Here is a 115,343-nt window from a genome sequence, read left to right as displayed (position 1 = left end):
TGATTTCATTTTCAGACCATTTAAGATGTTCTTCAATTAGCCACTTTGTAGCACATATAGCATTTTCTTTTCCTTTTTCACCTTGCCAGTAATCATTAGGTGCATTAACAAAATCCCATGCATGAAAGTCTTTTTCAGGATATGCATCTTTAATAGCAGCGAATGGACTATCATTATATTTAGAGCATAGTAATCCTCCAAGTTTATTTTCTTTAAATGTGATTTTACGAAACTTTTCTTTAATATCATCATCAGTCCAGTTTAGTATGTTTTCAATTAAATATCTTGTAATATGTGGTGAGTATATAGCACTTTCATCACCTTGCCAAAAATAGTTAGGGAATTTTTTTATCTTTTTAATTCTAACTAATGATAAAAATTAATTGATTTGAGAATTATGTTCCCAGGCTATTTTAATTTTTTTTTATTGAAGTTTATATCGAGAAAGCAACAGTGTATGAAAAGAAAAAATAGCAAAATATGGTTGATTTTTGCGTGAAAATATGATACGATATAAAAAAATGAATATTTTATGATTTCAGCAAGAAACAATCTATGGGATTGGTGAGTTGAGTTACAAAACTACGCTTCAAGAGGAAGTAGAGTGATGTGGTCTATGGAAAAATAATGGACTAATAACTGTGCTTTTGCACAGTTTTTTTTGTTTGTATTAAAATAAAACATTAATAAAAGGAGATTATTATGAGTGAATTTAAAAATCTAACACCTGCTGAGGTTATTAAAAGAATGAAAAATATTCCTGCAATGTCTATTGTAGGAGCATCTGGGTCTGGAAAAACGACAGCTGTCAGCAATTTGTTAAATCAGGATATTGCACTTTATACATCAATAGGCATAGGGGAAAAAAGCCAGACAACAATTATTCCTAGTAATTTCATTTTAGACTCACGAATTGAGAAAAATTATGATTTTGCATTATTTATTACAAAAAAAGAATTAGACAAGAAATTAATTATGGGAAAAATATTTGAAGCGATTGCAGACGAATTTATTGATAATGATTATGACATTGAAGATGCAAGTAGAACTATAGAAGATTGTGAGTGGACAGGAAAATTTTTAGAACCTAAAGACGCTTCGTATCATTTGAATTCTATTAAGGATGAATTAGATATTAGCAAACTTGTTGAATTATCTAAAGAAGCATTAGGCAATGTTGATATAGCACTTTTTGAACAAAGAGTTTCCGAAAGAAAAAGTGCATTAGGGAAAAAAGCTCCTAGGGCAAAAGATTTAAAAAGAGAAGTATTTACTGAGTATTGTTTAGATTCAGACTTAAATGTGAATATTGCTAATTGGGTACAACGCATGGAAAGTGTAATAAGTAATAAATTAAAAAAAATTTTTGGTGTAGATAATCCTTTTGATCATATTTTTTCTTGTACAACCACTGATGAAGGTAAAAATATTCTTGTAGAACTCTATAATCCTGAAAAACCTTATAGTTTGATTATTGAAACAATAGATATTGCATGTAGACCAAGAGAAGAAGCTATAAGTATAATGAAACAAAAAAATCCAAGAATCCCGTTTAGAATGAAATTAATGGATACTATTGGTATGACACAAGAAGGGCTCGATGAATATTCACTTGGTCTAGGTATTGATAGGGCACTTGCAAAATCTGTAAATGGGATTATACTCCTCATTAATCTAGAAGAAAGAGAAGACACTATTCGAAATATTTGTGAAGGTCTTAATGAAAAAATAAATAAATTGAAAAATAAAAGTGATGTCTACATACTATTCTCCAAGGGAGATAAGCTGACAGAAACAAAAATTGATAAAAGAAAAGCTGGTCTAAAGACTAATCAAGAAGATTATAATCGAGAGATAGAAGTGATATTGAAAGAAATATCTGATTCGATTGAAAAACATTCTAGATTACTTGATTCAAATATTGCTGGAATGAGATGGCAATCTCTATCGTATAAAGATGAAAGTATTGATCCTCGAATCATCGCTATTAAGGGAAATAATGAGTTTTCAGATGAAGAAAGGTCAGGATATATCAAATATTTCTTACCAGAAGGCTTATTTGAGTTTATAATTGATGCATTAAATGAACAACAATTAAGACTATTACCAAAAAATTCAGAGCCAATTCTTGTTACTGTAAATAATATTGAAGAAAATCCTTTAAAAGTATGTATATTGCAGAAAAAATTGAATGATATCTTAGATGAAATCAGTCAATATTTAAGTGCTAATAGTTCAGTAGTTGGACAATACAAAGGTATTCCGGATGATGTTGATTATTTTCATTCAACGATATCAACATATTATTATAAACTTAAAAATGGACAAGGTCATACTTCAAGGGCGAAAGTATATGGTAATATCTCTATTAACATGAAAAGGCTAATACGGAATGCTCTAAGTAATCATAATTTAAATATCAATGAAATTTTAAATAAAGGGTCATTGGATATATTATTCGACAATCTCGAAGATAGAGAAATAAATAATATTTTAATAAAAATAAATCTAGATTCAAAATTAGTTGCTCAAGCTACTGTGGATGAGCAGAAAGAAATTTTAAAGAAGTATTATTTAGATTTAATTATAAACAATACAGATTGGATTGAATATCAAGTATCAAATAGGGTATCAATGAATTTGTCATATGATAATGAATATATAAAAACCCAAATTGATGAAATATACTTTAGGCCTGGTATTTCATATACAGAAACATTTAAAATAATGCAATCAAGATTCAGAGAAATATTTGCAAGTGAAGATTTCAAAAAATTACTATGTGAAGAAATTGGAAATGTTTTATCAGACATTATAAACAGAGGATTTGTTGTAATATAGAAAAAACTGAATAAGTATAAGATATTAACAAGAAGCAGTCTACGGGACTGATGAGTTAATGTACAGAACTAAACTTCAATGAGAAGCAAAGTGATGTAGTCTTTTTGTGATAATGAAATAGACTAAAACTGTGCTCTCGCACAGTTTTTTTGTTTAATAATAACTAATCAAAGGAGAAGATAATGTGAAAAATGTAAAAAATAGTGTTGGTAAAACAGTATGCCGAGTAGATAATCAAGGTAAGATAGTTGAGATTTTACATAAGGGCGTTAAAACGTTGATAAAGTTTCTACCTGATGGAAATGCTGAAATAATAAATGTAAATCAAAAATAAGTATAATGCAAAATCATAGAGCTGCAAGACGGCCAGGATGAATACCCAATTTTACGGGTGTTCCCTGGCCGTTTTTTGTTTTTATATTTTGCTAAAAAGTTTTTTAAATAGGAAATGAATCTACCTATTTAACTTTTATTATTAATCTATAGAGCAAGGGAAGGAGGTGAAGAAAGCGATGGGACCAAATGAAAGACGCACGGAAATCATGGAAACTCTCTGCCTCAGAAAGCAGGAAACAATGTCAAATTTGGCATTTGAATTTGGTGTCAGTATCAGAACTATTAGAAATGATATTGACCTCCTGTCGCTTTCTTACCCCCTGGAAACTATACGTGGACGTTATGGCGGTGGTGTCCGGGTTATAGACGGATTTTATATGAATCGGAAGTACCTAAAACCTGAACAGCAGGCATTCCTGGAACGACTTAGTACAAGCCTTTCTAGGAATGACCTAGCCATGATGAACAGCATAGTGAAAGACTTTGCTCTGAATAAATAGCTAAGGAGAACACCCACGAATGCAGAAAGGATGGTGAATAAAATTAATAAGGCATCTAAAATTTGAGTGAAAGGATCGATAGCTATGAGTGATATATATTTGACCCTAGCTGACGGGTTAGAGAAACTTGCAATCGGATATCGTGCATTGGCATCTGAGAACATCAATGAAATAGTTAAATATAAGCATATAGCAGGGGAGTTAAAGCTTAACAATAACATTAGCGTACAGGATATAAGTGCAGTTCTTGCTGAAAAAAGCAATGAGGGTAAGTCAGATAAAATTAAGGCTCTGTTAATGAAATATAATGCAGAAAAATTAGTTAAGGTTAGACCAGTAGATTATGCTGTTATTTTTGAAGAGGCTAAGAAACTTTAAGTATTTAAAATGTTAAAAATCAAGTTTTTATTAATGTAACCAACATAAATGGGAAAAAGTGAATGAACTGAAAGGAGCTGAACAAAAGGTTGTTTTGTAATTTGAATTTAAAGCCAGGAGTTAGAGTCGAGTTTAAGCAGAATAAACGGGATAAGATGGGCAGTCATGGGACTGTGGTAAAAGAATATCCATTTTTTATTGTCATCGATTTAGGGAAATACAAGGTTTCAGCAAATAAGGCGTCTCTCATTTGTGGAGATGAAAGGCTTGAACGTATTTGATAAGTTTCAAAATGAGAGGAGAAAAAGTATGAATAATGATCTTATAATTAAGGGTTTAGAAATGATTATTGTGGGTTTAAGGGAGGATTTAGTAGAAGTAGTTAAAGGAAAAGCTCTTCATATAGAATCTACTAAACCTAAAGTAGAAACTTTCACACTTGAAAAAGTACGGGGAGTCTTGGCTTCAAAATCACAAAATGGGAAGCAACCAGAGGTCAAATCATTAATAACTAAATATGGAGGGAAAAAACTTACTGATATAGATCCAGCTTGTTATAAAGATCTATTAAAAGAAGCTGAGGGGCTGTAATGGGGATGCACTGTCTACTCTCTGCGAGCTCAGCCCATCGCTGGATACATTGCAATAAAAGCGCAAGACTTGAAGAAAATTTTGAAAACTCAACTAGTGTTTTTGCAGAAGAGGGAACCTACATGCACGAACTAGGGGAGTTAAGACTTGGTAGATATATTGGTGCTGTAAAAGAAAGTAATTATAAGAAAAAGCTAAAGGCGGTACAACTCAACCAATTTTTTAATTCAGAGATTGAGGAATCGGTAGAAGTTTATGTAGCTTTTGCAATTGAATTAATTGAGGCGACCAGGAAGAGTTGCAAAGATCCAATTATTTTGCTTGAACAAAGACTGGACTTCTCAAAATATGTTAAGAGTGGGTTTGGCACAGGAGATCTTGTAATTGTAGCAGATGGCACTCTTGAAATAGTGGATTTAAAGGGAGGGGCTGGGGTATCAGTTTCCGCAGAATGCAACCCTCAAATGCAGCTTTATGCTCTTGGAGCTTTGATTCTATTTGATTGTTTATATGATATTAAAGCTGTGCGTATGAGTATTTGTCAGCCACGTTTGAATAACATATCAACATATGAGTTATCAGCCGAAGAGCTCTTAGCTTGGGCAGAAGATGTGTTAAAGCCAGCAGCCCAACTTGCATGGGATGGAGAGGGAGAATTTGAACCTAGCGAATACACCTGTAAATTTTGCAGAGCAAAAGCGACCTGTAGAGCCAGGGCTGAGAAGAACTTGGAAATGGCAAGATTTGAATTTAGACAGGCATCTTTATTAACTAAAGATGAAATAACAGAAGTATTATCGCAGGCAGATGATATTGCAAAATGGTGTAGGGATATTTGGGCGTGGGCAGAAGCTATGGCAATTGATGGTGAGGATTTTGAAGGATTCAAGGTCGTTTCGGGTAGAAGCAATAGGGCCTACGGTGATGAAAAATCTGTAATAAAAAAACTCACGGAAGCCGGATATTCTGACGATGAGATTTATGCCAGAAATCTAAAAGGAATAACAGCTCTTGAAAAAGTGTTAGGTAAAAAAGTATTTTCAGAAGTACTAGCTGGACTAATTACTAAACCACCGGGTAAATACACGATGGTTTCAGACTCAGATAAAAGACAAGCAGTTATACTAAACAATACGGCAGAAGCCGAATTTAAGGAGGAAATTTAATTATGGAAAACAAAACGTCAACAAAGGTGATCACAGGACTCGCAAGATTTAGTTATGCAAATGTACATGAGCCAAAATCAATCAATGGTGGAGATGCTAAGTATTCGGTGTCCTTAATTATTCCAAAATCGGACATAAAGACAATTCAGGAAATTAAAGCAGCAATAGAAAATGCAAAACAAGATGGCAAGTCTAAGTTCGGTGGTAAAATACCTGCTAGTTTAAAAACACCGCTCCGAGATGGTGATGCAGAGCGTCCAGAGGATGAAGCATACAAAAACAGTTTTTTCTTAAATGCAAATTCAAAAGATAAACCAGGTCTAGTAGATAAGAATGTAAGACCCATACTTGACCCCGAAAACGTCTATAGTGGGGTTTATGGAAAAGCAAGTATTACCTTTTATGCTTTTAACACTAATGGGAATAAAGGCATAGCTTGTGGCCTTGGAAATCTACAAATTATTAAAGATGGAGAACCATTAAGTGGTCGTAGCAGAGCAGAGGATGATTTTGCAACTGCTGAAGAGGATGATTTCTTGAGCTAAAGAATGTTGAGGATAGGGGGTGTAATTAAGTTTATACCCTTTTAATCCTATAAGGGGGTGGAAAAATGAGTGTATTATCTATTGATTTAGAAACATTTTCTGATATTGATTTAATAAAATGTGGTGTTTATGCATACACAGCAAGTGATAAATTTGAAATATTATTAATGGCATACGCCTTTGAATCAGATAAGGTACAAATAGTAGATATTGCAAGTGGCGAGAAATTTCCAGATGAAATAATAGTAGCAATTCAAGATGAAACAATCACAAAGACTGCATATAATGCGCAATTTGAAAGAACTTGTTTGTCATCATTTCTTAAGATACCGTTATCCCCTGTTGGTTGGAGTTGTACTGCGGTGCAGGCAGCAATGCTTGGACTTCCATTATCACTTGCTGGTGTTGCACAGGTTTTAGGACAAGAGCAACAGAAAATGCGTGAGGGTAAAGATTTAATTAGGTACTTCTGCATTCCATGCAAACCAACATTTATAAATGGAAACAGAACTCGTAATCTCTCACATCATGAGCCAGAGAAGTGGCGAACCTTTAAGGATTATTGTATTAGGGACGTTGAGGTGGAAATGGAAATCCGTAGGAAGATAGCAAAGTACCCAATCATCCCAAAAGAGCAAGAGTACTATATCTTGGATCAGCAGATTAATGACCGAGGTGTATTAATCGATAGAAAGTTAGTGGGGCAAGCCATAGCTTGCGATAAATTAAATAAAGAGGAAACTTTTGAACAAGCACAACGGCTTACTGGACTTAATAATCCAAACTCGGTGGCTCAGCTAAAGGGTTGGCTACTTGAGAATGGTGTAGAAGTTGAGAGCCTTTCTAAAAAGGTGGTAACTGATTTAGCAAAAGAGTCTGATGGTGAGGTTGAACAATTGCTGAACTTGAGATTACAGCTTGCAAAAACCTCTATAAAAAAATATGAAGCAATGGATAGAGTAGCATGCCCGGATGACAGAGTGAGAGGACTATTTCGATTTCATGGAGCAAATAGGTCGGGGCGATGGAGTTCCCAGCTAATTCAGGTACAGAATTTGCCACAAAACCATGAGAGGGATTTAACCCTAGCAAGAGACTTATTAAAGCAAGGTAGCTTTGATGAACTAGAATTATTCTTCGAAAACGTGCCAAACCTGCTATCAGAGCTGATTCGTACGGCTTTTATACCAAAACCGAACCATCGCTTTATTGTAGCTGATTTTAGTGCGATTGAGGCACGAATTATTGCGTGGTTAGCCGGTGAAAAATGGCGAATGGATGTGTTTGCGACCCATGGCAAAATTTATGAAGCATCCGCAAGTCAGATGTTCAAGGTTCCAATTGAAGAAATAACTAAAGGTTCACCACTTAGGCAAAAGGGTAAAATAGCGGAACTCGCACTTGGATTTGGTGGAGGAGCTGGTGCACTAACCGCAATGGGCGCTTTAGAGATGGGTGTTGAAGCAAGTGAACTTCAACAACTTGTTACCGCATGGAGAATTGCTAATCCTAACATTACAAAGCTATGGTGGGATATTGATAAGGCTGCAATTAAAGCAGTTAAAGATAAGATGCCACAGACCATTGGCGGAATTCATATTGAAATGAGGAGCGGTATTCTTTTTATTACTCTACCATCTGGGCGCAAGCTTTCTTATATAAAGCCCAGGATTGAAATTAATAAGTTCGGTAGAGAGGGCATTACTTATGAAGGTATTGGCACGAGCAAACAATGGTGCAGAATTGATACTTATGGGCCAAAGCTTGTGGAAAACATAGTGCAGGCTGCAGCTCGTGATCTGCTCGCAGAATCCATGGTAAATGTGGCTAAGGCAAGATATAAAATAGTAATGCATGTACACGATGAAATAATCATTGAAGCACCTATGGAGTTCGGGTCATTAAACGGTGTTTGCGATATCATGGCAATCGCTCCAAATTGGGCAAAAGGGTTACCTCTTCGTGCAGATGGATTTGAATGTGATTATTACAGAAAGGACTAGGATTAGGAGGGAGAGTTAATGATAATATCGGTAGCTGATAGCAAGACTGCAAAGCACTGGAAAAACATTGAGATGTCGTGGGAAGAATTTTTAAAGCGGGCAAAAACAACAATTAGAACTACTGAAACGGTAGCTGAATATAAGAAACTTCTTAAACCAAAGCAAGATGAACTAAAAAATGTAGGTGGATTCGTTGGAGGAAAATTAAAAGAGGGTAAGCGTAAAACAGGTTATGTAGAGCACCGCTCTATGCTTACTTTAGATATGGATTATGCATCAGTTGATATATGGGAGCAGCTCACGCTTTTTTATGACTTCGCCTGTTGTATTTACAGTACACATAAACACACTGAGGAAAAACCAAGGCTTAGACTTATTATTCCACTTGCAAGAGTGGTCACTGAAGAAGAGTATACAGCAATAGGAAGAAAAGTAGCACAGAGCATAGGCATTGAGCAATTTGATGATACAACTTATCAGCCTGCAAGGCTTATGTTTTGGGCGTCAACTTCAAGTGATGGGGATTTCGTATTTGAGAGTCAAGAAGGCGAGCATTTAGACCCGGATAAGATCCTTGCTAGTTATAAGGATTGGAGAGATACTTCTTCTTGGCCTGTATCCTCAAGGCAGACTACCATAATAAAAAAAGCAATAACGAAACAATCAGATCCACTTGAAAAGCCTGGAGTAATAGGTGCCTTTTGTAGGGCCTATTCCATTCAAGATGCCATTGATACCTTTATCCCAGACGTATATAAGCCAAGCGTAATGGAAGGGAGATATGACTACATTCCGGCTGATTCAGTTGCAGGTGTACTTATTTATGATGATAAGTTTGCTTTCTCCCATCATGCAACGGACCCGGCATGCAGTAAGCTATGTAATGCCTTTGATATTGTTCGTTTGCACAAATATTCAGAGCTTGATGGCAAGGCTTCAGAAGATACTTCGCCAACAAAACTACCATCATTTAAAGCCATGCAGGAGTTTGCAATTGCAGATGATAAGGTAAAACTTCAACTTGCAATTAACAGACAAGCTCAGGTAAAGGCTGATTTTACGACGGAGGGTGATGACTGGCAGACTAGACTTAATGTAAACAAAAATGGACAGATAAAAGATGATTTACAAAATCTTGTTATTATTATGCAAAATGATGACAATTTAAAAGGTATAGCTTATAACCAACATCGTGATGGAATTGATGTTAAAGGCACATTAGATTGGAAACAAATTAAATGTGGATGGAATGATTCGGATATGTCAGCACTTAAAGTATATTTTGATAAATCATATGGCGTTTGGTCACCAGCTAAGATAAAAGAAGCACTTGTTGCAGTTGCAGCGGAGAGGGCATATCATCCTATAAAAGAATATTTAGATGGATTACCAAATTGGGATGGCATAGAGCGCTTAGAAATACTCTTAATTGACTATTTAGGAGCAGAAGATAATAAATATTCAAGAGCTGTAATAAGGAAAACTCTTGTGGCTGCAGTTGCAAGAATTTATGAACCCGGAACTAAATTTGATAGTATTTTAATTCTTAATGGTCCTCAAGGAATAGGTAAAAGTACATTATTCGCAAGGCTAGGATCTATATGGTTTTCTGATAGTCTTACCATAACTGATATGCGTGATAAGGCGGCAGCAGAGAAATTGCAAGGCTACTGGCTACTTGAACTTGGAGAACTAGCTGGAATTAAGAAAACAGATGTAGAAACTGTAAAATCGTTTGTTTCGAGAACAGATGATAAGTACCGTGCCAGTTATGGAGTAAATGTTGAAAGCCACCCAAGACAGTGCGTGGTAGTTGGTAGCACCAATAGTGAAAGTGGTTTTTTAAGAGATATCACTGGGAATCGAAGGTTTTGGCCTGTTAGAGTAAGTGGAAAAAGCGTTAAAAAAGCATGGGAACTTAAAGAGATAGACCAGATATGGTCAGAAACCTTATCTGTATATAGAAAAGGTGAAGATCTATTTCTTAAAGGTGATGAAGCACAAATAGCAATGTCAGAACAAGCCGATGCTATGGAATCTGACGATCGTGAGGGATTGGTCCTTGAGTATCTTGAAAAGCTACTACCAGAGAATTGGAGCTCTTTGAATTTATATGAGCGTAGAAGTTTCTTAAGTGGTGGTGAGTTTGGCGGCACTGCAGTTGGGGTTATAAAACGCACGCTTGTTTGTACTATGGAAATTTGGTGTGAGTGTTTTGGTAAGGATTCTGCCAATCTTAAAAAGGCAGATTCTTATGAAATTACTGCGATAATTGCTAGAATTGATAAATGGAAGCCGTATGATGGAACCAAAAGTGGTGCTACAAGGTTCCCAATTTACAATAAGCAAAGAGCTTTTAGAAGGGTGGAATAAGAATAATATTATTTAATCTAGTTCCAAGAATATGAGAAACAAGTGGTACAAGCCTATATGTTGTACCGAGGTTATGTTCCATTAAAGAAATGAGCTAATATAAGGGATAACATATAGATAGGAACAAGGGAACAAGAAAAACTATTATGAGATAAATAATATAAAAAAAGAGTAATAAGAGGGTGCGTATGGAGTATGTAGCACGTAAGGGATTTTTGACCCCTTGTTCCAGAGGTTGTTCCAGATAAGAAAGGAGCATAAAATGCGTGAAAGTATAATTGAAAAAGCATTAAGCCTCGCAGTGAAAAAACGTGGAGGGTTAGCATTAAAGTTTATATCCCCTGGCATGTCAGGTGTTCCAGATAGATTAGTACTTATGAATTATGGAAGGCTTGCTTTTGTTGAACTTAAGGCTACTGGAAAGCAAATGCGACCGCTTCAAATAAAGAGAAAATCACAATTAGAAGCATTAGGGTTTTTAGTATATTGCATAGATAAAAAGGATCAGATTGGAGGGGTGCTTGATGAGATATGTGGCACATGAATATCAAAAATATGCAGAAGAATTTATCATTAAGCATCCCGCTTGTGGTTTGATGCTGGATATGGGTCTTGGGAAAACAGTTATAACTTTAACTGCAATTGATAATCTTATGTATGATTATTTTGATGTTGCGAAGGTTTTAGTAATTGCTCCACTTCGAGTAGCACAAGATACTTGGAGCAAAGAGTGTGGAAAGTGGGGGCATTTAAAGGGGCTAAGGATTTCAAAAGTATTAGGTCCTGAAAAAGAACGAAGAATGGCTCTAGCACGAAAAGCTGATATTTATATTATCAATCGTGAAAATGTAGAGTGGTTATGTACTAATTATAAATTAGATTTTGATATGGTAGTCATTGATGAATTATCAAGTTTCAAATCACCTTCGGCTAAAAGATTCAAGGCACTTCGTAAATCTAGGCCTCAGGTAAAAAGAATAGTTGGTCTTACAGGAACACCGGCACCAAATAGTTTACTTGATTTATGGAGTGAGATAAATCTACTTGATATGGGACAAAGACTAGGACGATTTATTGGTAGTTATCGAAATGAGTATTTTGTGCCAGATAAGCGAAATCAGCAAGTAATCTTCAGCTATAAATTAAGAGATGGTGCAGAGAAATTAATTTACAACAAAATATCCGACATCTGCGTTAGCATGAAAGCTTGTGATTATTTGAAAATGCCAGATAGAATAGATAATTTTGTAGAAGTCCAAATGTCAGAAAAGGAAGAGGCACTTTATAAAAAGCTTGAGAGTGAAATGCTTATTCCCTTTGCTGATGGGGATATTGATGCAGTAAATGCTGCAGCTCTTTCAAATAAGTTACTTCAAATGGCAAATGGTGCTGTCTACGATGAATTTAAAGCAGTAAAGATTATTCATAGTAAAAAGCTTGAAGCTCTAGAAGAATTAATTGAATTGGCTAATGGAAAACCTGTACTTATCTTTTATGCCTATAAACATGATAAAGAAAGAATATCAGAGAAATTTAAGGTAACTGCAATATTAACAAGTGAGGATATTTCAAAATGGAATAGCGGTGAAATTCCCATTGCGATTGCTCACCCTGCATCTACTGGTCATGGTCTCAACCTTCAGGCAGGTGGTTCAACAGTTATATGGTTTGGTCTTACTTGGAGCCTTGAACTTTACCAACAAGCAAATGCAAGGCTCTGGCGACAAGGGCAAAAAGAAACTGTTATTATCCATCATATCGTTTCTAAGGGGACCATTGATGAGCAAGTTATGAAGGCTATTCAGAAAAAACAAACAGGTCAAGATGCTTTAATTAATGCAGTAAAGGCAAGAATTGGGGGTGGAGCTTATGACAAAAACAGATAAAGGAAAAGATAAGGAAATGCTATTACAAGCTGTAGCATATTTAGAAAATTTAATAGTTCCATCTAAGGAGCTAGGTTTCATTTACTATGCTGTTTGCTATTTAAGAAAAACTATTGAGGAAAGAGGTGGCATTAATGACTAAACAAGAATTATCGCAGCTATATTATCTTAATAGAGAAATTGAGCAGCTAAAAAATAGAATAGCAGAGCTTGAGTGTATTGCCACCTCAACATCTTCAGTAATAACGGGGATGCCACACGCAAGTGGTGTTTCAGATAAAGTTGGTAAGTATGCCGCAGAGATTGCGGATCTTAAGGAGCTGTTAGATTTAAACCTTAGGAAGTGTTTCTATGAACTTAACAGGCTAAACAGGTATATAGAAAGTATTGAGGATAGCCAAATGAGGATGATTTTAAGTCTTAGACATATCAACGGGTTATGTTGGGATCAAGTAGCAGTAAGTATCGGTGGTGGTAATAGTGATAAGAGTGTTCAAATGATGGTAAATAGATTTTTAAAGAAAAACTAAAGTTGTTACCTTTGTTACTTTAGAATGTGATAATATAATATTATAGAAATTATGGTTTGGAGCATTTGCTGTGGGAACGGTGGGTGCTTTTCTTATACCCAAAGGAAGGTGACCAGTGTGCCAAAGAAACCATTAAAACCTTGTAAGCATCCAGGCTGTCCAAAGCTAACTGATGGTAGCTATTGTGATGAACACAAGGAACTTCATGTCAAGAACAGGGCAAATGCTACGGGGCGTGGGTATGATAGTAGGTGGAGAAAAGCTAGAAATAGATTTTTAAAAGTAAATCCCTTGTGTGTTAGATGCAAGGAGCAAGGGAAGATAACAAAATCAAATGTTGTTGACCACATCAAAGCACATAGGGGTGACAAGATATTGTTTTGGGATGAGAGCAACTGGCAATCATTATGTAAGAGTTGTCATGATTCTAAAACCATGACTGAAGATAGATATAAAGAGTTTCACTATTAAATATATATTATATTTTCTAAGTATGTAAATTGTTGAGACAATAAATTTAATATGATATTATTGTCGTAGGGGTGATTGTTATGGGGAATAAAGAGCTTAGACAGTTTATGATTGAATTGGAATTTATAGGAAAAAATAAGAGCTATATTGGTATAGCTAATAAAATAGCAAAAAGTTTTAGCTTCAAAAACGTTGATGATTTATTACAAGACAAAAAAAAAGCTTATGATTTTCAAGTATCCAAGTTATTTGATATGTATGGAGTAGAAAACGATAGTTTATTTGATGAATTTGATGTAATTTGGGTAGAAAGCTTGGAAGTTGGAAAGAAAGAAACAATAAAGTATATGTGTATGGCTATGATAGGAGTAAATACAAAAACTATTGAAATGAATGCAGTAATGAAATCTTATATTGGTAAAACGAATATATATTGTAGTGATTTTGTAAAGGAACTAATAAATGAGTAATGAAGATATATTTGAAAGTACTTCAGCTATGTACATTAGAGATTATGCATACAAACATGGAAACTCAATATATGCTTTTATGGACCAAAATAATATTGGTAAGAGTATGTATGGCACGATAATGGACTCAGCTGCAAAGGGTAAAGGTGTTATGGCTCACAGGTTATATGGGCACCATTTGATTTACAATTTCCCACTTAATGATATAAAGAACGCTGCACCATTCTTAGAACATTTATTTTCTGATTTATTCACTAAACAAGGGTTACCTATTATACCATCAGAAATCTTAGATAATTTAGGATTATTAAAATGTTGTGATAAATTAAAAGGTAGTTGGAATTTTGTTAATGGATTTGACATATTAGCTGGGACTGTAGCAATTTACCAAGGGATAGATAAATTCAAGAAAACATTTTTAGATGGAATGTCAGTGGATAATTTTGAAGATCTTGCTAATACATTGGGTATAGGTGCTTTAGAATTGGCTATTGCTATTTCTACTGCTAATCCTTTTTTGTTAATTGCAGGCATACTTTATTTAACTTCAGGATTAAAAGGAATGCTAAATGAAGGTTCTGTTATCTATTTTAAGAATATTCACCAATCATTATCAATTGAGTTTTCTGTTGAATCCTTAAAGATAGAAAAATATATAATGAAATATAGTCTGAAAAAAGCTGTTAATGAAAAATCTTTGGAAGAACAAATGAAAAAAATAAGATTCCCATATAAGTATTAGTGTTCTAGGGTTGGGTAGGGGGTATCAAATCTCTACAAAGGACAAGCCGATGACCGCCGCCCCCCTTCGCGCGAGATTTCGCACAATTAGCTAAGGGGGGTACAAGTAAATCACAAAATAATAAGTCTAAATTAAGTAACTGCAATCATTTGTGGTTATTTTTTTATTGCGCAAAAGTTTATGAAAGGAGGAATCACATGACAGCTGATGAGAAAGGTAAAATACGAGAATTAAGACTGAAAGGTATAGGCTATAAAGCAATTGCAACAAGTATAGGATTATCCAGGGATATCGTTAGAGGGTTCTGCAAGCGTAATGGGTTAAGTGGTGATTCATGTGTCATTGCCCTTAATGTAGAAGAAAAGATAAATCGAAATATAGAATGTTCAGGCTGCAATAAGCCAATTAAGCAAAAGGAGCAAGGCAGAATAAGAAGATTTTGCTGCGATGAGTGCCGCAGGAAGTGGTGGAATGAAAATGGAGATATGAGGAATAAAAAGGATGCTGCAACTTATAAATATATTTGCCCAAAGTGCGAAAAAGAATTTAGTGTTTATGGTAATAAGAAACGTAAGTATTGTAGCCATAACTGTTACATAAAAGATAGATTTTGGAGGGACAAAAATGGAATTTAAGAAATTACAAATTAATGACCTTGTATCTGCTGAATATAATCCAAGGAAGAAACTTAAGCCGGGTGATAGTGAATTTGAGAAAATTAAAAACAGCATTAATGAGTTTGGCTATGTAGATCCAATTATAGCAAATAAGGATTTAACCGTAATTGGAGGACACCAAAGAATATCGGTATTAAAAACTTTAGGCTATACAGAAATTGACTGTGTGGTTATCGATATTGATAAGACTAAAGAAAAGGCCCTTAATATTGCACTTAATAAAATTAGTGGGGAATGGAATAAAGAGCTCCTAGCAGAGCTTATCGAAGACCTTAAGTCCTTAGATTACGACGTTGCTTTTACAGGTTTTGAGCCGCCGGAAATTGATGAACTGTTTAATGAACTACATCCTAAAGGTGTGAAGGAAGATGGTTTTGACGAGCCACTACCTGAAACACCAATTACAAAGCAAGGAGATATCTGGATGTTAGGTAGACATCGTTTAATCTGTGGCGATAGCACAAAACTTGAAACCTATGTAGCACTTATGGATGGTAAAAAGGCAAATCTCGTTGTAACGGATCCTCCTTATAATGTTGCGTATGAAGGTACATCCGGTACAATTCAAAATGATAATATGGAAGATAAAAAGTTCTATAAATTTCTTCTTGAAGCTTATAAGGGCATGTATGAAAGTCTTGCAGATGGTGGTTCAATTTATGTATTCCATGCTGATAGAGAAACTGTTAATTTCAGAGTTGCATTTAAAGAGGCAGGATTCTTTTGTCATCAAACTTGTATTTGGGTAAAAAATTCACTTGTTTTAGGTCGTTGTGATTATCAATACAGCCATGAGCCGGTGCTTGTAGGTTGGAAGCCAACTTCTGGACATAAATTCTATGCAGATAGAAAACAAAAAACCACATGGAATTTTGACAGACCTACAAAATCGAAGTATCACCCAACAATGAAGCCAATAGCATTAGTGGCTTATCCAATAACAAATTCAAGTTTAACTAATTCTATTGTTCTTGATCCTTTTGGTGGGAGTGGCTCAACTCTAATTGCTTGTGAGCAAACAGATAGAATTTGCTACACCATTGAACTTGATGAAAAGTATGCCGATGTTATTGTTAAAAGATATATAGAGCAAGCTGATACTGACGAGGAAGTTTACTTAATAAGAGATGGAATTAAAACTGAATATTCAAAGGTAATTATAGTACCTTAAATTGAATTTCTATACCAACATAAATTGTCGTACGAAACCTGTGTTTATCTAGCTTAATTGACTGGATATATACCTCTGGCAGAGTTAACATGTACACTACCAAAGGTTAATAAACACACTTTGAAAGGGGTAGAAAACATTGAAAAATCAAACAATTGGTGTAGAAATTGAAATGACTGGAATCACTAGATCAAAAGCTGCTGAGGTAACTTCAAACTTCTTAGGAGGAACGGTTCACCGAACATTTGATAGCTACGATACATACGATATAACCGCACCAGATGACAGGGTTTGGAAAATAATGAGTGATGCTAGTATTCAAACAGTAAAAAAAGGAAAAGGCATACTTGTTTCAGCAGACGGAAGTTATAGCGTTGAACTGGTCACACCGATACTAAGGTATGATGAGGATATTGAAGCATTGCAAGAACTTATTAGAAAGCTTAGACATGTAGGTGCAGTTAGCGAAAGCAAGATACAATGCGGTATTCACATCCACATAGGTGCAAAAGACCATACTCCAAACGCCTTAAAGAATTTAGTTAATCTTATGGCTGCAAAAGAGAATTTAATTTATAAGAGCCTTGAGATTGATCCTGAAAGAGCTAGGTATTGCCAAAAAGTTAATGAGGATTTAATAGAAACTATAAATAAGAAAAAACCAAAAACTTTATCAGAACTTGCCGACATTTGGTACAGCGGTTACGGTGTTGAAAATAGAGGAAGGCATTACCATACAAGTAGATACCATGGACTTAACCTACATAGCACTTTTACAAAAGGCACAATTGAATTTAGGCTTTTTAATGGGACCATGCACGCAGGTAAAATTAGAAGCTATATTGTTTTCTGCCTAGCGGTAAGCCACCAAGCATTAACTCAAAAGAGTGCAAGTGCAAAAAGGACCCATACTGATAACGAAAAATATACATTTAGATGTTGGTTACTTAGATTAGGGCTCATTGGTGAAGAGTTTAAAAATTGCAGACAAAACCTTATGAAACCACTTGATGGAAATTCAGCTTGGAGAACACCAAGAGTCGCTTGAGACTGAAACTACAGCCACACGGGGGCAACAATACCCCTAGTGGCAAACTAAATTATTATAAAGGAGAAATGAAAAATGACAGTAAAAACAAACATATATGGAGCTTACGGTTCAAATATGAACTTAGATCAAATGAGTCATAGATGTCCTAAAGCTAAGGTGATAGGAACAGGAACACTAGAGGGTTATAAGTTAACTTTTAGAGGAAAATATAAAGGTTTCGCAAACATTGAACAGTGCAAGGATAGGCAAGTACCAATTGTTCTATGGGAAATAACTCAGGATTGTGAAACCGCACTTGATATGTACGAGGGTTTCCCAACTCAATATATCAAAAAACAAGTGGAAGTTATAGTTGATGGTAAACTAATAAAAACCATGGTTTATATTATGGTAAGTGAATATACCAATATGGTAGTAGCTCCTACAGAGTATTATTTTGGTGTAATAGCTAGAGGGTATTCTGACAACAGAGTTGATCTAAAGCCACTACAAATTGCATATTCAGAATGCTTATCTGAACTTAGATAGCGGAGGGTTATATGGATAGTTTTTTTACTCAAAAACACTGTGATAGATGTGGTGGAGATTTAAAAAATGGTAGAACAATGTCAATGTTCAACACTGAGTGTATTTGCCTGGGTTGCTGCGAAAAAGAAAAACAAGATAAGGATTATAATAAAGCATCCAAGGCTGACCATGATGAAATTAAGAAAGGCAATTATAACTATGAAGGGTTAAGAGGGCAGAAAAAAGTTGTAAGCGATAAGATTGTAGGCCAGATCCTACTAATAAGAAAACACGGGCAATACAATATGGTTGATACTGTTAATGTTCAGCGAGAGGCTTATAACAGGGAGTTTTATGAACTAGTATCTTTTTTAGAAGAACATAAAAAAGAGTACTTAAATTTTATATTGACCGGAGATAGATAAAATTAGATTTAGAAGAGCTTCTATGGAGGCTCTTTTTTCATTGGTAAATTTTAAAAAAGGGAGGTGAAACCTATGGCACAAAGAGGACGAAAACCAAAACCAACTGCAGTAAAGCAGCTCGAAGGGAATCCTGGTAAACGGCCACTTAATGAATTCGAACCAAAACCAGAAAAAAGAGCACCAAGGTGTCCGACCTGGCTTGAACTCGAAGCTAAAAAAGAATGGCGAAGAGTAGCAAAACAGCTTGAGGAACTTGGTATATTAACAGAAGTTGATATGGCAGCTTTTGCAGGATATTGTGAAGCTTATGCACGTTGGAAAGAGGCAGAAGAATTTATAACAAAGCATGGGACAATTGTAAAAACACCAAGTGGGTATTGGCAACAGGTGCCACAGGTGTCCATCGCCCAAACTTATCTTAAAATAATGATTAAATTTTGTGAACAGTTTGGGCTAACACCATCTTCAAGGAGTAGAATTGTTGCGGATAAAGGTACTAATGATAGTTTAGATAGTATGGAAATGATGCTAAGGGGAGAAAGATGATGGTAGATAAATATAAAAGTCATAATTGGCGTATTCTAATAAAGAAAAATCCCGGATAGAGGCGAGAGGATAATGAACAAAGAAGGTACATTTATTCCGACCAAATTTATACTTCCAACATCACATTATGATGATAAAAGAGCACAGCATGCTATTGATTTTATACAAAATTTAAAACACACAAAAGGTGAATGGTTTAATAAACCATTCACCTTACTTGATTGGCAGTTAGAAATCATTAGGAATATATTTGGTGTTATTAAAGAAAATAGTTATCGTCAATTCACAACAGCTTATGTAGAAATTGCTAAGAAGCAAGGAAAGACTGAACTTGGAGCTGCACTTGCCTTATACATGTTAACAGCTGATGGAGAGCGTGGCGCTGAAATATATAGTTGCGCTGCAGATAGGGCACAAGCCAGTTTAATTTATCAAGTGGCTGTAGATATGATTTCTTTATGTCCAGCATTGAAAAAGAGATTGAAAGTTGTAGCTTCACAAAAGAGAATAGTGTACCCTGCAATGAATTCTTTCTATCAGGTATTATCAAGTGAGGCCTACTCAAAACATGGGATTAATCCTCATGCAGTTTTATTTGATGAAACACATGTTGCTAATAGAGAGATGTTTAATGTAATGCTACACGGTGCTGCAGATGCAAGACGTCAGCCACTTAATTTTCTTATAACTACTGCTGGTAATGATTTGCATAGTATAGGATATGAAATACACCAGAAGGCAGTGGATATAATAGATGGAAAGAAAATAGATAAATCTTTCTATCCAACAATATATGCAGCAGCAGAGGATGATGATTGGACATTACCTAGCGTTTGGGCGAAAGCTAACCCCAGTCTTGGAGTAACAGTTGCTGAGGAAAAGGTTCAAATAGCCTGTGAAAATGCAAGGCAAAACCCTGCAGATGAGAACCTATTTAAACAATTAAGATTGTGCATATGGGTAAAACAATCTATAAGATGGATGCCAATGCACATCTGGGATTTGTGTATTTTTGAGGTTGAAGAAGAATTGTTAAAAGGCAGAGAATGTTATGGTGGACTTGACCTTTCAAGCACCACAGATATTACTGCTTTTGTTTTAGTCTTTCCACCAAGAACAGCTGAAGAAAAATATATAGTACTTCCTTACTTTTGGATACCAGAGGATAATCTAAAACTGAGAGTTAGGCGTGATCATGTTCCTTATGATGTCTGGGAGAAACAAGGGTATGTAAAAACTACAGAAGGTAATGTAGTCCACTATGGATTTATAGAAACTTTTATAGAAGAACTTCACACAAAGTATAATATTAAAGAAATAGCATTTGATCGTTGGGGAGCTGTGCAAATGGTGCAGAACCTTGAGGGTATGGGATTTACAGTAGTTCCTTTTGGACAAGGATATAAAGATATGTCTCCATCTTCTAAAGAATTAATGAAGCTAACCCTTGAGAAGAAGATAGCCCATGGAGGGAACCCAGTGCTCCGTTGGATGATGGATAATATTTACGTGAAAACTGATCCTGCTGGAAACATAAAACCGGACAAAGAAAAAAGTACAGAGAAGATTGATGGAGCAGTTGCTTTGATAATGGCATTGGATAGAGCTATAAGGAATGAAAATAAGAGTAGTGTTTATGATGAGAGAGGGATACTTATTTTATAATATTGAGTAAAATGGTTATTGATAGATATTTAGGAGAATAATATATTATAAATGATATTTGGAGGTTAGTTATGAATTATGTTGTGGAATATAAATCGATTTTCGAAATTGTTAACTTAATTAACGAAAATTCTAAAATTAAAAAGAATGTAAAAATAGAGGAATCTGAAGTTGAAATGAATCCTATTATTATTTTTGATATTATTATTATTAAAGATGATGATAAAACGTTAGATGTGTTGTGTTCAGATAAAAAAACTTTAGATAGAATTTATTATTTTAGTTCCCCAAATATGTGCCTTCAGCGTTTGACACAATTATACAAATGTTTTATAATTAATTATTCTGATATTATTAATGTTATGAAATATAAAGAATTTTGTAATAGATATAGTTTTAAAAAAAGGGGTGTTAAAGATGGATGAAAGCAAAAGTACATTAACAGAGGAAATTAATGATGAGTCTGTTTCTTATACAGATGATTCACTTTTTAATATTACATCATTTGGTACAGATTTATCATTTAGAGAAATAATATCTATGTATCAAGATGGAGATCTTGAGAAACCAGAGCTTCAAAGAAAGTATATTTGGACTAAAAATGAAGCAAGCAGATTTATTGATTCAATACTTCTTGGATTACCGGTACCAAGTATTTTTTTGGCTAAAACAATAGATGAAAAACGGTTAATTATAGATGGGTACCAAAGAATTATGACTGTATTTGACTATGTTACTGGTATATTTACAGGAGATGGTAAAATATTTAAACTTTCGAATACAGATAATATAAACGAACGTTGGAGAGGTAAGGCGTTTAAGGAACTTACTCCCGAGGAGCAAAGAAAAATAAGGAACTCTTCTATTCATGCAATTGTATTTGAACAAAAGCATCCACAAAATGATACTGGGATGTTTCAAATTTTTGAGAGAATTAATACAAGTGGTCGAGTTTTAAAGCCTCAAGAGATTAGAAACTGTGTTTACCATGGAGAGTTTAATGCATTACTTTTTAAATTAAATAAAATCCAAGTATGGCGTGACATTTTAGGATTATTAAATGAAGATTCAAGGATGGCGGACATAGAGTTGATATTAAGATTTTTTGCAATCAATGACTTTAAAAACTATGAGCATAAAAATAAAAATGTTAAGCAAATTAATTTAACAAAATATATGAATGAATATATGAGTAGTCTTAATAATATTGATGAAAAAAAAGCTGAGATTTTAACATCAAGTTTTGAAGAGGTTTTAAATTACTTATTTACTACACTAGGGAAAAAATGTTTTAGAACACTAAAAATTAAGGATGAGAAAGTTGTTTTTGCAAAAAAAGTAAATCCAGTTATATTTGATGCTGTTTCCACTGCGACAAGCTTTGTTATTCAAAAAAGAATTGAGTTACCAGTAAATGATGTGTTTGAAAAAAGATATATCAAATTGTTAATAAATACTGATTTTATAAGTGCAACTACAAATCGAACTACAAATACTGAAAATATTAAAGCTCGTATTAATTTAGCTACAACAATATTATTTGGAGTGCATTATGAATGGAACATATAAAAATAAAATTGACGATTGCAATATTGAATTATTAAAAATAAAAACTTGGATTGATAGTCATACATTGGATTCTAACATAAGATATTTGGTTAACTATTCTGTTATTAAATGTTGTGGAACTATCGAAAATACTTATAAGGAGATTATTTTTGATCATCTCGCGGATGGATCAAAGACAGAGAATATAAATTATTTAACGAAGAATATTATTAATTCTTCAAGTAACCCTACTACGGGGAAGATGCAAAGGATGCTAGAAGATATTAATGTAAATTGGTCCACAGAATTCGAAACGAAAATAAGGGGTCAAAATCAAAAGGGACAATTAAATTCTTTAGTTGGTCTAAGAAATACATTTTCCCATGGTGGAAGCATAACGGCATCAATCGATGACGTAATATTATTTTTTACTGCTGGCGAATGGATTTTGGAACAGTTATATCTATGTATTTATCCTATATAATAAACATCACCTAGGTGGTGTTTTTTTCATATTAATCTTTAAAGGAGAATGATATTTATGAGTATATTAAAAGGACTTTTTCATTCAAGAGATAAGCCACGCAATATTATGATGGGGAATGCATATAGTTTTTTCTTTGGTAATACCGCTAGTGGAAAGATAGTAAATGAAAGAACGGCAATGCAGACTACAGCAGTTTATGTTTGCGTTAGAATACTTGCAGAAACAATAGCTTCACTACCACTCCATACCTATAGCTACACAGAAACTGGTAAAGAGAAAGCGACAGAACATCAAATATATCATCTACTTGCAGATGAACCCAACCCTGAGATGACCTCCTTTGTGTTTAGAGAAACACTGATGGGTCATCTTTTATTATGGGGAAATGCTTACGCTCAAATTATTCGTGATGGTAGAGGGAGAGCAATGGCTTTATACCCGCTAATGCCAGACAAGATGACTGTAAATAGAAGTGATAAGGGTGAGATCTACTATATTTACATTAAAGAAGGACAGAGTTATCCTCTTAGAAATGATGAGGTTTTGCACATCCCTGGTCTTGGATTTGATGGTTTAATTGGTCAATCTCCAATAGCTATGGCTAAAAATGCTATAGGTATGGCGATAGCAACTGAGGAATATGGAGCAAAATTCTTTGCAAACGGCGCAACTCCCGGTGGTGTACTTATGTATCCGGGTATAGTAAAAGACCCTGCAAGAGTTAGAGAAAGCTGGAACAGTGTGTATCAAGGCACTTCAAATGCACATAGAGTTGCAGTTTTGGAAGAGGGTATGAAATTTGAAAGTATAGGAATCCCACCAGAGCAAGCACAGTTTTTACAAACTAGAAAATTTCAGATTAATGAGATAGCGCGGATATTTAGAATTCCACCTCATATGGTAGGTGATTTAGAAAAATCAAGTTTTAGCAATATAGAGCAGCAGTCACTTGAATTTGTTATGTACACACTTGATCCTTGGGTCATTCGGTGGGAGCAAGCAATTAAAAGAGCTTTGTTTACTGAGAGTGAAAAGAAAAAGTATTTCGTCAAGTTCAATGTGGATGGATTACTTAGAGGTGATTACCAAAGTCGTATGAATGGTTATGCAGTTGGAAGGCAGAATGGTTGGTTATCAAGTAATGATATAAGGAAACTTGAAAATCTTAATAGAATACCAGAAGAGCTCGGTGGAGACCTATATTTAATAAATGGAAACATGACAAAGCTAGCAGATGCAGGAGTATTTGCTAACAAAACTAACACAGGATTGGAGGTAAAAGAATGAAGTTTTGGAACTGGGTAAAAAACGAAGAAGGAAGAACTCTTTATTTTGATGGGTACATTGCTCAGGATAGTTGGTTTGATGATGATATTACTCCTAAGCAGTTTAAGGCTGAACTTACAGCGACTGTGGGAGATGTATCAGTATGGCTTAACTCACCAGGTGGCGACGTTTTTGCGGCAAGTCAAATTTACACAATGCTAAAAGAGTATAAAGGCAAAGTAACAGTGAAAATTGATGGTATGGCAGCTAGTGCAGCTTCGGTTATTGCTATGGCAGGAGCTGAAATATTAATGTCACCAGTAGCAATTATGATGATTCATAATCCTTCTACAGTTATTTTTGGCGAAGCAGTAGATCTGCAATGTGGAATTGATATGCTCTCAGAGGTAAAAGAAAGTATTATCAATGCCTATGAGCAAAAGACTGGACTTCCTAGAAATAAGATATCAAAAATGATGGATTCAGAAACATGGTTTAGTGCTAAGAAAGCAGTAGAACTCGGGTTTGCAGATAAAGTATTGTATGAACCTGACCAAGATGAATCAGCTGAGGGCTTTATTTTTGACAAGGTAACAGTAACTAATGCATTAATAAAAAAGATACCAAAAGCAAAACAAACACAGCCTGTAGCAGAGACAGGTACCCCACATGAACAATTACTTAAAAGACTTGACCTTATAAAATACTAAATTTGGAGGAATGTATATGAATAAAATATTAGAACTAAGAGAAAAAAGAGCAAAACTATGGGATAGCACTAAAGCCTTTCTAGACAGCAAGAGAAATGACGATGGTATATTGTCAGCAGAAAGTACAGAAACATATGAAAAGATGGAAGCTGACGTTGTAAACTTAGGGAAAGAAATAGATAGATTTGAGAGGCAAGCAGTTCTTGATTTAGAACTTTCAAAAGCAACTTCTAGTGCTATTAGAAATAAACCTAATGATATCCTTGATACTGAAAAAACAGGTAGAGCATCAAACGAGTACAATAATGCCTTCTGGAAGACTATGAGAAATAAAAATAGTTCCGATGTACAAAATGCTTTGCAAATCGGTACTGATAGTGAGGGAGGATTTCTTGCACCAGATGAATTTGAAAAAATGTTAATTGAAAGCTTAGAAGAACAAAACATATTTAGGCAGATTGCAAACATAATCACTACATCGTCGGGAGATAAGAAGATACCTGTTGTTGCAGGTAAAGGGACAGCATCTTGGGTAGATGAAGAGGGCGTTATACCAGAATCAGATGATTCATTTGGACAAGTATCTATAGGAGCCTATAAATTAGCCACTATGATTAAGGTTTCTGAGGAACTTCTTAATGATAGTGTTTTTAATTTAGAGAGCTATATAGCAAAAGAATTCGCTAGAAGAATTGGAACAAGAGAGGAAGAGGCGTTCTTTATTGGTGATGGTACTGGAAAGCCTACAGGGATATTTAATGCTACCGGTGGAGCAACACTGGGGGTTACGGCGGCAAGTGCTACAGCAATTACTCTTGATGAGATAATGGATTTATTCTATTCTCTAAAGTCACCTTATAGAAAAAATGCTATTTTCACTATGAATGATTCCACTGTAAAGGCTATTAGAAAACTTAAGGATGGAAATGGTCAGTATATTTGGCAGCCCTCTATTACAGCAGGGACGCCAGATACTATTTTAACTAGGCCAGTAAAAACCTCAGCTTATATACCAACATTATCAGCTAGTGCAAGGTCTATAGCTTTCGGTGATTTTAGTTATTATTGGGTGGCAGATAGACAAGGTAGATCCTTTAAAAGATTAAATGAGCTTTATGCTGCAACTGGTCAAGTTGGATTTATGGCCACGCAAAGAGTGGATGGTAAGTTAATCCTCCCAGAAGCAATTAAAGTACTACAAATGAAAATATAGGTGATAGTAATCTAAGATGAATAATGGAGGTGAGTGTATGGTTGTTTCACTTGAAGAGACTAAACTCTATTTGAGAGTTGATGGCGATGAGGAGGATACACTCATCACAAACTTTATAAGTACTGCAGAAGAAATATGTGAAGGAATTTTAAGATATCCCATATTAGAGCTTGCGACTGTCCCAGAAACCATAAAACAAGCGGTTTTATATGCTGTATCTAATATGTATGAACAACGTGAAACCTTTGAGGTGAAAGCAGTTATTGAGACTATGACAAGACTTTTATTTGCTCATCGAAGGGAAAGCTGGTGACGTTATGACTATAGGAGATTTAAGGCATAGAATAACCCTTCAAAAATTAACTACGATTATAAATGAAAATGGATTTGAGAGTGACGTTTGGCAGGATTATAAAACAGTATGGGCAGCAGTTTCTAATTTAACGGGTAGAGAATATTATCAGGCTGCAGCAATTCAAGCAGAGAAAACTGTAAAGTTTTTAATAAGGAATATTGAAGACCTAGATACATCAATGAGAATCTTGTTTAAAGATAAGCAGTTCAATATAACTACCATTGATAATATGAAGTATGAAAATGAGCATCTTGAAATAAAAGCATTGGAGGTAGATAGCAGTGGCTAAAATTGAGCTTGAAGGTATGGATGAACTTATTAATAAGGTTAACAGGATTGGAGAAAAAGGTGCAGTCATTAAAAAGAAGGCATTATCTAAGGTAGGACTACTTGTAAAGGTTAGTATGGATAGGAAAGCACCAAGATCTGCAGAAACTAAAAAACACATGGCAGATAACATAACGGTATCAGAAATAGAGAAGGAAGATGGTCTGGACTTTGTTAAAATTGGGCCTAATAAAGGGGATAATTCAGAGTTTTTTTATAGTAAGTTTACTGAGTGGGGGACAAGCAAAATACCAGCTCAACACTGGGCTGAGAATTCTATAATTGAGAATAAAAGAAAAATAAATCAAACTATTATGGAAGAGCTGCAAAGGGGACTTGAAGAATGATAAATGAAATTATTATAGATTCTTTAAAGGCACTTAATGTACCCCTGAGTTTTCAAAAGTATTCTGGAAAAGCAGAAACTTATGTAACTTTTCATGAGTATTTAGAAACAGGTGAGGAATATGAAGAGGATGAGGAAAGCTTAACAGCACATTATATCCAAGTAGATGTTTGGTCAAAGGGTGATTATACAGACTTAGTTAGAAAGGTTAAAAATCCATTAATTGCGGCGGGGTTTAAAAGAATAAATGAAGTAGACCTTTATGAGGAGGACACAAAAATCTATCATAAAGGTCTTAAGTTTTATTATTTAGAAGAAAGGTAAGGCGAGAAAATGGCAAGACAAATAGGACTCAGAGATATTCATATTGCAATAGTTACAAGTGATGATAGTATAGAAACTGTTTATGAAACTCCGATAAAGCTTGAAAGAGCAATAAGTGCCAAAATATCACCCAAGGCAAATTCAGACAGTATTTATTCCGATGATTCTATTGAAGATATCATAACTTCATTTGAAGGTGTGGATGTTGAAATTGAAGTAAACCAACTATCTCTTGAGAGTAGAGCAAAGCTTCAGGGAGCAAAGGTAATAAAAGGTGTATTAATTGAGAATAAGAATGACATACCCCCAACCATAGCTTTAGGATTTAAATCTAAAAAAAATAGTGGGAAGTATAGATTTGTGTGGCTCTTAAAAGGTAAATTTGAACTTGTATCAGATGAATATGATACTGAATCAGAAAAGCCAAAAGCACAAAGTGCAAAGCTTAAGGGGAAATTCTACCCAAGAGATTTTGATGGCAATTATAGATTTATAGCTGATGAAGACAGTATATCTGTGGATGCTACTATTATTAGTGGGTGGTTTAGTTCAGTACTAAATGAAGCTGTATTATCACAATAGGTACATTCATTTGCTTTTTAGAATTTAAACAACCGTTTTATTTGCAATTTTTACAGAAGTTCTAAAATTTATTTTATCATGGTATTAGTGTTATGGGTAACTTAATATGTTAATATAATATATTAAGTTTTAATTTATTATCTTACAATTCACTATACAAGGAGGCGAATAATGGAATTTTTGGAATTGAGAGTGCCAGAATGGAATGGATATTATCCAATAGTACCAAGAGATAAAAAAGAAGATAAATCACTTATAAAAATAAGTATACCTACGAATATTTCTAACTCAGAGCAAATTGATTTTTTTAATTTATTTAAAAAGAATTTCTTAAATAGGAATTATATTAAAAATCCTAATATAGTCCCTTATGTTTTTGCTTTAGAATATCACCTAATAGCAGACTATATTGAAGAAAGACTTTCTACAGAAAGTATTGTTGAATATTTAAAAGCTATTATGAGTGAATATGGAGAGCATGCCTCAATTAAAGGATATACGCAAGAGTGGTTAAGTGATATTTATTATTCTTTGGATAATTATGAATATTCATGGAATAATTTAGGTATTTATACAATCGAAAATGTCATAAATATAAAATGGAAATTAAGCAATAAGAGATTAACTGGAAGTGAGCTTTTAAACTTTGCTTCACTAGACAATTTAATCTTTAATAGAATACAAAAAAAACAAATAAGTAATGAACTATTAGAAGAGATAAAGGCTAATATTCAAGAAGAGTATTCTGATTGTATTGAAAAGTTTTTAAATGGGATAGACTTATGGGGTACAAAGGATAAATTTTTCAAACAATTTTCAAATGTACTTTGTAGTGAAAAATATTTAGAAAGCTTATTGGTAAATTATCACAATGAGATTAGGCAAGATAATGATAATTATTGTGGAAAATTATTTAGTAAAGATTATAAACTTATGTTTAAGGGTTTTCCATACTTTGAAATGATAGGCGATTATAAAGAATATAAGTATATTAAATGGAATACTGTTCCACGTATATTTAAATATATTATATCGCAGTATTATAAAAAAATATTTATTGATTTGTTAAATAAGAATTTTAAATTAAAAATGAGATATAGTGTTACCAAATTATCTTCAGAAAGATAAATAATTTATAAGCTGGGAGTGTATGAAAGGGTGGGGGGGAATTCCCCTATTTTTTATATCTAAAAAAGGAAGGAAGCGATGAATTTGAAAGCATCAGAACTTAAAAATAAAGGAATAAAGTTTAAACTTAAGGATAAAGAGTATGAACTTAAATTTGATATGAACACCTTCTGTGAACTTGAAGAGATTTATGGTGATATTAATGAGGCCTTTGAGGATTTACAAAACAGAAAAATTAAAGCAATTAGAGCACTTATTTATTCAGCATTAAAAGCAGAGGATGAAAATATAACTCTTAAGAAAGTAGGTAGAATGCTTACTTTAAATGATATGGAAAGATTAGGAACAGCGATTAATGAAGCACTAAGTGTAGCTATGCCAGAGGCAACAGAAGAAAATATGGGGGAATAGAAAGCCACACCGAATCTCGCGAATGGGATTGGGAGTGGCTTTTCTATTTAGGAACAAATATTTTAAGAATGTCTGAGGTGCAGTTTTGGAAGAGCACTCCAAAGAAGCTACAAGCTCTTTTCAAAATTTATAAAGCGGTCAATGGAATAGATGATAAAGAAGAATTTGATACCATAGATAATATCAATTTCTAAGGAGGTGATGGAATGGCAGCAGATAATAATACAGTTGTAGCAAGAATAGGACTTGATGACAAGGGGTTTCAAGATGGTGTGGCAAAAATACAAAGAGGACTAAAGCTTGTTCAAAGTGAGTTTGCTGCGGCCAGCTCGAAGCTTGGTGACTTTGGTAAGTCCACTGAGGCATTAAAGCTTAAGACAGATACCTTAAGCAAACAGATAGAAATACAAAAGGATAAAGTTGCAGCTCTCAATAAATGTTTTGAGGAAAGTGTTGAGAAGAAAGGTGCAGATGCTAAAGCTACCGAAAATTTAAATATTAAATTAAATTATGCTATAGCAGATCTTAATAAAATGCAAAATGAGCTTAAGCAAACAACTGAGGAATTAGATACTAAAAGCTCAGCTTGGTATAAACTGTCTCAAAGTATGGATAAAGCAGGAGAAAAGATGAAGGCTGTAGGCGAGAAAGTGTCTTCAGTTGGAACTAAACTATCTGCTACTGTCACATTACCACTCTTAGGCATTGGTACTGCTGCAACTAAAATGGCCATGGATGCAGTGGAATCAGAGAATTTATTTGAAGTTGCTATGGGAGCAATGGCTGGTGACGCTAGGAAATGGTCAGAGGATACCTCGAAGGCTCTTGGCTTAAATGCTTACAATGTAAGAAAAAATGTAGCCACTTACAATTCAATGCTTACATCTATGGGACTTACAGGGCAAGAATCACTTAAAATGTCAGAGGGATTAACTCAGCTTTCCTACGACATGGCATCCTTTTACAACCTTAAACCAGAGGAGGCTTTTGAAAAGTTAAAGTCAGGTATTTCAGGAGAGGCAGAACCTTTGAAAGCATTAGGAATACTAGTTAATGATACTACAATTAAGACATATGCTTATTCAAATGGTATTGCAAAGCAAGGTGCACAGCTTACAGAAGCTCAAAAAGTTCAAGCAAGATATGGAGCAATTATGCAAGCAACTAGCAAGGCTCAAGGTGATCTTGGAAGGACATTGGACAGCCCAACGAATAAATTACGTATTATGAAAGAACAGGCAGAGCAAATTGGAATTCAACTTGGACAGATATTAATACCTATACTTGAGAAGGTTATTGCAGTTATAAAACCATTAATGGATAAGTTTCAAGGACTGTCAAAGGAACAACAGGAAAGCGTAATAAAGATAGGGTTAATTGTGGCTGCAATTGGACCTATAATTTTAATAGTAGGAAAAGTAATTACTATTATAGGCACCTTATCTACAATAATTAGTGCTGTTTCAGGATTTATGGCTACGGCTGGTGGAATGGCTGGAGTTTTAGGCACAGCATTTACTTTTCTTACAGGACCAGTTGGTATTGCAATTGCTATAATAGCAGGGCTAATTGCTATTGGAGTACTTCTTTATAAAAACTGGGACACAATAAAGAATTCAGTAAGCCAAATATGGCAGGTTTTAAGTGTAAGCATAGCTGGTTCAGTAGATACAATTAAGAATGCAATAGTATCAACCTGGCAGACAATTAGATCTACAGTTCTACCAATAGTTGAGGGTATAGCCAGTGTTATAAAAACTATATGGGAAGGTGTTAAAATAGGATTTGTTTTCTTATGGGAGGTAATAAAGACTATTTTTATTAGTGCTTGGACCATAATTTCATCGGTTGTTCAAACTTATATAAATATAGTTACTGCTGTAATTAGTGTAGCATGGCAGCTTATTCAGCTTGTAACAACAACCGTTTGGAATGTAATATCTGGAGTTATAAGTGCCATTTGGAATGGAATTGTAGCATTTCTAAATCCTATAATTCAAGGGATAGTTAATTTCGTTACGGGTTCTTGGAATAATATAAAGGCTATTACAAACACAGTATTTAATGCAGTATATTCTGTAATAAGTACAGTATGGAATTCAATAGTTAATTTTATTACTCCAATATTAAATTCAATAGTTGGAGCTTTAACTACGGCGTGGAATACAATAAAGGCTACAACAACTACTGTCTGGAAAGCTATAGAAGTTGTTTTAAGTACGGTATGGGACGGGATGAAAAATACTACCACAGCTGTTTGGAACTCTTTATCAGAATTCTTTTCTACTATGTGGGGTGGGGTAACCAGTTTATTTACCAGTACAGTTAATGGCATTAAAAATACTGTATCTAACGTATGGAATAGCATTTTAGGAGTTACTACAACTGTATGGAATAATATAAAATCTGCAATTATGTCACCAATTACAGCAGCAGTGAATTTTGTGAGGGATGAGATAAGTAAAATAAAAAGTTTTTTTAGTGGACTTAATATTACTCTTCCTCATATAAAACTACCACACTTTAGTCTACAAGGAGAATTTAGTTTGTCTCCACCGAAAGTTCCACAATTAGGTGTTAATTGGTATGCAAAGGGTGGTATTTTTAATAGTCCTAGTGTCATTGGTGTCGGTGAGGCAGGCACTGAGGCTGTCCTCCCTATAGATAAATTAGATGAACTGATGGCTAGAGCAATAGAAAAATCAAATACTAAAACAAAGAGCTCAGGAGGATTTACACTTCATATACAAAATTTTTATAATAATACTGATAAGGACATTGAACAATTGGCATATGAACTTGGGTTCTACAGTCAAAGAGTGTCACTCGCCAAAGGAGGTGCTTAGAATGTTAAGTTTCACCTTTGGTGGTAAAAACAGCTACACTGATTATGAAATTGTAATATCTCAAAGAGCATCTATTCCTTCGCCATTACGACGCGTAACTACATTAGAAGTACCTGGAAGAAACTCAGCGTTACGTTTTGATGAAAACACCTATGAAGATATTACAATAACTGTTGAATGTTCTTTAAAAGACAATACAAGTTTGGCAGATAAAGTCGACTTAATTAAGGGATGGCTCATAGGTGCCGGAGAGAGCGATCTTGTTTTTGACTTTCAGCCCAATAAAAAATATATAGCTCAGGTAGTAAATGCTATTAACTTTGTTCAGGCTTACAAAATTTTTTCTAAGTTTATTATTATTTTTAACTGTCGTCCATTTAAATTCGCAGTAAGTAATTCAGCTATAACTTTAAATACTTCAGGTTCAATAACAAATATAGGGACAGTATATAGTGAACCAATTATTAAGGTTTATGGAACTGGTGATGCAACTTTAGCAATAGGAAGTCAAGTAAACAAATTAACAGGCATCTCAAGTAGCATAATTATAGATAGTACAATTCAAGATTGTTATGCAGTAGATGGTTCTAATATGAATAATAAAATGTCAGGTGATTTTCCAGTAATTAATATAGGCGCTAATGCGGTTTCGTGGATTGGAAATGTAGTGAAGGTTGAGATAATTCCGAACTGGCGGTGGTTATAATAAACATAATTATTTATGATAAAAAAACTACCAAAGGAAACTTTGAAAGTAATGGACTTGCAGTTTTAAATGAGTGCATTAAATGTGAAGTTAATGAAGAGCAAAACGGAGATTATTCACTTGAACTTCATTATCCTACAACTTCAAAGAAAGCACAGTACTTTACTAAATATAATATTATTAAAGTTGATGGACAGCTTTTTAGAATTTACAAATTTGAAAAGGAGCATAAAAGTAATAAAATAATTTATGTGTGGGCCAGTCATATATTCTATGATCTGGCCTTTGATTTTATAGAAAACATTTCATTAACAAGCACAAGCATAAAATCAGCAATGATAAAGGCTCTTGAAGGCAGACAGTTTGCTTCTGTCTATACTTTGGATAGTGACATTGTTATTGCAGGAAGTGTTGACTTTATTCAAATTAATCCTGCTGAGGCAATGTTTAAAATTATAGAAACATGGAAATATGGATATTTAAAAAGAGATAACTTTGATATTAAAATACTTATCTCATCGGGAATTGATTCAGGTGTACTTATCAAATATGGTAAAAATATTCAAGGTATAAAAGTAATAAATGATTCTACTGAGATTGCAACAAAGATGTTTCCTGTGGGAAGTGGTGGAGTAACCCTAACAGAAAAATATATTACCATTGCTGATTGGAATGGGGTTGACTACCCTTCATTTCAAATAATAAAGAAAGTTGAATTCAATGTAGCTGATGAACCTACATTAAGAAGTGTAGCCCAACAGGCTGCAGACACTATAGGTATTGAAAGAACAACTATAGAAGTTGATTTCGCAGAACTTTCAAGAACAGTGGAATATCAAAATTATAAACAGCTTGAAACTGTTAAAGTTGGCGACACTGTAACACTAAAACATAGTGAATTAAACTTAAATGTTAAAGTTCCAGTAATTAGAGTTACCAGTGATAAACTTACTGGCAAGAACACAAAGGTTCAGTTAGGGCAACCAAAGAAGTCAAGAGATGATTCAGCTGTAATAAACGCAGCATTAAAAACTGTTAAAGATGATCTAGGAAATCAAATAGCGAAAGTATCAACTTCAATGATGTATTATGCTAATGGTGCTGCTTTAACTATAGGAACAATAGGACAAAATCCTGTTTATTTGGGTATTACTGCGGTAGATAATACAAACCTTACTTGCCTTATTTCTATGTATGGGGTGGCAAGTGTAGTTTGTATTTTAACAATCCAGATTCTATTAGACAATAAAGTTATACCATTTACTCCTAAGCAAAAATTGCAAGTGGGTGACAATATAATTGGTATACCAATGGGTATTCCACAAGTAGGAGCAGGAGCTCATTATCTTAGTGTAATATTAAATGTTGATATAGGGACATTTACAATACCTATATTTAATCTTCAAGTTATGATTGATGGTAGGAATTTGCAGGGTGGACTAAGTTCGTCACCACCACACTTAGAGATTACTCAACCAGTGGTTTGGGTAGATTGCAAAAGCGGTAAAAATATTAATCAAATTGTTACAACAAATATAAAAGCACCTATAAATGTACCTATAATACAACAATTAATGCAACCAGCTCAACCTGGGACAGTTATAACAAGTGTGAAAATAGCGTTAACTAAAGTAGCGGAAGAAAGTAACTTCGATGCTAGTGAAGATAATATGTACAATGCAAATAATCTATTTATGACGTTTGATGGTACATTAACATTTATAACGCAGTTTACAAGCGACATTATGATAACCACATCTACAAATACTGGAATGTTATATAGTGTAGCTGTTGCTAATAGTTCGGACTTTACTACTATTATTAATTTGGAGGTATTTTAATGATTTCACCGAATATTAAGGAGCTTAAGGGTAATGCGGGTATGACTTTATTTGGAGCACATAATGATGATGTAACTAATGTGCTACCCAACATTGGATTCGATTTTATATATAATGATATTAATGTAAGGAGTGCTATTAATATAAGTGGTAATTCATGGGTAGGGTTTGGAAGTGCAACAGAACATCTTCTTATTAATAGAAGGGACGCTAGTTATAACAATTTATATTGGATTAAGGAAGTTGAAGATAATAGACCAGTATTTAGAATTAGGTGGGAAGGCAATTCTGCTTATAGTTCATATGGTTCTAATGACTTAGTGTGGGAATTAACACTTTATGATGATAATGCCATGGTGCTTGTTATACAAGCAATACCTAAAAATGGTACAGATAGTTTTGTTTCAAAAGGGTCGAGTGGAACTATAACTTGCAACTTTCAAGCTACAAAGTCTTATGTATTTTTCCCAACGGTAGTGGGAGGTAAGTCTTACATTGTTCAAGAGGGCTCTTACAAAATAATAACACAAGTATTTTTGATGGACGATGGTGGAAATGGGCTCAAAGGCTGGGATGGAAGCACATGGACTAAAGTGGCAGATCCTCCTGTAACTGAGGATATAATGAAAGCTAATGGAATTGCTGTATTGCCTTCAAGTAGGAATGGACTCATATTAACTAATCCTAGTTTATTAATGTGGACAGATAATTTGAGTGAAGTAGTTTTAAGGACAAGAACAACTGGAATTCCCACACCAAAACTTATAATACAAACAAGCGATTATTCAATTCCAGCGGGAATTAATACAGTTGTAATAACTGTAAATTTAACAGGGTCATCAGTTATAAAAATAGTTTGCAGTATAGATCAAGGATTTACATGGAAGGCATGGAATGGTAGTTGGATATCTGTTGATGTATCAGCTATTAGTAACGTCAAAAATACTGGAATGATTGCTTCAGTATTAAATGGTATAACTGCCGCGCAATGGGCAACGCTGGGAGCAAATTATCAAGAGTTAAGGTTTGCTTATTATATGGAACAAGCAGCTAAAGGTGACATTTGTAATATTGATAAAATAAGGGTTAATTATAAATAGATTGGAGGGAGATAGTTGACAAAATTAAGAGAAACAATTGCGTATAATAAAGATTTAATAACTGGAATTGAAACGTTTAAGAAAAAATATAAGTCTGCAGATGCTCCAATGATTAATATTATGACGGTAGAGTTATTTGATGCTGTAACAGGTGAAAAAGTTTATGAGGCTAAAGCGGAGAATGTAGTGAACAACTATGTTGCTAAAATGGCATACATGGATTTTTACTATTCTAAATTAAAAGGAAGGGTAGACTCGGTAGGATATATCCCCCCTTGGCAAGTTTTAGTATTAACAGATTCTATGCAAACAGAAAGTCCCGACACACCGTACATGGGTGGAACAGTTATAGGTTGGGCAAATAAAGATGTTTCCTATATAGGAACAGATAGTTTGAGAGGAACAGTGAATTTATCAGAAACAGCTCTGGATGTAAACAATGATGGCCTATTGCATTATGTGTTTGATTTTCCAACTAATGCAGCGAACGGAACTTTTCAGACGGTATGGTGGAATTCTTCTATTCTTGCTCCATTAATTTCAATAAGACCTGTATGGGAGTCCTATGGAGCCATGATTTATACTGATCTTGTATTTTATTATAACGGTAATATCTATAATGTATCTAAAAGTCTAAAATATAATTCAGATATGTCGAATCCAGTTTCTTGGACACCACCTGCGATTCTTGTAGGTGTAGGAAATGTTAATTATTATCATGATGGATCTAACTTATGGACTTTTGATGCAACAAATATAAAAAAATACAGCGCTGACTTTACTACATTAATCTCATCAACAATTTACACAAGACCTACCTCAATTGGATCAGAATTGTTTAAATGTATATGTTCAAATAGTTCAGATACTTTGTGGTTTATAACTTCTGCTTCTAAAATAGTAAAATATAATATTGGAAGCTATACAAATGGGACAGTGATTAAAGATATGCTAAGTTACAGTAATTCACCATACAGGGCATTGATGTATTGGAGTGGAAAACTGTATTATGGATATAAAAACATGTTAGCGGAATTTGATAGCGATAATAATATAACTAATTTATTTGTGACACCACAAGATTCAAGTTATGGTTGCGCGTATGCACTAATGGCGGATAATGTTAATCATATAATATATGAGTTTTGTTCATTAGGTACAAATAGGTATGGCATAGTTGCTTATATTTTATATGGACCACCTGCGGCACAGAATTTATTAGCTGCAGCAGTAACAAAGACAGCAACAAATACCATGAAAATACAATATGATTTTCAAATACAAAAAGTTTTATAAGTACCGAGGAGGAAAAGAAAAATGAAAAATTCAATTAATATTGTTCAGACTATATTCGCTACCATAGGTGGGTATAGTGGTTGGTTTTTAGGAGGGGTTGATGGTTTTATGTATGCACTGATTACCTTTGTTGTTATTGATTATTTTACAGGGATTATGGTGGCAATAGTTGAAAGACGATTATCAAGCGAGATTGGTTTTAGAGGGATATTTAAAAAGGTACTTATTTTTTTTCTTGTTGGTATAGCAAATATAGTAGATGTTCATTTAATCAAAAACGGTAGTGCAATTCGCACTGCTGTTATTTTTTTCTACGTTTCCAATGAAGGTATAAGTATTTTAGAAAATTCAGCAAAAATTGGACTTCCTATACCAAAGAAGTTAAAGGATATCTTAAAACAGATTAATAAGGAGGAGAATGATAATGAGTAAATTATGTTTTGATTATGGACATGGAGGAGAAGATGGTGGAGCCTCTTATAATGGAAGGAAAGAATCTAATGATGTATTGAGTTTAGGTAGAGCTGTAGCAACAGAAGTTAGAAGGAACGGAGTTATTGTACATGAAATAAGAACTACGGATGTTACAGTTAGCCTTACAAATAGGAGTAACTTTGAAAATGAAAACACATACGATTACTTTATTTCTTTTCACAGAAATGCCTTTCAGCCTGAAAAGGCAAAGGGAGTAGAAATCTATACGTATTTAAATGGAGGAGCAAAGGCAAAGACTTTAGCACAGCGGATACAAACATCTCTTGTTGCATTAGGGTTTATAAATAGGGGAGTAAAGGAAGCTAATTTTCATGTATTAAGAGAAACAAAGTCCCCAGCGGTACTTGTTGAGATTGGGTTCATTGATAATACAGGAGATAATAATCTTTTCAATAGCAAAAGAAGTGAAATTATTAAGGCAATATCAAAAGCCATTCTTTCAGTGGTAGATATTAAATAAATTAAATCTTCAAAGCAATAGCCATCCCAGATTAGAAGTGGACAAACCCTTTATAAAGTTATGGTAGGTTCCAATGCAATAGGAGAAAATAATCCAAAGCAAGTTAAAAAATTAAAGGAAGAATAATTTGATTTATGGACATGATGAATGTCGGGAGAGGCTATTTTGATTTCTCACTTTTGTTGGAGGTGTAATAATGACTAATGACCAGAAAGAAGAAATAAGGAAGATGAGGCAAGATGGAAAGAGTTATTCGCAGATAATAGTAAGTCTTGGTATTAATGAAAACACTGTAAAGGCCTATTGTAGACGAAATAATTTAGGGGCGACAGTAAATACCAAGCCAAAGTCAGAGAAGGAGATATATACTTCTTGCAAACATTGTGGAAAATCATTAACACAGGGGACAAAGGGTAAACCAAAAAAATTCTGCTGTGATGAGTGCCGCCGCTTGTGGTGGAAAGCCAATGACATTGAGCATGTTAAGAAAACTTATTATACTTTAAGCTGTGCAGAGTGTGGAAACAAATTTGAAAGTTATGGCAACAAGAGCCGCAAATTCTGCGGTCATGCCTGTTATATAAAATATCGTTTTAAAAAAGAGGAGGATTTAAATGACACAGCAGCAGTTTCAACGTGAAAAAAATTACAGGGTTTCCATTGCTATCGCTAAGGTTATGATCTCAAGAAAATTAATAACCGCTCAAGAATACAGTAAAATTGACTCAATGCTTGTTACAAGGTATAGGCCTGTTTTTGGGGGTTTATAACTCTTATTTACTTGCTATGTATCAAAATCAGAGCTAATATAGGTAACTGAAAGGGGGCGATTTTATGTCGCGAAACATTAGAAAAATAGAGTCTTCGGTACAAAAAATGCCTGCTAGAAAACGTGTAGCAGCTTATGCAAGAGTATCAAGTGGAAATGATGCAATGCTACATTCTCTTTCAGCACAAATTAGTTATTATAGCGAGTTGATACAAAAGCATAAAGGCTGGGAGTATGCAGGAGTTTATGCTGATGAAGCGATTACAGGTACCAAAGAACTTAGGCCAGAATTTCAAAGACTCTTAAATGACTGTAGAAATAGTAAAATAGATATGATTATTACAAAATCTATCTCCAGGCTAACAAGGAACACGGTTACTATGTTGGAAACGGTACGAGAGTTGAAGGCAATGAATATGGATGTTTATTTTGAAAAGGAGAATATACACAGTCTTAGCGGGGATGGTGAGCTTATGCTTACTATCCTCGCTTCTTTTGCGCAAGAGGAAAGTAGATCAGTCAGTGAAAACTGCAAGTGGCGTATTCGTAAGGATTTTGCTGAGGGAAAACTTGTAAACTTACGGTTTATTTATGGATATCGAATTGAAAAGGGGAAAATTGAAATTGAGAGGTCGGAGGCAGAAATTGTCCGTATGATTTTTAAAGATTACATAAATGGTACGGGCTGTACTTTAATTGCCAAGAAGCTGAGAGCTATGGGTATAACAAAAGTAAGAGGTGGCATTTGGAACTCAGAGAGAGTCGTTGATATTATTAAAAACGAAAAATATACAGGGAACGCTCTACTTCAGAAAAAGTACGTAAAGGACCATTTAACAAAAACCTTAGTTTGGAACAAAGGTAATCTGGCCCAATATTATGCAGAAGGTACCCATCCAGCCATTATTGATAATACAATCTTTAAAAGAGCACAGGAGATTATCAGCAAAAGCAGTGAGCGGTATTTTGGAAGAAAAGAAAGTGGAAATTATCCTTTCACTGGTAAAATTGTATGCGGTATATGTGGAAAAAATTATAAACATAAAAATAGACAAGGAAAGAATTCATGGAGCTGTCCCACTTATTTAAAATACGGAAAGGATAGCTGCCCTTCCAAACAAATACCAGAGGATATTTTGATATCATTAACAAATGAAGTTTTAGAACTTACGGAGTTTGATGAAGATCACCTTAATCAGAGAATAAAGGAAATACAAGTACCTGAGCCTAACGTTTTGTTATTTGTTTTCCATGATGGGAGCATTGTGAAAAAGGATTGGAGTTATAAATCACGAAGTGAGAGCTGGAGTGTGGAAGCACGTCAAAAGGCAAGGGAAAGCAGTCTTAAAAAATTAGAAGGGAGGAGTTAGTCTTGACAGTAGCAAGAGCAGTAACAGTAATACCACCAACAACTGGTCGTTTTGCAACAGTAACTATAGGAGCACCCATCATGAAACGGGTAGCTGCTTATGCAAGGGTTTCTACAGATAATGATGAGCAACTCTCAAGCTTTGATGCCCAGATGGACTATTATACAAGGCATATTAAGTCAAACCCTGCTTGGACTTTTGTTGAAGTCTACACCGATGCTGGGATTTCAGCAACCAGCATAAAAAAACGTGATGGGTTTAATAGAATGATATCTGATGGGCTAGATGGTAAGATTGACCTTATAATAACCAAGTCAGTTAGTCGTTTTGCTAGGAATACCGTTGATAGCCTTACCACAGTTAGGCAACTTAAGGAAAAAGGTGTAGAGGTATATTTCGAAAAGGAAAATATATATACGCTGGATAGCAAGGGGGAATTACTTATTACGATAATGTCTAGCTTAGCTCAAGAAGAATCTAGATCAATAAGTGAAAATGTTACTTGGGGGCAGAGAAAACGGTTTGCAGATGGTAAAGTCAACCTGCCTTATAAACAGTTTCTCGGCTATGAAAAGGGTGGAAATGGATTACCTAAAATTGTAGAAAAGGAAGCGGTGGTTGTTAGATTGATTTGCAGACTGTTCCTTGAGGGTAGGACACCAGCAGGAATTGCAAGGCATTTAACGACAAATAAAATCCTAACTCCCGCTGGGAAGGAAGTTTGGCAACAAAGCACAGTACTGAGTATTCTCAAAAATGAAAAGTATAAAGGTGACGCTATGCTACAAAAAAGCTTTACGGTGGACTTTCTTACCAAGAAAAAGAAAATTAATGAGGGAGAAATTCCACAGTATTATGTTGAAAATAGCCATCCTGCAATTATTACTCCAGAGGTGTTTGATCTGGTTCAGCATGAGCTTAAAAAACGTAAAAATGTCAAAGGTTACAAAACAGGCGGAGGATGTTTTTCAGGCAGAATAGTATGTGGGGAGTGCGGTAGCTTCTATGGGAGTAAGGTGTGGCACTCCACCAGTAAATACCGAAGGGTTATATGGCAGTGCAATTCTAAATTCAAAAATAATGAAAAGTGTAGCACACCTCATCTTTACGAGGATACCTTAAAACAAGCCTTCCCTGATGCTTTTAATAGCCTACTTGCAAATAAAGAAGAAATATTACAAGGCTATGAAGCTATAATTCAAGCCTTGACCGATACTTCAAAGTTTGATAAGGAGAGGGTAAAGCTACATAGTGAAATGGATGTGGTTACTGAACTTCTCCAAAAGTGTGTTGAGGAAAATGCACACAGCGCTTTAGACCAAGCAAAATATGAAGAGAGATACACAACACTTGCAGAGCGTTATGAAAATGTAAAAAAGGGACTTAATGAAATAAATAATAAACGTCTTGAGCGAAGTGCTAAGCGTGAGAGCACTCTAACTTTTATTAAAGAACTTGAGCAAAGAGATGTGTTAGTATCAGAGTTTGATGAGGAACTTTGGAATGCAACCATTGAAAAAGTATTGGTGAATTCGGAGGATAAAGTAACTTTTGTTTTTAAGGATGGTATGGAATTGGAGTGGAATATATGAGAATTGTTGAACATCCGCGAGGTTAGCCAATATGCTTACTTTACGGATGTTTTTTTATTTATATTTAATTTGATTAATTAGTATTAAGAATTATATACTTTATTTCATTTAAATAGAATAAGGTATATAATTTTTATTAATAGAAAAAATGTTCTAAGAAATCTATAATAAATAGAAAAGACTGGAGGTGAAATATATGGTGAAATATACTGATGAGGAAATAAGAAATATCCATAAAATAACATGCAAGATTGCAGCTGATTATCTTGGAATAGCACCAATGGCAGTAAGCATTGGTATGAGAAATTACTTGCTACCGATTGGATTTGCTATACATAATGAAGATAAATATGCAGACAGTTGGAGCTACCAAATCATTGATGAACGATTGATTGCTTATAAGCATGGAAAAATATCAGAAGTTCAGGTTCAAAATATAGAAAAGAGCCTTGATACAATTATTACTAAATTTCAAGAAATGAAAAAAGACCTACTTTTTATATTAAGCGAAAACGAGGAACAAGAGATTTGAAATTATTCGAATACGCGTTTTCGCTTGATTATAAAGAGAAAGATATATGAGCTACTAATACTCTATTTGAAAACTGAAGAAATTAATGAAAAGAGGGATTGCTATGACTGAAGATCAATTCATTAAAATAAGTAGAGAGCTTTTGTACAGTGAAATATGGGATATTTCAGCATCCGGTGTTGCCAAGAAATATAATGTTCCATACGCTGAGATGCTTAAGCTTTGTAAAGAGACAGAAATACCTATTCCACCATCAGGATATTGGACTAAATTGAGCTTTGGAAAACCAGTTATTAAAATATCTTTGCCTAGTTCTTCACTTAATGAAGTTATACTTCCTACAAATATTATGCCAAAACACACCAAACGTTCAGTTAAAAAAATACCATTCCCTGTTACAAAAGTAATTACTGAAAAAGGAGTGAAAATCTTTGAGAGTGTCAAATCAATAGAAACACTACTACAACCATTATCTTTTTTAACAGAAAGTGAGCAACAAAAAGTACTACTGACTGCTCAGCAAACCCAAATGCCGGTGGGAAATATGCGTCTGCATAAAAAAATAATAGCGTACAAGTCTGTAATTAAAGAATGGAATAAAAAAGACATAAAAAACAAGGAAGCACAAAGAAATTTCAATAATTTTTCAAATCGACCACCATTCCTAGCAGGTGTTATTTCTTGTGAGACTCTGCCACGTGTATTTGGAATAATGGATGCACTTTCTCGACAGATAGAATATCTGGGAGGCTCCGTTAATGATGATCTTTCATTTAATATTAGAAATGAAAATGTTAAAATTGTAGTGATTGAATCTCAAGATCAAATTAAGCATGAAATGACTAGGGAAGAAGCCAAGGAATTATTAATATATGAAGATGCAAAACGCCATCATAGTTGGGCTTCAGAACCCAAGATTCGTAAATATGATTATGTCTTTAACAGTCGATTAAGAATTACTATTCGTAAAAGCAAATATTTCAGAGATACAGATATTGTTAATATTGAATCTAGGCTAGGTGAAATGTTGATAGAACTTTATGCAGAGTCCGAAGTAGTTCGCATTGATCGAGAAGTGCAAGAGGAAGCCCAACGTAAACGAGAAGAAGAGGAACGGTTGCGGGAAGAACACCGCATTCGCTATAACACCGAAGTTGAACGAACGATTGCTCTAACGAACATTGCACAGGACTATGATGTAGCTTGTAAAATTAGAGCTTATATTTCAGCTTTGGAGTTAATCGAAGATATGAATGATGAAACTGCTGCGCAGATTGATTGGGGAAACAAAAAGGCCGATTGGTTTGACCCAACAGTAGCGAGGAAAGATGAATTATTTGGAAAGAGAGAACATGAGAAAGATTCGGAACAGAAAGCTCTTAAACAAACCCGATATTATTGATGATAACATGCTTTAGTTTAAATACACGAAATTGCCATTTAATAGATCTGAATATATGTTGGCGACCGGCTTTATTAGACGTTTAAATAAGCAAAGCAACAATGATGATGATATCTATCCGATTAAAAATAAATTCATATTATTTTCTCAAATGTATATTTTAAATTACTATATTATATTGTAAAGCAAAAAAAACATATTTGCTGCAATAAAACCTAATTTTGTAAAAAATATGGTAAAACAATGTACTTCCATGTATAATTATAGTGTAATGATTTAATATTTCAATTTTAAAAGGTTTTAAAAATATAATATTGATGTACGAATTGCAGAAAGGGGTTAAAATAACATATGGAAGATATAATAAAAAAAAGATTTTTATTCGTTTGGGTAGTCTTATTTATAGGATTAATAATATCGTCGGGGATGATTATACCAGGTATTACTAGTTTGGTTGGTGATAAAAATATTTTTTATGAAAAAAATACAGGATTAATATTATTGATGATTTATCCATTAACATTTTTGCTATTGGGATGGGCATTACTGTTTATGGGTGTTAGCGGAATGGGTAAAAAAGTAAAATTTGAACATATGTTCAAATTAAATAATGATGTTAAAGAGGGTGATTCCGAAAATATAGAACGTGCAATTAGAAGTCAAATAAGACAATTTAAAACAATTATTTTATGCTTATGCTTTACTTGGATAACATATATTTTATTTAGTGTCGTTTCTATCTTACCAATATCATTGGTAAGATAGAATGAGGTTTTGGAAGGTATCAACTATTTTTATCACAATAGTTTTTTTTGCAATTTTATTTAGGTTTACAACAGTTAATGCTAAAAATAGTAGTACAAGCATTAGGTATAAAGTTGTAGATTCAAGAATAGATGAAGTTGACATGAAAATAAGTAGTCCAGATGATAATGCTTTAGAAGTATTTTTACCATTACAAATTGATAATATAGAGTATGATAGAAGTAATTTTACAGTTTTGCACGATAGTAATGAGAATGGTAGTGTATTTATTATATTAAAAAAATCAAATGAAAAAGATATAATAAGCATTACATGTGAGGTAAAAAAAACTGATGAGCGCAATAATAAATTAGCAAGGATTGAACCTTTTTTTTCTGAAAAGGCTATAATAATACCTACAGTTGATGAAAAAGACTTTAATAGCATAGACCTAAGCAAAAGCATAAAACAAATAAAAAAGCTTGGGTTTGATAATATACAAGCAGTTTTTGATAGAGAACTTGAGTTTAAAGTTAATAATGGTAACACTAGTAAAATTAATTCGCAAACTGATATAACAATCAATTTGGATAAAGAGAAAGGCCGATTTGATTTAATTTATTCTGATTTAGGGGAAAAACAACATGAGGTGATTAATTCAGCAATAAATAAACTGTTCCCTAATCTAATTACTATAATATTCGCTTTTATCGCGTTTAATGAAGATAAAAAGGGAGTAAAAATAACTACAATTGGATTATGTTGTTTCGGATTTATTATAATGACAGTTTCACAATTTATTCAAAATAATACTATTGAATTTTGGAGTAATTTAATTAATTACATTATAATTATATTAATCATTTTGATATGGTTAATATTCGTATCAGGTTTTATAAAAAAGAAAAAAAAGTAATTTCAAACAATATCTTAAAGGGTAAGTACTAACAAGAATTTTGAACTTTATGTTTACAGAACTGCGATCAAAGATAATTAGTATTTGCCAAAAGGTACAAACGTCAATATTTTTGCACCCACCGTGATTAAAGGGCGGATACTTTTACAATAATACAATATTAACGCGCATTAGTATCATCTTGCTGACCCAATACACTCAGTATGTGATAATATATCAATATAGGTGTGTGCACTTTTTAGCGATAATACATACAATTTAGCGTTAAACAAAACTAACCTTCATCCTAAAATTATCTCTAAATTGTATCAATATTATAGTTATTAGACATAAAAGAACAACAAGTTTGATACAATGGAAAGCCCTTGAATTCAGGGGCTTTCGTTGTTTTTTGGATTAAAGTGCAGTGTGAAAATTGAGCTGGAAGTCATAAAATTCTAGGTTAGAATGGAATAAATGCACACCCATATGGATTTTAAAATAGGGGTGTGCATTTTTAGTTAGGGGTGTGCACTTTTTAGCGGAATTATAAAGTCTTTTGAATTTTTTTTTCGGCAAAGTTACTTGGAATAAGTGACCAGAATTCAGAAGAAAAGCACTTTACTGAAATTGTTTTTGAATAGCTTAATAACTATTTTAATATACCGAAACTGAAGAGAAAAACGTACTGAAAGATTAAAAACTAGATAATTACCGTCAGCAGCCAAATGTAAATTAACATAAAAAAATACATTTGTTGTAAAAAGGGAATTCAAAAATTAATGTAGAATATTAATAATTAGATTATGCATTTAGATGACATCGTTAATGATTATGAGAATTTAATACAACAAAGAGTATTAACGTAATTAGATATTTTTTAGATTTTGCGAGGTTTTCAGAGCAATTTAGATGTTAGTACAAAATGTGACGCTATTGCTGCGAAAATCAAGAAATTGTGGATTTGCTTAGAGGAGGAAAATGTAATGGGAAGACATAAACAAATGCCTGGAAGTACTTATGAAGTGATATATCAGGATAATCACGAAGCAACAGTAAAATGTGCATATCTTTGTCTTTATTGCAAGCAGGATACTGCTGCTCAAATAACAGTTTATTCAGATGATTTTGATTTATTAAACTCTGGTGGTTTTTTTGAGCCTCTTGAATGTGAATATTGCAATAAAACTTCAGATGTTAGATTTTGGAGTAGTCAAAGAATATAATACCAATTTGCAGTTGTGATACTGATGAAATACCCAATTTATTAGCATTATCTTGCTCTGCCATGTATTAAATCGCAAGACCAAGCCATAATGCTACAAGAAAGGAGAGACGACTAATGAAAGAAAAAAACATCAATTATGGCGAACTCGAGCAACATGAATATGATGATGCAAAGGGAAATATTTTCTATACTTGCCCACTTTGTGGTGGTGAGTATCTTGACACGTTCATAACCGAAGAGAACAGTCAAAAAATGTGTGTTGACTGCTGGAATGAAAAGTACGGCGATTAGGAATGACGCAGCACGCAAGGTCCGAGATTAGCCTGACCTCATCCGCTACGGTTTAGATGATGACGACGATGATGACAGCGAATCTTTAAGCGTTTATGAAGCTGCAGAAATTTGGGCTTCACACGAAAATACGAAGATTACATGTTTGGATACTCCGAAGAAGAAGAAGAATTAGAAGATGCTCTTTAAAAGAAAGCCCTCTAAGCTATCATGGCTAGGAGGGTATCTTTATAGGATTATTCATTTATTTCAACGCTAACACTTGACTTGAATTCCACCGTGATTTTATTTTCGTAGACTGTGACTTTTTCAATTAGTCGCCGGATAAGTGACTCGTCATATTCGGTAATTGCGGTAGGGTGCTCCCTGAGAAAGATGCCTATTTACAGGAAGTTTTGAAAGCAGAAAATAGTATTAATTTAATAAATAGAATGCTTATTAATAAAAGGAAGAAAATATGTTCTTACATCCCCTCCACGTCGAAACTATAGTTAAGCTAATCAAGAAATAGAGGCATTCTTTAAAATGAAATAAGCTCAAAATCTTCCGACTTCCGACATTCTTCCGACAGTGGATTTATGTGGTCGGAAATTTTGTGCTTATTATGGTTTCGAAAAGATTAACACTGTCATTAGACATCTTTTTAGTGACATGAGAATAAACATCCATACTAATTGAAAAAAGTGCAAAAAAATAGTGATGACCACCACAATTATGGCTGCCATCACCTTTTATATAAATGTCTCAGGCTTCGTGCATAAATTCAATCTATGTACCTTAAAACCCAATATTTTACAATTATTAGGTTATCATAGTTCATTTTTCTAAAATGCTTTCAGCATCACATATGAATGTTCCAACAATGCTTCATATGCATCGGCAGAATCTCCTTCGCATATGGCACTCAATATTTTTCGATGACACTCACATACCTCTTTTCTCGATAGTTTGTTATCTGTAAACTGTATTTCAGGATGATTATAAAATCCCATAGAGGAATGCTTCAGACTACTAAAATAAGGATCTTTCAATGACTCAAGTAACTCCAGATGGAACTGCTGGTCTACAGCAAAATATTCATTAAAATTCTTCTGTTCATCAAGCATTTTCTCCATTTGTTCCATTAGTTTTTTTAGTTTCTTAACCGATGGATTATTCTTATCTTTTTGATAGGTTTTAGCCAGCGTTGCCACACAATAACCCTCAATTGCACAACTAAAATGGTAATGTTGCATTACCTCTTCTTTTGTTATTTGATGCAGCCGAATACCACGACTTGGTAAAATATCAATTCGTTTTTCATCTACTAGTTTTTGAATGGCATCTCTGACTGGCGTTTTGGACATATCCATAGTGGCAGTCAACACATTTAGAGAATATATCTCACCATATATAAGTTTTTTATCATTTATCATTTGAATAATTTTATCATAAGCTTCATCCTTTAATAAAAAAGACATCCCAAATTCCTCCATGTATCTTCTCTTAAGATATTTCAATCATTTACGCCTGCTCATTATAATATATGAAAAATAAAGATGCAAGAAGGCAGCCATTCTTCCGACTGCCTTCTATCTTTTTCTGTATAATTTACTTAAACGTCTAATTTATAGTTTTCTTCTTCCAGAGCTTCCTTCAATTTTCCAATACAGCTATCATCCCATTTACCATATACCGTAACTTTAGCAAGTGCTTCATCAAATCTCTTCATATCATCGGCGGTAAAATTAATATTCGGAATTTCCATGTTCGAACGAATAATTTCTTCACTCATCATCCCAGGAATCGGAACAATAAAATCTTCCTTATGAAGTAACCATGTAATAGCTGCCTGCGCATAAGAACATCCTTTTTCCTTTGATATCTGATCAAGAATTTCTAGTATTGGCTGATTTTTTATGATATTTTCATCACTAAATCTAGCTGCGAAGCGTTTAGCATCATCATTCTTATAGACCATACCCGGCTTATATTTTCCTGTCAAAAATCCAGCCGCAAGTGGCATATATGGCACAAATCCAATACCACGTTCTTTACATGCCGCTAAAACCCCCTCCTCTGGCTCTCGTTCCATAAGAGAATATTCATTCTGAATAGCAGCTAACGGTGTTACAGCATGTGCAATTCGAATATGATCTACTGTTGCTCTAGACATACCCCATGCACGAATCTTTCCTTTTTGAATAAATTTCCCCATATAACCTGCTACTTCATCTAGTGGAACATCATCTGTAACACGATGCATATAGTAAAGATCGATATAATCAGTATTCAAGCGTTTTAAAGATGCATCAAGACGAGCTTCAATTTGTTCCTCAACAGTTCCTTTAGACGGATCTGTTACAGGATGTAACTCTGGATTGTACTTTGTTGTAAGACATACTTCATGACGAATCGGTTTCAATGCCTCACCAACTAAAATTTCATTATGACCATCTGCATATGCGTCTGCTGTATCATAAATTGTACAGCCAAGTTGATGCGCCAAACGCATAAGTCTAATGCTTTCTTCACGTGGTGGTGGAGTTCCATGTCCATGTGAAAAGTCCATACATCCCATGCCCATTCCAGAAACTTCAAGTGAACCCAATTTTCTTTTTTTCATGATGTGTTTCCCCCTTTGTTTTTTAAGTTTTCATTCAATATTCTGGTATACCGATATATCGATTACATTTAAAATATAACTCTTGTTTCGATGCTTGTCAATATAAAAATGGAAAAATTCTAAAAATTAGAAAAATTAATTATTGTTTCAAATCGGCGGCATATTCCTTCGGGCAATGGCGTCAACTTAGGGGATTTTCTCTCTAAAAACAATTTAACTAAAATTATTTTTAAGATGTTTACTATGTATTTTAAATGATATAATAAATTGAATAAAATAGAGAGTGTTTTATAGATTAGATAGACTTATATGTAAGTAAGAATGAAAATGTTTATGATAATGAAGGGTGAACCGTACCATAAGTAATAAAATATAATAAGTTTAGCAGTGAGGTTTTCCTAAAAACATTACAATTAAAAGAGTTCAAATAAATGATAATCAAAATTTTAAGCATAAGGTAAATAGGAATTTATAGAGGCGATAATTTCTTTCTGCCTATCTATAGTATAGATGATAGATCCTTCGCTCGATTCGTATTGAAGATCTATCATTCTGTTTGGAACGAATGTGGCATCGTATAAATTTCCATTAGCTGAATCTCTTTTAGAACTAGCTCCGACCGAAAAAACAGAGATAAGCTTTGAAGAACTGGCTGATCCTTATTCTCGCCATCTTTGTGAGTCTCTGAAGACTGCGCCAAAGCAGCCAGTTTTTTGATGCCTGTACTAAATTTAATAAAGGTGAGATCTTGCATGATGAACTAATCAGTGTTACGGTTGAAAAAGGGTTTAATAACGTTATTGATACATTTCACGTTGAAGCCGTAACATTGACCATTAAAGCTGACGAGGAGAAGTACCATAATACTGTTTAAAGGCCTTATAGAAATTGCTGCTATTGCTGTATCCGAGCATATCAGCAATTTTTTCAATGGAAAGATCCGTATGATCCAATAATAGCTTGGCTCTTCGCATACGTGATTCAGCTAGCAGAGCAGAAAAGGTCTTCCCTGTCTTTTCCGGCAAAAGACGTGAAATATAGACGGGGTGATATCCGAAATGGGATGCAATGTCATTCAATGTTACAGAATCAGAGTGTGATTCGATATATTCCATAATCCAGTCAATTAATGTCGTGCCAGTAGGTAGATGCTGACGCTTGTACTCATAGGAAAGATACATTGCAAGGGACATGACCATAGGTTTTAAAATTTTCTGTGAGCCCTCTGTTCTATGAGCATATTCAAGAATCATGACATTCAGCAGCTGCCAGATTGGCGAAGAAGCTGGAATTTCCAGATGAACGAACTCTTCTGAATATTTGTTTTTCTGTGGTTCCAGAAAAAAATTAAGCATGGAGCTATCTGCTGAGAGCGCACTCAGGTATTCCCGGAAAAAGGTTTCTTTACGAATCAGTACTCCGAGAATAATACATTCGTGATCAGAATCCCGCTTAACAGCATAGCCGCTGTAGGGCTGACCGATATAGAAGTCTCCTTCTTTTACCGTGATCCGATTGTTATAGTTGGCGCTTAATGCATCATAATCTCCATGGTAAGCAAAATGAATGAAAAAAAAGTCCTGGCGGTGAAAACGCTCCTCAATTTTTTTCCCTTTAAATGCACACACCATAACTTCCTCGGATTTCTCTCCCAACCAATGCGAAATCAGTTCGTTATTTCCTGAGGACGGATCCGGGCTAAAGTCCCAATTGAGGTGCGGAAAGTCCTGACCTAGTTTTTCTAATGCGTGATCGATTTCGGTATCGCAATTCCAAGACATAACAACAGTCCTTTCTTCAGATTTTTGAGCAATTATTTCAAGCATTGCAACGTTTTTGGTAAATCAGATATGCTTATATCTAATTGTAGGTTAAAATAAGCCACAATTCAAGTTAATATTTAGCGCTGATTTGGAAGGTGAAAATCTATATGATGGAGTAGTAACAAGAAAGTTCAAATTGAAAGGAATGGTACATATGTATAATTTTGATTTTTATATGCCGACAAAAGTATTATTTGGAGCAGGAAAACTTCAGGAACTGCATACAGAAGTGTTTCCGGGAAAGAAAGCCCTGATCGTGACATCCAACGGTTCATCTACGAAGAAGTTCGGATATCTGGACGCGCTTGAGAAAGAACTGGATCTTGCGGGAGTTACCTATGAGATCTTTGATGAGATCCGTCCAAATCCGACAAACCGCAATATTATGGATGGTGCAACGAAAGCAAAGGAGACAGGCTGTGAGTTTGTCGTTGCACTTGGGGGAGGATCTGTCATGGACTCCAGCAAATGTATCGCACTCATGATGACCAATACGGGTGATATATGGGATTACAGTTATTCGGTAAACGGAGGAAAAAAGAATCCAGAAAAAGATGCCGCTCCAATTGTCGCTATTACAACTTCAGCAGGAACGGGAAGTGAAGTGGATTGTTGCGCTGTGCTCAGCAACGACGAAGTAAGTGAAAAATCTGGTTTTTTAGTTCCATCAATGTTCCCGGTACTGTCTGTTGTTGATTCCAATCTGATGATGAGTGTACCGCCTAAATTTACAGCTTTTCAGGGAATGGATGCTTTTTTCCATGCAGCTGAATCTGTGATTAATAAGAATGAGCATCCGATGGGAGAAATGTTTGCTCTGAAAGCTATCGAACTGATTGCCGCCAATCTCCCGGTTGTATATCGTGATGGAAGCAATCAGGAAGCAAGAGCAAATATGGCACTGGCTAATTCACTTGCGGGCTACTACATGCTCATCACATCAGCACATACAATGGAACATGCCATGGGATCCTGCCACGAAAATCTGGTCCACGGTGCTGGTTTGATTATGATTGCTCATGCCTATTATGATTTCTTTGCAGAACGTAAGGCTGCAGAAGAACAGATGATCAAAATGGCAATAGCAATGGGAGTGGAGAACCCGACATCCGGAAAAGATTTTATCAGAGCATTGGATGAACTGATCGAAGCAGTCGGATGTAAAGATATCCGCATGAGTGATGCAGGAATCAAGGAAGAAGAGCTCGCAAAGTATCCGAAGAGAATACACGAGGTGCTCGGCGGCGACATTACCGCAGACCCGTTACCGCTTACGGATGAAGATTATCTTGAAATCTATAAGAAATCATATCGTTAAGAGCATAATGCATGTGATAACTGTGATTTATTACATAATTTAAGGAGGATAAATATGTCTAGAAAAAATATTGGAGCAAGGCCATACATCACACCGATGCCGGTTTTGATGATTTCATCTTATGATGAGGCTGAAAAGCCGACCGCCATGTTAGCAGTATGGGGCGGAATCACGAATGAGACAGAAATTACTATTACTGTAGCATCCCAGAGAAATACGTTAAAGGGAATTCTTGCCAGAGGTTCCTTTGTTGTAAGTATGGCGGATGTGGAAAATGAAGTTGCCTGTGATTACCTTGGTATAACAACAGGAAATAAAGTGGAAGATAAGTTTGAGAAGTCCGGATTCCATACAACAAAGTCCGAATTCGTAGATGCACCGATTATCGATGAGCTTCCTTTTGCCGTTGAGTGCAGAGTGAAGAGCTATGATGAGGAAACCTGGAGACTGGTAGGCGAAATCGTCAATGTAAGTCTGGATGAACGGATTCTTGGAGAAGATGGCAAGGTATCATTTGAAAAATTCCATCCGATCACTTTCGATTGGATGAATAAGTCATATCTGTCCGTTGGTGAGAAGATCGGTGATGCTTACCGCGACGGACTTCAATTGAGAGAGAAGAACTAAGAAGAGGTTGTTTATTATGATGAAAAATTTAGGCCCAAACGTTTTTTCATATGGTTATCCAGCACCGGTTTTAATGGTCGGCACTTATAATGATGATGGAACAGTCAACGTGATGAATCTGCATGAGTGTACAAGGACGAATGCCGGTGATCTCGCATTATGTATTGGTCCACGTAGTAAGACGCATGAGAACATTAAAAAGAGACGCGCATTTACTGTTGCACTAGTTAATAAGAATTTGATAAATGAAGTGGATTACTTTGGAATTGTAACCGGCCATAGAGTTCCTGATAAATTTTCAAAAACAGGCTTGAAGGCTGTAAAGAGCGAACACGTCAATGCCCCTATCATCGAAGGCGGTCCACTAGTCATCGAATGCGAACTCATAGAGTTTGTAAGAGCAAATAATTTCACTACTGTACTTGCCAGGATTATCAATGTAGCAGCAGATGAGTCAGTGTTAGATAAAACCGGCATAATTGATGCCAAGAAAACAGGAATGTTATTTTTTGATTCGTTCAGCAACAGCTATTTTTCATTAGGTGAGAAAGCCGGAAATGCATGGGTCGAAGGAAAAAAATATCTGTAAATTTTTGTTTTGCATGAGATTTCCATTTATAAGAGATTAATACGAGAGGTTAAAGATGAACGATAAAATTATGCCGGTCGTTTTTGCCTGACATGGGAGCCCGATGTTGGCATTAGATAACAATGAAATTACAGAAGGTATGGCAGAAACAGGACACAGAATTATTGAATAGTTCGGAAAACCGAAAGTGATTCTTGCCATTTCTGCACACTGGTACACACACGGATTTTCTCTTCGGAGAATGTCTGTGGGTGTTTTTTTGTCCTAAAGCGGAAATATGTCTTTTTCCAATACATTAAAAAATAAATTTGACTAGAAACTCAATTACGCATGTTTTGATAATTCAAATGAGAAACCGTATCAATAAGGTTTTTTTCTACTTATCTATAGTGCAGATGATAGAATCTTGAAGGTTGTATGTGTAATGAATCAATGCTTTAAATATGCTTTAAAATAATCACAAAAAAATGGAACACTGATGCAAAATGTTCTATAATTGTTTTAAAGGAGAAGGTTATATGTTATTAATAAATAAGATGGAGAATGCAAATCTAACAAGGATTGAAGAAGATATTGTTCAATATATTATTTCACATCAAGAAGAGTTAGAAAAATTATCAACACGTGCTATCGCAAAAGCTACATATACGTCATCATCTGCTGTTATTCGATTAGCACATAAACTAGGCTTTGAAGGATATAATGATTTAAAAAAGCAACATCTTGAAGAACAAGCTTATTTAAATTCTCATTTTCAAAATATAGATGCCAATATTCCATTTAGCCAAGATAATAATATAATGAGCGTTGCTGGTGCAATTAAAGAAGTTATGATTGAATCAGCAAATGATACGTTATCACTTATTCATCATGATTCATTACAACAGGCTATAAAAATATTACATAAATCAAAGCATATTTATGTATTTGGATTTGGTGCATATGTACCTCTTGCTACATCATTTCAAATGAAAATGTCGCGTATTAAAAAACATGTTGTTGTTCAAAGTTTTGTAGGCGAAGATAAATATCAAGCTGATATGTTAAATCAAGATGATTGTGCGATTATAATTTCTTATTCAGGAGAAAATTCTAGTTTAATAAGTGTTGCATCTTTACTTAAAGAAAATAATATTCCTATCATTGTTATAACAAGTATAGGAGAAAATAGTTTGAGTTCATATGCAATGTGTTTACTTTATATGTCAACGCGTGAAAAGTTCTTTTCAAAAATTGCGAATTATACAGCAGAATATTCAGTTACTTTAGTACTAGATATTCTCTATTCTTGTTATTTTAGATTAAATTATCAAAAGAATTTAGATTATAAAATTAAACATTCAAAAAAAGTAGAAAGTACACATTTTTCATCAAATGAAATTATTATGGAGTAAAGGAGAATCACAATGATGTACAATGAAATATTAGAAAAAGCAAGAACATGTATAGGAGATTATTGTAAAGCTTGTCATGAATGTAATGGAAGAGTTTGTAAAAACAAAATTCCAGGACCTGGAGCTAAAGGGATTGGTGATGTAGCCATAAGAAACTATGATAAATGGAAAGAAATACGAATTGATATGGATACTTTAGTAGAAAATAAACCAGTTGATACAAGTGTTCAATTATTTAATCAAAAATTTAAATACCCAATTTTTGCTGGACCAGTAGGAGCAGTGAATCTTCATTATGGTGATAAATATGATGATATGTCATACAATGATATTCTCGTTTCCTCTTGTGCAAAACATGGGATACTAGCATTTACTGGTGATGGGACGAATCCAGAAGTTATGGAAGCAGCAACAAACGCGATCAAGAAAGAAAATGGTCTGGGTATTCCAACAATTAAACCTTGGAATTATGAAACTATTTTAGAAAAAATGAAATATGCCAAAGAATCAAATGCCATTGCTATAGCTATGGATATTGATGCAGCAGGGTTACCTTTTTTGAAAAATATGACACCTCCTGCTGGAAGTAAATCTGTAAAAGAATTAAAACAAATCATAGCAGCGTGTGATAAGCCATTTATTGTTAAGGGAATCATGACTGTTCAAGGAGCATTAAAAGCTAAACAAGCTGGTGCAAGTGCCATTGTTGTATCTAATCATGGAGGAAGAGTTTTAGATCAATGTTTATCAACGGCTGAAGTATTAAAAGATATTGTTGACACCGTAGGTCATGATATGAAAATCTTTGTTGATGGTGGTATCCGTAGTGGTGTAGATGTCTTTAAAGCACTTGCTATAGGAGCGGATGGTGTTTTAATTGCTAGGCCATTTGTAACAGCGCTATATGGTGGAGAAGATGAAGGTGTTCAAACATATATTGATAAAATTGGAAATGAATTAAAAGAAACGATGGCAATGTGCGGAGCACATAGTCTAGATGAAATTATTCGTGATATGATTTCAATTCCTTGGTAAAATAAGAACTTATTGTTCTTCTTTTTGTTTTACTAAAATTCTATATAATTAATACAAAAATAAACAAAATATAAAAAGTTATGATAAGATTAATGATGCTAACATTAGATCCATTATCACCAAGATAGCAGAAGAGTGGATAATGATAAATTCTCGTTGATTTTAGGAAAATGCGGATTCCCAAAGGATACAGCTCTTCTGCTTTTTTTATTTTAGAAACAGCTAGACTTAGCGCCTGCTTGCATTTTTACATTAGTGTATTTGTAATAAGTAAAAAAATATTGTTGTATACGCAACAATAATGTGCTATATTTATATTGTTGCATGTGCAACAAAAATATTCTGATTATACTTGTTGAAAGAAAGTGAACCCAAATACATGTCGTAGTCAGAATTATTACTGGCTCAATTTACAGAACTTTTTGAAAAACACGATGCATTAGATAAATTAAACTTTATTTTAGCAGCCATTATTCTAATTTATAAAATTAAGTATAAGTAATTTTAAGGTATATATAAAAGTAGGTATATTTTTTATTTGGATAAATTCTGCATATAAGTAATGAAAGGAGGCCAATATAATGGTCGTTTCTAAAGGATTAAATATAATTGAATTAGGCAATGATGTAATTAATATGAATCCTATATTGATTTTAGATGAAGAAAAATTAATTCTGATAGATACTGGGTTGCCGGAGCAGTTAGGAAAAATAGCTGAAGAAGTAAGTAAAGCTGGAGTATCAATTAAAGATATTAATAAGATAATATTAACACATCAAGATTTAGATCATATTGGAAATTTAGCTAGTATCATTAAAAATACTGAAAATTATATAGAAGTATTAGCTCATATTGATGAGAAGCCTTATATCCAAGGAGATAAATCACCAATAAAAATGACTCCAGAAAAACTCAATGTTATGTCAGAAGAGGAACGTAATTCAAGGATAGATATGTTTAACAAGGCTAAAGCCAATGTTACTAAAACAATTGAAGATGGTGAGATACTTGATTATTGCGGAGTAATAGATGTAATACATACACCAGGTCATACTCCTGGACATGCCTGTTTTTACTTGAGAAAGTATAAAACTCTAGTGGCTGGAGATGCAATGAATGTTATGGATGGCAAGTTAGTTGGTCCTAATCCGACATTTACATTAGATATGAAGCAAGCGATAGAATCACTCAAGAAATTATTGAATTATGATATAAAAACAGTAATATGCTATCACGGTGGAATATTTACAGATAGACCTAAGGAAAGAATAGTAGAAATAATTAATAGCACAGAGTACTGATATTAAATCATAAACACCAGCTTAGTCGGTCTTTATGATTTTTAGTATATTATTTATCTCTAGGGAGATTTTTCATAACTATGGACATTCGGAAATACATTGCATTCACAAAGAATCCAATAAAAATGTTTTAAATAATGATGAGGCAAAACATATAACACTGATAAAAGAGTTAAATCAAATGTAGTAAAGGAGAATTAAAACGATGAGAAAGAATTTTGGAGCAAAACCGTACACATTACCGCAGCCGGTTTTTATCATTTCCACCTATGGTGAAGACGGTAAGCCAAATGCAATGCTTGCCGTATGGGGGGGCATCAGTAATGAAACCGAAATATCCATATGCCTCAGTACACAACGTAAGACTGTGAAGAATATCCTTTCCCGTGGAGCGTTCACCGTTAGTATGGCGGATGCGGCGCACGTTGCAGCCTGTGACTATGTAGGAATTGAATCCGGTAATAAAGTATCTGACAAATTCGAAAAAGCGGGTTTCCATGCTGTGAAGTCGGAATTTGTAGATGCACCTTTGATTGAGGAACTGCCAATGGCCCTTGAGTGCAGAATGAAAAGCTATGACGAAGAGACCTGGAGAATGGTGGGAGAGATCGTCAACGTCAGCATAGATGAGCGCATTCTGGGTGAAAATGGTAAGGTCTCCTTGACGAAGTTTGACCCGATTATTTACGATTGGATGAGTAAGGATTACCTGAAAGTAGGGGGAAAGGTCGGCAATGCGTACCGTGATGGATTGGCACTAAAACAATAGATCAAACCTGTGTAAATTCAAAAAATGTATTTGTTGAAAGGAAGTGAACAAAAAATATATGTCGTATTCAGAATTATTACTGGTTCAATTTACAGAATTTTTTGAAAAACACGATGCATTAGATAAATTAAACTCTAGAGAAATTTTATATAACTATGGACATTCTGAAATTCACTGCATTCACCTAATAGGTAAATTGGAACAGCCAAATGTTACAAAAATATCATTAGAATTAGCAATGACTAAAAGTGCTATTAGTAGAATAGCAAAAAAACTATTAGATAATGGAGATATTGAAAGTTACCAAGTAGAATGTAATAAAAAAGAGATTTATTACCAATTAACCCCAAAAGGTCAAGAATTATTTGATGAACATTTAAAAATACATTCTTCCGGGAGAGAAAGAGATAAAAAGTTTTTTGAAGAATTTGATGATAATGATTCGCACATTGTAAGTGAGTTCCTAAGTAAATATAACAAATACTTGGAGGCTCAAATAGAGAAATTAAACTAAGAAGATTTTAAATAGACTAGCTAGTAAAAGTCAATAAAATATGATAGAAGAAGCTAATTTTATATATGAAAAATATAAGGAGGTCGAATATGGAACGTCTTGGATTTTATTATGGTATGACAACTTGTATAGGTTGCAGTGCCTGTCAGGTGGCGTGCAAGGACGTAAATAAGCTGAGGTCTGGTGAGTTTTATCGTAGGGTAGAAACTATATCAATGGATGTTAGAGATAATGAAGAACATTATCATTATTCTGGTGCCTGCAATCACTGTGCGGAACCAGCGTGTGTAAAAGTCTGCCCTGTTGGTTCCATGTATGTTGCAGAAGATGGGACAGTTAGGCATGATGATGGGAAATGCATTGGCTGCGGGGCCTGTGTTTGGAACTGTCCGTATGGTGCAGTATCCTTTAGCAAAACAAAGGGTGTCTCACAAAAATGTGAATCATGTTATGAACGGCGTGAGAAAGGGCTGGCACCAGCATGTGTTGCAGCCTGTATTACCCATTCGCTAAAATTTGGAAAATTAGATGAGTTGGGAGAAGAATCATCAGTACAAACATTGCCATTTCTTCCGTCACCAGAACAAACCAAGCCTTCAATTAAAATAAGTGTTCCAAAGGATTTAAACGATGAATTTTTAAACCATCAGGAAGGAGAACAGTATGGAAAATAGAAGGAAAAATTACGTGATTTTAGGAAACGGAATGGCTGGCATAAGCGCAGCGGAGAATATCCGAATTTATGACAGTAACTGCCACATTGTTATGATTTCTGATGAAGATGTATTATCCTATTCAAGGCCAATGTTAAGCAAAACACCCCTGTTATCCTATGATTTGAAAAAGAATTTTCTTTATCCAGAAAGTTGGTATCAAGAGAATAGTATAGAAGTAGTACTAGATGCGAAAATAGAAAAACTGGATGTGGAAAATAAAAAAGTAATTACCAGCAAGGGAATTTATCAGTATGATAAATGCATTTACGCATTAGGCGCGGGTAACTTTATACCTCCTATTCCTGGATCTGACATGAAGCAGGTAGTAAGTGTCAGGACATATAAGGATATTGAAGGGATTAAGAAGCTTATACTGGGAGCAACTTCTGCAGTACTAATAGGTGGAGGAGTGATCGGTCTTGAGATGGCCTTGGAACTTTCGCACCTTGGCATTACAGTTACAGTGGTAGAAACTCTACCTTATCTAATGCCAAGATTACTAGATGAAGAAACTGCCAAGAGTTTAGAAAAATTGTTAAACCCTATTAAGGTCATTACTGGTGCTAATGTGTCAGGTATAGCACCTGGGGAAAAAGCAGCCGATGTGAGATTAGCAGATGGAACAATAATTCCTGCTGATTTTGTAATTATGTCTTGTGGAGTACGTGCCAATACATCAATAGCTAAAGAGGCTGGTATTGAATGTGATCGGGCTGTTGTAGTAAATGAACACATGGAAACGTCTGTAAGCGGAGTGTATGCCTGTGGAGATTGTGCGCAGCACAATGGCATAAATTATTCGCTTTGGTCCCAGGCAAAAGTCCAGGGGCAAGTCGCTGGAGCCAATGCATGCGGCAAAAGATTGCGCTATGGAATGATTGACAGCTCATTGCTGCTAAATAGCCCTGAATTTGCCATATTTGCTGTGGGCGATGCTGGAAAGAATCCGGATTTGCAATATGAAGTGGAAACGGTAGAAAATAATGATGCTCCTATATTTGCAATCAATCCGCACTTTACAAAAAGTAAGGAAAAGCGATGGTATTGTAACGGTAAACTTAAAGGAGCTATCAGAGTAGGTAGTTTGGTTGGAATTGATGCTCTACGTAAGCAGATATTCAATGAAAAGGAGGTACACGATGCTTAATTTATTAGAATCTTTTTATGCGAGTTGCCATATGGTAGTTTCGTTTTTTAACTCATATGATTGTTGGAAAGCAGAATGCAGCGAGTTTGGTCGAGAATGTAACCTAACAAAAACAGAGTATGAGAACTGTTTAAAAGGCACCGATGCAAATATATTTATACCGCTTTGGGCATCAGCATGCAAAAACAGCGGGAAAATCTTGCAAAATGAAGTTACGCTGGAAGTAATTAAGTTTTATAAAAAGTATGGATATGAAGCAATTGGTATGGATGGAAATCCAGCCGACTATATCGGGGAACAATTTCGCTTCTTAGAGTATTTAAGCAGTTTGACACTGAGAAACGTTGATGATTATAGCAAAGTGATAAATCAATTTATCCAAGCCTTTACGATAGATACTGTCCAGTCTATGATTATGGCTGTTGCGAAGTACGATTGTAGCCCTAGTTTTACTGGCATTTTAGAAGATATGAAAACTATTTTGCAGTCTGGTGGATTAGAACTTCAGTTAACTTCGAAAGACATAATGGAATTTGATAGTTATTCATGGGAAAAACAACCTGAGATTACAATCAAAGAAGAAAAATATATATGCAGCGCAGGTATTAATGACTGTGGCGGAAGATGTAGAATTAATGCTTCTGTACAGGAAGGATGCATCATAAACCTGGATACGGATAATGCTGCGGATGAAAATCCACAGATTCGTTCATGTGTGCGAGGAAAAGGTTATAAGAAAACTTTTTTGAGTACAGATCGTCTGAGGTATCCAATGAAGCGTACAGGGGAACGCGGAAGTGGAAAATTTGAAAGGATCAGTTGGGAAGAAGCTATTGATATTATAGCAAGTGAGACGAAACGAATAAGGGAAAAGTATGGTGCAGCTTCCCGTTTTGTGATGAATGCAACTGGAATAACAGCCCTTATGCGTCCACAAAATATGATACGAAACCTGTTTGCACTGGATGGAGGGTATCTAGGATTCCACAATAGCTATAGCAACGCTTGTGCTGGTTATGTTATGCCAACTATATATGGAGATAACTTTAATTCCAATTCCATGGAAGATGTTTTAAATACTAAATTATTGATTTTATGGGGACATAATCCTGCAGAAACAATATATGGGCCACATACAAATTATTATATTTCACAATTGCATAAAAAAGGCGTTCGTATTGTTGTGATTGATCCAAGAAAAAGTGATTCTGTAATTGCTTATGGTGATGAGTGGGTTGGTATACGTCCATCGACTGATGGCGCCCTTATAGATGCCATGGCATATGTGATTTTAAAAGAGGGATTAGAAGATCAAAAGTTTATGGATACGTATTGTATCGGTTTTGATAAAAAACATATGCCGGAAGGGATTCCTGAAGAAGAAAATTATAGCGATTACCTGTTTGGTAAAAAAGATGGTGTGGAAAAGACGCCAGAATGGGCGGAACTCATATGTGGTGTCCCAGCTGATACTATAGAGCGTCTGGCTAAGGAATATGCTTTAACAAAACCAGCATGCATTCTGCCAGGTCTTGGCATACAACGTACTGGTAATGGAGAACAGACTTATCGAGGTATAGCCATGTTATGTTGCCTGACAGGCAACGTAGGAATATCAGGTGGATCTGCAGGAGACAATATATGTCCTCCTATGCATAAGATGCCGTCGATACCTGAGCCTACAAATCCATATTCTGGTACTATTCCTAACTTTCTTTGGACAAAAGCCATCGAACATGGTACAGAGTTGAAACCTGTTGAAGATGGTTTAAAAGGGGTAGAGCGTTTGGAAAGCAATATTAAGATGGTTGTCAATTTGGCCGGTAATACCTTGATTAACCAGCACAGTAATATTAACGATACAATACGGATATTAAAGGATACGAGCAAATGTGAGTTTATTGTTACCTCAGATATTTTTATGACGTCAAGTGCTAGATATTCCGATTTAGTGCTTCCTGCTACTTCTGTATTTGAAGGAAATAATATTACAATGCCGTGGGTGGGTGATGGTAACTATTTCTTATATAATGCCAAAATGATGGAGCCTATTTTTGAGTGCAGATTTGAATATGACTGGTTGAAGGAAGTTGCCCGTAAACTGGAATTGTATGAAGAATTCACATGCGGACATGAAACGGTAGAAGATTGGTTAAGTGATAGTTATGAGGAAATTAGAAAGTTTGAAGGGGAATTGCCTTCTTATGAGAAATTTAAGAAACGCGGCGGGTATCAGTATAAGAACAATAAGATACGTATAGCTTTTGAAAAACAGATTAAAGATAAAATTCCGTTTAAAACACCTTCGGGAAAAATCGAGATTTTTAGTAAAACTTTGTATGACATGAATCAGCATGAGCTAATTCCAGGGATTCCATCTTATACACCATGTGTGGAAGGTCCGGCGGATCCATTGAAAAATAAATATCCGTTACAGCTTATAGGTTATCATTCGAAGAGAAGATGTCATTCTATCCATGACAATAATGAATGGATGGAAGAAGTGGATCCTCAAGGGTTGTGGATTCATCCGGAAGACGCAAGGCTACGCGGTATTAGCAATGGTATGATGATTGATGTGTTTAATGGCCGAGGACGAGTGCGAATTCCTGCGAAAGTAACTACTAGGATTACAAAAGGTATAGTTGCACTCAGTGAAGGTGCATGGTATAGCCCAGATAAAGAGGGAACAGATTTGCGCGGGTGCATTAATGTACTTACCCATACTACGCCAACACCGCTGGCGAAGGGTAATCCCCAACATACAAATCTAGTGGAAGTCGCAAAAAGCATAGTATCAGTATAAATCAGAAGGATGGTTCATATGGAAATTGGAGCATTGGTCCTTGCGGGTGGTAAAAGTAGAAGAATGAATGGAAACAACAAGGCTTTTCTTAAATATGAGAATAAGAGTTTTATTGAAAGTATAATTGATCAATTAACAGGTTTTCAGAATATTTATATTTCAGTAGATAATAAAGAGAAATATAGAAATTTGAACTTCACGTTAGTAGAGGATATGTACAAGGATATTGGACCAATGGGAGGTATATATTCAGCATTAAAAATGATTGAGGAAAAGTATATCGTTGTAATCGCCTGTGATATGCCTAAGATAAAAAAAGAGTTTATAGATTTTCTTTGTGATTCTATTACAGAAAATATAGAGTGCATTGTGACTGAAGATGAAAAAGGCAGAATCTGTCCTTTAGGTGGAATATATTCTAAAGACTTAATTGGTAAAATTGAAAACATGATAGAGGAAAAGGATTATAAGCTTTTAAACTTAATAAGAAGAGCAAACTCAAAAATTATACCTTTATCTGAGACTAATTTTAATAAAAATATTTTGGATAATGTAAATGACTTAAGGGATTATGATAAACTTAGGAAATGATTGGAAATTTAGAATTAATTTAATAGTCTCCGTGCAAAAATATCTAAGGAGTAAAATCTATGATATTGAGCCAAAGTGAAATTAAGCATATTAAATTTTTCATATGCCTTAATTACTTTCAGGGTTACGTGGGAAACCATTTAGCCTTCTGTATTTGAGAAGGAGCATTATTTGCACAAGGGGATATTCTATCTTTTGGTAAATAATGAATGATATTTAGAGCAAAATACTTAGGTATAAAGCTGTATTTTTCATACCTTTTTATATGGATGAAATAATACAGCTTTTTTGCGTTTTTTAATATATGTGAGTTTTTCTTAATTGGGAATTAAGAAGTGAAAAGATAAGATATTAAAAGAAACTTTCAACTACAACTTTTAACTCTTAATTCTTAACTCATAACTGAAAAAAGGGGTGTTGTTTATGAAAAAAATAGCTACAGTTGATGCGGTAGGGCATGTAATATGTCATGATATTACTAGAATCATAAAAGACGTAGTAAAGGATATAGCTTTTAAAAAAGGGCATATAGTTAGAGTAGAAGATATTCCTGTCCTATTATCTATAGGGAAAGAGAATCTTTATGTTTGGGAAAAAACAGAAGGAATGCTTCATGAAAATGAAGCAGCAGAAATTCTATATGATATTTGCAAAAATGAAAATATTAAACCTTCAAAAGTTAAAGAGGGTAAGATTGAATTAATTGCAGACATAGATGGTTTATTTAGAGTCGATGTAGAAAGACTAAACAAAATTAATGAGTTAGATGAAATAATGATTGCTACAAGACATACAAATTATCCAGTGAAAAAAGGTGAAAAATTAGCTGGGACAAGAGTTATACCTCTTATTGTTGAAGAAGAAAAGTTAAAGAATGCACAAGAAATTGCAGGAGATAATCCTCTTATGGAATTATTACCCTATAAGAATATGAAAGCAGGCATAGTAACAACAGGAAGTGAAGTTTATTATGGAAGAATTAAAGATACATTTACACCTGTTGTTATAGATAAACTTAGTCAATATAAAATTAGTGTTTGTGGGCACAAAATAGTAAAGGATGAAAGTAATATGATAGTAAATGCTATTAATGAATTAAAGAAAAATGGTGCAGATCTTATTATTTGTACAGGAGGGATGAGTGTTGATCCTGATGATTTAACACCAAGTGCTGTTAGAGATAGTGGAGCAAAAATTGTATCATATGGTGCACCGGTACTTCCAGGAGCTATGTTTTTACTTGGGTATTTTGAAGATGGAACACCTGTTATGGGTTTGCCAGGCTGCGTAATGTATGCTAAAGCAACAATTTTTGATTTAATACTACCAAGAGTAGCAGCAGGTGTTAAGATAACGAAAAAGGATATTGCAAGAATGGGAAACGGGGGATTATGTCTTAGCTGTAAAGTTTGCACATATCCAAACTGCGGATTTGGAAAGGGAGTATAGTTCATGTTTAATATAGAACTAGAAAAAGCTATAAAGCTAATGGTTGAAAGCATAGAAGAAATTAAAGAAACTGAAGAAATAAAATTAATTGAAGCCGGCGGAAGGATAATTGCTGAAGATATTTATGCACCTATGAATAATCCTCCTTTTGATAGGTCACCTCTTGATGGATATGCACTTATTTCAGAAGATACTAAAGGTGCAAGCAAAGAAAACATGAAAAAGCTAACTGTTGTAGATTGCATATTTGCAGGTGGATATAGTGAAAAAGTGCTTCAAAAAGGTGAGGCAATGAGAATTATGACAGGTGCAAAGATTCCTACAGGTGCAAATTGTGTTATAAGGCAAGAGAAAACTAATTACGGTCAAAATGAAGTTGAAATTTATGAAGAACTTAGTGAATATGATAATTATTGTTTTACTGGTGAAGATATAAAAAAAGGAGAGTTATTAGTAAAAAAAGGTGAATTAATTACTTATGTACATCAGGGTGTTATTTCAAGCATGGGAATTTCAACGATTAAAGTTAAAGCTAAGCCAAGAATTGCATTAATTGTTACTGGTGATGAAGTTGGAATGCCAGGACATCAATTAAAGATAGGAAAAATTTACGATAGCAATTTGCATTTAATATATTCTCGATTAAATGAATTTGGATTAAGACCAGTAATTGCAGAAATAATTGGAGATAGTGAAGAACAAGTTGGGAAAAGAATATGTGAAATTATTCAGGATGTAGATTTAATAATAACCACAGGTGGAGTTTCAGTAGGTCAAAAGGATATTTTACATAATGTACTTCAGTTAATAGATGCAAATAGAATCTTCTGGAAGGTTAATTTAAAGCCTGGAACTCCAGCAATGTATTCTTTGTATAAAAATAAACCTATATTATCTTTATCAGGAAATCCATTTGCGGCTCTTACAACTTTTGAACTTTTAGGAAAGCCAGTTTTAGCTAAACTAAGTGGCAATAAAACTTTGCAGCCTAAACAAGTTACAGGAACTATGGAGGATGAATTTAATAAACCAAGTATGAAGAGAAGGTTTATACGTGCTTATTTTAATAATGGAAAAGTTAGTTTACCTAAAAATAAACATTCTTCAGGAATGCTTGCATCTATGGTTGGCTGTAACTGTTTAATAGATGTACATAAAGGAACCACAAAATTAAATAAAGGTGATAATGTAGAAGTTGTTTTACTTTGAGTTAGGCATAATCAAAAAAATAACAAATCAATATGCCTTAATTATTACACTAGTTAATGTTATCCAATAAATAATAAATAATAATCAATTATAAAAAGATGAATTTTTAAGGATGTGTAGTGAATGGAAACAGAGTTTAGTCATTTTGATTCAAATGGAAATGCAGTTATGGTTGATGTTTCAGAAAAAAATATAACATCAAGAATAGCAATTGCAAAAGGAAAAATTTTTGTTAATAATCACGTAATGGAGGCTATTTTAAATCAAACTGTTAAAAAGGGAGATGTACTTGGAGTAGCGAGAGTTGCTGGCATAATGGGTGTAAAAAAAACTTCTGATTTAATTCCAATGTGTCATCCACTTATGATTAGTAAATGTACAGTGGATTTTGAAATAAATAAAGAAAAATATTACATAGAAGCTATTTGTACAGTTAAGGTGGAGGGGAAAACAGGAGTAGAAATGGAAGCTTTAACAGGAGTTAATGTAACACTTCTTACTATTTATGATATGTGCAAGGCAATAGACAAAACCATGGAAATTTCTGAAGTATATTTAGCAAAAAAAACAGGTGGAAAAAGTGGAGAATTCATAAATGAAAAATAGAGAGAAGCCTCTTTTAATTGCAATAAGTGGGATTAAAAATTCCGGAAAGACAACCCTTATAACAAAACTAATACCAAGATTAGTAAACTTAGGTTATAAGGTTGCTACAATTAAACATGATGGACATGATTTTGAAGGTGACGTAGAAGGAACGGATTCTTATAGACATAAAGAAGCTGGGGCATATGGAACAGCTGTATTTTCCAAAACAAAATTTATGATGGTTAAAGAACAGGATGAAGTTTCTGAAAGAGAATTAGTTAGTTATTTCAAAGAAGCAGATATTATTTTGCTAGAGGGTTTTAAATACTCTAATTATCCCAAGGTTGAAGTTATAAAAAAAGAGATTTCAAGAAATTATGTTTGTAAAAAAGAAACACTAATTGCCATAGCAACTGATTTGTTCTTCAAGTTTGAGGGGATTAAAACTATCAATATAAACGATGTTGATGAAATTATAGAAGTATTATTAAAATATATAGATTCTAATTAAAATTGTATCTTTTTAACTGTTAATTGTGAATTGTTAACTGAAATATAAGTACATAGAGGAGGCATAAGAAATGTTTGATATTTATAATAGAAAAATCGATTACATAAGAATTTCAGTTACTGATAGATGTAATCTAAGATGCATTTATTGTATGCCAGAAAAAGGAATACAGAGTATAGACCATAAGGATATATTATCTTATGAAGAAATTATATATTTGTGTGAAAACTTTGCAAAAATAGGGATTAGTAAAATTAAAATTACAGGGGGAGAACCTTTAGTAAGAGATAATTTAGCATATCTCATTAAGAAAATAAAAAGTATACAGGGTATTAACAATGTTACTTTAACCACTAATGGAATTTTATTAGAAGAACAAATTGACTCCTTAGTTAAATCAGGATTAGATGCAGTTAATGTAAGCATAGATTCATTAGATGAAATTGCATATAAAAGTATTACACGCATTGGTGATGTAAACAAGGTCATGAGAGGTATTAATAAAACATTAAAATATAAGCATATTGTTGTTAAAGTAAATTGTGTTCCAATAGCAGGTGTAAATGATGAACAAATTTTAGATATAACTAAAATGGCACAAAATAAAAATATCAGTATTAGATTTATTGAACTAATGCCTATTGGACTTGGTAAGAAAATTAAAGGGATAAGCGAAGATAGAATAAAGATGATTATTGAAGAAAATTTTGGTAAGCTGACAGTCTTCAATAAATCTATAGGTAATGGACCAAGTAATTATTATAGTTTAGATAATTTTCAAGGGAAAATAGGCTTTATAAGTGCAGTTAGTCATAAGTTCTGTGAAAAGTGTAATAGAGCTAGACTTACCTCCAATGGATTTTTGAAAACTTGTTTACAATATAGTGAAGGTCAGAATCTTAACACATTAATAAGAAGTGGTAAAAATGATGAAGAAATTATAGAAATCATTAAGAAGACTATTTACAATAAGCCAAGAGAAAATAGATTTTTAGAAGCTGAGGATTATGAGAATTTTGAACAAAATATAATGTCACAAATCGGTGGTTGATTATAAAGACATAAGGAGGAACTCAAAGATGGGAAAAATTATTGCCATATGTATAAGTGAGAAAAGAGGAACTGAAAAGAAAAATATAGGAGAATGTAATGTTATTGAAGGATTTGGATTAGATAATGATGCTCATGGTGGGAATTGGCATAGGCAGGTTAGTTTATTATCTTATGATAAAGTACTTGAATTTAATGACAAAGGGGGAGCAGTAGAAGATGGAGCCTTTGGAGAAAATATATTAGTTGAAGGTATTGACTTTAAAACATTACCTATTGGTACATTATTTAAATGTAATGATGTTATTTTAGAGCTTACTCAAGTAGGTAAAGAGTGCCATGCTCATTGTGAAATATACAAGAGAGTTGGAGATTGTATTATGCCTAGAGAAGGTGTTTTTTCAAAGGTTATCCATGGTGGAAAAATCAAAGTGGGAGATGAGTTAATATGTTCAAAGTAGCAATAATTACTTCAAGTGATAGTGGATATAAAGGGGAACGAGAAGATAGAAGTGGTTTAGCTATTAGAAAAATTGTTGAAGGAAATGGATATGAAGTTGTACAGGCAATATTACTACCAGATGAAAAAGATATTCTAAGTGCTGAAATGAAGAGGATTTGTGATGAAAGAGCTGCGGATCTTATTCTTACAACAGGAGGGACAGGCTTTTCACTAAGAGATTGTATGCCAGAGGCAACTTTGGAAATAGGTGAAAGGATAGTTCCAGGGATACCAGAAGCTATGCGCAGCTTTAGTTTACAATTTACTAAAAGAGCAATGTTAAGCCGTGCAGTAGCTGTAATTCGTAAGAGCACATTAATAATAAATTTACCAGGAAGTCCGAAGGCAGTTAACGAGTGTTTAGAATATATAATTACAGAATTAAACCATGCATTAGGAATATTAAAAGGAGAAGTATCTAATTGTGGAAGGGAATAATAATTAAATTTAGAATTAGCAATGTAACATATGTTACATATTTAAATGCAAAGTTATTTGTCGTACATTTTACTAAGTGTGGAAGCTAGTAATCAAGGAGCTATTGAAAGGTAAAAATATGTAATTTCGACGATCAATGATTCTGGAATAAAAACTGAACAGCTTGCTATGGTAAATGCAAATTGGAGTAAAGAATTTGCTGAAAATTCTATAGAATCATTAATTCTTACGTATAATGGTAGGATAGAAGCAATAATATCCAATAATGATGCAATGGCAATTGGTGCTGTTGAAGCATTACAAAAGTATGGATATAACAAAGAGGACAAATCAAAATATGTATCAGTTTTTGGTATTGATGCATTACTAGAAGCAAAAGATTTAATTGATAACGGATATATGATGGGGACTATTTGTCACTATCCAAGATCTTTTGCAGAAGGGGTTTATATTATTGGAATGAACTTAATAAATAATGAAAATCCTATAGAAAATGCAAATTATAAAATTCAAAATGGTTCAATTGTGATTCCAATATCTTACCAGGAATATATAGAAAAATAGAATTTACAATGAGGTAAAATAAGTTTATCTTGATAGATGTGTAGGTATATGGAATTGATAAGGTTGCTGATAGCTATGTTGAAACAACTACAAATGTTGTAAATAATTTTACTTATTAATAAAATTCATAAGCTAAAAAGTTCCAAGGATAAATTAACCTTGGAGCTTTTTTTGTGGTGCGCCCAGCATGGGTGCAATGAGGCCACTGAAAAAGAGTGCTTATATTTGACGTTTGAGTTTACATAGAAAAAATCTAGAAATATTATAGAGTAATTACTCTGTAAACTTCTAGATTTTATCCTTTTATTGATATACATGTCTATTATTTATCTATTAGCTTCAATATCCTTTTTAAATTTACAGCGAATATTGTTATTGCACCTTGCAATTCCATACAAACAAGACCTGAAGATGATGCAATATCATATCCATGTCTATGTTTTAACTCGCTATTCTTAGCCTCGATTTTATACCGTTCCTTTACTTTTGATTTTAAAAAATTACTTTCTTGAAACATTTCATGTTCGATATGAATATGCGATTTTATTGTTTCAGAATAAGTTTTTCTTGTAGCACCTTCTCTATAGCATCATTTTCTTATAGGGCAAACACGACATTTATTTATGTTAAAATCATATGTAATTCTTTGATTTCTTTTTTTGTCTCTATTGTCCAATATTTTTCTATATGCTATATGACCAGCTTTACAAACATACATACCAGCATCTTTGTTAAACAGAAATTCATCCTCTTTTTTACGAAGGCCTTGCGTAATAGAGGAGTTTAACTTTGAAATTAGTTGTAGCTTCTCGCTGCAGGCATATTCTATGTTCTCTTTTTCAGAATATGCTTTATTACCTATTACATTATCAATTTTCATTCCAGTTTTCTTGCTTTTTTCTATAAGACTTTTTAATTGTTTACCGTCACTTTTTTCACCACTTGTAATAATTGCAGCTGTAATTATTCTTTCTTCTGTCATAGCCAAGTGGGTCTTGTATCCAAAGAAAGAGGTGTCGGATGTTTTATGTCCTATCTTAGCATCAGTGTCATTCGCAGAAATTAAGTTAATTACATCATCCTCTAGTAGTTCATTTATGGTATTTATTTTACTTATAATAACAGGATAAGCAGATAAAACCTCATTACCTTTTACTACTTCTAGTAGTTCTTTACAATATTCCATTTGGTCCTCTAAATTTCCATTATATATTTTTATAGGAAATTGAGTTTTCATTGCCTCATCTATTTTATAGACTGACTTCCTAAGGTTCTCATATGCTTCCATTAAGATTTCACAAGGAGACTTCTGATTGTACCTACTTCTTGTATGTGTTGAATCGACTATAATAGACTTACTTTTTATGATTCCCTTTTCAATCGCAATTTCAACAGTTTTATTAACTAGAAGATCTAATAGGTTTGCATTTTTCAGTCTTAGTTTCCTAAATTTAGTAAGTGAACTAGAATCGATTACATCTTGTTCAGGTGTCATATCCAGAAAATATTTAAAGGACATATCATAACGTGAACGTTCTACCACATCCAAATCAGAAATATCATAAATTATCTTAAGAAGTCAAATGTTGCGTAATGGTAGATGGCAAATGATGACTTAACCAATCAATTATGACCGTCCTGTTTCAGGAATAAGTCTGGCTGGTTCATTTACAGATGCATGGTGTCGTCAAAATGAAGAAGATACTATTGGGTTAATTCCTTGTGCTGAAGGTGGAAGCACTCTGGATGAATGGGCAGTAGATCAAGTGCTTTTTAGACATGCAATAACTGAAGCTAAATTTGCTATGCAAAGTAGTGAGATAACAGGAATTTTATGGCATCAAGGAGAAACTGATAGTATGAATGGTAACTACAAAGGCTATTATAAAAAATTACTTTTAATTATTGAGGCTCTTAGAAAGGAGTTGAACGCTCCAGATATTCCTTTTATTATTGGTGGTTTAGGAGATTTTTTAGGCAAAAAAGGATTCGGAAAAGGCTGTATTGAATATAACTTTATTAATCAAGAGTTACAGAAATTTACTGTTGAACAAGATAATTGTTACTTTGTCACAGCATCAGGTTTAACATCTAATCCTGATGGTATTCATATTGATGCAATTTCTCAAAGAAAATTTGGGATGCGATATTTTGAAGCATTTTCTAATAAGCAACATGTGTTGAAGCCATTGATTAATGAAAATGAGTTGATAAATATTAATAATACTAGAACACATTCAAAAGCAGAAAAGATATATATAAAAAGTATGGATTTTGCGTTAGGAAAAATATCGTATAATGAATTTGAATCTCAATTTATACAAATCAATAATGGTTAAACCTTATAACTACGGAATAACTACCAGCTCAATTTTGATGAAGAATATAAAGAAGGTGTTTTTTGATACCATTACTAATTTTAGGTTTATTAAAAGAAAACTCAGGTTCCTACGGATACGAATTATTAGCCTTAATGGAAGAGCGACACTATACATATATAGTAAATTTCACTAAAGGGTCATTCTATTATAATCTTCAACAATTGGAAGAAAAAAAATATATTAAAAAAATCGAACAATTAGAAAATACTAGAGAGACGCGCAATTATATCATTACTGATCTAGGGGATAAAGAATTTGAAAAATTGATGTATAAGTATGGGTCTAAGACAGACTATATAAACTTATCTTTTTATGCAGCAATGCTATTTGTTAATGAATATAAAAGCGAGGAGTCAACAAAACTAATAGAAATACAAATCGAACAAACTAAAAAGAAAATTTCTTTATTAGAAGAATCTCTTGAACATTGTGAAACAATGCCTACTTATTTTAAAAAAATGTTGGAAAATTCACTTTCTCATCATACAGTAAATGTTCAATGGTTTGAAGGATTGTTAGAAGATATAAAAAATAAAAAATAATCTAAGGGGTATCTGTATAAGGGTGTCTACCTTCCAGCAGAAATCCCATACAATTTAGTGATAATAAAATCATAAATTATAATTTTATGTGCAAATGTTTCAATAACTTTCCTTTTAACTTCTGGATGCTCAGTTTTGAGATTTTCCATGGAAGATAAGAGGGATTTTTTTTATTTTATTTTCATCAAGCCTAGAATAGTCTTTTGTTTAAGGTTATGACTGTTTTCGTATTATTCATTTAGATATCCTGGTAATTGGGTTAAACAAAGATGCCGTATTTGATATAAGAGATATAAGTGTGAATTAAATAATGTTAAACTTATTAATCATAAAAAGTAGTATTTTATTATAACTGTTTTTATTTTGAGTAGATTTAAAGAAAAAACAATAGGCATTACTTATTTCATTTATATAATGAAGTTCTCTCAATGGACAGTGATATAGTTAGGCACGGTTCTCCTCCACCATAAGAAAACAACAAGTTTGATACAATGGAAAACCCTTGAATTTAGAGGTTTTTGTTGTTTTTTGGATGAAATGCAAGCTGTAATTTGAGATGAAAGTCATGAATTATAGGTTAGAATGGAATAAATGAACACACCCTATGAAATTTAGTGTAGGGGGTGTGCACTTTTTAGTAGAAGTAGAAAGCCAGTGTTTTAGCGGCTTTGAGTATGATTACCAAATAAATACAACAATTCTCTCAGCAATCGTTATCTCATAATATATTTAGCCTACTCATTATTGGTTTCTGTTATTGTTGATCTTTTCATACTGTAGTGAGTAGTTCTGCGAATCACGGTATCTTCAACTACTTGAATATTGCTACGTCTTATTTTTTTCAACTGAACTTTATCAAACAGCTCCTGTGAAATAATAGGTGGGTGGCGGTCCATTGATAAGTATTTCTGAAATTCGCCTTTGTTGATTTTACTGTTAGTGCTAGGATATTCAAGGCCATAAGTTTTCCCAACCACCACATTGCCCGTGTATTTTTCATTTGAAAGCATTGTATCAATTGTACGCTTGGCCCAATGATCTTTGCCAGTTGGAGAATTTATACATTCTTCTTTAAGGTAACGAATTATTGCTAGAATGCTATATCCACTAAGATATAACTCATAAATTTTTTGTACTACTTTGGATTGATCTTCATCTATAACAATATTTCCATCATAAGCATTAATATACCCATAACACTTGCGATTATAAAATTTTGAGTTTCCGGTCTCAAAGCCACGCTGAATACCCCACCTAATATTTTGACTTCTTGATTCACTATCAGCTTGTGCCACTGCGTTGAGAATAGATAATAGAAAAGTCTTACTTGTCTCTGAAATACTAATGTTTTTAACTTCAAAGTACACATCAACAAGCAGGCTACGCAATTTATTTATCACAGCTAGTGTATCCACTGTATTGCGTCCAAAGCGACTTACTGATTTGGTAATTATTAAGTCAATTTTGTGGTCATAGCAATCTGAGAGCATTCTTTGGAATTCTACTCTGCCTTCAGTATTTTTCCCGGATTTAATATCTGCATATACATCAACCAGTTCCCAATCAAGGTGCCGCTTAACCATCTGCTTATATTGGTGGATTTGGTTTTAAGGCTCTCTATTTGGTCAGCATGCAACCTGCTGACTCTGCAGTATATTGCAACCTTCACTTTTAGCATGAGATGTATTCTCTCAATTTTGGTGACTTTTCTTTCATTACTCATTTTCACATCATTCCTTTAAAAAAGATTGAAAAGATAAAATTGCCCTACTCGCAGATAGCTTAAATGGAAATTTCATTCAATATAATGATTATTGCCAAATTGTAATAAAATAATTAGCCTAACCATCTCACTTTGGAATTAGATTTATATTTAGCCTATGTTGAAGAGTAGTTAAAGAGTAGTGTTGAAAATTATACACACCAATTATAGCCAATATTATCCTTTTGTTGTATAATGGAGTTAGTTCGGACTTTTAATTATTAACGTGGAATTTACAAAGGAGAGGTAACGTATGATAAGTATAATAAAAAAAACAAAAATAAAGTTTTCTAAACGAACTATGATGCTGATAACATTACTCGCAATAGCATTATTCTCAATTTTGGTTGTATCAAAAATAGTAACATCCCCAAGTTTTAATGCAGCAAACATAAAATCATTGGACGATAAAAAAGTTATAGTTATGAAACTCGCAGCATCAGCGGCAGCATCCTCAACAGCTTTATCGTTACTACCCGGAGATGTTGCAACGCCAATAGCTAATCAGATCGCAGAATTAAGTTCTTATTTCATTGTTGTATTGTGTGCAATTTTATTAGAAAAGATGTTAATTGCAGTAGTTGGTTATGTGTCATTTACCTTTATTATTCCTTTTGCTTGTATTTTAGGTTCTTTTTATTTATACAAAAACGAAGTTGCATTAAAAAATCTTGCAATAAAACTAACTATATTTGGAATTATTCTATTTATAGCAATTCCCGCAAGTATAAAAGTAAGTGACTCAATTTATTCTTCTTACCAAACTTCAATAGAACAAACGGTTGAAACTGCAAAACAAAACAAAGAATATATAGAAGAAAAGAAAAAAGAATTTTCTAAAGAAGACGAAAACTGGATTGAAAAAATTGGCGATCATATATCCAATTTCACTTCTAAAATAGGAAATGGAATATCTGAAATAACTAAAAAGGGAGAAGATACACTTAGTACTTTCATAGGTACAATTGCTGTTCTGATCGTAACCTCTTGTGTTATTCCGATAGTTGTAATACTAATTTTTGCTTGGGTTATTAAAATCTTATTCGGCTTTGATATTAAAGGGGTACTGCCATCAAAACGCGAAAATAATACGCTAAGGATTAAATCTAATCAAAACAACGATTTAAACCTCTAACGTTGCAAATGAAACGCTTGTTGAGTTTATAATTTTTACTTGCTCAATGTTCGGGGTTATGCTACTTATGTGGGAATTCACAATATTCATATATGATAAAATAAAGGCAGCCTTGAGTAGTTGCCTTTCAATTTCAACATTATTAAGTATACATTGCTCGCTACAATTCACTGTTTTCAGTATGCGATTTTATGATATAACGTGTATTTTTGCTAAATTGTATTAAAATTGAGTTTTAGCCTAAACATCTCATAAGAAAACAACAAGTTTGATACAATAGAAAACCCTTGAAATTCAGGGGTTTTCGTTATTTTTTGAAGATAAAAGAGTAGAATCTTTAGGTTTAGAGGTTAAATTTATAGATTTTTATATTGGACATGCACACCCCTATGGATTTTGAAGTTAGGGGTGTGCACTTTTTAGCAGAATTATGTGAGGGTGTATAGCAAAGAAATGGGAAGTGAGACTGATTGATCTAAGTGTTCCAATAAAAATAATAAGAAATATTCTTTAACAGATTACTAGATATATAGTATAATTATCAGATAAATAGAGGAGATATAAAATAATTAAATACATAATTTCATGGTTCAAGAGAAGGAATGACGGACTCATCATATGTGACATCGTGGAGATGGCAATTTAGAAAGGATTGATGAAAATGAAATACAAGATACTGATTGTAGAAGATGAATCAGATATTAATGGATTGTTGGTTAAGATATTAGAAAAAGCAGAATATCAGACTGTACAAGCTTTTTCGGGTACAGAAGCAAAATTATTATTAGAGAAAGAAATTCCAGACCTTATTTTACTTGACCTTATGCTTCCTGGAATATCAGGAGAGGAATTATTGCATGATATTAGGGAGAATAAACATTATAATGTTCCTGTTCTGGTACTCTCAGCAAAAAATTCTTTAGGGGATAAAGTATCTTTATTAAAGAATGGTGCAGATGATTACATCACTAAGCCTTTTGAACCAGAGGAAGTGATTGCAAGAGTTCAATCGGCTTTAAGACGTGCAGGAAAAGAATTTAGCTCTAAAAAAATTCTAACATATAAGACTTTACAACTTTATCCTGAGTCCAGAAAAGTAACAATTGATGGAATAGAAATCGTATTAACAGCTCATGAGTATGATATTCTTTACATTTTAATGCAAAACCCAGAGAAAGTGTATTCCAGAGAAAGTTTGTATGAATCGGTGTGGAATGGTGGATATTACGGTGAAAATAACACTGTAAATGTTCATGTTAGCAATTTAAGAAAAAAATTAAAAGAAGCGGATTCCGAAGAAGACTATATTCGTACCGTATATGGCATTGGATTTAAACTCCAATAAAAAACTTTATGACTTCTTTAAAAGTTTTTTATGACTTATTAAAGAATGGACTGTTATAATATGTTTGTTCAATGAGGAAATCCAACAATTGATAAACTTATTTTTATATGGAGGTAGATAAATGAATGATTATATTATAGAAACAAAACAAGTTACAAAGGCATATGGTTCGCTCCTTGCATTAGATCATGTAAATATTCATGTGAAAAGAGGAAGTATTTATGGACTAGTTGGTGATAATGGTGCCGGAAAAAGTACCCTTTTAAAATTGTTAGCTGGACATAGCTATGCAACAGATGGAGAAATACAGCTTTTTGGAAAATATGGAGAAAAGGAGTTGGAAAGTACCAGGAAAAAAATAGGGTGCATGATTGAACAGCCTAGTTTTTTTCCCAACATGACAGTAGAACAAATATTAAAGTATTATTGTATTCAAAAGGGTATTCCAGATAGAGAAAAAGTTGATAAAATGGTAAAACTAATGGGTATTACAGAAAAGCGAAACAGTAAATGCAAAAATCTTTCAATGGGGCAAAAACAGAGATTAGGTCTTGCGATTGCCATGATGGGAGAACCACAGCTTTTAGTTCTGGACGAGCCTATCAACGGACTAGACCCTAGCGGTATTATCGAATTTCGTAATTTGCTACATCGCTTGAATGAGGAAAAGAATATTACAATTCTACTGTCGAGCCACATATTGTCTGAACTTCAACAAATTGCTACCGCATATGGTTTTTTAAACAAAGGTATTTTGATTGAAGAAATCTCGTCACATGCATTACTTGAGAAATGTTCGGATTGCATTGAAATTACAGTATCGGATGTGGAAGAATATTCGGTTTTATTGGAAAGGGATTTCCCAAAAGAAACCTACAAAGTTCTTCCAGAAAACAATATTCGTATCTATAGACCACAGGCACAAGCAGAAGCCTACAGTAAATTAGCTTCTGAAAACAGGATTTATATAACAGGTATGAGAACAATTCAATCTTCTTTGGAAGATTATTATATGGGATTGAAGAAACGAGGTGAAGAAAAATTATGAATTATATAAAAAGTGAATTTTATCGGGTATCCCACAGCAGAGGTATTTATTGTTTAACTGCAATTTTAGTAATTTTGTCATTTTTGTTGAATGCTGTATTAGGCTGGTTTGGAAGAATGGACGGTTCAAGTTTTCGATATGATACAACTTCGTTTTCATATTCAAATTTAGTAGCAAATCCAATGTTGTTTTGTGTTATGGGTGCTGTTATTGGGATTTTTCTCTATGAGGGGAACAGAAAATATGGCAATTTAAAAAATACGATTGCTTTTGGTATTCCAAGAACTAAGGTCTTTGCCGGAGAATGTATTGTAGCCACTGTTACAGCTATCTTTTCTTTGATTATAGTCATAAGTGTTTATATTATAAGTGCAGTTGTTTTTTTGGAACATACAGGCCCCGTAAATCTGATGGCTTTATTGACAGAAATTCCAGCCGTATTTTTTATAGCTGTCGCTTCGTTGATTTCGGGAATTGTATGTATAGAAGCATTTGAGAAAGCTTCTACCGGGATTATTATTTGGGTTACAATTTGGTTTATTATTCCTAAAATCTTTTTTTACTTGGGTCTTCGTTTTGATATGATTCGCAACATTGCTATGTGGATGCCCGATAATTTTTTTGGTACAAATGGAATGAGCGTCAATATGTCACAGAGTATTACTGCATGGGGTACAGCAGAAGGAATGGCTAAATGCTTAATGTCCGGCATAATTGGAACCGTTGTTTTTTCCTTAGTGGGTGTCATATTATTGAGAAAAAGAGAATTGTAATTTATATGTCTGATTTTGGATAGGAGGAGCGAAATGCTGTATATTATTTTAGCTATTATAGGGGGTTATTTTGCATTTCACTATTTTTCAATCCTATATGCGTTTCGTGAGATAACAAAAGATATACGGGAAATACAAAAAGATCTTACACAAAACCAAATTCTTCATTTGCCGATACCGAATAGGGATTTAGAGAAGGTCTTGTGTTCCTTTAATTATACTTTAGAGGAAATCAGAAAAGAACGGCAGAATTATGAAAAAAGAGAAAAAGGGTTCCAGAAGCAAATAGAAAATATCAGTCACGATTTACGAACTCCTTTAACTGTAATCCTGGGTTATTTAAAACTTATCAAAAAAACGGATAAAGAACTTAACATGGACAAAGAACTGGCAGAAGCGTTACAAATTATCGAGCATAAAGCGGAAACTATGAAAATATTGGTAACTCAATTTTATGATTTTTCCCGCTTAAATGCAGGAGATTTTGGATTGACACTGAATAATGTAGATATTTCCAGAACTTTAAAGGAATCTCTTATGGGTAATTACCAAATCTTGGAGCGATCGCATTTAGCAATAGAGGTTAATATACCAGAGCATCCGATATGGGTAATGGGGGAAGAGTCCGCACTAGTAAGGATATTTCTCAATTTATTACAAAATGCTGGTAGATATGCCAATAGTTTTTTAAGAATCTCAATGAAAGAAGATGACGGAAATGTATTAATTTCATTTATCAATGATACAAATATGCTTTCTGAAGATGATATTCCACATTTATTTAATAGATTTTATATGCAAGATAGTTCCCGAAATCAAGGTGGTACAGGGTTAGGGTTGACAGTTGCAAAATTGCTAGCAGAAGAGATGGGAGGAATATTGGAAGTTAGTATTGTTGATAAAGAATCGTTAAACTCTGAAAAGTATAAATTCACTATTTGCTTTAAATTGTGCATAAAAGTAACAAAAAAATGAGGAGGAACTAATGAAAAAATTGTTCTTATTTCTAACTATAAAATCTATAGTGGTTAGATTGCCGGAGCAATTTATATACTGACTGGTTAGAATAATCGCTAAATTGTATCAAAATCATAGTCATTAGACATAAGAAAACAAAATGTTTGATGTAATGTAAAACCCTTGAATTACTGATAAATAAGGATAATTTAGATTGACCACGATATAAATATGTTATACTTAGAGAAAAATAAAGATGCATAAAAGAAAGGAATTAGCAAAAATGGATACAAAAGAATTTAAAAAAAGATCTCTAGTTTCAATATTCTTCTCATATTTTAAACCACACAAAAATTTATTTATATTAGATATGTCATGTGCATTCTTAATTGCAGTTATTGACTTATCGTTTCCAGCAATAACTCGTTATTCTCTAAATGAGCTATTACCTGTTAATGCTTATAAAACATTTATAACTATTATGGTGATAATGTTAATTGCTTATACATTAAGAGCTTTTTTCTACTATGTAATAACCTACTATGGTCACACTTTTGGCGTATTAGTAGAAGCGGATATAAGAAGCGATTTATTTAAGCATATGCAGGAATTGTCTTATGGATACTTTGATAGAAACCGTACAGGTCAACTACTGAGTAGACTTACCGCAGACTTATTTGATATAACTGAACTTGCTCATCATGGTCCTGAAGATGTTTTTATATCCACCTTGACAATAATAGGATCACTAGGTATCTTATTTACTATTCAGTGGAAATTAACTTTGGTTATTGCTTTAATCTTGCCTATATTTCTATTAGTTGTATGGTATAGACGTTCTGAAATGTCAAAAGCTTCTCTTGAAGTGAAAGAAAAAACTGCTTCTATAAATGTAAATATTGAATCAGGGCTTTCAGGCATGAAAACAGCGAAAGCATTTGCAAATGAGAATTCAGAATTTAATAAATTTAGTGAATCAAATGATGCTTTCAAAACATCCAAAACTAAATTTTATAAGGCAATGGGATATTTCAACGCTTCAATGGAATTTTTTCTTTGTATTCTGCCAGCAACAGTTATCTTAGTAGGTGGTATATTAATTATGAAAGGACAGATGAATCAAATTGATTTAATTACTTTTACCTTATATATTGCCACTTTTATAACTCCGATTAGAAAACTTTCAAACTTTGCTGAACTATTTGCAACAGGTGGAGCTGGACTTGTACGTTTTGTAGATATGATGCGTACTGAAACTGAAATGAAAGATGATCCTAATGCTATAGAGATAGGCAGAGTAAAAGGCGAATTAGATATTGAAAATATTAGTTTTTCTTATAAAAAAGGGATTCAAGTATTACACAATATTTCTCTTCACGTCGACCCTGGTGAAACAATTGCAGTCGTAGGTCAATCGGGTGGAGGGAAATCAACATTATGTAAATTGATTCCCAGGTTCTATGATGTTGATGAAGGAAAAATTTTGCTTGACCACGTAGATATACGTAATATTACACAAGAATCATTGCATAAAAATATTGGAGTTGTAGAACAAGACGTGTTCCTTTTTGCTGATAGTATTCTTGAAAACATTAGATATGGTAGACCTGAGGCTACTCCTAAGGAAGTTGCAATGGCAGCAAAACAGGCTGAGATTTATGATGATATTATTGCTATGTCTGATGGATTTAATACTTTTGTTGGAGAACGTGGTGCAATGCTTTCTGGTGGACAGAAACAACGTATTTCTATAGCACGTATATTCCTAAAAAATCCACCATTCCTAATTTTAGATGAAGCAACTTCTGCCCTTGATAGTGTTACAGAAGCTAAAATACAAGAAACTTTTGACAACCTAATAATTGGAAGAACAACTTTTGTTATTGCTCATAGATTATCTACTGTTAGAAATGCAGATAGAATTCTTGTATTTGATAGTGGAAATATTATTGAAGATGGAAATCACGAATGTTTAATGGAAAAAAACGGTGTCTATGCTGAACTTTATAAAACTCAGCATATAAGTAAATAGATGATTTGTGAATTCACAAATATTGATACAATGAGAAACCCTTGAAATTCAAGGGTTTTCGTTGTTTTTTGATGATTTTGATATAGAAATTTTTAAGGTTTACAGATTAACTCCTTAGATTTTTATGTTGGACATGCTTATAGAATCAGGCTGTTTCTCATAGGCTGTAGTATAAAGAGCATAGGGGTAGGAGAAGCTTAATTATGATGGACGAAGGTCAATTAGAACAAATAAGTAGGGCTGTTGAATTAGATGAATTAGGTGTTTTTGTAGCTTCAAACCTAAAATAACATATGTAATTTAGGAAGTATCTACATTATATTGTGGGTGCTTTTTTATTGTTAAAATTATAGAAGGAGCAACAAAGGGATAAATATGAGGTGATTGATGCAATTAATTTAGACTATATTGATTATATACAAATAGGAACTCTCTTTAAATAATAAAAGCACATCATTCCATGTGTAAAGGACATAGGTCTATTTTAAGTATAAGTAGGTTGTATTATTATAGAGGAGTAGTAATAATAACGTTTACAAAGGCGGTCATTTATTTAATAAGTTAATTCTAAAATTTAATAGGGGGGGTATTTATGAAAAGAAAAGCATTAGCTCTAACACTAGGTTTATTATTAACACTAGCAACATTTACGGGGTGTGGAACGCAGACAAAAAAAGCTGCAGTAGGTACTGATACTACAAAGAGTAAGGCAGTCACTATTACCTATGCAATTTGGGATTCTAATCAAGAAAAGGGATTAAGAACAATTGCTGATGAATTTGAAAAAGAAAATTCTAATATTAAAATTAAGATTCAAGTTACCGGTTGGGCAGATTATTGGACAGCTCTTGAGGCCGGTGCAACTGGAGGGTCATTACCTGATACTTTCTGGATGCATTCAAACGAAATCTACAAATATGCATCAAATGATCAGTTGATGAACTTGAATGATAGAATAAAAGCAAGTAAGAAGATAGAAATGGATAAGTTTCCTAGTGGATTAAAATCTATATATAATTATAAGTCAAATCAATATGCAATTCCGAAAGATTACGATACTATAGCTCTTTGGTACAACAAGACAATGTTTGATAAGGCAGGTATTACTTATCCAAATGATAAGTGGACATGGACTGATTTGGAAAAAACAGCTAAAAAGTTAACAAAAGCTGATGGTTCACAGTATGGAATTCTTACCCCACTTCATAATCAAGAGGGATATTACAATTTTGTATATCAAAATGGTGGGACAATAATTACAAAGGATAAAAAATCAGGTTATGATGATCCAAAAACAGTTGAAGCTATGAAGTACTATGTGAATTTTGTAAAAGATGGTCTTTCACCTAAAGAATTTGGGGATGCAGAACGTGCTACTGATATGCAAAGTGGAAAATGTGCAATGGGATTCTTTGGATCATGGAATTTATCAGGGTTTTCTTCAAATGATTATATGAAGAAAAATTTTGATGTAGCAGTATTACCAAGTTCTAACAATGGAGGGAGAGCCACTATTTTTAATGGCCTTGGAAATGCAATAGCAAAAGGAACTAAACATCCAGATGAATCATTTAAATGGATTGAATATTTAAGTTCTAAAGAGGGGCAAACAAGGCAGGCACAACTTGGTGTAGCTATATCAGCGTATGATGGAACTGCCGATGCTTGGGTTGCCTCAAACAAAACGTTTAATGTAAAGGTATTTATTGATATGGTAAAATATGCTCAAATTAGACCATATTCTAATACAACTGGTGTTTGGGAAGATAAGGCATATGAGGTATTAAAGGGAGCTTTTACTGGAGAAAAAACAGTTGAACAAGCCTGCACGGATGCAGCAGCTGTAATGAATAAAAGTTTGGTACAAGAAAAATAATTATATATTTTGCGATAACCAATTATGGTTGTCGCATAGTTTTTCAATTGCGTAGCGGGTAAGGAACAAAATAAAGTAAGTAGAGAATCTAAATGTGATATTTAAATTATAGTATACAAAGATTCAAAATAAAGGTAGAACTAACAAATAACAAGATAATTAGGATTGTATGTTTTAAAGTTAAAATTGGTTTTGATAGATAAATTCTTATATTTAGAACAGAATTTATATAGATTAGGGGATGATATTAGTGATTAATTCAGGCATGGTGAAATTTAAGATAAAGCCAATAAAACTTAAAATGAAGCCAACGAAACCACAAATAAACGAATGTCTCTGGGGATGGTTTTTAGTTGCTCCAACAATTATAGGACTTTTAGTATTGAACATAATTCCGATTTTTCAGAATCTATATTTGAGTTTTTTTAAAAATGGAGCGTTTGGAAGAGGTAATATATTTATAGGTTTAGATAATTACAAAACGATGTTATCAGATGTTCAAGTTTGGTATGCATTAGTGAATACACTAAAATATACAATAATTGTTGTTCCACTTACAATTGTATTATCAATGGTTGTAGCAGTTCTATTAAATGGTAAACTAAGAGGGAAATCACTCTACCGTACTATTTATTTTATCCCTATGATGGCTGCTCCAGCAGCTGTAACAATGGTGTGGAAATGGTTATACAATAATCAATTTGGTCTATTAAATGTTTTCTTAAAGAAAATTGGGTTGGGAAGGATAGATTGGATAAGTGATCCCAAGGTGGCAATTTATTCGATAGCAATTATTGGTATATGGAGTGCAATTGGTTATAACATGGTATTGTTATTAGCAGGATTACAAGAAATACCAAAGGATTATTATGAGGCAGCTAATATCGATGGTGCAAATATATTTGCACAGTTTTTTAATATTACATTGCCACTAATTTCACCAACTTTGTTTTTCGTTATGGTAACATCAATTATTCAATCAATGCAGGTATTTGATGTTATTTATATGATGATTGATGTAACTAATCCTGCATACAATAAAACAGTTTCTTTAGTTTATTTATTTTATAACAATTCATTTAAATATTCTAATAAGGGATATGGAGCTGCAATAGTTATGTTATTACTTGTAATTATAATGATTATTACGGTAATTCAAATGAAAGTACAGAAAAAATGGGTTAATTATATGTAGGAGGGAAGAATAAATGGAAACTAAAAAAAGATCGAAAATGATACTTGTTCATAGTGTGTTAATAATAGGTGCATGTATAATGATTTTGCCATTTATTTGGATGATACTTACATCATTTAAATCAGTAACTGAATCCACCTCCATGAATCCTTTTATTATTTTCCCAGGAAAGTGGAAAATTCAAAATTATATTGAAGTAATAAAGCAAAATAATTTTCTAAGTCTGTATTATAATACATTTGCAATGATGTTTATAAGGGTCGTTTGTTCTGTTACATTTAGTGCAATGGCCGCATATGCTTTCGCAAGACTTAAATTTCGCGGAAAAAATTTCTTGTTTGGTTTAGTATTATTCCAGATGATGGTACCAACTCAGATATTCATTATTCCACAATTTTTAATGATTGATAAGCTTGGAATGAGAAACACCGTATTTGCATTAGCATTTCCTGGATTAGTTAGTGCCTTTGGGACATTTTTATTAAGACAATTTTTCGCTGGACTTCCAAAAGAATTGGAAGAAGCGGCAATATTAGATGGATGCAATATTGGTCAAATTTTCATTAAAATAATGCTTCCATTAGTAAAATCAGGATTAATAGCACTAAGTATTTTTACAGCATTATTTGCATTTAAGGATTTAATGTGGCCAATGATTATAAATTCAGACTCAAATGCGGCTACATTATCATCAGCTTTAGCTAAAATACAGAGTGGATATTCAGTTAATTATCCACAGCTAATGGCAGCTTCAGTACTTGCCATATGGCCAATGTTATTGATTTATTCTATATTCCAAAAGCAGTTTATTGAGGGTATATCTACATCTGGTGGAAAACTATAATTATATGGAGGAGGACATTATGGCTATTATTTTTCATGAAGGATCAAAGGAATTTCATATATATAATGAAGAAATAAGTTATATTATTAAAATTTTAGACAATAATCAATTAGGAAATTTATATTATGGAAAGAAGGTACATGATAGAGATTCTTTTTCCTATCTATTGGAGGGAAAACTGAGATCTTTAGCAGCCTATATATTTGAAGATAATTATGAGCTTTCGCTTCAATATACAAAGCAAGAATATCCATCATATGGTAGTACAGATTTTAGATATCCAGCTTTTGAAATCAAGCAAGAAAATGGAAGCAAAATAACAAATTTTGAATTTAAATCTCATAAAATTTTTAAGGGAAAAAGGAAATTAGAAGGGCTACCAGCTACATATGTAGAAGATGATAATGAAGCAGAGACCCTTGAAATTACATTATATGACTCGTTAATACATACTGAATTAGTACTTAGCTATACTATTTATAAGGAGTTACCGGTAATAGCAAGGAATGTTAAGTTTATTCATAAAGGTAAGAGCACTATTATACTTAATAGAGCAATGAGTGTATCTGTAGATTTTCCAGATAGCAAATTCGAAATGATTCATTTAGCTGGTGCTTGGGGTAGAGAAAGGCATGTCAAAATTAGAAAGCTAGAACAAGGAACTCAGGCAATTTATAGCATGGCAGGTGCAAGTAGCTCGGAACATAATCCATTTATTGCTTTAAAGAGAACAAATGTTGATGAATTTAATGGTGAAGTGTATGGATTTAGTTTGGTCTATAGTGGAAATCATTTAGAACAAATAGAAGTAAGTACCCATGATATGACAAGGGTGATTATAGGAATTCATCCTGACACCTTTGAATGGCCATTAAGTGAAGGAGAAGTGTTCCAGACACCGGAAGTGGTAATGGTGTATTCAAATTGTGGTATGAATAAAATGAGCCAAACTTATCATGAATTGTATAGAACAAGATTAGTTAGAGGCCAATGGAGAGATAAAGTAAGGCCAATACTAATTAATAACTGGGAAGCTACAGAAATGGAGTTTACTGAGAAAAAAGTTTTGAAAATTGCAAAGGCTGGAAAAGATTTAGGTATGGAGTTATTTGTATTAGATGATGGATGGTTTGGTAACCGAGATAATGACAAATGCGGTTTAGGGGATTGGTATGTTAAAAATTTCAAAAAATTACCTGACGGTATTACAGGGTTAGCAAATAAAGTTGAAGGAATGGGAATGAAATTCGGTCTTTGGTTTGAACCAGAAATGGTTAATAAGGATAGTGATTTATATAAGGCACATAATGATTGGATTATAGCAACTCCAGGAAGAAGAAGTTCTCCTTCTAGAAATCAGTATGTACTAGATTTTTCTAGAAATGAAGTGGTGGATTATATATATAGTTTAATGGAAAAAATCTTAAGCGAGGCAAAGATATCATATATAAAATGGGATATGAATCGCTATATTACAGAATGTTATTCTTCAGCAGAGAATGCGGAGTTTCAAGGGAAGGTATTTCATAAATATATCCTAGGAGTGTATAATTTATATGAACGCTTGATTTCTAAATTTCCGTATATTTTATTTGAGTCATGCTCTAGTGGTGGTGGAAGATTTGATCCTGGAATGCTGTACTATGCACCTCAGACTTGGACTAGTGATAATTCAGATGCAGTAGAACGGTTAAAGATTCAATACGGTACATCATATGTTTATCCAATTGCCTGCATGGGAGCACATGTAACATCAGTTCCTAATCAGCAGGTAGGCAGAGTTACACCTATTGAAACAAGAGCAAATGTTGCATATTTTGGTGCATTTGGATATGAACTCGATTTAAGTCTTTTGCCAGAGCAAGAAAAAGCAAAAGTGAAAGAACAGGTTGAATATTACAAGGATCATAGAGAACTTATCAGTAAAGGGGTATTCTATCGTATTTCTAGTCCCTTTGAAGAAAATATTACAACCTGGATTGTCGTTTCAAAAGATAAGAGAGAAGCTATAGCTGCATACTATAATGTGTTAAATTCGGCTAATGAAGCTTTTAGAAGATTTAAATTAGTTGGATTAGATGACAATAAAAGATATATAATCAATGGGGATGGAAATAGAATATATCATGGAGATGAATTGATGAATATAGGGATTATTATTGACGAGAAAGAATTTTGTGCCAAGGGTATGGATTTTTCCTCCGTATTATATAATTTAACACAAATAGATTAAAAAGTAGTTTTAAAAAGAGTTGTCGTAAAATTTGATAAAAGGTTTACGACAACTCTTTTTAGTTTCCTTTAGTATTAGAATAACTAATTAATTCATGTTGAGTACGATAAGTTGTAGGACTAACTGTGTAAAACTTTTTAAATACTTTTGAAAAGGTAAGAGGATCATCATAACCAACTTGAGATGCAACGGTACTTACTGGAAGGGTGGTAGTTTTCAATAAACTGCATGCCCTATCAAAACGATATTTTATCAAATACTCTTGAGGCGACAAATTAATATTCTTTTTAAAAATATTGGTTAGATAACTTCTACTAATGCCAATGTAGTTAGCGATATCGTTAATCTTAATATTCTTTTGATAATTGTGGTCAATGAATTCTAGTGCATGTTCTACATATACTTGGTAGGGGTAATCATGGATGTCTTCTAATTGCGTTATGCAGTCATGCTTTTCTTGAATTATTGCTGAGAGAAACATAGATAGGTAACTTTCTCTCTTTAAATCGTTTGCATATGTTAATTTACTTGCATTCAGAATACCATTTATGCACTCTAGTAAAATATCTTCACAATCAAATTTAGATACTCGATTTTCTTTATTAAGGGATGCATAGTTTAGGCAAGTTTCAGCTTTAATACCGTTAAAACCTATCCAAATATAAGTCCATGGGTCTTCTTTGTCTGCTTCATAGTAGGTTATTTCATTGGGATATATAATAAAAGATTCATGTTCGGATAAATTATAGGTTTTACTATCAACATTATAAAAGCCTTTTCCCTTTAAAATATAATGGAGTAGATACTCTGTACGTATAGTAGGACCATATGAATGACCAGGGTCACATTCCTCTATTCCACAATAACTTAAATATAAATCAACAGATTGTTTTTTTAAATATTCGAGACACCTATATCTTGCTGAATTAGTATATTTTGGGTTCATAAGATTTACCCCCAATTATAATTATTTATATATTAATAATTATAACATATAAAGATGACTGGTTGCCCAGTTATTAATGATGTTAGAACAACTACTTGTGAATATTATTTAATTACTAATTTGCGTTGAAGATGTAATGAGTATAATTTAAAAATTAAAGCACATTATGCTATATATGGAAGACATAGTTCCATGTTATAAAGGAGAGGCTGGTTGTAATATTAAGATAGAATATTAGATTACATTATTTATGTAAACGATTTTATATTTAAAAACAAATGTTGCGGCAAATAGGTAAAATAGACTTTATAGATTATCTTATGATGATCTATAAGATAAAAACATAGGGAAAGGAGGTTGTAGTCTGACATACGGACAGATTAGTAATGGCTGAGGTTATATTTTGAATTTTAGGAGGCGTAATAATGTTGAAAAGAAATTCTAAAAAATATTGTACGATCTTATTGGTTTTTTCAATTACACTTGCAAATGTTTTCACTTTGACACCAGTATTTGCGGCAGACGCCATAACTGTAGACTGCGGAAGTACGTTAAGGGGTGTAACTCATTGCGCAAGTGGTTCCCTTTATGGAATGACTGAAACCAAACCAGCTGATGTTGCGGGTCTCATAACTCCGACCCATCCATATGTAATGAGGAATCCGGCTCGGGGGAGCTCTGGCAACCAGCATCCATTTGGTGCTGCAATACCTGTTGCGGGAAGGCTTAGCTCAGTTGCTGGCGCCAAGGTCTCTGTTGATTTGGCGGACATGTTACCAGGTTGGCCATACACATGGCCAGGGATGACAAGCTGGCTCAGCCAGGTGAATTCTTTTATAACCGACATGAAAGCATCCGGTTACTCCAATTATTATGGGATTGAACCATGGAACGAGCCTGATGGCACATGGAATAGCAGCAATGGAGACTTCAATAGCACATTGTGGAAGCAAACCTACAGTGCTATACGTACAAATGCTTCCGGTTATAAAATCGTAGGTCCTTGCTATAGTTATTACGATCATAATAGGATGAGTACTTTTTTGAGCTATTGTAAATTAAACAACTGTATTCCCGATATAATTAGCTGGCATGAGCTTAGTGGAATCGGTTCTGTAGCTAATAATTTGAAAGATTATAGGGCATTGGAAACTTCTCTTGGAATAAGCGCATTGCCTATTAGCATAAACGAGTACTGTGATGCTGACCATAACCTTGAAGGGCAGCCTGGATCGCTTGGGGAATTTATTGGGAAATTCGAGCGTTATAAGGTAGACAGTGCATGTATAACTTGGTGGTTTACAGCTTATCAAAGATTGGGAAGCCTTCTTGCAACTGATACTGAAAAGGGTGCAGGCTGGTATTTTATGAATTGGTATGGCTCGATGACGGGCAACATGGTCAGTGTCTCAGTGCCAAATGATGCAAGTGCAAATATAGATGGTGCTGCTTGCGTGGATTCGGGTGCCAAATATATAAGCTGTGTTTTGGGTGGATCGAATAGTGGTACTGTAAATACAACAATCAAAAATATACCTTCTTTTATCGGATCTACTGCATCGGTTAGGGTTGAAAAGGTTGACTGGACAAGCAAGGATACTGTATGTAGAGGAACAACCACAGTATCAACCTCAAACTACGCCGTATCTAACGGTCAGATTACCGTAGCAATGACAGGATGTAATGCTAGTTCTGGATACCGTATATACATTACTCCGGCTTCAGGTAGTGGCATCAGTACAAGCTATGAAGCTGAAAATGGAACGCTTTCCAATGGAGCGAATATACAAAGTGTAAATGCTTGTTCAGGCGGAAAATGTGTTGGATATCTGGGTGGAACTGGAACGACCAACGGAACAGTAGTAATAAATAATGTCAATGTTGCAACCGCAGGTACTCATTCGATGACCATTTACTATGTTTCATCGGATACACGTACTATATATGTGACCCCTAACAGTGGCACATTTTCAGGGGTTCCATGCACGGGTACAGGCGATTGGACCAGTGTAGCTTCGGTAACAACGAATATTAACTTGAATGCCGGGAATAATATCATAAAATTAGACAATGGTTCCGCGACATGTGCACCTGATATTGATAGAATTGTCATAGATTAATGCTCGGGCACAATTGAATTTAAGGTGGTACTCTAGGGGGTTGTAACAAAACTTAGGTTTTGCTACAACCTCTTTTTTAACTATATTTTTTATATGGTGGATTTATCTTTAGAGTATGAAGTAGTAATTTCTCCATATTCTCAAGATATAAACATTTTATTTTTACTTTTAGTACTGTATAATATAGATCTCTCAATGAACAGTGATATAGTTAGAAACGCTTAGCATGTAACACACATACATATCAACGACCGTCTTTAGGGTGCTTAAATAGCTGCTTACAGGCGGTTATATTTTTTGCTTTAGTTATGTCAGAAGATTGTAAGAAGTTATTGGTAAAATATAAAGTATAGAAAATAAAATAAATTTTGGGGTGAAGATATGAGTATTTTAAAAACGGAAAAATTAGTTAAAATGTACGGCCAAGAACCAACTATAGTTAGGGCTTTAGATAATGTTAGCATTGAAGTAAATGAAGGGGAGTTTGTTGCCATAATAGGTACTTCAGGAAGTGGAAAATCAACTCTATTAAATATGTTAGGTGGGCTTGACAAGCCAACTAGTGGAGAAACAATTATATCAAATAAAAATATTAACAATATGAATGATGAAGAACTAACTATTTTTAGAAGAAGAAATATAGGATTTATATTTCAAAACTATAACCTTGTTCCTATATTAAATGTTTATGAAAATATAGTTTTACCAATAGAGCTAGACGGAACCAAGGTAGATAAAGAGTATGTTGATTCAGTAATTAACACTTTAGGCTTAAAAGAAAAGCTAAATAGTATGCCTAATAATCTTTCAGGAGGTCAACAACAAAGAGTAGCAATAGCAAGGGCGTTAGCTACAAAACCTAGTTTGATTTTAGCAGATGAACCAACAGGAAATCTTGATAGTAAAACTAGTATGGATGTAATAGGTTTATTAAAAACAACTAGTGAAAAATTTAATCAAACTATGGTTATGATTACTCATAATGAAGAGATAGCTCAGCTTGCAGATAAGATAATAAGAATCGAAGATGGAAAGGTTACAGTTATAGGTGGTGAAAAATAATGAAGTTTGAAAATAATAATAAGGAAGTTATTAAAAGAATAACTAACCGTTCTTTAAAAACTAATAAAATTAGAAATATATTTGCAATACTTGCAATTGTTCTAACAACATTTATGATTACCTCTGTGTTTAGTATAGGTATTAGTTTTATTAAGAATTATAAAATTATGAATTTAAGAATACAAGGAACCACAGCTAGTGTAGCTTTAGGAAAACCAACTGAGACTCAAATAAACAAAATTAAAGATTTAGATTTAGCTACAGATATTGGATATGAAATTAATGCTGGAAGAGTTGACTTAGATAGTTTAACTAAAAACAGAACAAAGATTATTATAAAGAATAGCAGTTTAGATAATTTTGAAAAGCAAATCAAACCAGCTATAAGCAATATTAAAGGTAAATATCCAACAGAAGAAAGTGAGGTTATGGCATCAAGAAGGGCCTTAGAGTTTTTAGGAAAAAGTGATGCTAAGATAGGGGATAAAATAGAATTTCCAGCCCAAATAGATGGAAAAGTAGTAAATAAAGCATTTATATTAAGTGGAATATATACAACTTATGACATAGTTCAAGATACTGGTTATTTATTGGTTTCAGAAAAGTTTATAAAGGAAAATGGACTATCTTTAGAAAAAGATGGAAACCTGCTTATTACTTTAAAAGAAAGCAGTAAAGATGCAGCACCAAAAATTTTTAAAAAAGAAGTTAAATTAATTGGTCAGCAGGAGTTTTCTTTTAATTATGATATAACAGATAGTTTATCAGACACAGCAATTGCAACAGCTGGAGTTGCTATAATGATAGTATTATTTATAGTTCTTAGTGGATATCTTCTTATTTACAACGTTTTATATATAGCTGTTAATAAGGACATAAATTTCTATGGCTTACTAAAAACTATAGGAGCATCACCTAAACAAATTAAAAAAATAGTGAAAGGGCAAGCTTTAAGGCTTTCTTTAATGGGAATTCCAATAGGCCTTATTTTAGGAGCAATAGTTTCATTTGGAATTGTTCCAATGGCAATGAGAATATTATTTTCAGGAGCAGAGGCAGGAGCAATGCCAACCGATGTTTCTTTTAGTCCTTTTATATTTTTAGCAGCAGCTTTATTTTCTTTATCAACAGTTATATTAAGCTGTAGAAAACCAGCTAAAATAGCAGGTAATATATCGGAATCAGAGGCACTTAGATATACAGGAGCTAATATTAAAAAGAAGAAGGAAAGAAAGACTACTAATGGTGGGAAACTATATAAAATGGCTTGGTATAACATTTTTAGAGAAAAGAAAAGGGCTATAATAGTGTTCTTATCATTATTTATGGGAATAATAACCTTCTTAAGTGTAAGTACCTTTTTAGGTAGTGTGAAGGTAGAAAATTATATAAACAAATATGTTAAACAGGATTTTACAATACAAAATATAAAGGCTGAAAAAGGGAAGATAGATGATACTTTTATAGAAAAAATAAAATCTATTAAAGGTGTAAATACAGTCTATGGAACAAAAACATCCTTTTTACAATTAGAAATGAATGATGACGTATTATTACCAGCATTTAATGAAATATATAAAAGATTTGGTCAATCACAAGCACAATTAAAGGAATTTTTAGAATCTGCTAAAAAGAATAAAAGCTTATTTTCTAGTTCTATTATTGGAATAGATGATAATTTAATAGAAAGAATTCATAAGGAAGCTAAAGAAAAATTTGATATTGAAGCTTTTAAAAAAGGAGAACTAATATTAATCGAATCTTGGTCGTATGGAGATAACTATAAAAATATTAAGGGTGACTTAACTATTAAAAATACTAAGACTGGAAAAGAAGAAACCTATCCAGTTCAAATTTTCAAAGATAACACAGAGTTCTTACCTCCAGGATTACCAGCATCTCTTGGACTTCCAACTATTTATATGAGTACTTCAGCTTTAGAGAAGCTTGATGAGGCTACAAATAATTATATTTTATATATTGATGGAGAGAAAAAGTATGAACCGAAAATAAATATGGAATTAAAGAAAATGAGTAGTGAACGTGGCCTCTGGTTTGAATCAAAAAGTGAAAAAACAGAAGAGTTCAATAAATCTCAAATAGTAATGAGTGTTTTAGGTGGAGGTATTTCCATAATACTAATATTAATTGGAATACTTAATTTCATAAATATAATGATAACAGGAGTAAATGTAAGATTAAAAGAGCTTGCAATTATGGAGAGCATTGGAATGACTAAAAAGCAAATCAAGAAGATGCTTACCTTTGAGGGGCTTTATTATGCAGGAATAACTACTATCTTAATATTAACAGTAGGAATGGCTGTTATTTATGGAGTTGGGACTTTAACCATAAAAATTGCAGACTATGCTGTATTTACCGTCCCAGCAATAGAAATAATATCAGTAATAATAGTTATTTTTATAGTATGTTTAATTACTCCAGCTATTTTATTTACTAATTCTACAAAGAAGAGTGTAACGGAAAGAATTAGAGGAATAGAATAACCTTACTTAGTGGCATGTTATTGAAAATATGCCACTTTTGGGTATAATAAATACAGGGGTGGTAAAGTGAGTAGGATATTAATTGTTGAAGATGATAAAAATCTTAATAAGGGAGTTGCATTTGCTCTTAAAAAAGAAAGGTATGAGGTTATTTCAGCATATTCAATACTAGAAGGAAAGAACGAAATGCTAAATAGTAAAATAGATTTTCTTCTTTTAGATATAAATCTTCCTGATGGAAATGGACTTGATTTTTGCAAAGAAATTAGAGAAAAAATAGATTTTCCTATAGTTTTCTTTACAGCAAATGATACAGAAGAGGATACGGTGAAAGGCTTTGAAGTTGGAGCAGATGATTATTTAGCAAAACCATTTTCTATTGAAGTCTTAAAGTATAAAATAAATGCTATTTTAAAGAGAAATAAGCCAGCAAATAAAAATAAGTTTGATTGCAATAATTTAATAATAGATTTTGATAGAATATTAGTAACAATAGAAGGCAAAGAAGTTAACTTAACAGTTACTGAATATAAGTTATTAGAAATACTAGCTAAAAATAAAGGTAAGGTAATTACAAAGGATAGGCTTTTAGATAAGGTATGGGATAGTAATGGTAATTTTGTAGACGAAAATACTTTAAGTGTTAATATAAGAAGACTTAGAAAAAAGATAGAAAAGGATTCTAAAAAACCAGAATATATAATTACAGTGTTTGGTATTGGATATACCTTTGGGGAGTAGTGATGAAGACAAACTATAACTTGAAAATGTTAATTTATAAAATTGGAATTATATTATTTTGCTTCTTATTTAATATAACAATTTATTTTAAAACATTAAATATACAGATAACAATTATAACAACAATATTTTCTTTAGGAATAATAAGCTTTATTTTTCTTTATGATATATTATTTAAAAACTACATGACATCTATTTTAGAAGAGCTTTCAGATATGCTAGAAACAATTAGTCATATGGAAAGTGAAGAAGTTTTTTTAACAACGGAAGATACAATTTTTTCAAAACTACAAAGCCAAACTACAAAATTAACTAATTTATTAATATCTCAAAATAAGGAAATAGAAGAAGAAAAAAATGAAATAAAATCTTTGATTTCAGATATTGCCCATCAACTAAAAACTCCATTAAGCAATATAAAAATGTATAGTGAGTTTTTACAGGATGATAATTTAAAAGAAGACGAAAGAAAAGAGTTTAATACTATAGTTTTATTTTCATTAAATAAGCTAACATTTTTAGTTGAAAGTATGATAAAAATGTCAAGGCTTGAAAGTGGAGTTATTGGATTGAAATTAGAAAAAGATTCATTAAACGAAACAGTTTTATTAGCTTTATGCGAAGTTCAGAAAAAAGCTAAAAATAAAAATATACTTATTTGCTTAAATGAAGTAGATAAAATTATTATTAATCATGATAAAAATTGGTTATCAGAAGCAATATTCAATATCTTAGAAAATGGAGTTAAATATACAAAAAATGGTGGAAGAATTGATATTACAATTAAAACCTATGAGGTCTTTTGCAGGGTTGATATAGAAGATAATGGAATAGGAATAAATGAGGATGAGTTTCCTAAGATATTTTCAAGGTTCTACAGAGGTAGAAATATAGGAGATGCTGAAGGTATAGGAATTGGACTTTATTTAAGTAGAGAAATCATAATGCAGCATGGGGGATATATTAAGGTAAATTCAAATAATGGTGGGTCAAAATTTTCTATATTTTTACCTAAATGATGTCTTGAAAAATATCTTTTATTACATTTTCTAAACTCAAGCTTATACCCTCCCAATTTATTCGTTCTTTAATATTTGATATAATGTAGTTTCAGGTATTACTTGAATATCTAGACCATTTAAAATCATATCTTCAGCTTTTTTTTTGCTTAGAGCTTTTTCCATCTTTAATTGAAATACAATAGGAATTGTCACCTAGGATCAGATAACTTGTATCCTTGGTAATACCGTTTTTACATATGCCACCAACATTTGCGACGTATTGCATGGCAGTCGTTCTACTATCAAGAGTATGAATATTGTGATGATAAAGAAAATAAACATAAATTTAAAAAATGGCTTATATCAAGGTCTATAAATAGAAGTTTTGATAACATAGATTCACCTAATATATTTTAAATAGGATATTAAAGAAATGAACATGGGACTAAGTGTCATGCACTTAGTATGTTAAAACAAAGCTATTGATTTAATATGTTGTAACTTTTATGGCCAGATAGTTATTAAATGTTTAGTAGTATATATTTTAATACCAAAATTGATTATAATGTTAGCATGAAAGTAAATATGAAGCAGGTGAGCTAATTTAGGTACATGAAAAACGTAAAAAATAATTGAAGAAAACAAAAGTGATTAACTAAAGTAAGAAAATGGAAGGAAGGGCGCTTATGGATTTACTATTTGAAATAACTATTGCTCTTTTGAATACATTATTGAATCACACAATGCTTACAAGAAAAAAATCTGTTACCTTTTGCGTGGTGACATTTGTAATAAATTCCGCCATCGTAATGGCTGCGCTTAATGGTCTTCAGCATTTTAAAACTAATATTACTTTATTTAAATACGGTTTTTATTTTATAATGTTTCTGTATATAGTGTATATTTACTTGGTGTTTAAGGAATCTCTTGCTAAAAAGCTATTCGTAATGTTTAGCACATGGGTGATTTCGGCTATGATATTTATTATTTCAGTAGAAGTTGCTAAACTGTTTTCTGATTATGAATTTCTGCTCTATTTTGAATTCGGTATAATATTTTTGCTTCAAACAATATTACTTTTGTTCTTAGCTAGGCCTTGGTTTCGTGAGAATTATAGGAGAATACTATTGCTTGTGCAAGATAATACAGTTAATTTGATGTCCATCTATATGATTATTGCATTTTTGTTACTGGTTAATAACACGACTGTTATGGATATCAAGCTAAGAAATTTATCGACGGTTTATGATTTGATGCTGTTATTTGTTTTTATTATCCTGGGATATGTAATAGTATTTACGGGCATTTCGTCTTCATCTAAAAATGTGCTACTTCAGCAGAGTGTGGAAATTGCGGAAAAAAGATCCGAGATTAATTTTAAAATCGCTAATTTTGACGCACTTACAGGGGCTGACTCTAGATTAAGCATACTGAACAAAATAACAGAAGCAATCATTGATCATGATAAAAATTTAAAAAAATTTGCAATTTTGGTGATTGATGTCGATAAGTTTAAATTTACAAACGATAAATATGGACATAGGGCAGGGGATGAGGCCTTGAAATGCCTGGTGCAGAAAATTAACGCCTGCATTAGAGAATCAGATTCCATCGGAAGATTTGGAGGAGATGAATTTGTAATTCTTCTAAGGTATATTTATACAGAAGCTGATATTGAAGCGATGATTGTCAGAATATTTGAGTTAGTTAAGATATCACTTGTTTTTAATAAACAAGAGATACAGAATAATTTGAGCATTGGGATAAGTATATTTCCAGATTGTTCGCGGAATTTGGAAATATTGATTGAACAAGCCGATCTTGCTATGTATGAAGCAAAACAAATAGAGGAAAGTAGTTATTGCTTTTTTCACAAAAACATGATATCTCCATAAGAATATCATAGTATTTCTACGTTGATAGAAATAACTAAGGAAAGGGGATAGTATTCTGTAAAATATGAACTTGTATCGTTATACTGGAATATAGGTAAAATGATAAAAGAAGATATAATTAAATGTGATATAATAAAAAAGATAAATATAAAGGAGTATAACATATGGTTAAATCAATTATGAAAGACATATTCTTTCTTAATCAAAAATCAGAACCTGCTACAAAAGCAGATGTTCAGGTGATACAGGATTTGCTTGATACGCTTAAAGCAAATAAAGAAGGCTGTGTAGGAATGGCAGCGAATATGATTGGTGTAAAAAAAAGAATTATTGTGATCAGTATGGGCGATATGAACGTTCCGATGATTAACCCTGTGATAGTGAATAAATCGGGTCAATATGAAACAGAAGAAGGATGTCTTTCACTTATAGGTGTTAGAAAAACTAATAGATTCAAAGTGATAGAAGTAGCGTATTTTGATTCGGGATTTAAAAAGCGAAGGGAAAAATACTCAGGATGGATTGCTCAAATTATTCAACATGAAGTAGACCATTGTGATGGGATAGTCATATAGAAAAAAGATAACACTAAACATTATATTCTTCTTACTGTTTATAATATATTCTATAAAAAATTATCTGATGAAAGAGTTAATCATACATATAAAACTGCACAGGTTATCGAACCTGTGCTTTTGGGCTTTTTGTTTAGGATAGAAAGCTTTAATGAAATAAATTCTATGATAAAAAATAAGGAGACTACTAAAAAAGATGAAGTTCTTATTAGTCTTTTTTAGTAGTCTATGTTAAAATTATTAAAAGCTATATAAATAGAATTGATGTTAGATATCCTATAAGCGAAGAAATTCAACGTGGTTTATTTACCACAAGTAATATACAGAATAGGAAAAATACTCAATCACTTGCTAAACATCTGAATACTATGAAAATGATGAAAAAAAACTTTAGAAAAAATAGCAAGTTTAAAAGGTAGTATAAATTTAAAAGGATGGTGCATTAAATGTTAAATAAACGTAGTATAGCAATAAACCCACAGCAAGGAGAGGAAGTTCGCGAAAATATAACATCAGAAGAAACAAGGGTAACACTAACACCCAAAATGATAAAAGAACTATTAGATCAGTCTATAATAGGCCAAGAAGGGGCTAAAATAGAGTTATCTATAGAATTACATAATCATATGATAAAGATTGCAACTGGTATAGATATAGAAAAGCATAACATATTACTAACTGGACCAACAGGTACTGGAAAAACTTTACTAGCCAAAAAATTATCAGAGATTGCCCAAGTACCATTTGTTATTGGTGATGCTACAAGTTTGACCGAGGCTGGATATGTTGGTGATGATATTGAGAGTATGATATACTCGCTTTTAGTAAGGGCAGACGGCGATATTGAACTTGCTCAGAAAGGAATTATATTTATTGATGAACTTGATAAGATAGCCAAAAAGGGTGAGACCATGACTATTACAAGAGATGTATCAGGTGAAGGAGTTCAGCAAGGTTTACTTAAGATGGTTGAAGGTAGTATTGTTAGAGTACCAGAAGGTGGAGGTCGTAAAAATCCTACAAGTAAAATGATTGAGATAAATACAACTAATATTTTATTTATTGCAGGTGGATCTTTTGATGGTATTGAAACTATTGTCGAAAATCGTCTTAAATTCAGTCCAAATAATAAATTAAAGCAGTTTAGTAAGCCAGGAATTGTTAGATCAGTTGGCTTTGATGTATCAAGCACTGTAGAATCTACTGTAGAGAATTATGAAAAAGATTATAAATATACGAAGTATCTTAGATCAAACATAATTAAAAAAGATTTGCAGGAGTTTGGATTAATTCCAGAATTACTTGGTAGATTTCAAGTATTATCAAATTTAGATCCATTATCAAGAGATAATCTTATTGAAGTACTTAAGCTTGATACTAGTGTATTTGAACAGTATAGAAAGATATTTGCTTATTTGGGTAAAAATCTTGAGTTTAACAATAATTGTTTTGAAGCAATTGCAGATATTGCTATTGAAGAAAAGATGGGTGCTAGAGGACTAGTTAGTATTGTTTCAAGAGTTTTAAGAGATTTAAGATTTGATGCTCCTTCTGAAGACACTAAAGATTACTATATAGACAAAGAATATATACTTAATGTTTATGATAAGCTAAATAAAGATTTGCCTATAATAACAGATATAGATATTAAAGTAGAATCACAAGTAGCAAGTGAACAATTATAAGCTTCAAAGCAATATATTGAATACTTGTTTAGGATGGACGCTCAATAAAATAAGTTTACAATCATTAAATTAAAATGATTGTAAACTTATTTTTTTATAGATATACTTAACGGCTATTTCTAAATGGTAGAATACGAATATATGGTATATAATGTATTTATAGGTTGCTAAATCTTATTTAATACTTTAAGAGGAGTTGAGTTTATGTCTAATGTTCAAAACATATATGATAACGAAATCTTTTTCGAAGGATACAAGAAGCTTCGCAATAATAAAATTAATTATAACAACATACAGGAAAAACCTTCAATGCAAAGTTTGCTTCCAGATATGGTCGGAAAAACTATACTTGATTTAGGCTGCGGCTTTGGAGAAAATTGTGTTGATTTCTTAAATAGGGGTGCTGCAAGGGTTGTAGGTGTTGATATCTCAGAAAAAATGCTATCAATTGCAAAAGTTGATAATGCCTTTGAAAATATTGAATACATACACCTTGATATGAATGAGATAAACACAATACATGAGAAGTTTGATATAGTATATAGTTCCCTTGCTTTTCATTATGTTAAATCTTTTAGTAAATTACTTAGAGACATAAATTATTTACTTAAAGATGATGGCTTACTTATTTATTCACAAGAACATCCACTTACCACAGCTCCCAAACAAGGGCCAATATGGACGTTGGATGAAAATAAAAAACCTTTGTTTTATAATCTTTCTAACTATATGGAAAGTGGTGAACGTAGTGTGAAATGGTTTGTTGAAGGTGTAATAAAATATCATAGACCATTTTCCGAAATTGTAAACACTCTAATCGAAACGGGATTTAAAATAGAAACAATGCTTGAACCATTACCAGACAAGGAAGCTTTAGAACTTATACCGAACATGAAAAAAGATATCCATAAACCAAATTTTTTATTAATTAAAGCTGTAAAAATGCAATAACAAAGATATAAAAGTTGTAAGTAAATAGGGGGAATAAATTGAAATATAAATATATAAAAATTAATGATAAAAAGTATAAATTTATTATTGGAACTGGTGAAGATGATAAATTTAGAATAAGTTTTAACTCTTTAACTAAGAAGACATTTGGATTTAATTTTGAACAGTGGTACCAATACGGATACTGGAAAAATCAATTTTTACCTTATTCACTCATGGATGGAGACGTGGTTGTTTCTAATGTATCAGTAAACATAATGGACTTTGAGGTTTTTGGAAAATCAAAACGGTATATTCAATTAGGAACTGTTATGACCGATGTTGCCTATAGAAATAAGGGACTTAGTAGAGTAATAATGGAGAAGATTATTGAAGAATGGAAAGATAAATGCGATTTGCTTTATTTATTTGCTAATGATTCAGTACTCAATTTTTATCCGAAATTTGGGTTTGATATATTGAAACAATATCAATGTACAAAACTGATAAGTAAAAGGGGTGAAAATGGACTTGTAAAAAAATTAGATATGACTAATGAATGTGACAGAGCTCTGGTATATGATAAAGCCAATACTCTTTCTTCATTAGCTAAAATTTCTATGTGTGGTAATGCGGAATTGATTATGTTTTATTGTACTTTGGATATGACTGACAGTGTTTATTATATTCAAGATTATGATGCAGTTATAATTGCAAATTTTGAGGGAGATACAATGGAAGTACTAAATGTCTTTTGCAAAGAAGATATTTCGTTAGATAAAATACTTGATTATTTGGTAGATGAAAACATAAAAAGGGAAAAACTTTATTTTACACCAAAAGAAACTGATTCTTATTTAATTATGCCAATAGAAGGAGAGGGTACTTTATTTGCTCTAGGTGAAGGTACACTGTTACTTGCGAATAATCAATTTATGTTTCCAAAGTTATCACACACTTAAATAGATAAGCAGTAATCATAATATAGATTTTAATTGTGGCATTAGCCTAAGCATTAGCTAATGCCATTTCAATTTCTATTTAAAGATATAGTAATTGTAATGTGGTATAAAAATCAAATCATAGAAGCTGAGGAGAATAATATATTTCATAGGTGTTATTTATAGAAATTTTTTTCAGCTAAGTCTTACTTTTTTGGATTATCTTTAAAGTGCTTATAAGTTAAATATACAAAAGGAAGCAGCACAAATAATGTTATTACTATGGGTTGTAAAGCTTGCATAGGTATGACTCCTTTCTCGAAATGAAATAAGTTATGCAGCAGTTATAGTAATTCTTTCTTTGAGTAAATTTTTATAGATACATTCATGGAAATAAAGATAATAGAAATTATAGCCACAATCAGTATCAGGTACTGGGCAAACATAGGCATTACAGACAATCCCGTTAAATCGAGTTTGATATTGATTTTTATTAATAAAACCATTAAGGATGGGGCTCCCATAATCACTAAGACGAAGAAATACTTTGTTTTTTCAAAGCCTAATTTATATTGTATGGGTGTATATATACCAAATAGAATTACTGAAATCAGCATAGCAATAAGGTAAGTGGATAGTGTAAGGTATTCAATTTTGGCAAATAGCAGCGCTAATACGTTATATACTGCACAGCAATAAGCAAATGGTAACAATAGAAACACATATCTTGCTTTTACAAGAGTACTGCGAGAGTAAGGCGTAGCACATAGCAAAGCTTCAGCTTTAGGGTATTTCATTTCTGCCATCAAAACATATTGATACAACATAAACACCGTAAAAATCACTGACATAACAAAAGCACTTAAACCCAAAAGCTGGGATGCTTGTATCATCATAAGAATTGGTATAGCAATTGGTATAAGTATCATAAGTAGCAAATATTTTTTTATAAGTAAAAAGTCTTTTTTAACAAGATGAAACAACATTATTTTCCCCCTCCTTCTACATAACCAAGCATAATATCTTCTATAGTAGGCCTTTCAATCAATATGTCTTTCATGCTATTTTGAACTTGAGATAATTTATTGGTGATACCAGTAAATCCAAATCTTGATTCTTGAATATTTAAGAATAGTTTTCTTGTGTCAACAGTCAAATCTTTGTTATCACCTTTTACTAATTTATGAGTATCAATCAATGCATCCTTCTCTTCATCAAACAAAATCTTGCCATTATTAATAAGAATTATCATATCAGCAATTTTATCAAGATCTGAAGTGATGTGCGTTGAAAAGAAGACGCTTTTATTGCCTTGTTTCATATAATCCGTCAAGATATTCATAAGCTGGCTACGGATTAAGGGATCAAGTCCACTAGTAGGTTCGTCCATAATAAGTAAGTCTGCCTGATGAGAAAGTGCCAAAGTCAATGCGAACTTCATACTCATACCTTTTGAAAGTGTTGAAATCTTCTGGCGTGGATTTAGCGAAAAACGTTCCATATAGGTTTTATAATCTCGTTCATTCCAACTAGAATATGCCGGTGCGATAATGCTTTTCATCTCTTTCATTGACAATTCATCATAAAAGCAACCACCATCCAGTACAACTCCAATACGGTTTTTTAACTCGTGCTCGTGTTTATCCATATCTTTACCAAAGAATTTGACAGTACCGAAATTTCTCATTATAAGACCAAGTATGGTCTTGATAGTGGTTGTTTTACCGGACCCATTAATGACTATAAAGCCGGTAATACACTCTTCCTGTAAAGAAAAATCAACATCAGAAATGGCAAAATCACCATAAGATTTATTTAAACCTGAGACTTCTAATACATTGCTCATTGTTCATTCTCCTCATATAGAATATCCATCATTTAAGACACGACTTTTGTCAAGATGTAATTTCAGCTTTAAAAATTAAGAATGACAATAAAACCGATTATGTTTTAACATAGTCGGTTTTATTGATTTAATATGATTTATAAGCATAATTTTATAAAATCTAACTTTAGTGCGACACACCCAAAATTGCGCCTGAAATAAAGGGTATTAGCCAAATAATCCATACAATAATACTAAATTTATGGAAATTAACCTTAGCTTTTTCATCATTCTTAATTAAAACAATTGTTGCCCAAAGTGCATGTAAAAGCATTAGAATTATTGCTAATAAACCTGTTACAGCGTGGAAGTTAATTTGAAAACCCTCATTAACAATTTTACTCATAAGTGTTGTTCCTAAAGTATCAAATACTAACCCCAAGTAAAAAACCAGCAAATGCCATTTTTTTAATTTACCTTGCTTTTTTTCACTCCATACACCGATTGTATAAAATATAAGTGCTAATGAAATAGAAATAATTGCACAAATTAACATAATAATACCTCCTAAATTAGAGTTTGTTATAATTTAACTCAATATGAACACTGTTCATTTAAAGTTAAAAAATTACTTTAACCAATATTTTAAAAAATCTATATATTGATTAAAGTAATTCTTTAAGAATCCTTTCAAAGGATGAATATTTAAAGACGGGCATCTGCACCATTGTAATATAGTTCATTAATATAAATTTAGCTGCTTCATAAGAATCTAATCTAAGCTTAATTTTATTATTTTCTGCTTCTTTTAATAAAATTTTTTCTATCATAATTACTAATTTTTCTATATAAATATTTTGTTTTTCTAAGCTTCTTTTAATGCAGTCAGGATTTTCGTAAAGTTCGGGTTTAAGCCATACCTCTTTAAATGTTTTAATAAAAATGCTTAGTTTATTAAATATTTCATTTAACTTAATATATAATGTATCATCTGAATTCAATATATCTTCAAATATATAGAAGTGCTCTTTCCAATAATCAGTCATCATTTCAATAATAAGGTCTTCTTTAGTTGAATAATAATTATATATTGTACCAAGTGCAATACCACATTTGGCGGACAAATTTCTCATACTAAATCTCGTGTATCCTTCATTATATAGAATTTCTTTTGCTTTACTTAATATAAGCTGCTCAGGATTTTCAATTATTTTTGACAAATATAACACCTTCTAAAATAGATTATAAAACTGACATGAACATAGTTCATTTTAAATTAATTGATTTTACTTGTCAATATAATCTTAGCCTTATACTATAAGAAAATAAAATGGTTTTTATGGAAAAGATTTTGGTAGTATACTAGTGAGAGAAAAGATTATTTATATGAATAAAAAAAACAAACTTATAAACATAATAAATACTAAAAATAGTGCTTTTAAAAAAGGTAATCAAAGAATAAATAAAATTTAAGGAGAAAAAAATGATGATAGATTTAGAAACTCTAAGCGTAGAAGAAATGACTGGTCTTAATTACATGTGCTCATGTGGCAAAAATCATAGTGTAGGGATAGAAACTATAAAGGTTGGAAGTGGAGTTATAAGTCAGTTACCAATTGTAATCAAACGTTATGAAGGCAAAAAAGTGTTCATTATAGAAGATATTCATACTTCTGATGTTGCAGGTGAAAAAGTGGAAGATTTATTAAAAAACAAGTTTAAAGTAAGCAAATATATATTTAAAGAAGAACATTTACATCCTAATGAATTATCTTTTGGTAAATTGCTATTAGAAATTCCAATAGATACGTCAATTATAATTGCAGTAGGATCTGGTACTATTAATGATATTTCAAGGTTCCTTAGTTATAAAATCGGTATTCCATATGTAATTGTAGGGACAGCACCATCAATGGATGGTTATGCCTCAGTGGTTTCTCCGCTTATTCGTGATGGTGTAAAAGTTACTTATGATGCGGCCTATCCACTCGCAATTGTCTGTGATATTGATATTATGAAGAGGGCTCCTATGCAGATGCTTCAGGCAGGCCTTGGAGATATCTTAGGTAAATATACAGCCTTAGCTGATTGGCATGTTGCAAACATTTTAAATGGTGAATATTTCTGCCCTGAGGTTGAAAAACTAGTCCTTAGTACTTTGAAAAAGTGCGAGCAGGCTTCAGGTGGAGTTACAAGCAGAGATTATAAAACTGTAGAAAATATAACTGAAGCATTAATTTTATCAGGGATTGCTATTGGCATGGTTGGAGCTTCAAGACCAGCCTCTGGTGGAGAACACTATATGTCACATTGTTTTGAGATGATGTTTATGAATAGTGGGAATAATACAAACTGGCTTCACGGTAATACTGTAGGTGTTGGTGTTGGCATTGTAGCTTATGCATATAAATATGCAAAGGATATAGATCTTAATGAACTACTTAAAAAGGGTGACTATTTACATCTAGATAAAAATAAGTGGATGAAAAACATAACAGATGTATTTACTATAAGTGGGGCAAACATTATTGAATTTAAGCAAGATAGTATTAATTTTAATGAGAAGGATAGAGAATTTTGTATGCAAAAGATAGTATCTAAGTGGAATCTTATAAAAAAAATTTGTGATGTATTCGTACCAGAACCTGAGCAAATAATTAAAACTTTGAAAAAAGCAGGTGCAGTGTGGAATCCTAAAGATTTGGGCTTTGATAAAGAAATATTTAGGAAAAGTTTTATTGCCGCAAAAGATATGCGTAATAGATATGGTATTCTTCAACTTCTTGAAGATATAGGAAAGCTTGATGATGCTGCCGATTATATAACAAAAATTTATTATAAATAAAGGAGGTATTGCTCTACTTAGCTCTATTTAAGGTAATCATGTTGAAATGTATTCGACATGATTACCTTTTTCTTTGTTCATGTGTTTGTTTGAGGTACATTACAAAGCAACATGGGATAAATTAGTTAAAACTGTTTGTTTGTAATTATATGTAAATTACCAAACAATTGTCCTTTACAGTATACTTTAAACGGAAAATATGTTAATATATAGTAAGATATAAGGCGAATATAGAGTTAATATAATAAAAGGGGTTGTTTATATGAACATTGCTTATACCAGGGTAAGTTCAAATCAGCAAAGTGACGACAGACAATTTTCAGAGCTTAAAACGTACAACATAGAAAAATGGTTCAATGAGAAATTAACTACAGTCGAAATACGCCCGCAATTAACTGCAATGATTGACTTTATAAGGCCCGGAGATACAATTTACGTATTAGATTTTAGTAGGCTCGCCAGGTCAACTAATGAACTTCTAGACATAGGTAAGCAGTTAGAAAGTAAAGGAATTAATTTAAGATGTGTTAATGAGAATTTAGATACAAGTACTGTCGCTGGTAAACTTATGTTTACTATGATCGAATCAATTAGCGAGTTTCAAAAGGCTACTTTATTAGAACGTCAAAAAAAAGGTATTGCCGTTGCAAAAGCAAATGGAAAATATAAAGGCCGTAAAAAGATAAATTATCCATTGAATTGGGAAGAGATTTATAATAAGTATAAGGATAGAGAATTAACAGGGACTAGCGCAATGGAATTATTAAAACTTAAAAGAAATACTTTTTATAAACTGGTTGATGAATATAAAAAGACAAAAGCAGACTAATAGTGGTACAAAGTAATCCTACAATTATATGGTTGCAATTATAAAAACACAGAAAATTTTAATTGAAGGATTCACTTTCTATTCTTTGTATTAATCATTGCCGTACCTCATTATATTTTTTTATATACATTACGTTTTTTTGAAAACAAAACTTTTAAATAACACAAAATTAATGCAATGATTGGAATTATTATGGCTAATGGTAAATGAGTATATGTAGTTAAGAATTTACCTGACTGTATATGCTGAGGATAATTTGAAGATATCAATAGCGAAGTAATAAAAACCACGATACCCAAAGGTAGAGCTAAATATTTAGTGTCATTTAATTTTATTAGTTGAGAGACACCTAACATAGATCCATAGACAAAAAAACTCACCTTAATAAAACCGCCTATTATCATAAATAGAATAAAAAATACACCAAATCTACTAAAGACCTCACCTATTTTCATTATACGGTAGGTCTGAAGAAGGGGAAAGAGTGATGTGGATGCAAAATTTAACCCTAGTACTGATATAAACATTATAGTGTTACACGTAAGGAGTACTCCTAAAAATATAGTAGCTAACACTGCTGATTTTCTTACTCTAGATGATTCAGTGACTGATGGATATAGCATAGTTAATACTATACTCTCAGCATATGGAAAAGTAATGAGAGGCCAACCTTCTTTTATAACAGAAAATATACCTTTTTCAAGAACAGGTTTTAAATTATATAATTTTATTGTATCTGGCATAGAAAATAATAATACCCATTTCATCACAAATATAACCACAAACAAAATCAGAAAAACGAAACACACTCGTGATAAATTTTCAATTCCAGTGTATGTCCCATATATAACTGTAGACATAAATACTATTCCAATTATGTACATGGACATTCTAGGCATTACAGCAATTAGTATAATTTCGATAGTATCTCTTGTAATTCTTGCAGCTATATAGGCAAAGTAAATAATATATATTACGCTCAATGTATATCCTATTATTTTCCCGAATATTTTGGGCATGTATGTAACTATGGTATCCTTAGGATACTTTTTCCATAATTCAGTATAAATAAGTTGCAGTAAAATGCCTGGAAGTACATAAATAAGCATTGATATCCATGCGTCCTGCTTTGCTTCAGGGGTTATAAAAAAAAGAGCAGCAGTACCATAAGGCAACATTACAATGGCACCAAATAATTGATAAGCTGATATTTTTGTTTTCACTTAGGTTCCTCCTTCTTCAAAGGATTTTTAATCAATCCATAGGTTTAGATATATATCCTGGTCTCTTCAAACTAGAAATTACCTTTATTTCAATATTTAAATTAGGAAATATATCCTTCCATCGGTCCTTTATGCGCTCCCATTTTTCAGGATAATCTCTATATATCATTTCTCCAAATCCAAATATATCTGCACCAAACTTTTTTTGTGCTGCATATATAGCTAACTTAATCTCATTAGTAATAGCATCATTCTGTCTAATTTCTAATCTGTCCATTATTGCAGAGTTCTTCATTGGATTTAACTTGCCTGTCATCTCGGATATATTACTTTCTTCTTTTACGTTAATAAGCATTGTAAACGAATCAATCTTTAGTGAGGGTTTTATCTTACTACTTGATTTAATAATCTCAAAAGTTATTTTGCCTTCATCTAGTGATAATGTTGTTATGTAACCAAGTTCAACCTTACCATTTACCCATTGCATACCACGTGTTTCGTTCATGTCCATAAATCCTATAAGCTTATCTTTCTTAAAGATTGCAGTGCCAGCCAATTCGAATGTTTCATCTGAATTTTTACTTTTACTTAAATTAATAACACCTGTTACGGGCGAATCTGTCTTACTAGATAAGGAATTAGTAAAATCTAAGATTGAAACGTTCTTTGTAAAACCAAAACTTGATTGTAACCTTAATATATTATTTACTTCATTAGCAGGAATCTTCTCATGAACTGAGGTCGCCCTTATAATATCGAAAGCATTACCTTTTGTTACAATCAATGGAGTATCGGGTCCCATTTTGTAACCTCTTAATGCAGCATCTAATACTGTGGCTATACCTGACTCTGCTAGTTGCCTACCTACGACTACAAAATTTATATGACCATAATTCAGTTCCTTACCAAGCTTTGTGGTTAGCTTACCTTTACAATCAGAAATACTGTCACCTATAGTGTTAAAAACTACTACATCCGTAGCTTTCTGCTGACTCCCAGCTTTTTTTTCCATCATACTCCCACTTGGGTTTTTTTGTGGATTTAATATCTGAGCAGTTAATATGTATTTACCATCAGAGGTTATATCATATCCTATTGCCGCGGCTACAGCTAGTTTATCAAGTTCATCTTTTGTTCCCTTACAACCAGTTGTAAAAGTTGAAATCATGATTAATATGAAAATACAAATAAATCTTTTCATAAGGCACTCCTCATTTTTTTTTACTTATAGATTCTTTTTGTTCAATATTTATAGAAGCTGTTCTAACATCAGGTTATCTACGTGTAGTCTTCTTTCCTTTAATAACCCAGGATTTCTTAAGTTTTGTTAATAGGGGACTTCTTATAAATATATCCGTCAATTTTTTTCCTTGAATTGGAGCCATAGGGCTTAAATATGGAATACCATATGACCTTAATGATGTTAATCTCAAAAACAGTATTATTATTCCGCAAGTAAGGCCTACAAGCCCCAGTGTTCCACTGAGAACAAGAAATACTATTCTTGGATATGTAAGTGCCAAACTCATATCTGTTGATGGTAAAGCAAATGAGGATAATGCTGTAAGAGATATCACTATAACCATAGGTGTACTAGCAAGACCCGCTTCAACTGCTGCCTGACCTAATACCAATGCACCGACAACACTTATCGTCTGCCCCAGAGCCCTTGGCATCCTAATACCAGCTTCCCTAAGTAACTCATAGACACTTAACATTAATAAACACTCAACTAAAGCTGGATATGGTACACCAGCACGACTTTTTATTAAAGATACTATTAAAGAATCTGGAATAAGCTCAGGATGAAATGTTGTTATAGCTACATAAAATCCTGGTAAGGTCGTGGATATAAAAAATGCTATATAGCGAATCCATCTATTAAATGTGGCTGCAATAAAATTCAAATAATAATCCTCATTATTTAAGAAAAATTCTATAAAAAGTGAAGGTACAGTTAAAACTAAGGGAGTTCCATCAGTTAAAATAGCAACACGACCGCCTAGTAACTTACCTGCTATCACATCTGGCTTTTCTGTACTATATACGGTAGAAAAATTGCTTGTAGGCTCATCTCCTATGTATTCTTTTATATAGTTAGATTCCAATACTGAGTCTATATCAATTTTACCTATCCTTTCTTTTACCTCATTTACTATCTTAGGATTAGCTTTGTTTGAAAGGTAGACAATGGTAACTTTTGTTTTAGTCTCTCTTCCTATTCTAAATTCTTCTATTTTGAAATTCGCACTTTTGATTTTCTTTCTTAAAAGCGTTATGTTAGAGCCTATAGACTCTGTAAACCCTTCCCTAGGTCCTCTCAAAACAGTTTCAGATTGAGGTTCCGCTACATCCCTACCTGGAGGGTTGTTTATATCAATTATCATTGCTTCATTTAATCCATTTACAAATAAAACAACTTTACCATCTAATATTGAATTCACAACTATGCTTATATCTTGACATATATTGTTATCACTTATCCCAAGTAAGTACTGTGAATACTCCTTACTATTTGGAGGATAAGAAGATTCGACCTTTTTATTGATCAATCTTTCAATAATAGATTCTTCAAATATTGTTGTTTCTATCATATTATCAATATACACGAGAATAGCACTGAATTTTGAACTGCTTGTAATCTTCAATTCTCTTATAATTAAGTCAGTACATTTATCAAAAATATTATTTATATATTTTCTATTTTCTTCTAATTTATTAGAAATTTTCAAGTTTAAGTATTGTTCTTGAATGTTTTTATTACTTATGTCTTGATCTCTATTACTCTTTTCGCTTAAAGAAAAAATTTTTTTGATTGAGTTTAACATTAAATCATCCTCCATTTCACTATTTTGTGATTAATGAAGTTATTTATACCTATAATGGATTCTTTTTAAACATACTTGCAAATACCTCCTAACATAATAATATAAAATTAAATAACTATATTACTTTAAAAATAATTAATAGTGAAGTGATTATTTAATCTGATGTAGATAGAATATAAGTAAGTGTCCCGACTAAACCAAGTTGGTAATGAAAAAAGGGGAATTTATGAGATATGTAACGTAAAACTATTGTATACTGTTATGAATAGGTAACAATTAAAAAGATGTTATGTCACAATTTTTTATTAAAAAGGGGGTATAGAAATGATAAGGGACGCAAACTTAAATGATTTACCTGATATTTTAGAAATTTATAATGATGCAATATTACATACGACATCGATATATGCTTATAAATCTCATACTATTGAAGAGAGAATACAATGGTATGAAAAAAAGATTCAAGAGGGATATCCAATAATTGTGGTTGAAGAAAATAGTAAGGTTATTGGATTTGCCACATTTGGATCATTCAGACCCTTTCCAGCATTTAAATACACAATTGAACATTCTATTTACGTTCATGAAAAACACTGCAACAAGGGTATAGGGACCATACTACTTAAAGAGATAATAAGAATTTGTGATGAAAGGGGATTTGCAACCATGGTAGCTGGAATTGACAGTTCAAATGATAAAAGTATCAGAATGCATGAAAAGTTAGGGTTCAAGTATTCTGGTACTATAAATAAGGCTGGCTATAAATTTGGAAAGTGGCTTAATCTTGTTTTTTATCAACTAGAGCTTAAAGGTCCTAATAATCCAATAGAAGACGTAGTTTATGCTCAGAGTTTAAAGCATACGATGAATCAAAAAACTTTAAAGACTACAAACTCAAAGTATATACAAATCCTATATTAACTAAAATTGAAGTGCGAGACATGAGAGATTTATCTGAAGAAGTTAGAAATGAGACAATAAAGAAAACTATAGAAGAACTTATAAACAAGCCTTTTGATATTTTTAAACATCCACTTCACAAATCTATGATTATTCAAATAAATAATACACAATATGAATGCAACTGAGTATGCTCTTGGTGTTCTTTTAAGTAGTTTTGATTTGAAAATTTATGGTATGATTGAACAAGGTACAGATATTGCTGCCGCGGCAGTTTTAACCGGATTAATAACATTAGATCAAGCTATTAAGGAACTTACGTGCAATAGCATTTTAGAAAATACTATTGACGATGGAAACAATAATGCAGTCTATCTAAATTGTCCTATATTAACACCAATAGGTGTTGTTGAAGATGTGCTTGATATTTCTATAAATGGAGAAAAAAATATTAAAGATTTAAACGAATTTGTAATCAAAAACCAGGTGGTTATTTATCCTGATAATATTAATGAACTCAAAAACAGTGAATTTTATGATGCTAAACTTTATACACTTGGGAGCAGGTATAACGCTAGTAAGCAGAGACTTAGCTAATGACTTAAAAAAGTAAAGGAGAATTAATTATGCTAAATTTAAAAAAAATTATTTTAGGTGCAATTTGTGTTGTTGTGTTTACCGGTGCAATTTTTGGTGTAAAGTATTTAATTTCTATTCAGAAGTATAAGGAAATAATTAAGGAAATCAAAATTAGTTCTGTGGATTTATCAAAAGTTTCTAACGGAACATATACAGGATCTTGTGATGCTTTAGCTGTGGCAGCTACTGTTTCAGTTACAGTCAAGGATAACAAAATTGTTAAGATAACTATACTAAAACATAAGAATGAAAAAGGAAAACCAGCAGAAATTATTACAGAGAAGGTAACAAAGGCTCAAAGCTTGCAAGTAGACACTGTTACAGGAGCAACAAACAGCAGTAAGGTAATTCTAAAATCCATTGAAAATGCATTAAACTCCGGTAAATCATAAAAATAATTATTGAAAATTACAGTGAGGTTTTTTATGAAAATTTATGCTGTTAAAATTTTAAATATTACCCAAGAAAATTTAGATAATCTCTGTTTATTAATTAGTGCATAGAAACGATATAAAATTGAAAAATTCGTTAATAAGGAAGATAAAATTAGAAGCCTAATTGGTGAAATATTGATAAGATCTATAGTTGTTAGGGAACTGAATATTGCAAATGAATATATAACATTCCATAAAAATAAATATGGAAAGCCATGTTTAAAAGGATATCCACTAATCAATTTCAACATATCAAATTCTTTATAAAAAGGATTTGGAGAGTAGCATAATGACCTGTGATAATTGTAGAACCCATTTCAGAATAGGGTGTCGCGAAAGAATAGATTATACTATAGATAAGGGTACTTTTAAAGAATACGCTGAATTTATGATATCAGGTAACCCTATAGATTTTAAGGGATATACGGAGAAACTTCAAACTATACGTGATAAAACTTTATTAAACGAAGCAGTAATAACCGGAGAAGGAAAGATAAACGGGCAAGATACGCTAATTGCAGTGATGGATAGTAATTTTATGATGGGAAGTATGGGATCTGTAGTTGGAGAGAAAATTACGAGGGTCATTGAAAAAGCAACAGAGAGTAAA

Annotated in this window: 120 protein-coding genes, 1 pseudogene and 1 riboswitch; of the genes and pseudogenes, 106 read left to right on the top strand and 15 right to left on the bottom strand. The window is 32.8% G+C overall.

The features are described from left to right. Window positions 1-702 precede the first annotated feature (702 nt). The 55 genes from KPL44_RS15550 (at window position 703) to KPL44_RS15285 (ending at window position 47,138) form a co-directional block, all read left to right on the top strand. On the top strand, window positions 703-2,841 hold the full coding sequence (locus KPL44_RS15550; protein WP_216252156.1) for a hypothetical protein: 2,139 nt from the start codon (window positions 703-705) through the stop codon (window positions 2,839-2,841). Window positions 2,842-3,025: 184 nt separating this feature from the next. Further along, a complete protein-coding gene (locus tag KPL44_RS15545) occupies window positions 3,026-3,175 on the top strand; it encodes a hypothetical protein (protein WP_216252154.1) in 150 nt (49 codons plus the stop codon). A gap of 178 nt (window positions 3,176-3,353) precedes the next feature. Then, a complete protein-coding gene (locus tag KPL44_RS15540; protein WP_216252152.1) occupies window positions 3,354-3,677 on the top strand; it encodes an HTH domain-containing protein in 324 nt (107 codons plus the stop codon). An 84-nt stretch (window positions 3,678-3,761) separates the two neighbouring features. Continuing rightward, window positions 3,762-4,055, top strand: a complete 294-nt coding sequence (locus tag KPL44_RS15535; protein ID WP_216252150.1) for a hypothetical protein — start codon at window positions 3,762-3,764, stop codon at window positions 4,053-4,055. Window positions 4,056-4,144: 89 nt separating this feature from the next. Continuing rightward, window positions 4,145-4,336 carry a hypothetical protein gene (locus tag KPL44_RS15530; protein WP_216252148.1) on the top strand — a complete coding sequence of 64 codons (192 nt, stop codon included), beginning with the start codon at window positions 4,145-4,147 and terminating at the stop codon, window positions 4,334-4,336. Window positions 4,337-4,364: 28 nt separating this feature from the next. Next, entirely contained in the window at window positions 4,365-4,646 is a 282-nt protein-coding gene (locus tag KPL44_RS15525) for a hypothetical protein (protein WP_216252147.1), read from the top strand. A gap of 5 nt (window positions 4,647-4,651) precedes the next feature. After that, window positions 4,652-5,812, top strand: a complete 1,161-nt coding sequence (locus KPL44_RS15520) for a DUF2800 domain-containing protein (RefSeq protein ID WP_367302953.1) — start codon at window positions 4,652-4,654, stop codon at window positions 5,810-5,812. 2 nt (window positions 5,813-5,814) lie between these two features. Next, window positions 5,815-6,357, top strand: coding sequence for a DUF2815 family protein (locus KPL44_RS15515; protein ID WP_216252142.1), 543 nt, complete (start codon window positions 5,815-5,817; stop codon window positions 6,355-6,357). Window positions 6,358-6,422: 65 nt separating this feature from the next. Further along, window positions 6,423-8,360, top strand: a complete 1,938-nt coding sequence (locus tag KPL44_RS15510) for a DNA polymerase (protein WP_216252140.1) — start codon at window positions 6,423-6,425, stop codon at window positions 8,358-8,360. An 18-nt stretch (window positions 8,361-8,378) separates the two neighbouring features. Next, a complete protein-coding gene (locus KPL44_RS15505) occupies window positions 8,379-10,733 on the top strand; it encodes a virulence-associated E family protein (protein ID WP_216252138.1) in 2,355 nt (784 codons plus the stop codon). Between the two features lie 262 nt (window positions 10,734-10,995). Continuing rightward, window positions 10,996-11,277: a VRR-NUC domain-containing protein gene (locus tag KPL44_RS15500; protein WP_216252136.1), complete on the top strand. Its 282-nt coding sequence runs from the start codon at window positions 10,996-10,998 to the stop codon at window positions 11,275-11,277. After that, window positions 11,258-12,619: a DEAD/DEAH box helicase gene (locus tag KPL44_RS15495; RefSeq protein WP_216252134.1), complete on the top strand. Its 1,362-nt coding sequence runs from the start codon at window positions 11,258-11,260 to the stop codon at window positions 12,617-12,619. The genes KPL44_RS15500 and KPL44_RS15495 overlap by 20 nt, the downstream gene beginning before the upstream one ends. Beyond that, window positions 12,603-12,761 (top strand): hypothetical protein, encoded by a 159-nt coding sequence (locus tag KPL44_RS15490; protein WP_216252132.1) that lies wholly within the window; start codon window positions 12,603-12,605, stop codon window positions 12,759-12,761. The genes KPL44_RS15495 and KPL44_RS15490 overlap by 17 nt, the downstream gene beginning before the upstream one ends. Further along, window positions 12,754-13,149, top strand: a complete 396-nt coding sequence (locus KPL44_RS15485) for a hypothetical protein (RefSeq protein WP_216252130.1) — start codon at window positions 12,754-12,756, stop codon at window positions 13,147-13,149. Before KPL44_RS15490 ends, KPL44_RS15485 begins: the two co-directional genes overlap by 8 nt. 117 nt (window positions 13,150-13,266) lie before the next feature. After that, window positions 13,267-13,620, top strand: coding sequence for an HNH endonuclease (locus KPL44_RS15480; RefSeq protein ID WP_216252128.1), 354 nt, complete (start codon window positions 13,267-13,269; stop codon window positions 13,618-13,620). 80 nt (window positions 13,621-13,700) lie between these two features. Then, on the top strand, window positions 13,701-14,090 hold the full coding sequence (locus KPL44_RS15475) for a hypothetical protein (protein WP_216252127.1): 390 nt from the start codon (window positions 13,701-13,703) through the stop codon (window positions 14,088-14,090). Then, window positions 14,083-14,832: a hypothetical protein gene (locus KPL44_RS15470; protein ID WP_216252126.1), complete on the top strand. Its 750-nt coding sequence runs from the start codon at window positions 14,083-14,085 to the stop codon at window positions 14,830-14,832. The genes KPL44_RS15475 and KPL44_RS15470 overlap by 8 nt, the downstream gene beginning before the upstream one ends. Before the next feature lie 197 nt (window positions 14,833-15,029). Continuing rightward, window positions 15,030-15,467, top strand: a complete 438-nt coding sequence (locus KPL44_RS15465) for an RNA polymerase subunit sigma-70 (RefSeq protein ID WP_216252124.1) — start codon at window positions 15,030-15,032, stop codon at window positions 15,465-15,467. Further along, window positions 15,457-16,680: a site-specific DNA-methyltransferase gene (locus tag KPL44_RS15460; RefSeq protein ID WP_216252122.1), complete on the top strand. Its 1,224-nt coding sequence runs from the start codon at window positions 15,457-15,459 to the stop codon at window positions 16,678-16,680. Before KPL44_RS15465 ends, KPL44_RS15460 begins: the two co-directional genes overlap by 11 nt. Window positions 16,681-16,819: 139 nt before the next feature. Continuing rightward, complete coding sequence (locus KPL44_RS15455) at window positions 16,820-17,728, top strand: amidoligase family protein (protein ID WP_216252120.1); 909 nt, start codon at window positions 16,820-16,822, stop codon at window positions 17,726-17,728. A gap of 75 nt (window positions 17,729-17,803) precedes the next feature. Next, window positions 17,804-18,259 (top strand): gamma-glutamylcyclotransferase family protein, encoded by a 456-nt coding sequence (locus KPL44_RS15450; RefSeq protein ID WP_216252118.1) that lies wholly within the window; start codon window positions 17,804-17,806, stop codon window positions 18,257-18,259. An 11-nt stretch (window positions 18,260-18,270) separates the two neighbouring features. Beyond that, window positions 18,271-18,663: a DUF5049 domain-containing protein gene (locus KPL44_RS26210; protein ID WP_407935015.1), complete on the top strand. Its 393-nt coding sequence runs from the start codon at window positions 18,271-18,273 to the stop codon at window positions 18,661-18,663. 72 nt (window positions 18,664-18,735) lie between these two features. Next, entirely contained in the window at window positions 18,736-19,209 is a 474-nt protein-coding gene (locus tag KPL44_RS15440; protein ID WP_216252116.1) for a phage terminase small subunit P27 family, read from the top strand. Window positions 19,210-19,281: 72 nt separating this feature from the next. Beyond that, window positions 19,282-20,874: a terminase large subunit gene (locus KPL44_RS15435; protein WP_216252114.1), complete on the top strand. Its 1,593-nt coding sequence runs from the start codon at window positions 19,282-19,284 to the stop codon at window positions 20,872-20,874. Window positions 20,875-20,945: 71 nt separating this feature from the next. Next, window positions 20,946-21,299, top strand: a complete 354-nt coding sequence (locus KPL44_RS15430; protein WP_216252111.1) for a hypothetical protein — start codon at window positions 20,946-20,948, stop codon at window positions 21,297-21,299. Further along, a complete protein-coding gene (locus tag KPL44_RS15425) occupies window positions 21,292-22,443 on the top strand; it encodes a DUF262 domain-containing protein (RefSeq protein WP_216252110.1) in 1,152 nt (383 codons plus the stop codon). Before KPL44_RS15430 ends, KPL44_RS15425 begins: the two co-directional genes overlap by 8 nt. Continuing rightward, window positions 22,427-22,906, top strand: coding sequence for a HEPN domain-containing protein (locus KPL44_RS15420; RefSeq protein WP_216252108.1), 480 nt, complete (start codon window positions 22,427-22,429; stop codon window positions 22,904-22,906). Before KPL44_RS15425 ends, KPL44_RS15420 begins: the two co-directional genes overlap by 17 nt. A 57-nt stretch (window positions 22,907-22,963) precedes the next feature. Then, window positions 22,964-24,196, top strand: coding sequence for a phage portal protein (locus tag KPL44_RS15415; RefSeq protein ID WP_216252106.1), 1,233 nt, complete (start codon window positions 22,964-22,966; stop codon window positions 24,194-24,196). Beyond that, window positions 24,193-24,885 (top strand): head maturation protease, ClpP-related, encoded by a 693-nt coding sequence (locus KPL44_RS15410; RefSeq protein WP_216252104.1) that lies wholly within the window; start codon window positions 24,193-24,195, stop codon window positions 24,883-24,885. The genes KPL44_RS15415 and KPL44_RS15410 overlap by 4 nt, the downstream gene beginning before the upstream one ends. Window positions 24,886-24,901: 16 nt before the next feature. Then, complete coding sequence (locus KPL44_RS15405; protein ID WP_216252102.1) at window positions 24,902-26,098, top strand: phage major capsid protein; 1,197 nt, start codon at window positions 24,902-24,904, stop codon at window positions 26,096-26,098. Between the two features lie 37 nt (window positions 26,099-26,135). Beyond that, complete coding sequence (locus tag KPL44_RS15400) at window positions 26,136-26,411, top strand: head-tail connector protein (RefSeq protein WP_216252100.1); 276 nt, start codon at window positions 26,136-26,138, stop codon at window positions 26,409-26,411. 4 nt (window positions 26,412-26,415) lie between these two features. Beyond that, window positions 26,416-26,742: a phage head closure protein gene (locus KPL44_RS15395; RefSeq protein WP_216252098.1), complete on the top strand. Its 327-nt coding sequence runs from the start codon at window positions 26,416-26,418 to the stop codon at window positions 26,740-26,742. Beyond that, the gene (locus tag KPL44_RS15390; RefSeq protein WP_216252096.1) at window positions 26,735-27,127 is read left to right on the top strand and encodes an HK97-gp10 family putative phage morphogenesis protein; all 393 of its coding nucleotides are present in this window, start codon (window positions 26,735-26,737) and stop codon (window positions 27,125-27,127) included. Before KPL44_RS15395 ends, KPL44_RS15390 begins: the two co-directional genes overlap by 8 nt. Further along, complete coding sequence (locus tag KPL44_RS15385) at window positions 27,124-27,450, top strand: hypothetical protein (protein WP_216252095.1); 327 nt, start codon at window positions 27,124-27,126, stop codon at window positions 27,448-27,450. The genes KPL44_RS15390 and KPL44_RS15385 overlap by 4 nt, the downstream gene beginning before the upstream one ends. 9 nt (window positions 27,451-27,459) lie before the next feature. Beyond that, window positions 27,460-28,032: a major tail protein gene (locus KPL44_RS15380; protein ID WP_216252093.1), complete on the top strand. Its 573-nt coding sequence runs from the start codon at window positions 27,460-27,462 to the stop codon at window positions 28,030-28,032. A 171-nt stretch (window positions 28,033-28,203) separates the two neighbouring features. Further along, complete coding sequence (locus KPL44_RS15375; protein ID WP_216252091.1) at window positions 28,204-29,160, top strand: hypothetical protein; 957 nt, start codon at window positions 28,204-28,206, stop codon at window positions 29,158-29,160. 78 nt (window positions 29,161-29,238) lie between these two features. Then, the gene (locus tag KPL44_RS15370; protein WP_253201798.1) at window positions 29,239-29,571 is read left to right on the top strand and encodes a hypothetical protein; all 333 of its coding nucleotides are present in this window, start codon (window positions 29,239-29,241) and stop codon (window positions 29,569-29,571) included. Window positions 29,572-29,639: 68 nt separating this feature from the next. Beyond that, window positions 29,640-29,765: a hypothetical protein gene (locus KPL44_RS25825; protein WP_264174204.1), complete on the top strand. Its 126-nt coding sequence runs from the start codon at window positions 29,640-29,642 to the stop codon at window positions 29,763-29,765. Window positions 29,766-29,777: 12 nt separating this feature from the next. Beyond that, window positions 29,778-32,417 (top strand): phage tail tape measure protein, encoded by a 2,640-nt coding sequence (locus KPL44_RS15365; protein ID WP_216252088.1) that lies wholly within the window; start codon window positions 29,778-29,780, stop codon window positions 32,415-32,417. 1 nt (window position 32,418) lies between these two features. Beyond that, entirely contained in the window at window positions 32,419-33,123 is a 705-nt protein-coding gene (locus KPL44_RS15360; RefSeq protein ID WP_216252087.1) for a distal tail protein Dit, read from the top strand. Continuing rightward, a complete protein-coding gene (locus KPL44_RS15355; RefSeq protein WP_331702576.1) occupies window positions 33,114-34,964 on the top strand; it encodes a phage tail spike protein in 1,851 nt (616 codons plus the stop codon). Before KPL44_RS15360 ends, KPL44_RS15355 begins: the two co-directional genes overlap by 10 nt. Continuing rightward, the gene (locus KPL44_RS15350) at window positions 34,964-36,064 is read left to right on the top strand and encodes a hypothetical protein (RefSeq protein WP_216252084.1); all 1,101 of its coding nucleotides are present in this window, start codon (window positions 34,964-34,966) and stop codon (window positions 36,062-36,064) included. Before KPL44_RS15355 ends, KPL44_RS15350 begins: the two co-directional genes overlap by 1 nt. Window positions 36,065-36,079: 15 nt before the next feature. Further along, window positions 36,080-37,360, top strand: coding sequence for a hypothetical protein (locus KPL44_RS15345; RefSeq protein ID WP_216252083.1), 1,281 nt, complete (start codon window positions 36,080-36,082; stop codon window positions 37,358-37,360). Window positions 37,361-37,381: 21 nt separating this feature from the next. After that, window positions 37,382-37,792: a phage holin family protein gene (locus tag KPL44_RS15340; RefSeq protein WP_216252081.1), complete on the top strand. Its 411-nt coding sequence runs from the start codon at window positions 37,382-37,384 to the stop codon at window positions 37,790-37,792. After that, the gene (locus tag KPL44_RS15335) at window positions 37,785-38,315 is read left to right on the top strand and encodes an N-acetylmuramoyl-L-alanine amidase family protein (RefSeq protein ID WP_407935016.1); all 531 of its coding nucleotides are present in this window, start codon (window positions 37,785-37,787) and stop codon (window positions 38,313-38,315) included. Before KPL44_RS15340 ends, KPL44_RS15335 begins: the two co-directional genes overlap by 8 nt. Window positions 38,316-38,511: 196 nt before the next feature. Beyond that, window positions 38,512-38,955 (top strand): RNA polymerase subunit sigma-70, encoded by a 444-nt coding sequence (locus KPL44_RS15330; RefSeq protein WP_216252079.1) that lies wholly within the window; start codon window positions 38,512-38,514, stop codon window positions 38,953-38,955. Next, window positions 38,930-39,085: an SHOCT domain-containing protein gene (locus KPL44_RS15325; RefSeq protein ID WP_216252078.1), complete on the top strand. Its 156-nt coding sequence runs from the start codon at window positions 38,930-38,932 to the stop codon at window positions 39,083-39,085. Before KPL44_RS15330 ends, KPL44_RS15325 begins: the two co-directional genes overlap by 26 nt. Window positions 39,086-39,149: 64 nt before the next feature. Further along, window positions 39,150-40,454 carry a recombinase family protein gene (locus KPL44_RS15320; RefSeq protein ID WP_216252074.1) on the top strand — a complete coding sequence of 435 codons (1,305 nt, stop codon included), beginning with the start codon at window positions 39,150-39,152 and terminating at the stop codon, window positions 40,452-40,454. Between the two features lie 2 nt (window positions 40,455-40,456). After that, window positions 40,457-42,046 carry a recombinase family protein gene (locus KPL44_RS15315; RefSeq protein WP_216252071.1) on the top strand — a complete coding sequence of 530 codons (1,590 nt, stop codon included), beginning with the start codon at window positions 40,457-40,459 and terminating at the stop codon, window positions 42,044-42,046. Between the two features lie 196 nt (window positions 42,047-42,242). Then, window positions 42,243-42,578, top strand: coding sequence for a hypothetical protein (locus KPL44_RS15310; RefSeq protein WP_216252069.1), 336 nt, complete (start codon window positions 42,243-42,245; stop codon window positions 42,576-42,578). 103 nt (window positions 42,579-42,681) lie between these two features. Next, entirely contained in the window at window positions 42,682-43,980 is a 1,299-nt protein-coding gene (locus tag KPL44_RS15305; protein WP_216252065.1) for a hypothetical protein, read from the top strand. A gap of 351 nt (window positions 43,981-44,331) precedes the next feature. Then, a complete protein-coding gene (locus KPL44_RS15300; protein ID WP_216252062.1) occupies window positions 44,332-44,745 on the top strand; it encodes a hypothetical protein in 414 nt (137 codons plus the stop codon). Window position 44,746: 1 nt separating this feature from the next. After that, on the top strand, window positions 44,747-45,640 hold the full coding sequence (locus tag KPL44_RS15295) for a hypothetical protein (protein ID WP_216252059.1): 894 nt from the start codon (window positions 44,747-44,749) through the stop codon (window positions 45,638-45,640). Between the two features lie 965 nt (window positions 45,641-46,605). Beyond that, a complete protein-coding gene (locus KPL44_RS15290; RefSeq protein WP_216252057.1) occupies window positions 46,606-46,845 on the top strand; it encodes a hypothetical protein in 240 nt (79 codons plus the stop codon). A 116-nt stretch (window positions 46,846-46,961) separates the two neighbouring features. Then, the gene (locus tag KPL44_RS15285; protein WP_216252054.1) at window positions 46,962-47,138 is read left to right on the top strand and encodes a hypothetical protein; all 177 of its coding nucleotides are present in this window, start codon (window positions 46,962-46,964) and stop codon (window positions 47,136-47,138) included. 824 nt (window positions 47,139-47,962) lie between these two features. Here KPL44_RS15285 and KPL44_RS15280 read toward each other — a convergent pair. From KPL44_RS15280 to KPL44_RS15270, 3 genes are all read right to left on the bottom strand, one after another. After that, a complete protein-coding gene (locus tag KPL44_RS15280; protein WP_216252051.1) occupies window positions 47,963-48,598 on the bottom strand; it encodes a GntR family transcriptional regulator in 636 nt (211 codons plus the stop codon). A gap of 134 nt (window positions 48,599-48,732) precedes the next feature. Then, entirely contained in the window at window positions 48,733-49,743 is a 1,011-nt protein-coding gene (locus KPL44_RS15275) for an aldo/keto reductase (protein WP_216252048.1), read from the bottom strand. An 836-nt stretch (window positions 49,744-50,579) separates the two neighbouring features. Further along, window positions 50,580-51,569, bottom strand: a complete 990-nt coding sequence (locus tag KPL44_RS15270) for a helix-turn-helix transcriptional regulator (protein WP_253201797.1) — start codon at window positions 51,567-51,569, stop codon at window positions 50,580-50,582. Window positions 51,570-51,654: 85 nt separating this feature from the next. On the opposite strand from KPL44_RS15270, the gene KPL44_RS15265 reads away from it, so the two are divergent. The 20 genes from KPL44_RS15265 (at window position 51,655) to KPL44_RS15170 (ending at window position 70,684) form a co-directional block, all read left to right on the top strand. Beyond that, window positions 51,655-52,884 carry an iron-containing alcohol dehydrogenase gene (locus tag KPL44_RS15265; RefSeq protein ID WP_253201796.1) on the top strand — a complete coding sequence of 410 codons (1,230 nt, stop codon included), beginning with the start codon at window positions 51,655-51,657 and terminating at the stop codon, window positions 52,882-52,884. A 54-nt stretch (window positions 52,885-52,938) separates the two neighbouring features. After that, window positions 52,939-53,511: a flavin reductase family protein gene (locus tag KPL44_RS15260; RefSeq protein WP_216252046.1), complete on the top strand. Its 573-nt coding sequence runs from the start codon at window positions 52,939-52,941 to the stop codon at window positions 53,509-53,511. 16 nt (window positions 53,512-53,527) lie between these two features. Next, window positions 53,528-54,100, top strand: coding sequence for a flavin reductase family protein (locus tag KPL44_RS15255; protein WP_216252042.1), 573 nt, complete (start codon window positions 53,528-53,530; stop codon window positions 54,098-54,100). A gap of 485 nt (window positions 54,101-54,585) precedes the next feature. Then, window positions 54,586-55,494: a MurR/RpiR family transcriptional regulator gene (locus tag KPL44_RS15250; RefSeq protein WP_216252039.1), complete on the top strand. Its 909-nt coding sequence runs from the start codon at window positions 54,586-54,588 to the stop codon at window positions 55,492-55,494. Between the two features lie 12 nt (window positions 55,495-55,506). Continuing rightward, entirely contained in the window at window positions 55,507-56,529 is a 1,023-nt protein-coding gene (locus KPL44_RS15245; RefSeq protein ID WP_216252037.1) for an alpha-hydroxy-acid oxidizing protein, read from the top strand. 581 nt (window positions 56,530-57,110) lie between these two features. Next, window positions 57,111-57,830 carry an MBL fold metallo-hydrolase gene (locus KPL44_RS15240; RefSeq protein WP_216252033.1) on the top strand — a complete coding sequence of 240 codons (720 nt, stop codon included), beginning with the start codon at window positions 57,111-57,113 and terminating at the stop codon, window positions 57,828-57,830. A gap of 205 nt (window positions 57,831-58,035) precedes the next feature. Next, window positions 58,036-58,599: a flavin reductase family protein gene (locus tag KPL44_RS15235; protein WP_216252031.1), complete on the top strand. Its 564-nt coding sequence runs from the start codon at window positions 58,036-58,038 to the stop codon at window positions 58,597-58,599. 58 nt (window positions 58,600-58,657) lie between these two features. Then, window positions 58,658-59,113, top strand: coding sequence for a MarR family transcriptional regulator (locus KPL44_RS15230; protein WP_216252029.1), 456 nt, complete (start codon window positions 58,658-58,660; stop codon window positions 59,111-59,113). 89 nt (window positions 59,114-59,202) lie between these two features. Continuing rightward, the gene (locus KPL44_RS15225) at window positions 59,203-59,787 is read left to right on the top strand and encodes a 4Fe-4S dicluster domain-containing protein (RefSeq protein ID WP_216252027.1); all 585 of its coding nucleotides are present in this window, start codon (window positions 59,203-59,205) and stop codon (window positions 59,785-59,787) included. Then, on the top strand, window positions 59,777-60,976 hold the full coding sequence (locus KPL44_RS15220) for an NAD(P)/FAD-dependent oxidoreductase (protein WP_301182971.1): 1,200 nt from the start codon (window positions 59,777-59,779) through the stop codon (window positions 60,974-60,976). The genes KPL44_RS15225 and KPL44_RS15220 overlap by 11 nt, the downstream gene beginning before the upstream one ends. Beyond that, entirely contained in the window at window positions 60,969-63,782 is a 2,814-nt protein-coding gene (locus KPL44_RS15215) for a DMSO/selenate family reductase complex A subunit (protein ID WP_216252022.1), read from the top strand. The genes KPL44_RS15220 and KPL44_RS15215 overlap by 8 nt, the downstream gene beginning before the upstream one ends. 18 nt (window positions 63,783-63,800) lie before the next feature. After that, the gene (mobA, locus tag KPL44_RS15210; protein ID WP_216252020.1) at window positions 63,801-64,373 is read left to right on the top strand and encodes a molybdenum cofactor guanylyltransferase; all 573 of its coding nucleotides are present in this window, start codon (window positions 63,801-63,803) and stop codon (window positions 64,371-64,373) included. Window positions 64,374-64,388: 15 nt separating this feature from the next. Beyond that, window positions 64,389-64,554: riboswitch (molybdenum cofactor riboswitch) on the top strand. Window positions 64,555-64,796: 242 nt separating this feature from the next. Then, window positions 64,797-65,822: a molybdopterin-binding protein gene (locus KPL44_RS15205; protein WP_216252019.1), complete on the top strand. Its 1,026-nt coding sequence runs from the start codon at window positions 64,797-64,799 to the stop codon at window positions 65,820-65,822. 3 nt (window positions 65,823-65,825) lie between these two features. Next, window positions 65,826-67,031, top strand: a complete 1,206-nt coding sequence (locus KPL44_RS15200; protein ID WP_216252017.1) for a molybdopterin molybdotransferase MoeA — start codon at window positions 65,826-65,828, stop codon at window positions 67,029-67,031. Between the two features lie 123 nt (window positions 67,032-67,154). Beyond that, the gene (gene moaC, locus KPL44_RS15195) at window positions 67,155-67,637 is read left to right on the top strand and encodes a cyclic pyranopterin monophosphate synthase MoaC (RefSeq protein WP_216252015.1); all 483 of its coding nucleotides are present in this window, start codon (window positions 67,155-67,157) and stop codon (window positions 67,635-67,637) included. Further along, window positions 67,627-68,130 carry a molybdopterin-guanine dinucleotide biosynthesis protein B gene (mobB, locus tag KPL44_RS15190; RefSeq protein WP_216252013.1) on the top strand — a complete coding sequence of 168 codons (504 nt, stop codon included), beginning with the start codon at window positions 67,627-67,629 and terminating at the stop codon, window positions 68,128-68,130. Before moaC ends, mobB begins: the two co-directional genes overlap by 11 nt. Before the next feature lie 70 nt (window positions 68,131-68,200). Further along, a complete protein-coding gene (gene moaA / locus KPL44_RS15185) occupies window positions 68,201-69,181 on the top strand; it encodes a GTP 3',8-cyclase MoaA (protein ID WP_216252011.1) in 981 nt (326 codons plus the stop codon). Window positions 69,182-69,209: 28 nt separating this feature from the next. Continuing rightward, window positions 69,210-69,641 carry an MOSC domain-containing protein gene (locus tag KPL44_RS15180; RefSeq protein ID WP_216252008.1) on the top strand — a complete coding sequence of 144 codons (432 nt, stop codon included), beginning with the start codon at window positions 69,210-69,212 and terminating at the stop codon, window positions 69,639-69,641. Continuing rightward, window positions 69,629-70,120, top strand: coding sequence for a MogA/MoaB family molybdenum cofactor biosynthesis protein (locus KPL44_RS15175; RefSeq protein WP_216252006.1), 492 nt, complete (start codon window positions 69,629-69,631; stop codon window positions 70,118-70,120). Before KPL44_RS15180 ends, KPL44_RS15175 begins: the two co-directional genes overlap by 13 nt. Before the next feature lie 123 nt (window positions 70,121-70,243). Next, window positions 70,244-70,684: a substrate-binding domain-containing protein gene (locus tag KPL44_RS15170; protein ID WP_441303748.1), complete on the top strand. Its 441-nt coding sequence runs from the start codon at window positions 70,244-70,246 to the stop codon at window positions 70,682-70,684. Window positions 70,685-71,006: 322 nt separating this feature from the next. Here KPL44_RS15170 and KPL44_RS15160 read toward each other — a convergent pair. Further along, a pseudogene (locus KPL44_RS15160) lies at window positions 71,007-72,263 on the bottom strand (transposase); the annotation flags it as partial. A gap of 43 nt (window positions 72,264-72,306) precedes the next feature. Between KPL44_RS15160 and KPL44_RS15155 the strand changes: the two are divergent. Both KPL44_RS15155 and KPL44_RS15150 read left to right on the top strand, forming a co-directional pair. Further along, entirely contained in the window at window positions 72,307-73,023 is a 717-nt protein-coding gene (locus KPL44_RS15155) for a sialate O-acetylesterase (RefSeq protein WP_407935019.1), read from the top strand. A gap of 62 nt (window positions 73,024-73,085) precedes the next feature. Continuing rightward, complete coding sequence (locus tag KPL44_RS15150; protein ID WP_216251986.1) at window positions 73,086-73,607, top strand: PadR family transcriptional regulator; 522 nt, start codon at window positions 73,086-73,088, stop codon at window positions 73,605-73,607. 26 nt (window positions 73,608-73,633) lie between these two features. Here the strand turns inward: KPL44_RS15150 and KPL44_RS25820 are convergent, their stop codons facing one another. Beyond that, complete coding sequence (locus KPL44_RS25820; protein ID WP_301182970.1) at window positions 73,634-73,756, bottom strand: hypothetical protein; 123 nt, start codon at window positions 73,754-73,756, stop codon at window positions 73,634-73,636. Window positions 73,757-74,341: 585 nt separating this feature from the next. After that, on the bottom strand, window positions 74,342-75,208 hold the full coding sequence (locus tag KPL44_RS15145; protein WP_441303746.1) for a recombinase family protein: 867 nt from the start codon (window positions 75,206-75,208) through the stop codon (window positions 74,342-74,344). A gap of 414 nt (window positions 75,209-75,622) precedes the next feature. Between KPL44_RS15145 and KPL44_RS15140 the strand changes: the two genes are divergently transcribed. From KPL44_RS15140 to KPL44_RS15095, 10 genes are all read left to right on the top strand, one after another. Then, a complete protein-coding gene (locus KPL44_RS15140; RefSeq protein ID WP_216251982.1) occupies window positions 75,623-76,504 on the top strand; it encodes a hypothetical protein in 882 nt (293 codons plus the stop codon). A gap of 655 nt (window positions 76,505-77,159) precedes the next feature. Beyond that, complete coding sequence (locus KPL44_RS15135) at window positions 77,160-77,849, top strand: response regulator transcription factor (protein ID WP_367302952.1); 690 nt, start codon at window positions 77,160-77,162, stop codon at window positions 77,847-77,849. Between the two features lie 121 nt (window positions 77,850-77,970). Then, the gene (locus tag KPL44_RS15130) at window positions 77,971-78,897 is read left to right on the top strand and encodes an ABC transporter ATP-binding protein (protein WP_216251977.1); all 927 of its coding nucleotides are present in this window, start codon (window positions 77,971-77,973) and stop codon (window positions 78,895-78,897) included. Further along, the gene (locus KPL44_RS15125) at window positions 78,894-79,670 is read left to right on the top strand and encodes an ABC transporter permease (protein ID WP_216251974.1); all 777 of its coding nucleotides are present in this window, start codon (window positions 78,894-78,896) and stop codon (window positions 79,668-79,670) included. The genes KPL44_RS15130 and KPL44_RS15125 overlap by 4 nt, the downstream gene beginning before the upstream one ends. A 33-nt stretch (window positions 79,671-79,703) precedes the next feature. Continuing rightward, window positions 79,704-80,645, top strand: a complete 942-nt coding sequence (locus tag KPL44_RS15120; RefSeq protein WP_216251971.1) for a sensor histidine kinase — start codon at window positions 79,704-79,706, stop codon at window positions 80,643-80,645. A gap of 265 nt (window positions 80,646-80,910) precedes the next feature. After that, window positions 80,911-82,659 (top strand): ABC transporter ATP-binding protein, encoded by a 1,749-nt coding sequence (locus KPL44_RS15115; RefSeq protein WP_216251968.1) that lies wholly within the window; start codon window positions 80,911-80,913, stop codon window positions 82,657-82,659. Between the two features lie 592 nt (window positions 82,660-83,251). Then, window positions 83,252-84,535 (top strand): ABC transporter substrate-binding protein, encoded by a 1,284-nt coding sequence (locus KPL44_RS15110; protein ID WP_216251965.1) that lies wholly within the window; start codon window positions 83,252-83,254, stop codon window positions 84,533-84,535. 301 nt (window positions 84,536-84,836) lie between these two features. Continuing rightward, window positions 84,837-85,730 carry a carbohydrate ABC transporter permease gene (locus tag KPL44_RS15105; RefSeq protein ID WP_407935020.1) on the top strand — a complete coding sequence of 298 codons (894 nt, stop codon included), beginning with the start codon at window positions 84,837-84,839 and terminating at the stop codon, window positions 85,728-85,730. Between the two features lie 13 nt (window positions 85,731-85,743). Further along, a complete protein-coding gene (locus KPL44_RS15100; RefSeq protein ID WP_216251963.1) occupies window positions 85,744-86,574 on the top strand; it encodes a carbohydrate ABC transporter permease in 831 nt (276 codons plus the stop codon). A gap of 19 nt (window positions 86,575-86,593) precedes the next feature. Next, window positions 86,594-88,807: an alpha-galactosidase gene (locus KPL44_RS15095; protein ID WP_216251960.1), complete on the top strand. Its 2,214-nt coding sequence runs from the start codon at window positions 86,594-86,596 to the stop codon at window positions 88,805-88,807. Between the two features lie 58 nt (window positions 88,808-88,865). Here the strand turns inward: KPL44_RS15095 and KPL44_RS15090 are convergent, their stop codons facing one another. After that, on the bottom strand, window positions 88,866-89,753 hold the full coding sequence (locus KPL44_RS15090) for an AraC family transcriptional regulator (RefSeq protein ID WP_216251957.1): 888 nt from the start codon (window positions 89,751-89,753) through the stop codon (window positions 88,866-88,868). 873 nt (window positions 89,754-90,626) lie between these two features. Between KPL44_RS15090 and KPL44_RS25815 the strand changes: the two genes are divergently transcribed. The 6 genes from KPL44_RS25815 (at window position 90,627) to KPL44_RS15065 (ending at window position 97,202) form a co-directional block, all read left to right on the top strand. Continuing rightward, entirely contained in the window at window positions 90,627-90,752 is a 126-nt protein-coding gene (locus tag KPL44_RS25815; RefSeq protein ID WP_301182969.1) for a hypothetical protein, read from the top strand. Between the two features lie 32 nt (window positions 90,753-90,784). Continuing rightward, window positions 90,785-91,873 carry a hypothetical protein gene (locus KPL44_RS25360; RefSeq protein WP_253201794.1) on the top strand — a complete coding sequence of 363 codons (1,089 nt, stop codon included), beginning with the start codon at window positions 90,785-90,787 and terminating at the stop codon, window positions 91,871-91,873. Between the two features lie 381 nt (window positions 91,874-92,254). Continuing rightward, a complete protein-coding gene (locus KPL44_RS15080; protein ID WP_216251955.1) occupies window positions 92,255-92,935 on the top strand; it encodes an ABC transporter ATP-binding protein in 681 nt (226 codons plus the stop codon). Beyond that, window positions 92,935-95,442, top strand: coding sequence for an ABC transporter permease (locus KPL44_RS15075; protein ID WP_216251952.1), 2,508 nt, complete (start codon window positions 92,935-92,937; stop codon window positions 95,440-95,442). The genes KPL44_RS15080 and KPL44_RS15075 overlap by 1 nt, the downstream gene beginning before the upstream one ends. 66 nt (window positions 95,443-95,508) lie before the next feature. Continuing rightward, the gene (locus tag KPL44_RS15070; RefSeq protein WP_216251949.1) at window positions 95,509-96,183 is read left to right on the top strand and encodes a response regulator transcription factor; all 675 of its coding nucleotides are present in this window, start codon (window positions 95,509-95,511) and stop codon (window positions 96,181-96,183) included. A gap of 2 nt (window positions 96,184-96,185) precedes the next feature. Continuing rightward, window positions 96,186-97,202 (top strand): sensor histidine kinase, encoded by a 1,017-nt coding sequence (locus KPL44_RS15065; RefSeq protein ID WP_216251947.1) that lies wholly within the window; start codon window positions 96,186-96,188, stop codon window positions 97,200-97,202. A 57-nt stretch (window positions 97,203-97,259) separates the two neighbouring features. On the opposite strand, the gene KPL44_RS15060 is transcribed toward KPL44_RS15065, so the two are convergent. Further along, window positions 97,260-97,397, bottom strand: a complete 138-nt coding sequence (locus KPL44_RS15060) for a hypothetical protein (RefSeq protein WP_216251942.1) — start codon at window positions 97,395-97,397, stop codon at window positions 97,260-97,262. A gap of 473 nt (window positions 97,398-97,870) precedes the next feature. Here KPL44_RS15060 and KPL44_RS15055 point away from each other — a divergent pair, with 473 nt between their 5' ends. The 5 genes from KPL44_RS15055 to KPL44_RS15035 all read left to right on the top strand — a co-directional run bounded on the left by KPL44_RS15055 (window position 97,871) and on the right by KPL44_RS15035 (window position 103,231). Continuing rightward, entirely contained in the window at window positions 97,871-99,079 is a 1,209-nt protein-coding gene (locus KPL44_RS15055) for a GGDEF domain-containing protein (protein ID WP_216251939.1), read from the top strand. A 164-nt stretch (window positions 99,080-99,243) separates the two neighbouring features. After that, window positions 99,244-99,654 (top strand): peptide deformylase, encoded by a 411-nt coding sequence (locus tag KPL44_RS15050; RefSeq protein ID WP_216251937.1) that lies wholly within the window; start codon window positions 99,244-99,246, stop codon window positions 99,652-99,654. Between the two features lie 446 nt (window positions 99,655-100,100). Then, window positions 100,101-101,339 carry an ATP-dependent Clp protease ATP-binding subunit ClpX gene (gene clpX, locus KPL44_RS15045; protein ID WP_216251935.1) on the top strand — a complete coding sequence of 413 codons (1,239 nt, stop codon included), beginning with the start codon at window positions 100,101-100,103 and terminating at the stop codon, window positions 101,337-101,339. Between the two features lie 204 nt (window positions 101,340-101,543). Then, the gene (locus KPL44_RS15040) at window positions 101,544-102,290 is read left to right on the top strand and encodes a class I SAM-dependent methyltransferase (RefSeq protein WP_216251932.1); all 747 of its coding nucleotides are present in this window, start codon (window positions 101,544-101,546) and stop codon (window positions 102,288-102,290) included. Window positions 102,291-102,328: 38 nt separating this feature from the next. Continuing rightward, on the top strand, window positions 102,329-103,231 hold the full coding sequence (locus tag KPL44_RS15035; RefSeq protein WP_216251929.1) for a GNAT family N-acetyltransferase: 903 nt from the start codon (window positions 102,329-102,331) through the stop codon (window positions 103,229-103,231). A gap of 323 nt (window positions 103,232-103,554) precedes the next feature. On the opposite strand, the gene KPL44_RS15030 is transcribed toward KPL44_RS15035, so the two are convergent. The 4 genes from KPL44_RS15030 to KPL44_RS15015 form a co-directional block, all read right to left on the bottom strand. After that, window positions 103,555-104,196 carry an ABC-2 transporter permease gene (locus KPL44_RS15030; protein WP_216251926.1) on the bottom strand — a complete coding sequence of 214 codons (642 nt, stop codon included), beginning with the start codon at window positions 104,194-104,196 and terminating at the stop codon, window positions 103,555-103,557. Further along, entirely contained in the window at window positions 104,196-105,056 is an 861-nt protein-coding gene (locus tag KPL44_RS15025; RefSeq protein ID WP_216251923.1) for an ABC transporter ATP-binding protein, read from the bottom strand. Before KPL44_RS15025 ends, KPL44_RS15030 begins: the two co-directional genes overlap by 1 nt. A gap of 166 nt (window positions 105,057-105,222) precedes the next feature. Continuing rightward, window positions 105,223-105,591 (bottom strand): HsmA family protein, encoded by a 369-nt coding sequence (locus KPL44_RS15020; protein ID WP_216251921.1) that lies wholly within the window; start codon window positions 105,589-105,591, stop codon window positions 105,223-105,225. Between the two features lie 109 nt (window positions 105,592-105,700). Next, window positions 105,701-106,255, bottom strand: a complete 555-nt coding sequence (locus KPL44_RS15015) for a TetR/AcrR family transcriptional regulator (protein ID WP_216251919.1) — start codon at window positions 106,253-106,255, stop codon at window positions 105,701-105,703. 263 nt (window positions 106,256-106,518) lie between these two features. Here KPL44_RS15015 and KPL44_RS15010 point away from each other — a divergent pair, with 263 nt between their 5' ends. Together KPL44_RS15010 and KPL44_RS15005 are read left to right on the top strand one after the other, a co-directional pair. Next, window positions 106,519-107,880 carry a sn-glycerol-1-phosphate dehydrogenase gene (locus KPL44_RS15010; protein WP_253201793.1) on the top strand — a complete coding sequence of 454 codons (1,362 nt, stop codon included), beginning with the start codon at window positions 106,519-106,521 and terminating at the stop codon, window positions 107,878-107,880. A 262-nt stretch (window positions 107,881-108,142) separates the two neighbouring features. Next, a complete protein-coding gene (locus tag KPL44_RS15005; RefSeq protein ID WP_216251916.1) occupies window positions 108,143-108,709 on the top strand; it encodes a recombinase family protein in 567 nt (188 codons plus the stop codon). 110 nt (window positions 108,710-108,819) lie between these two features. Here the strand turns inward: KPL44_RS15005 and KPL44_RS15000 are convergent, their stop codons facing one another. From KPL44_RS15000 to KPL44_RS14990, 3 genes are all read right to left on the bottom strand, one after another. Next, the gene (locus tag KPL44_RS15000) at window positions 108,820-109,932 is read right to left on the bottom strand and encodes a GerAB/ArcD/ProY family transporter (RefSeq protein WP_216251913.1); all 1,113 of its coding nucleotides are present in this window, start codon (window positions 109,930-109,932) and stop codon (window positions 108,820-108,822) included. A 31-nt stretch (window positions 109,933-109,963) separates the two neighbouring features. Next, a complete protein-coding gene (locus KPL44_RS14995) occupies window positions 109,964-111,133 on the bottom strand; it encodes a Ger(x)C family spore germination protein (RefSeq protein ID WP_216251910.1) in 1,170 nt (389 codons plus the stop codon). Between the two features lie 73 nt (window positions 111,134-111,206). Next, entirely contained in the window at window positions 111,207-112,760 is a 1,554-nt protein-coding gene (locus KPL44_RS14990; protein WP_216251908.1) for a spore germination protein, read from the bottom strand. A 324-nt stretch (window positions 112,761-113,084) separates the two neighbouring features. On the opposite strand from KPL44_RS14990, the gene KPL44_RS14985 reads away from it, so the two are divergent. The 6 genes from KPL44_RS14985 to KPL44_RS14965 all read left to right on the top strand — a co-directional run. After that, on the top strand, window positions 113,085-113,681 hold the full coding sequence (locus KPL44_RS14985; RefSeq protein WP_216251906.1) for a GNAT family N-acetyltransferase: 597 nt from the start codon (window positions 113,085-113,087) through the stop codon (window positions 113,679-113,681). Window positions 113,682-113,701: 20 nt separating this feature from the next. After that, window positions 113,702-113,848, top strand: a complete 147-nt coding sequence (locus KPL44_RS14980; RefSeq protein ID WP_216251902.1) for a hypothetical protein — start codon at window positions 113,702-113,704, stop codon at window positions 113,846-113,848. Next, window positions 113,835-114,257, top strand: a complete 423-nt coding sequence (locus tag KPL44_RS14975; RefSeq protein WP_216251899.1) for a hypothetical protein — start codon at window positions 113,835-113,837, stop codon at window positions 114,255-114,257. Before KPL44_RS14980 ends, KPL44_RS14975 begins: the two co-directional genes overlap by 14 nt. A gap of 29 nt (window positions 114,258-114,286) precedes the next feature. Next, window positions 114,287-114,691 (top strand): FMN-binding protein, encoded by a 405-nt coding sequence (locus tag KPL44_RS14970; RefSeq protein ID WP_216251897.1) that lies wholly within the window; start codon window positions 114,287-114,289, stop codon window positions 114,689-114,691. Between the two features lie 177 nt (window positions 114,692-114,868). Continuing rightward, a complete protein-coding gene (locus tag KPL44_RS26205) occupies window positions 114,869-115,000 on the top strand; it encodes a hypothetical protein (protein ID WP_407935017.1) in 132 nt (43 codons plus the stop codon). Between the two features lie 22 nt (window positions 115,001-115,022). Continuing rightward, on the top strand, window positions 115,023-115,343 hold a 321-nt coding region (locus KPL44_RS14965; protein ID WP_301182968.1), incomplete at its 3' end, for a carboxyl transferase domain-containing protein.

Source organism: Clostridium sp. DSM 17811 (assembly GCF_018861905.1).
GTDB lineage: Bacteria > Bacillota > Clostridia > Clostridiales > Clostridiaceae > Clostridium_AD > Clostridium_AD frigoriphilum.
The sequence above is the reverse complement of the archived record's forward strand: the minus strand, read 5'-3'. Positions and strand labels throughout refer to the sequence as shown.

Bases quoted from the DNA above. Each gene is read 5' to 3' on its own strand.
- KPL44_RS15300 (WP_216252062.1), top strand. From the start codon at position 44,332: ATGGAAGATATAATAAAAAAAAGATTTTTATTCGTTTGGGTAGTCTTA.
- KPL44_RS15405 (WP_216252102.1), top strand. From the start codon at position 24,902: ATGAATAAAATATTAGAACTAAGAGAAAAAAGAGCAAAACTATGGGAT.
- KPL44_RS15095 (WP_216251960.1), top strand. From the start codon at position 86,594: ATGGCTATTATTTTTCATGAAGGATCAAAGGAATTTCATATATATAAT.
- KPL44_RS15005 (WP_216251916.1), top strand. From the start codon at position 108,143: ATGAACATTGCTTATACCAGGGTAAGTTCAAATCAGCAAAGTGACGAC.
- KPL44_RS15175 (WP_216252006.1), top strand. From the start codon at position 69,629: ATGTTCAAAGTAGCAATAATTACTTCAAGTGATAGTGGATATAAAGGG.
- KPL44_RS25825 (WP_264174204.1), top strand. From the start codon at position 29,640: ATGTCTGAGGTGCAGTTTTGGAAGAGCACTCCAAAGAAGCTACAAGCT.
- KPL44_RS15260 (WP_216252046.1), top strand. From the start codon at position 52,939: ATGTCTAGAAAAAATATTGGAGCAAGGCCATACATCACACCGATGCCG.
- KPL44_RS15295 (WP_216252059.1), top strand. From the start codon at position 44,747: ATGAGGTTTTGGAAGGTATCAACTATTTTTATCACAATAGTTTTTTTT.
- KPL44_RS15410 (WP_216252104.1), top strand. From the start codon at position 24,193: ATGAAGTTTTGGAACTGGGTAAAAAACGAAGAAGGAAGAACTCTTTAT.
- KPL44_RS15050 (WP_216251937.1), top strand. From the start codon at position 99,244: ATGGTTAAATCAATTATGAAAGACATATTCTTTCTTAATCAAAAATCA.
- KPL44_RS15500 (WP_216252136.1), top strand. From the start codon at position 10,996: ATGCGTGAAAGTATAATTGAAAAAGCATTAAGCCTCGCAGTGAAAAAA.
- KPL44_RS14990 (WP_216251908.1), bottom strand. From the start codon at position 112,760: ATGTTAAACTCAATCAAAAAAATTTTTTCTTTAAGCGAAAAGAGTAAT.
- KPL44_RS15055 (WP_216251939.1), top strand. From the start codon at position 97,871: ATGGATTTACTATTTGAAATAACTATTGCTCTTTTGAATACATTATTG.
- KPL44_RS15375 (WP_216252091.1), top strand. From the start codon at position 28,204: ATGGAATTTTTGGAATTGAGAGTGCCAGAATGGAATGGATATTATCCA.
- mobA (WP_216252020.1), top strand. From the start codon at position 63,801: ATGGAAATTGGAGCATTGGTCCTTGCGGGTGGTAAAAGTAGAAGAATG.
- KPL44_RS15465 (WP_216252124.1), top strand. From the start codon at position 15,030: ATGACAGCTGATGAGAAAGGTAAAATACGAGAATTAAGACTGAAAGGT.
- KPL44_RS15380 (WP_216252093.1), top strand. From the start codon at position 27,460: ATGGCAAGACAAATAGGACTCAGAGATATTCATATTGCAATAGTTACA.
- KPL44_RS14980 (WP_216251902.1), top strand. From the start codon at position 113,702: ATGAGAGATTTATCTGAAGAAGTTAGAAATGAGACAATAAAGAAAACT.
- KPL44_RS15475 (WP_216252127.1), top strand. From the start codon at position 13,701: ATGGGGAATAAAGAGCTTAGACAGTTTATGATTGAATTGGAATTTATA.
- KPL44_RS15435 (WP_216252114.1), top strand. From the start codon at position 19,282: ATGAACAAAGAAGGTACATTTATTCCGACCAAATTTATACTTCCAACA.
- KPL44_RS15280 (WP_216252051.1), bottom strand. From the start codon at position 48,598: ATGTCTTTTTTATTAAAGGATGAAGCTTATGATAAAATTATTCAAATG.
- KPL44_RS15440 (WP_216252116.1), top strand. From the start codon at position 18,736: ATGGCACAAAGAGGACGAAAACCAAAACCAACTGCAGTAAAGCAGCTC.
- KPL44_RS15270 (WP_253201797.1), bottom strand. From the start codon at position 51,569: ATGCTTGAAATAATTGCTCAAAAATCTGAAGAAAGGACTGTTGTTATG.
- KPL44_RS14985 (WP_216251906.1), top strand. From the start codon at position 113,085: ATGATAAGGGACGCAAACTTAAATGATTTACCTGATATTTTAGAAATT.
- KPL44_RS15235 (WP_216252031.1), top strand. From the start codon at position 58,036: ATGAGAAAGAATTTTGGAGCAAAACCGTACACATTACCGCAGCCGGTT.
- KPL44_RS15330 (WP_216252079.1), top strand. From the start codon at position 38,512: ATGACTAATGACCAGAAAGAAGAAATAAGGAAGATGAGGCAAGATGGA.
- KPL44_RS15250 (WP_216252039.1), top strand. From the start codon at position 54,586: ATGTTCTATAATTGTTTTAAAGGAGAAGGTTATATGTTATTAATAAAT.
- KPL44_RS25815 (WP_301182969.1), top strand. From the start codon at position 90,627: ATGGGATTGAACCATGGAACGAGCCTGATGGCACATGGAATAGCAGCA.
- KPL44_RS15470 (WP_216252126.1), top strand. From the start codon at position 14,083: ATGAGTAATGAAGATATATTTGAAAGTACTTCAGCTATGTACATTAGA.
- KPL44_RS14970 (WP_216251897.1), top strand. From the start codon at position 114,287: ATGCTAAATTTAAAAAAAATTATTTTAGGTGCAATTTGTGTTGTTGTG.
- KPL44_RS15130 (WP_216251977.1), top strand. From the start codon at position 77,971: ATGAATGATTATATTATAGAAACAAAACAAGTTACAAAGGCATATGGT.
- KPL44_RS15515 (WP_216252142.1), top strand. From the start codon at position 5,815: ATGGAAAACAAAACGTCAACAAAGGTGATCACAGGACTCGCAAGATTT.
- KPL44_RS15080 (WP_216251955.1), top strand. From the start codon at position 92,255: ATGAGTATTTTAAAAACGGAAAAATTAGTTAAAATGTACGGCCAAGAA.
- KPL44_RS15490 (WP_216252132.1), top strand. From the start codon at position 12,603: ATGACAAAAACAGATAAAGGAAAAGATAAGGAAATGCTATTACAAGCT.
- KPL44_RS15400 (WP_216252100.1), top strand. From the start codon at position 26,136: ATGGTTGTTTCACTTGAAGAGACTAAACTCTATTTGAGAGTTGATGGC.
- KPL44_RS15225 (WP_216252027.1), top strand. From the start codon at position 59,203: ATGGAACGTCTTGGATTTTATTATGGTATGACAACTTGTATAGGTTGC.
- KPL44_RS15115 (WP_216251968.1), top strand. From the start codon at position 80,911: ATGGATACAAAAGAATTTAAAAAAAGATCTCTAGTTTCAATATTCTTC.
- KPL44_RS15275 (WP_216252048.1), bottom strand. From the start codon at position 49,743: ATGAAAAAAAGAAAATTGGGTTCACTTGAAGTTTCTGGAATGGGCATG.
- KPL44_RS15100 (WP_216251963.1), top strand. From the start codon at position 85,744: ATGGAAACTAAAAAAAGATCGAAAATGATACTTGTTCATAGTGTGTTA.
- KPL44_RS15540 (WP_216252152.1), top strand. From the start codon at position 3,354: ATGGGACCAAATGAAAGACGCACGGAAATCATGGAAACTCTCTGCCTC.
- KPL44_RS15105 (WP_407935020.1), top strand. From the start codon at position 84,837: ATGAAGCCAACGAAACCACAAATAAACGAATGTCTCTGGGGATGGTTT.
- KPL44_RS15245 (WP_216252037.1), top strand. From the start codon at position 55,507: ATGATGTACAATGAAATATTAGAAAAAGCAAGAACATGTATAGGAGAT.
- KPL44_RS15020 (WP_216251921.1), bottom strand. From the start codon at position 105,591: ATGTTAATTTGTGCAATTATTTCTATTTCATTAGCACTTATATTTTAT.
- KPL44_RS15140 (WP_216251982.1), top strand. From the start codon at position 75,623: ATGATAAGTATAATAAAAAAAACAAAAATAAAGTTTTCTAAACGAACT.
- KPL44_RS15335 (WP_407935016.1), top strand. From the start codon at position 37,785: ATGAGTAAATTATGTTTTGATTATGGACATGGAGGAGAAGATGGTGGA.
- KPL44_RS15180 (WP_216252008.1), top strand. From the start codon at position 69,210: ATGGGAAAAATTATTGCCATATGTATAAGTGAGAAAAGAGGAACTGAA.
- KPL44_RS15310 (WP_216252069.1), top strand. From the start codon at position 42,243: ATGGTGAAATATACTGATGAGGAAATAAGAAATATCCATAAAATAACA.
- KPL44_RS15350 (WP_216252084.1), top strand. From the start codon at position 34,964: ATGATTTCACCGAATATTAAGGAGCTTAAGGGTAATGCGGGTATGACT.
- KPL44_RS15485 (WP_216252130.1), top strand. From the start codon at position 12,754: ATGACTAAACAAGAATTATCGCAGCTATATTATCTTAATAGAGAAATT.
- KPL44_RS15075 (WP_216251952.1), top strand. From the start codon at position 92,935: ATGAAGTTTGAAAATAATAATAAGGAAGTTATTAAAAGAATAACTAAC.
- KPL44_RS15290 (WP_216252057.1), top strand. From the start codon at position 46,606: ATGGGAAGACATAAACAAATGCCTGGAAGTACTTATGAAGTGATATAT.
- KPL44_RS15420 (WP_216252108.1), top strand. From the start codon at position 22,427: ATGAATGGAACATATAAAAATAAAATTGACGATTGCAATATTGAATTA.
- KPL44_RS15305 (WP_216252065.1), top strand. From the start codon at position 42,682: ATGACTGAAGATCAATTCATTAAAATAAGTAGAGAGCTTTTGTACAGT.
- KPL44_RS15090 (WP_216251957.1), bottom strand. From the start codon at position 89,753: ATGAACCCAAAATATACTAATTCAGCAAGATATAGGTGTCTCGAATAT.
- moaA (WP_216252011.1), top strand. From the start codon at position 68,201: ATGTTTGATATTTATAATAGAAAAATCGATTACATAAGAATTTCAGTT.
- KPL44_RS15525 (WP_216252147.1), top strand. From the start codon at position 4,365: ATGAATAATGATCTTATAATTAAGGGTTTAGAAATGATTATTGTGGGT.
- KPL44_RS15360 (WP_216252087.1), top strand. From the start codon at position 32,419: ATGTTAAGTTTCACCTTTGGTGGTAAAAACAGCTACACTGATTATGAA.
- moaC (WP_216252015.1), top strand. From the start codon at position 67,155: ATGGAAACAGAGTTTAGTCATTTTGATTCAAATGGAAATGCAGTTATG.
- KPL44_RS15030 (WP_216251926.1), bottom strand. From the start codon at position 104,196: ATGTTGTTTCATCTTGTTAAAAAAGACTTTTTACTTATAAAAAAATAT.
- KPL44_RS14975 (WP_216251899.1), top strand. From the start codon at position 113,835: ATGAATGCAACTGAGTATGCTCTTGGTGTTCTTTTAAGTAGTTTTGAT.
- KPL44_RS15320 (WP_216252074.1), top strand. From the start codon at position 39,150: ATGTCGCGAAACATTAGAAAAATAGAGTCTTCGGTACAAAAAATGCCT.
- KPL44_RS15505 (WP_216252138.1), top strand. From the start codon at position 8,379: ATGATAATATCGGTAGCTGATAGCAAGACTGCAAAGCACTGGAAAAAC.
- KPL44_RS15110 (WP_216251965.1), top strand. From the start codon at position 83,252: ATGAAAAGAAAAGCATTAGCTCTAACACTAGGTTTATTATTAACACTA.
- KPL44_RS15125 (WP_216251974.1), top strand. From the start codon at position 78,894: ATGAATTATATAAAAAGTGAATTTTATCGGGTATCCCACAGCAGAGGT.
- KPL44_RS15520 (WP_367302953.1), top strand. From the start codon at position 4,652: ATGCACTGTCTACTCTCTGCGAGCTCAGCCCATCGCTGGATACATTGC.
- KPL44_RS15240 (WP_216252033.1), top strand. From the start codon at position 57,111: ATGGTCGTTTCTAAAGGATTAAATATAATTGAATTAGGCAATGATGTA.
- KPL44_RS15415 (WP_216252106.1), top strand. From the start codon at position 22,964: ATGAGTATATTAAAAGGACTTTTTCATTCAAGAGATAAGCCACGCAAT.
- KPL44_RS15220 (WP_301182971.1), top strand. From the start codon at position 59,777: ATGGAAAATAGAAGGAAAAATTACGTGATTTTAGGAAACGGAATGGCT.
- KPL44_RS15365 (WP_216252088.1), top strand. From the start codon at position 29,778: ATGGCAGCAGATAATAATACAGTTGTAGCAAGAATAGGACTTGATGAC.
- KPL44_RS15325 (WP_216252078.1), top strand. From the start codon at position 38,930: ATGACACAGCAGCAGTTTCAACGTGAAAAAAATTACAGGGTTTCCATT.
- KPL44_RS15285 (WP_216252054.1), top strand. From the start codon at position 46,962: ATGAAAGAAAAAAACATCAATTATGGCGAACTCGAGCAACATGAATAT.
- KPL44_RS15255 (WP_216252042.1), top strand. From the start codon at position 53,528: ATGATGAAAAATTTAGGCCCAAACGTTTTTTCATATGGTTATCCAGCA.
- KPL44_RS15425 (WP_216252110.1), top strand. From the start codon at position 21,292: ATGGATGAAAGCAAAAGTACATTAACAGAGGAAATTAATGATGAGTCT.
- KPL44_RS15385 (WP_216252095.1), top strand. From the start codon at position 27,124: ATGATAAATGAAATTATTATAGATTCTTTAAAGGCACTTAATGTACCC.
- KPL44_RS15040 (WP_216251932.1), top strand. From the start codon at position 101,544: ATGTCTAATGTTCAAAACATATATGATAACGAAATCTTTTTCGAAGGA.
- KPL44_RS15535 (WP_216252150.1), top strand. From the start codon at position 3,762: ATGAGTGATATATATTTGACCCTAGCTGACGGGTTAGAGAAACTTGCA.
- clpX (WP_216251935.1), top strand. From the start codon at position 100,101: ATGTTAAATAAACGTAGTATAGCAATAAACCCACAGCAAGGAGAGGAA.
- mobB (WP_216252013.1), top strand. From the start codon at position 67,627: ATGAAAAATAGAGAGAAGCCTCTTTTAATTGCAATAAGTGGGATTAAA.
- KPL44_RS15215 (WP_216252022.1), top strand. From the start codon at position 60,969: ATGCTTAATTTATTAGAATCTTTTTATGCGAGTTGCCATATGGTAGTT.
- KPL44_RS25820 (WP_301182970.1), bottom strand. From the start codon at position 73,756: ATGGAAAATCTCAAAACTGAGCATCCAGAAGTTAAAAGGAAAGTTATT.
- KPL44_RS15550 (WP_216252156.1), top strand. From the start codon at position 703: ATGAGTGAATTTAAAAATCTAACACCTGCTGAGGTTATTAAAAGAATG.
- KPL44_RS15430 (WP_216252111.1), top strand. From the start codon at position 20,946: ATGAATTATGTTGTGGAATATAAATCGATTTTCGAAATTGTTAACTTA.
- KPL44_RS15340 (WP_216252081.1), top strand. From the start codon at position 37,382: ATGAAAAATTCAATTAATATTGTTCAGACTATATTCGCTACCATAGGT.
- KPL44_RS15065 (WP_216251947.1), top strand. From the start codon at position 96,186: ATGAAGACAAACTATAACTTGAAAATGTTAATTTATAAAATTGGAATT.
- KPL44_RS15010 (WP_253201793.1), top strand. From the start codon at position 106,519: ATGATGATAGATTTAGAAACTCTAAGCGTAGAAGAAATGACTGGTCTT.
- KPL44_RS15495 (WP_216252134.1), top strand. From the start codon at position 11,258: ATGAGATATGTGGCACATGAATATCAAAAATATGCAGAAGAATTTATC.
- KPL44_RS25360 (WP_253201794.1), top strand. From the start codon at position 90,785: ATGAGTACTTTTTTGAGCTATTGTAAATTAAACAACTGTATTCCCGAT.
- KPL44_RS15200 (WP_216252017.1), top strand. From the start codon at position 65,826: ATGTTTAATATAGAACTAGAAAAAGCTATAAAGCTAATGGTTGAAAGC.
- KPL44_RS15510 (WP_216252140.1), top strand. From the start codon at position 6,423: ATGAGTGTATTATCTATTGATTTAGAAACATTTTCTGATATTGATTTA.
- KPL44_RS15460 (WP_216252122.1), top strand. From the start codon at position 15,457: ATGGAATTTAAGAAATTACAAATTAATGACCTTGTATCTGCTGAATAT.
- KPL44_RS15120 (WP_216251971.1), top strand. From the start codon at position 79,704: ATGCTGTATATTATTTTAGCTATTATAGGGGGTTATTTTGCATTTCAC.
- KPL44_RS15450 (WP_216252118.1), top strand. From the start codon at position 17,804: ATGACAGTAAAAACAAACATATATGGAGCTTACGGTTCAAATATGAAC.
- KPL44_RS15135 (WP_367302952.1), top strand. From the start codon at position 77,160: ATGAAAATGAAATACAAGATACTGATTGTAGAAGATGAATCAGATATT.
- KPL44_RS15395 (WP_216252098.1), top strand. From the start codon at position 26,416: ATGACTATAGGAGATTTAAGGCATAGAATAACCCTTCAAAAATTAACT.
- KPL44_RS14995 (WP_216251910.1), bottom strand. From the start codon at position 111,133: ATGAAAAGATTTATTTGTATTTTCATATTAATCATGATTTCAACTTTT.
- KPL44_RS15205 (WP_216252019.1), top strand. From the start codon at position 64,797: ATGAAAAAAATAGCTACAGTTGATGCGGTAGGGCATGTAATATGTCAT.
- KPL44_RS15230 (WP_216252029.1), top strand. From the start codon at position 58,658: ATGTCGTATTCAGAATTATTACTGGTTCAATTTACAGAATTTTTTGAA.
- KPL44_RS15370 (WP_253201798.1), top strand. From the start codon at position 29,239: ATGAATTTGAAAGCATCAGAACTTAAAAATAAAGGAATAAAGTTTAAA.
- KPL44_RS15025 (WP_216251923.1), bottom strand. From the start codon at position 105,056: ATGAGCAATGTATTAGAAGTCTCAGGTTTAAATAAATCTTATGGTGAT.
- KPL44_RS26210 (WP_407935015.1), top strand. From the start codon at position 18,271: ATGGATAGTTTTTTTACTCAAAAACACTGTGATAGATGTGGTGGAGAT.